At 69.3% G+C, this 115343-nt stretch carries 120 protein-coding genes, 1 tRNA gene and 2 pseudogenes (1 of these 123 running past the window's edge); 64 read left to right on the top strand and 59 right to left on the bottom strand.

Annotated elements, in window-relative coordinates:
• The 3 genes from ABT300_RS03155 to ABT300_RS03145 form a co-directional block, all read left to right on the top strand.
• Positions 1-477 carry the final stretch of a relaxase/mobilization nuclease domain-containing protein gene (locus tag ABT300_RS03155; RefSeq protein WP_351671307.1) on the top strand. It extends 1266 nt beyond the left edge of the window, so 477 of the gene's 1743 nt are visible here — the last part of the coding sequence; its start codon lies off the left edge, out of view; its stop codon occupies positions 475-477.
• A gap of 424 nt (positions 478-901) precedes the next feature.
• Entirely contained in the window at positions 902-1345 is a 444-nt protein-coding gene (locus ABT300_RS03150; RefSeq protein ID WP_351671304.1) for a hypothetical protein, read from the top strand.
• Positions 1346-1424: 79 nt separating this feature from the next.
• Complete coding sequence (locus ABT300_RS03145; protein WP_351671301.1) at positions 1425-2117, top strand: hypothetical protein; 693 nt, start codon at positions 1425-1427, stop codon at positions 2115-2117.
• 97 nt (positions 2118-2214) lie between these two features.
• On the opposite strand, the gene ABT300_RS03140 is transcribed toward ABT300_RS03145, so the two are convergent.
• From ABT300_RS03140 to ABT300_RS03125, 4 genes are all read right to left on the bottom strand, one after another.
• The gene (locus ABT300_RS03140) at positions 2215-2619 is read right to left on the bottom strand and encodes a hypothetical protein (protein WP_351671298.1); all 405 of its coding nucleotides are present in this window, start codon (positions 2617-2619) and stop codon (positions 2215-2217) included.
• 284 nt (positions 2620-2903) lie between these two features.
• Positions 2904-3722, bottom strand: coding sequence for an SPDY domain-containing protein (locus ABT300_RS03135; protein ID WP_351671295.1), 819 nt, complete (start codon positions 3720-3722; stop codon positions 2904-2906).
• 14 nt (positions 3723-3736) lie between these two features.
• Positions 3737-4027 (bottom strand): hypothetical protein, encoded by a 291-nt coding sequence (locus ABT300_RS03130; protein ID WP_351671292.1) that lies wholly within the window; start codon positions 4025-4027, stop codon positions 3737-3739.
• An 80-nt stretch (positions 4028-4107) separates the two neighbouring features.
• Entirely contained in the window at positions 4108-4482 is a 375-nt protein-coding gene (locus ABT300_RS03125; protein WP_351671289.1) for an SPDY domain-containing protein, read from the bottom strand.
• 224 nt (positions 4483-4706) lie between these two features.
• Between ABT300_RS03125 and ABT300_RS03120 the strand changes: the two genes are divergently transcribed.
• On the top strand, positions 4707-6020 hold the full coding sequence (locus tag ABT300_RS03120) for a hypothetical protein (protein ID WP_351671286.1): 1314 nt from the start codon (positions 4707-4709) through the stop codon (positions 6018-6020).
• A gap of 122 nt (positions 6021-6142) precedes the next feature.
• Positions 6143-7666: a gamma-glutamyltransferase gene (locus ABT300_RS03115; protein ID WP_351671283.1), complete on the top strand. Its 1524-nt coding sequence runs from the start codon at positions 6143-6145 to the stop codon at positions 7664-7666.
• A 42-nt stretch (positions 7667-7708) separates the two neighbouring features.
• Here ABT300_RS03115 and ABT300_RS03110 read toward each other — a convergent pair whose 3' ends face one another.
• From ABT300_RS03110 to ABT300_RS03000, 23 genes are all read right to left on the bottom strand, one after another.
• Complete coding sequence (locus tag ABT300_RS03110; protein WP_351671280.1) at positions 7709-8440, bottom strand: hypothetical protein; 732 nt, start codon at positions 8438-8440, stop codon at positions 7709-7711.
• Complete coding sequence (locus tag ABT300_RS03105) at positions 8437-8955, bottom strand: hypothetical protein (protein ID WP_351671277.1); 519 nt, start codon at positions 8953-8955, stop codon at positions 8437-8439. The genes ABT300_RS03110 and ABT300_RS03105 overlap by 4 nt, the downstream gene beginning before the upstream one ends.
• 307 nt (positions 8956-9262) lie before the next feature.
• Entirely contained in the window at positions 9263-9679 is a 417-nt protein-coding gene (locus ABT300_RS03100) for a GFA family protein (RefSeq protein WP_351671274.1), read from the bottom strand.
• Positions 9680-9963: 284 nt separating this feature from the next.
• Positions 9964-10947 (bottom strand): SpaA isopeptide-forming pilin-related protein, encoded by a 984-nt coding sequence (locus ABT300_RS03095; protein WP_351671271.1) that lies wholly within the window; start codon positions 10945-10947, stop codon positions 9964-9966.
• 36 nt (positions 10948-10983) lie between these two features.
• Positions 10984-11769 carry an SPDY domain-containing protein gene (locus ABT300_RS03090; RefSeq protein ID WP_351671268.1) on the bottom strand — a complete coding sequence of 262 codons (786 nt, stop codon included), beginning with the start codon at positions 11767-11769 and terminating at the stop codon, positions 10984-10986.
• 60 nt (positions 11770-11829) lie between these two features.
• Positions 11830-12318 (bottom strand): hypothetical protein, encoded by a 489-nt coding sequence (locus ABT300_RS03085; protein ID WP_351671265.1) that lies wholly within the window; start codon positions 12316-12318, stop codon positions 11830-11832.
• Between the two features lie 32 nt (positions 12319-12350).
• A complete protein-coding gene (locus ABT300_RS03080) occupies positions 12351-13211 on the bottom strand; it encodes an SPDY domain-containing protein (protein ID WP_351671262.1) in 861 nt (286 codons plus the stop codon).
• 46 nt (positions 13212-13257) lie between these two features.
• A complete protein-coding gene (locus ABT300_RS03075) occupies positions 13258-13914 on the bottom strand; it encodes an HAD family hydrolase (protein WP_351671259.1) in 657 nt (218 codons plus the stop codon).
• Entirely contained in the window at positions 13911-15074 is a 1164-nt protein-coding gene (locus tag ABT300_RS03070) for an MFS transporter (RefSeq protein WP_351671256.1), read from the bottom strand. The genes ABT300_RS03075 and ABT300_RS03070 overlap by 4 nt, the downstream gene beginning before the upstream one ends.
• Complete coding sequence (locus tag ABT300_RS03065) at positions 15071-16324, bottom strand: ATP-grasp domain-containing protein (protein ID WP_351671253.1); 1254 nt, start codon at positions 16322-16324, stop codon at positions 15071-15073. Before ABT300_RS03065 ends, ABT300_RS03070 begins: the two co-directional genes overlap by 4 nt.
• Positions 16325-16378: 54 nt before the next feature.
• Entirely contained in the window at positions 16379-16681 is a 303-nt protein-coding gene (locus ABT300_RS03060; RefSeq protein ID WP_351671250.1) for a hypothetical protein, read from the bottom strand.
• Positions 16682-16713: 32 nt separating this feature from the next.
• The gene (locus ABT300_RS03055) at positions 16714-17934 is read right to left on the bottom strand and encodes an MFS transporter (RefSeq protein WP_502977866.1); all 1221 of its coding nucleotides are present in this window, start codon (positions 17932-17934) and stop codon (positions 16714-16716) included.
• 11 nt (positions 17935-17945) lie between these two features.
• On the bottom strand, positions 17946-18464 hold the full coding sequence (locus ABT300_RS03050) for a regulator (protein ID WP_351671244.1): 519 nt from the start codon (positions 18462-18464) through the stop codon (positions 17946-17948).
• The gene (locus ABT300_RS03045; RefSeq protein ID WP_351671241.1) at positions 18461-19303 is read right to left on the bottom strand and encodes a winged helix-turn-helix transcriptional regulator; all 843 of its coding nucleotides are present in this window, start codon (positions 19301-19303) and stop codon (positions 18461-18463) included. The genes ABT300_RS03050 and ABT300_RS03045 overlap by 4 nt, the downstream gene beginning before the upstream one ends.
• Positions 19304-19345: 42 nt before the next feature.
• On the bottom strand, positions 19346-19759 hold the full coding sequence (locus tag ABT300_RS03040; RefSeq protein ID WP_351671238.1) for a hypothetical protein: 414 nt from the start codon (positions 19757-19759) through the stop codon (positions 19346-19348).
• Positions 19760-19769: 10 nt separating this feature from the next.
• A complete protein-coding gene (locus ABT300_RS03035) occupies positions 19770-20213 on the bottom strand; it encodes a hypothetical protein (RefSeq protein ID WP_351671235.1) in 444 nt (147 codons plus the stop codon).
• Complete coding sequence (locus ABT300_RS03030; protein WP_351671233.1) at positions 20210-20692, bottom strand: hypothetical protein; 483 nt, start codon at positions 20690-20692, stop codon at positions 20210-20212. The genes ABT300_RS03035 and ABT300_RS03030 overlap by 4 nt, the downstream gene beginning before the upstream one ends.
• Positions 20693-20791: 99 nt before the next feature.
• On the bottom strand, positions 20792-21115 hold the full coding sequence (locus tag ABT300_RS03025; protein ID WP_336543277.1) for an SH3 domain-containing protein: 324 nt from the start codon (positions 21113-21115) through the stop codon (positions 20792-20794).
• A 181-nt stretch (positions 21116-21296) separates the two neighbouring features.
• Positions 21297-22046, bottom strand: coding sequence for a hypothetical protein (locus tag ABT300_RS03020; RefSeq protein ID WP_351671230.1), 750 nt, complete (start codon positions 22044-22046; stop codon positions 21297-21299).
• Between the two features lie 17 nt (positions 22047-22063).
• Positions 22064-22762 (bottom strand): hypothetical protein, encoded by a 699-nt coding sequence (locus ABT300_RS03015; protein WP_351671227.1) that lies wholly within the window; start codon positions 22760-22762, stop codon positions 22064-22066.
• Positions 22763-22780: 18 nt separating this feature from the next.
• Positions 22781-23263, bottom strand: a complete 483-nt coding sequence (locus ABT300_RS03010) for a hypothetical protein (protein WP_351671224.1) — start codon at positions 23261-23263, stop codon at positions 22781-22783.
• On the bottom strand, positions 23260-23811 hold the full coding sequence (locus ABT300_RS03005) for a DUF4913 domain-containing protein (protein ID WP_351671337.1): 552 nt from the start codon (positions 23809-23811) through the stop codon (positions 23260-23262). The genes ABT300_RS03010 and ABT300_RS03005 overlap by 4 nt, the downstream gene beginning before the upstream one ends.
• 241 nt (positions 23812-24052) lie before the next feature.
• Positions 24053-24808, bottom strand: coding sequence for a DNA-methyltransferase (locus tag ABT300_RS03000; protein ID WP_351671221.1), 756 nt, complete (start codon positions 24806-24808; stop codon positions 24053-24055).
• Between the two features lie 514 nt (positions 24809-25322).
• On the opposite strand from ABT300_RS03000, the gene ABT300_RS02995 reads away from it, so the two are divergent.
• From ABT300_RS02995 to ABT300_RS02785, 43 genes are all read left to right on the top strand, one after another.
• Positions 25323-26456 (top strand): C40 family peptidase, encoded by a 1134-nt coding sequence (locus ABT300_RS02995; protein ID WP_351671218.1) that lies wholly within the window; start codon positions 25323-25325, stop codon positions 26454-26456.
• Between the two features lie 72 nt (positions 26457-26528).
• Positions 26529-26897: a hypothetical protein gene (locus ABT300_RS02990; RefSeq protein ID WP_319127343.1), complete on the top strand. Its 369-nt coding sequence runs from the start codon at positions 26529-26531 to the stop codon at positions 26895-26897.
• Between the two features lie 247 nt (positions 26898-27144).
• The gene (locus tag ABT300_RS02985) at positions 27145-27453 is read left to right on the top strand and encodes a DUF6112 family protein (protein ID WP_061334899.1); all 309 of its coding nucleotides are present in this window, start codon (positions 27145-27147) and stop codon (positions 27451-27453) included.
• On the top strand, positions 27453-28139 hold the full coding sequence (locus ABT300_RS02980) for a hypothetical protein (protein WP_351671213.1): 687 nt from the start codon (positions 27453-27455) through the stop codon (positions 28137-28139). Before ABT300_RS02985 ends, ABT300_RS02980 begins: the two co-directional genes overlap by 1 nt.
• A gap of 35 nt (positions 28140-28174) precedes the next feature.
• Positions 28175-29551 (top strand): SCO6881 family protein, encoded by a 1377-nt coding sequence (locus ABT300_RS02975; protein ID WP_351671210.1) that lies wholly within the window; start codon positions 28175-28177, stop codon positions 29549-29551.
• 79 nt (positions 29552-29630) lie between these two features.
• Positions 29631-31103 carry an SCO6880 family protein gene (locus ABT300_RS02970; RefSeq protein ID WP_351671207.1) on the top strand — a complete coding sequence of 491 codons (1473 nt, stop codon included), beginning with the start codon at positions 29631-29633 and terminating at the stop codon, positions 31101-31103.
• 94 nt (positions 31104-31197) lie between these two features.
• A complete protein-coding gene (locus tag ABT300_RS02965; RefSeq protein ID WP_351671204.1) occupies positions 31198-31659 on the top strand; it encodes a DUF6238 family protein in 462 nt (153 codons plus the stop codon).
• Between the two features lie 28 nt (positions 31660-31687).
• Entirely contained in the window at positions 31688-33223 is a 1536-nt protein-coding gene (locus tag ABT300_RS02960; RefSeq protein ID WP_351671201.1) for a VirB4 family type IV secretion system protein, read from the top strand.
• Entirely contained in the window at positions 33220-33786 is a 567-nt protein-coding gene (locus ABT300_RS02955; RefSeq protein ID WP_351671198.1) for a hypothetical protein, read from the top strand. The genes ABT300_RS02960 and ABT300_RS02955 overlap by 4 nt, the downstream gene beginning before the upstream one ends.
• Positions 33787-33894: 108 nt before the next feature.
• A complete protein-coding gene (locus ABT300_RS02950) occupies positions 33895-34065 on the top strand; it encodes a hypothetical protein (RefSeq protein WP_351671195.1) in 171 nt (56 codons plus the stop codon).
• Complete coding sequence (locus tag ABT300_RS02945) at positions 34055-34972, top strand: hypothetical protein (protein ID WP_351671192.1); 918 nt, start codon at positions 34055-34057, stop codon at positions 34970-34972. Before ABT300_RS02950 ends, ABT300_RS02945 begins: the two co-directional genes overlap by 11 nt.
• 236 nt (positions 34973-35208) lie before the next feature.
• Entirely contained in the window at positions 35209-35964 is a 756-nt protein-coding gene (locus ABT300_RS02940; RefSeq protein WP_351671189.1) for a hypothetical protein, read from the top strand.
• Positions 35948-37702 (top strand): hypothetical protein, encoded by a 1755-nt coding sequence (locus ABT300_RS02935; RefSeq protein WP_351671186.1) that lies wholly within the window; start codon positions 35948-35950, stop codon positions 37700-37702. The genes ABT300_RS02940 and ABT300_RS02935 overlap by 17 nt, the downstream gene beginning before the upstream one ends.
• A gap of 48 nt (positions 37703-37750) precedes the next feature.
• Positions 37751-38260: a hypothetical protein gene (locus ABT300_RS02930; protein ID WP_351671183.1), complete on the top strand. Its 510-nt coding sequence runs from the start codon at positions 37751-37753 to the stop codon at positions 38258-38260.
• A complete protein-coding gene (locus ABT300_RS02925; RefSeq protein ID WP_502977867.1) occupies positions 38146-39363 on the top strand; it encodes a DUF8094 domain-containing protein in 1218 nt (405 codons plus the stop codon). Before ABT300_RS02930 ends, ABT300_RS02925 begins: the two co-directional genes overlap by 115 nt.
• Before the next feature lie 17 nt (positions 39364-39380).
• Positions 39381-39899 (top strand): hypothetical protein, encoded by a 519-nt coding sequence (locus ABT300_RS02920; protein WP_351671178.1) that lies wholly within the window; start codon positions 39381-39383, stop codon positions 39897-39899.
• Between the two features lie 170 nt (positions 39900-40069).
• Positions 40070-40822: a glycosyltransferase gene (locus ABT300_RS02915; protein ID WP_351671334.1), complete on the top strand. Its 753-nt coding sequence runs from the start codon at positions 40070-40072 to the stop codon at positions 40820-40822.
• A complete protein-coding gene (locus ABT300_RS02910; protein ID WP_351671175.1) occupies positions 40822-41355 on the top strand; it encodes a hypothetical protein in 534 nt (177 codons plus the stop codon). The genes ABT300_RS02915 and ABT300_RS02910 overlap by 1 nt, the downstream gene beginning before the upstream one ends.
• Before the next feature lie 292 nt (positions 41356-41647).
• The gene (locus ABT300_RS02905; protein ID WP_351671331.1) at positions 41648-42100 is read left to right on the top strand and encodes a hypothetical protein; all 453 of its coding nucleotides are present in this window, start codon (positions 41648-41650) and stop codon (positions 42098-42100) included.
• Entirely contained in the window at positions 42097-43287 is a 1191-nt protein-coding gene (locus tag ABT300_RS02900) for a hypothetical protein (RefSeq protein WP_351671172.1), read from the top strand. Before ABT300_RS02905 ends, ABT300_RS02900 begins: the two co-directional genes overlap by 4 nt.
• Positions 43288-43805: 518 nt before the next feature.
• The gene (locus tag ABT300_RS02895) at positions 43806-44027 is read left to right on the top strand and encodes a hypothetical protein (RefSeq protein WP_016572176.1); all 222 of its coding nucleotides are present in this window, start codon (positions 43806-43808) and stop codon (positions 44025-44027) included.
• A 194-nt stretch (positions 44028-44221) separates the two neighbouring features.
• Positions 44222-45364 carry an AAA family ATPase gene (locus ABT300_RS02890; protein WP_351671328.1) on the top strand — a complete coding sequence of 381 codons (1143 nt, stop codon included), beginning with the start codon at positions 44222-44224 and terminating at the stop codon, positions 45362-45364.
• Complete coding sequence (locus ABT300_RS02885) at positions 45361-47160, top strand: vWA domain-containing protein (RefSeq protein ID WP_351671169.1); 1800 nt, start codon at positions 45361-45363, stop codon at positions 47158-47160. Before ABT300_RS02890 ends, ABT300_RS02885 begins: the two co-directional genes overlap by 4 nt.
• Positions 47161-47379: 219 nt before the next feature.
• On the top strand, positions 47380-47829 hold the full coding sequence (locus ABT300_RS02880) for a hypothetical protein (RefSeq protein WP_351671166.1): 450 nt from the start codon (positions 47380-47382) through the stop codon (positions 47827-47829).
• 101 nt (positions 47830-47930) lie between these two features.
• The gene (locus ABT300_RS02875) at positions 47931-48356 is read left to right on the top strand and encodes a hypothetical protein (protein ID WP_351671163.1); all 426 of its coding nucleotides are present in this window, start codon (positions 47931-47933) and stop codon (positions 48354-48356) included.
• Positions 48353-49198 carry a relaxase/mobilization nuclease gene (locus ABT300_RS02870; protein ID WP_351671160.1) on the top strand — a complete coding sequence of 282 codons (846 nt, stop codon included), beginning with the start codon at positions 48353-48355 and terminating at the stop codon, positions 49196-49198. The genes ABT300_RS02875 and ABT300_RS02870 overlap by 4 nt, the downstream gene beginning before the upstream one ends.
• Positions 49199-49211: 13 nt before the next feature.
• Positions 49212-49907 (top strand): hypothetical protein, encoded by a 696-nt coding sequence (locus tag ABT300_RS02865; RefSeq protein ID WP_351671157.1) that lies wholly within the window; start codon positions 49212-49214, stop codon positions 49905-49907.
• A gap of 23 nt (positions 49908-49930) precedes the next feature.
• Complete coding sequence (locus ABT300_RS02860; protein WP_351671154.1) at positions 49931-50689, top strand: hypothetical protein; 759 nt, start codon at positions 49931-49933, stop codon at positions 50687-50689.
• Positions 50686-51216, top strand: a complete 531-nt coding sequence (locus tag ABT300_RS02855; RefSeq protein ID WP_351671151.1) for a hypothetical protein — start codon at positions 50686-50688, stop codon at positions 51214-51216. Before ABT300_RS02860 ends, ABT300_RS02855 begins: the two co-directional genes overlap by 4 nt.
• 441 nt (positions 51217-51657) lie before the next feature.
• Positions 51658-52041 (top strand): hypothetical protein, encoded by a 384-nt coding sequence (locus ABT300_RS02850; RefSeq protein ID WP_351671148.1) that lies wholly within the window; start codon positions 51658-51660, stop codon positions 52039-52041.
• Entirely contained in the window at positions 52038-52841 is an 804-nt protein-coding gene (locus tag ABT300_RS02845; RefSeq protein ID WP_351671145.1) for an SPDY domain-containing protein, read from the top strand. Before ABT300_RS02850 ends, ABT300_RS02845 begins: the two co-directional genes overlap by 4 nt.
• A gap of 26 nt (positions 52842-52867) precedes the next feature.
• A complete protein-coding gene (locus ABT300_RS02840; RefSeq protein ID WP_351671143.1) occupies positions 52868-53224 on the top strand; it encodes a hypothetical protein in 357 nt (118 codons plus the stop codon).
• On the top strand, positions 53215-54036 hold the full coding sequence (locus ABT300_RS02835) for an SPDY domain-containing protein (protein WP_351671325.1): 822 nt from the start codon (positions 53215-53217) through the stop codon (positions 54034-54036). Before ABT300_RS02840 ends, ABT300_RS02835 begins: the two co-directional genes overlap by 10 nt.
• A gap of 169 nt (positions 54037-54205) precedes the next feature.
• Positions 54206-54622 (top strand): hypothetical protein, encoded by a 417-nt coding sequence (locus ABT300_RS02830; RefSeq protein WP_351671141.1) that lies wholly within the window; start codon positions 54206-54208, stop codon positions 54620-54622.
• Between the two features lie 2 nt (positions 54623-54624).
• Positions 54625-55401 (top strand): SPDY domain-containing protein, encoded by a 777-nt coding sequence (locus ABT300_RS02825; protein WP_351671139.1) that lies wholly within the window; start codon positions 54625-54627, stop codon positions 55399-55401.
• Between the two features lie 31 nt (positions 55402-55432).
• Positions 55433-57229, top strand: a complete 1797-nt coding sequence (locus ABT300_RS02820; RefSeq protein WP_351671137.1) for a type IV secretory system conjugative DNA transfer family protein — start codon at positions 55433-55435, stop codon at positions 57227-57229.
• A 56-nt stretch (positions 57230-57285) separates the two neighbouring features.
• On the top strand, positions 57286-58173 hold the full coding sequence (locus ABT300_RS02815) for an SPDY domain-containing protein (RefSeq protein ID WP_351671135.1): 888 nt from the start codon (positions 57286-57288) through the stop codon (positions 58171-58173).
• Positions 58174-58407: 234 nt separating this feature from the next.
• Complete coding sequence (locus ABT300_RS02810; RefSeq protein ID WP_351671133.1) at positions 58408-59343, top strand: alpha/beta fold hydrolase; 936 nt, start codon at positions 58408-58410, stop codon at positions 59341-59343.
• Between the two features lie 23 nt (positions 59344-59366).
• Positions 59367-60239: an adenine nucleotide alpha hydrolase family protein gene (locus tag ABT300_RS02805; protein ID WP_351671131.1), complete on the top strand. Its 873-nt coding sequence runs from the start codon at positions 59367-59369 to the stop codon at positions 60237-60239.
• Positions 60236-61510, top strand: coding sequence for a DNA cytosine methyltransferase (locus ABT300_RS02800; RefSeq protein WP_351671129.1), 1275 nt, complete (start codon positions 60236-60238; stop codon positions 61508-61510). Before ABT300_RS02805 ends, ABT300_RS02800 begins: the two co-directional genes overlap by 4 nt.
• Positions 61510-62637: a DnaB-like helicase N-terminal domain-containing protein gene (locus tag ABT300_RS02795; RefSeq protein WP_351671127.1), complete on the top strand. Its 1128-nt coding sequence runs from the start codon at positions 61510-61512 to the stop codon at positions 62635-62637. Before ABT300_RS02800 ends, ABT300_RS02795 begins: the two co-directional genes overlap by 1 nt.
• A 68-nt stretch (positions 62638-62705) precedes the next feature.
• Positions 62706-64076: an SPDY domain-containing protein gene (locus ABT300_RS02790; protein ID WP_351671125.1), complete on the top strand. Its 1371-nt coding sequence runs from the start codon at positions 62706-62708 to the stop codon at positions 64074-64076.
• A 226-nt stretch (positions 64077-64302) separates the two neighbouring features.
• Complete coding sequence (locus tag ABT300_RS02785) at positions 64303-66540, top strand: helix-turn-helix domain-containing protein (protein ID WP_351671123.1); 2238 nt, start codon at positions 64303-64305, stop codon at positions 66538-66540.
• Between the two features lie 135 nt (positions 66541-66675).
• On the opposite strand, the gene ABT300_RS02780 is transcribed toward ABT300_RS02785, so the two are convergent.
• From ABT300_RS02780 to ABT300_RS02735, 10 genes are all read right to left on the bottom strand, one after another.
• Entirely contained in the window at positions 66676-67308 is a 633-nt protein-coding gene (locus tag ABT300_RS02780) for a hypothetical protein (protein WP_351671121.1), read from the bottom strand.
• A gap of 333 nt (positions 67309-67641) precedes the next feature.
• Positions 67642-68166 carry a hypothetical protein gene (locus ABT300_RS02775; RefSeq protein ID WP_351671119.1) on the bottom strand — a complete coding sequence of 175 codons (525 nt, stop codon included), beginning with the start codon at positions 68164-68166 and terminating at the stop codon, positions 67642-67644.
• Between the two features lie 1084 nt (positions 68167-69250).
• Positions 69251-69997, bottom strand: coding sequence for a DUF5655 domain-containing protein (locus ABT300_RS02770; RefSeq protein WP_351671117.1), 747 nt, complete (start codon positions 69995-69997; stop codon positions 69251-69253).
• A gap of 293 nt (positions 69998-70290) precedes the next feature.
• Complete coding sequence (locus ABT300_RS02765) at positions 70291-71424, bottom strand: methyltransferase (RefSeq protein ID WP_351671115.1); 1134 nt, start codon at positions 71422-71424, stop codon at positions 70291-70293.
• 341 nt (positions 71425-71765) lie between these two features.
• Positions 71766-73400, bottom strand: coding sequence for a site-specific integrase (locus tag ABT300_RS02760; RefSeq protein ID WP_351671113.1), 1635 nt, complete (start codon positions 73398-73400; stop codon positions 71766-71768).
• Entirely contained in the window at positions 73397-73735 is a 339-nt protein-coding gene (locus ABT300_RS02755; RefSeq protein WP_351671111.1) for a helix-turn-helix domain-containing protein, read from the bottom strand. Before ABT300_RS02755 ends, ABT300_RS02760 begins: the two co-directional genes overlap by 4 nt.
• Entirely contained in the window at positions 73732-74799 is a 1068-nt protein-coding gene (locus tag ABT300_RS02750) for a tyrosine-type recombinase/integrase (RefSeq protein ID WP_351671109.1), read from the bottom strand. Before ABT300_RS02750 ends, ABT300_RS02755 begins: the two co-directional genes overlap by 4 nt.
• A gap of 115 nt (positions 74800-74914) precedes the next feature.
• On the bottom strand, positions 74915-75136 hold the full coding sequence (locus ABT300_RS02745) for a hypothetical protein (protein WP_502977865.1): 222 nt from the start codon (positions 75134-75136) through the stop codon (positions 74915-74917).
• Between the two features lie 659 nt (positions 75137-75795).
• Complete coding sequence (locus tag ABT300_RS02740; protein ID WP_351671107.1) at positions 75796-77169, bottom strand: SMI1/KNR4 family protein; 1374 nt, start codon at positions 77167-77169, stop codon at positions 75796-75798.
• A 42-nt stretch (positions 77170-77211) separates the two neighbouring features.
• Complete coding sequence (locus tag ABT300_RS02735; RefSeq protein ID WP_351671105.1) at positions 77212-77421, bottom strand: SMI1/KNR4 family protein; 210 nt, start codon at positions 77419-77421, stop codon at positions 77212-77214.
• Between the two features lie 838 nt (positions 77422-78259).
• Here ABT300_RS02735 and ABT300_RS02730 point away from each other — a divergent pair.
• The 3 genes from ABT300_RS02730 to ABT300_RS02720 all read left to right on the top strand — a co-directional run bounded on the left by ABT300_RS02730 (position 78260) and on the right by ABT300_RS02720 (position 82493).
• The gene (locus tag ABT300_RS02730) at positions 78260-80185 is read left to right on the top strand and encodes a hypothetical protein (protein WP_351671103.1); all 1926 of its coding nucleotides are present in this window, start codon (positions 78260-78262) and stop codon (positions 80183-80185) included.
• A gap of 494 nt (positions 80186-80679) precedes the next feature.
• Positions 80680-81507 carry a hypothetical protein gene (locus ABT300_RS02725; protein WP_351671101.1) on the top strand — a complete coding sequence of 276 codons (828 nt, stop codon included), beginning with the start codon at positions 80680-80682 and terminating at the stop codon, positions 81505-81507.
• Positions 81504-82493 carry an alpha/beta hydrolase family protein gene (locus ABT300_RS02720; RefSeq protein WP_351671099.1) on the top strand — a complete coding sequence of 330 codons (990 nt, stop codon included), beginning with the start codon at positions 81504-81506 and terminating at the stop codon, positions 82491-82493. Before ABT300_RS02725 ends, ABT300_RS02720 begins: the two co-directional genes overlap by 4 nt.
• A 254-nt stretch (positions 82494-82747) precedes the next feature.
• On the opposite strand, the gene ABT300_RS02715 is transcribed toward ABT300_RS02720, so the two are convergent.
• Positions 82748-85684, bottom strand: a complete 2937-nt coding sequence (locus tag ABT300_RS02715; RefSeq protein WP_351671097.1) for a DUF4365 domain-containing protein — start codon at positions 85682-85684, stop codon at positions 82748-82750.
• A 230-nt stretch (positions 85685-85914) separates the two neighbouring features.
• Between ABT300_RS02715 and ABT300_RS02710 the strand changes: the two genes are divergently transcribed.
• The 3 genes from ABT300_RS02710 (at position 85915) to ABT300_RS02700 (ending at position 88418) form a co-directional block, all read left to right on the top strand.
• Positions 85915-87600 carry a hypothetical protein gene (locus tag ABT300_RS02710; RefSeq protein ID WP_351671095.1) on the top strand — a complete coding sequence of 562 codons (1686 nt, stop codon included), beginning with the start codon at positions 85915-85917 and terminating at the stop codon, positions 87598-87600.
• Between the two features lie 147 nt (positions 87601-87747).
• A complete protein-coding gene (locus ABT300_RS02705) occupies positions 87748-88008 on the top strand; it encodes a CopG family transcriptional regulator (RefSeq protein WP_351671093.1) in 261 nt (86 codons plus the stop codon).
• A complete protein-coding gene (locus ABT300_RS02700) occupies positions 88005-88418 on the top strand; it encodes a PIN domain-containing protein (protein ID WP_351671091.1) in 414 nt (137 codons plus the stop codon). Before ABT300_RS02705 ends, ABT300_RS02700 begins: the two co-directional genes overlap by 4 nt.
• Before the next feature lie 332 nt (positions 88419-88750).
• Here ABT300_RS02700 and ABT300_RS02695 read toward each other — a convergent pair whose 3' ends face one another.
• The 4 genes from ABT300_RS02695 to ABT300_RS02680 form a co-directional block, all read right to left on the bottom strand.
• Positions 88751-90670 (bottom strand): hypothetical protein, encoded by a 1920-nt coding sequence (locus ABT300_RS02695; RefSeq protein WP_351671089.1) that lies wholly within the window; start codon positions 90668-90670, stop codon positions 88751-88753.
• Positions 90667-91245, bottom strand: a complete 579-nt coding sequence (locus tag ABT300_RS02690) for a hypothetical protein (RefSeq protein WP_351671087.1) — start codon at positions 91243-91245, stop codon at positions 90667-90669. The genes ABT300_RS02695 and ABT300_RS02690 overlap by 4 nt, the downstream gene beginning before the upstream one ends.
• The gene (locus tag ABT300_RS02685; protein ID WP_351671085.1) at positions 91235-92401 is read right to left on the bottom strand and encodes a dsDNA nuclease domain-containing protein; all 1167 of its coding nucleotides are present in this window, start codon (positions 92399-92401) and stop codon (positions 91235-91237) included. Before ABT300_RS02685 ends, ABT300_RS02690 begins: the two co-directional genes overlap by 11 nt.
• Positions 92402-92647: 246 nt before the next feature.
• Entirely contained in the window at positions 92648-94039 is a 1392-nt protein-coding gene (locus ABT300_RS02680; protein WP_351671083.1) for a tyrosine-type recombinase/integrase, read from the bottom strand.
• Positions 94040-94200: 161 nt separating this feature from the next.
• Here ABT300_RS02680 and ABT300_RS02675 point away from each other — a divergent pair.
• From ABT300_RS02675 to ABT300_RS02645, 7 genes and pseudogenes are all read left to right on the top strand, one after another.
• A pseudogene (locus ABT300_RS02675) lies at positions 94201-94319 on the top strand (DNA-binding protein); the annotation flags it as partial.
• A gap of 590 nt (positions 94320-94909) precedes the next feature.
• Positions 94910-95278: a hypothetical protein gene (locus tag ABT300_RS02670; protein ID WP_351671081.1), complete on the top strand. Its 369-nt coding sequence runs from the start codon at positions 94910-94912 to the stop codon at positions 95276-95278.
• 63 nt (positions 95279-95341) lie between these two features.
• Positions 95342-95548 carry a hypothetical protein gene (locus ABT300_RS02665; RefSeq protein WP_351671079.1) on the top strand — a complete coding sequence of 69 codons (207 nt, stop codon included), beginning with the start codon at positions 95342-95344 and terminating at the stop codon, positions 95546-95548.
• Between the two features lie 153 nt (positions 95549-95701).
• Entirely contained in the window at positions 95702-96478 is a 777-nt protein-coding gene (locus ABT300_RS02660; RefSeq protein WP_351671077.1) for a hypothetical protein, read from the top strand.
• A 287-nt stretch (positions 96479-96765) separates the two neighbouring features.
• Positions 96766-97596 (top strand): hypothetical protein, encoded by an 831-nt coding sequence (locus ABT300_RS02655; protein ID WP_351671075.1) that lies wholly within the window; start codon positions 96766-96768, stop codon positions 97594-97596.
• 1132 nt (positions 97597-98728) lie between these two features.
• Positions 98729-98788: transfer RNA gene (locus ABT300_RS02650), tRNA-Arg, on the top strand.
• A 234-nt stretch (positions 98789-99022) separates the two neighbouring features.
• Positions 99023-99772 (top strand): hypothetical protein, encoded by a 750-nt coding sequence (locus ABT300_RS02645; RefSeq protein WP_351671073.1) that lies wholly within the window; start codon positions 99023-99025, stop codon positions 99770-99772.
• Between the two features lie 46 nt (positions 99773-99818).
• On the opposite strand, the gene ABT300_RS02640 is transcribed toward ABT300_RS02645, so the two are convergent.
• The 13 genes from ABT300_RS02640 to ABT300_RS02580 form a co-directional block, all read right to left on the bottom strand.
• Positions 99819-100706 carry a nuclease-related domain-containing protein gene (locus ABT300_RS02640; protein ID WP_502977863.1) on the bottom strand — a complete coding sequence of 296 codons (888 nt, stop codon included), beginning with the start codon at positions 100704-100706 and terminating at the stop codon, positions 99819-99821.
• Positions 100707-100779: 73 nt separating this feature from the next.
• Positions 100780-102153, bottom strand: coding sequence for a tyrosine-type recombinase/integrase (locus tag ABT300_RS02635; protein ID WP_351671068.1), 1374 nt, complete (start codon positions 102151-102153; stop codon positions 100780-100782).
• The gene (locus ABT300_RS02630; RefSeq protein ID WP_351671065.1) at positions 102150-102344 is read right to left on the bottom strand and encodes a helix-turn-helix transcriptional regulator; all 195 of its coding nucleotides are present in this window, start codon (positions 102342-102344) and stop codon (positions 102150-102152) included. Before ABT300_RS02630 ends, ABT300_RS02635 begins: the two co-directional genes overlap by 4 nt.
• A complete protein-coding gene (locus tag ABT300_RS02625) occupies positions 102320-103642 on the bottom strand; it encodes a replication initiator (RefSeq protein ID WP_351671062.1) in 1323 nt (440 codons plus the stop codon). The genes ABT300_RS02630 and ABT300_RS02625 overlap by 25 nt, the downstream gene beginning before the upstream one ends.
• A 130-nt stretch (positions 103643-103772) precedes the next feature.
• A complete protein-coding gene (locus tag ABT300_RS02620) occupies positions 103773-104021 on the bottom strand; it encodes a SpdD protein (RefSeq protein ID WP_351671059.1) in 249 nt (82 codons plus the stop codon).
• A gap of 13 nt (positions 104022-104034) precedes the next feature.
• On the bottom strand, positions 104035-104229 hold the full coding sequence (locus ABT300_RS02615) for a hypothetical protein (protein WP_037680541.1): 195 nt from the start codon (positions 104227-104229) through the stop codon (positions 104035-104037).
• A 9-nt stretch (positions 104230-104238) separates the two neighbouring features.
• Complete coding sequence (locus tag ABT300_RS02610; RefSeq protein ID WP_069769931.1) at positions 104239-104430, bottom strand: mobile element transfer protein; 192 nt, start codon at positions 104428-104430, stop codon at positions 104239-104241.
• A complete protein-coding gene (locus ABT300_RS02605; RefSeq protein ID WP_351671054.1) occupies positions 104430-104636 on the bottom strand; it encodes a hypothetical protein in 207 nt (68 codons plus the stop codon). The genes ABT300_RS02610 and ABT300_RS02605 overlap by 1 nt, the downstream gene beginning before the upstream one ends.
• 19 nt (positions 104637-104655) lie before the next feature.
• Positions 104656-105285 carry a DUF2637 domain-containing protein gene (locus ABT300_RS02600; RefSeq protein ID WP_351671051.1) on the bottom strand — a complete coding sequence of 210 codons (630 nt, stop codon included), beginning with the start codon at positions 105283-105285 and terminating at the stop codon, positions 104656-104658.
• Between the two features lie 3 nt (positions 105286-105288).
• Positions 105289-106674 carry an FtsK/SpoIIIE domain-containing protein gene (locus tag ABT300_RS02595; protein WP_351671048.1) on the bottom strand — a complete coding sequence of 462 codons (1386 nt, stop codon included), beginning with the start codon at positions 106672-106674 and terminating at the stop codon, positions 105289-105291.
• Between the two features lie 5 nt (positions 106675-106679).
• Entirely contained in the window at positions 106680-107036 is a 357-nt protein-coding gene (locus ABT300_RS02590; protein WP_057603435.1) for an SCO3933 family regulatory protein, read from the bottom strand.
• A gap of 380 nt (positions 107037-107416) precedes the next feature.
• Complete coding sequence (locus ABT300_RS02585; protein WP_351671044.1) at positions 107417-108337, bottom strand: IS3 family transposase; 921 nt, start codon at positions 108335-108337, stop codon at positions 107417-107419.
• The gene (locus ABT300_RS02580; protein WP_351671041.1) at positions 108334-108642 is read right to left on the bottom strand and encodes a transposase; all 309 of its coding nucleotides are present in this window, start codon (positions 108640-108642) and stop codon (positions 108334-108336) included. Before ABT300_RS02580 ends, ABT300_RS02585 begins: the two co-directional genes overlap by 4 nt.
• Before the next feature lie 100 nt (positions 108643-108742).
• On the opposite strand from ABT300_RS02580, the gene ABT300_RS02575 reads away from it, so the two are divergent.
• The gene (locus ABT300_RS02575) at positions 108743-108937 is read left to right on the top strand and encodes a hypothetical protein (protein ID WP_351671038.1); all 195 of its coding nucleotides are present in this window, start codon (positions 108743-108745) and stop codon (positions 108935-108937) included.
• 42 nt (positions 108938-108979) lie between these two features.
• Here the strand turns inward: ABT300_RS02575 and ABT300_RS02570 are convergent, their stop codons facing one another.
• The 3 genes from ABT300_RS02570 to ABT300_RS02560 all read right to left on the bottom strand — a co-directional run bounded on the left by ABT300_RS02570 (position 108980) and on the right by ABT300_RS02560 (position 111253).
• Positions 108980-109708 carry a GntR family transcriptional regulator gene (locus ABT300_RS02570; protein WP_351671035.1) on the bottom strand — a complete coding sequence of 243 codons (729 nt, stop codon included), beginning with the start codon at positions 109706-109708 and terminating at the stop codon, positions 108980-108982.
• Positions 109709-109797: 89 nt separating this feature from the next.
• Entirely contained in the window at positions 109798-110235 is a 438-nt protein-coding gene (locus ABT300_RS02565) for an ATP-binding protein (protein WP_310433494.1), read from the bottom strand.
• A 277-nt stretch (positions 110236-110512) separates the two neighbouring features.
• The gene (locus ABT300_RS02560) at positions 110513-111253 is read right to left on the bottom strand and encodes a GntR family transcriptional regulator (RefSeq protein WP_351671031.1); all 741 of its coding nucleotides are present in this window, start codon (positions 111251-111253) and stop codon (positions 110513-110515) included.
• Positions 111254-111334: 81 nt separating this feature from the next.
• Between ABT300_RS02560 and ABT300_RS02555 the strand changes: the two genes are divergently transcribed.
• Positions 111335-112420 (top strand): DUF1152 domain-containing protein, encoded by a 1086-nt coding sequence (locus tag ABT300_RS02555; RefSeq protein ID WP_351671322.1) that lies wholly within the window; start codon positions 111335-111337, stop codon positions 112418-112420.
• Entirely contained in the window at positions 112417-113196 is a 780-nt protein-coding gene (locus ABT300_RS02550) for a hypothetical protein (RefSeq protein WP_351671028.1), read from the top strand. Before ABT300_RS02555 ends, ABT300_RS02550 begins: the two co-directional genes overlap by 4 nt.
• Positions 113197-113288: 92 nt before the next feature.
• Here ABT300_RS02550 and ABT300_RS02545 read toward each other — a convergent pair.
• Positions 113289-115083 (bottom strand): annotated as a pseudogene (locus ABT300_RS02545) (IS481 family transposase).
• Positions 115084-115343 lie beyond the last annotated feature (260 nt).

Below are 115343 nucleotides of genomic sequence, written 5' to 3'. Positions count from 1 at the left end.
GCCCAGCAGGCCGAAGCCGCTGCCCAGGCGGCCGGGCACCTGCGCACCGCCTACCAGGCCGCTGCCGCCCAGCCGCTCGGCGTGCTCTACCAGCGAGGCCGACGTCTGAGCCGGCCGGTGCTCCAGCGGCAGACCGTGCTGCTGCGCGAGACGCTGCCGGGGCTCGCCGAGCAGATCCTCGCCGAGCCCGGCTGGTACGCCCTGGCCGCGACCATCGCGGAAGCCGAAGCCGCAGGCCACGATCCGGCCGCTCTTCTGTCCGCCGCGGTCGGGCGTCGTGAACTCGGCACCGCGGAGTCGGTGAGCGACGTGCTGGTGTGGCGGATGCGGCGGACGGCCGATCTGCCCGCCGACGCCTCGCCCCTGTCCGAGAGCGGCACCGCTGGGGTCCAGCCCGCAACGCGCAGGACGGCCCCCCAGACTTCCGCGCCCGGCCGCCGCCGTAGCGGGGAGGAGACATCGGGCAAGACCCGGTGAGCCCTGCCAGCCGGGGTGCAGCCTCAGCGCACGACCAGGAACGCGCGCACCGCCACCGCCCCGCTCGCGACCCACAGCATGGCCGTACGCCACAGCGGACCCCGGCAGCGTTCAGGCCCGCGTTGTGGGCACGGGCGCTACGCACACTCAGGAGGAACGCAAGGGCGCAGGTGCGGCGACTCGAGCCAGTAGGCGACGCGAAGTTGGGCGGTCGAAGCCGACGTGACGTGTTCGGGCACGCCGAGGGGACATCACTCATCCGCTCGGAGACACGCGCCGTGCCCACTCGTCATCCGCGCCCCCAGGAGGCGGAAAACGCCTGATGACCTGCCCGAAGGCGACTGTGGACTTTGTGAATTGAAACCGCCAGGGGCGTAAGGCACGATCATGAAGCGAGCAGGACGAGGCACAGGAGGACGCCAGGGTGTTTCACCGAATACGCCGCCGGGCCAAGGAGCCCAGCGAGGAACAGCGCCGATTCTTCGAGCTGTCGGCGCGGCTGCAGAACCAGGTCCCGCCCGGGATCGGGGTGCCGCCGGCCGAGCCGGAACACATCGAGCCGACCTCGGTGGTGGACGACTTCCTTCCGCCGGAGCTGCGGGTACCCAGCCACGACCAGGTCGACGGCACCATGATGCCGTGGAAGCAGCCGCTCGTCCTCGACGGCGAGATGGTCGCCTGCTCCGAGTGCGGCGCGTACCGGGACTGGCTCATCCTCTCCACCCGCGACCAGATCTGGCTGCGTTGCCGGGTCGGCCACCAGCAGCAGGAAACCCGCCTCGACACCGCCTGGTTCAACCGGAACCGCGGACCGGCGGACGCGACGCACGCCACGTTCGAGGACTGCCTGCGCCACCTCGGGCACTGACCCCCACTCCTACGACCCCACCGGGCCCGCGGGCCCGCACTGACCACCCGTCGCCTAGCACAAAGGGGTCAGTTCCGTCATGCGCGTTCGCGTCGCCACCACCGTCCTCGGCATCACCGCCGCCCTCCTCACCGTGTCCGCCTGCTCCACCGACACCACCAGCACCAAGCACAACCACTCCGCCTCCGCCCCTACCGGGTCGCCGGCCGACACAACCCAGGCTGCTCCGCTCACGTCGGCCGCGCTGGAGACGCGCCTGCTCGACCAGAGCGACCTCGGCAGCGGCTACCTGCGCAAGCCGGAGCGCCTCACCCAGCACGACGACGTCACCGTCAACGGCTGCCCGGCCCTGAGCGAACTGGGCGGCGACGCGGCCACCGGCGCCACGCTCACCTTCCCCCGCAAAGCGAAGACGGCCTTCACCTACGGCGGCAGCTCCTCCGAGATCTCCGAGGAGTTGTACAGCGACGGCGCGAACAAGCTGTCCGACGGCATCGGCCGGATCTTCGACGCCATGACCGGCTGCCCGACCTACCAGGTCGTCGCGGGCGGCACCCCGATCGACATCGCCTCGCAGAAGCTGCCGACACCCCACGGCCTCGGTGACGAGCAGTGGAGCCAGCTCCTGACGTTCTCCGCCGGAGGACGGAGCACCGTGGTCAAGCAGACCGCGATCCGCGACGGCAGCCTACTGCTGATCGTCTCCGGCTCCCCGGCCCTCGTCGACCGCCACCTCGACAAGGCCCTCACCAAGGCCACGGCAGCCAGCTGACCGGCCCCGACACACTGCTGCCCCCGACCAGGACGGCCGGGGGCAGCAGTGCTGTGCTGAGCTTGTCCCGCTTTGACGGACACCATCAGTGCGGTGGTCAGGCTGCGGTTCCGTACATCCAGCGGCGAACCACGGTGTAACCGTCAGGAAGCTCGTTCCCCGTCAACTCCCTATACCTCGCCTTGGCCTCTTCGCTGGCGTGCTGACCGGGAGGGAGCCTTCTGAGGAAGGGGTCGCGGTCAGGGGCAGGGGAGGACTGGCGAGGCTGCTCCGTAACTTCATCGTCGGAGGCCGGTTCGTAACCCGCGATGTCCTTGACCTCATGCCTTGCGGAGCCCTGCCTTACGAGGTAAGCGACCACGGCCAGACCTACGACCAGAGTCACGCCGCCGATGACGCGGATCTTCGGCTTGTGCCTCGCGTACCAGCTCTTCGACTTCTCGTCGGAGGGCGCGGGCTCGCCATCTGCGGGAGTGCGTTCACCGGGCGTGGAGTCGTCCATGTGCACACATTTATCGGACCCAGCCACTACCTGTCAGGCAATCAACCGACATCACGCGATCAGCTTCAGTACACCGAGCAGACCCCACTTCACCCCACTTCCCCGCCTTGGGGCCGGAGGCGATCACCGGTGCGGGCAGGCCCGACACCTGGTACTCGTCGCCCCGGTCGCCGCCCTACGGCTCGATGGCCCGCCCGAGCCCCGGAGGCAAATACCAGAAGCCCGGCCCCTGATTCTGTTCGGGGACCGGGCTTCTTCCGTCTGGCTAGGTGCGCCGTCGATCGCTAGGCCGGCGCCCGCAGCAGTCTCTCCCGGGTGGCCTCGGGCAGCACTCGGCGCAGGACCGGTGCGGTCGAGCTGAGGGAGGCGGCGAAAGCTGCCACGAGGTCGTGCGGGGCGCTGGCCCCAAAGGAGGCCGCCCACAGGCAGGGGGAGCCGAGCGCGGGCTCGGCCCATGCCTGCCATCCGGTCGGTCCTGGCTCGTCGGCCTCGGTCGTCAGGGCGCGCGGGTCGGCGTCCTGGATGAGGGGCGGCACCTCGCCGAGGCTGATGTGCGAGGTGAACGTCGGGTCCGTCGCTGCCGCGTCGGGCTGGTCGATGTCGCGGAGCCAGCCGTGTGCGGCGACGGCGTCGAGGACCAGTTCGGGGCCGGCGAACGGCACGGCGGGCTGGTCTCGGGCGTCGAGCGCGACGAGGAAGTCGGCCACAGCCTCGCCGGGGACGTCGGTGGTGAAGTAGCACGACCACGACGCGAGCGGGCTGCTGGTGTCCGCACGGGCGGAGATCTGCCAGGCGATCGGCAGGTCTCCCAGGTGGAACGGCTCGTCCGCCAGGCTCCACTGCGCCCATCGGAGGGTGTCGGAGCTGATGTGCAGGACGGTGCTGCGCAGGACCTGGCGGTCCTCCAGTGCCTCGTCCGGCTCATGACGTCCGCGGACGATCGTCAGGCTCGTCCAGCCCAGACCGGAGAGCGTGTCGGCAACGCCGTCGTAGAGGCGCCCGTCGTCACCGGCCAGGTGCCGGGGACCGACCCAGAACGCGGGCTGGCCGACGGGCGGAATGGACGGGTCCGGCGGGAAGTCGGGATACAGGGGCGCCTCCAAGGGGCGGTGCGGGTCTAGTTGCCGCCGGCACTGCGGCGGGGGCGGCGCGGGGGTGCCTGGACGGGGCCCTGCCAGGTCAGGGCGATGGCGACCTCGGGCGGCAGATGGCCGAGCTGTGCGTCCTCGTCCCGCCCCTCGGCCAGGTAGACGACGGTCCGGCCGGACTCGTCCACGGACTGCACGACCTGCGCCAGACGGTGCGCCATCGGAAAGAAGGGGTTCATGGCCTGGCGGACCGGAGCATCCCGATCGCAGGCGGACAGCAGATCGATGAGATCGCCGACGGTCATCTCCGGGGTCGTCACGAACAGCCTCCTGGGGTGGGGAAAATGGTGAGCGATGAAAAAGGCGGGGCCCGACAGCCGGCCACTGGCCCGAGCGAGAACTACTCGTGGGCGCCAGGCTGTCGTACACGACGTGAGGTCTCCAGCACGCGCGCCACGGCGGCGGCGACGATGTCGGCCGGCGTCTCGATGTCGAAGGACAGGTGGTAGCCACGCACCTTGGCCGTGCCGGACACAGCGATCCTCCATCCCTCGCCGTCCGTGCCGGGACGGCCGAGCGGGAACCAACCGAGGTAGAAGCGGCCGTCCTTCGAGCTGACGTGCACGTCCGCGCGGTCGTCCACAATCAGGTGGAAGTCCTCTGCGGAGAACTGGTCCATCACGAGCGTGGGCTGGCCGGGGCCGAGCTGCCACTCGCGCAGCCGCAGGGCTTCGACGGTGGTGGAGAAACCGGAGTCCACGGGCGCTACGGTCACGGGCAATCACCTCTCTGACCTGGGGTTTGTTGCAAGGTCGTCTACGTTGACATGCTCCCGCCCGCGTTGGCCAGTCATTCCGCGATCTTTCCTGTCTGCCCCCGGCGAACTGCCGTTGCGAGTCATTTCGCGTCGAACTCACGAAGCCCCCTCAAGGAAAGGGGGTGGCCGACCAGGGGCCTGTAGGTGCATGCTGGCCCGTTTCCCATCGTGAGGAGAAGTGCATGGAGATCCGGTCGCTTGAGGAGTTGCGCGCTGCGGATGATCTGTCGCTGGCGTTCAATCCCTACGGGCTCGGCGGCCGTATGAAGCCCGAGGACGCTGCGGAGTTCCAGCAGCGTCAGATCGCCGACTGCGACCTGACGGCGGGTGTCGCGGCCGGAACACGCGACTCCTTCGAGCGGCTGCGCACCGTCTTCGCCTACGGCGTGCTGTGCTACGACGTGTACACCATCGTCGGCGACCAGGCGCTCCTCATCTACGAGCAGGCGTTGCGAGACCGCTTCTTGGAGTGGTGCGCCGGCACCATCACCTTCCGCGTCCCCCAGGCCCCGGACGTCTCCTACACCGTCACGTCGTACGACGACGTCAAGAAGCGCGCAGACAGGATGACGCGACAACGCGCGAAGCTGGTCGTCGCCACCCAGGCCATCGAGTTCAACGGGATGCTGCACGGGCTCCGCCTGTGGGCGCGTACGGCGGGTCTGCTCCGTGGTCGGCGCAGCCGCGCGGTCGAAGAGGCGCTGGCCAGGCTGCGTAACTACGTTGCCCATCCCTCCGGCCACCATGTCGACACCCCCGTCGAGGCGGCCCGAACCGTGCGGGATCTGGCGGAACTGATCAACCAGCTGTGGGGGCAAGCCACTCCCGGTGGGCGCCTGTACCCGGCACCTCTGCGCCGGGAGGTCGCCGTGCTGAGCTGGAACGGTTCCGGGCGGGCTCGGATGGAGCCCGCCGACGCTCTCACCGTCCCCGGCGCCAGGGAAGATCAGGAGGACGACGAGTACCAGCACGTCGTGGTGCGCGCTATCCCCTTCGTACCGGGCAGTCGCTGGGACGATGCTCACTGGGCGGAGTTCGACACCCGCTACGAGACCACGCGGTTCCCGACGGATTATCTGTGGGGGCCGGGCACCCGCGAGGAGGCGCAGGCGTGGCTGGAGCAGGAGCGTCCCGAGGGGGACAGCGTCGACTTCACCGACCGGGTGTTTCTTGTCCAGGACCACGGTCGCCTGCTGCCGCCGATGCGCCCGGCGGTAGCGGCCGGGCTACCCGCCGACGAGCGCCTCGGAGTCTGGCATGCCGTGCGAGCCGACTTTCCCGACGACGCCTTCGCGCACGTCCGAGGCTCCAAAGATCGCAGCGCCGGTCATGCCCGCCACCCCGGTAACTGTCCTGCCTGTTCTGCTGAAGTCCTTGGCTCCGGCTCCTACGATCAAGCCCTTCGCGCTGCTGCAGCCGCTCTCGGACCAATCCAGGCGGTTCGGCTGCCCTCCGTCCGGCTCCCCTTGTCGACCTTCTGGCCCGACCGACCGTGAGCAGTACAACGCGAGTCGCCGTCGGCATGGCCGTGAATGCGCCATGCCGACGGGAGTCAAGCAGGGCGGCGGCCCGCCGCCCTGCGTCAGGAAGGATCCAGAGCCGTGCCAGAGTGATCCGCATGATCCCCGCACACGTCCCCGACGAGCCGCCGCTGACCTACGCCGACAGCTTCGATATACCGGTCCTGTTTCGCAACGGGCCCGCAGATAAGCCCCGGAGGCAGTGGCGGACGGCCAAGCACAAGGCGTGGAGCGGATCGGACGGATTCCCGGCGGCCGACGGCTGGTACGCGCCGACCACCACCTGGCGGGAGATCATCAAGGCCGCCACCGAAGTCGGCCGCGACGTCACCCCGCACCTGCAGAACCAGCCGCGCTACGCACACGGGGAACTCGTTGCCCGGGTCTCCCCGCTGTACGCCTACCTCGGCGCGCATCCCGTGAAGCCCCGGCATCCCGTACCGGGCGCCAAGGGCCGGCGCCTGACCTGGAACCCGGTATACGCGCACGGTACCGAGCTCAGCGCCAGGAATGCCGCCGGCTACCGGCTGGGCATGACGATGACCGAGTGGGCCTGCCGCTCGCTGCTGGGCCTCGGCCAGACCGAGCACCTCGAACTCGGCGGCCCCGTCCCGGCTCTGCACAAGACGTTCAAGGATCCGAAGAGGACGCTGCCCGACCTGTGGGGGCACCACGAGGCGGAGGAGCTGTACTGGCTGATCGAGGCCAAGGGCGGCGACGTGGGTGTCGGCACGCTCCGCAAGGGGTGGGCGCAGCTGGCGGCCGGCAGCAAGGTCCTCGGCGCGTACGCGCACCGCACCGTCCTGGTCGGGGCGTCCGTGCGGCCCGGTGACGACCTCTTCCTGACCATCGACCACGACCTGCACCCCGGCCTGCCGCCGCTCGCCCCCGGCGGGTCCGACGCCGCCGACGAGGCGGCGGGCCCCGGCAACCTGGAAGACCACCTCGGCGGCAGCGACGACGCGCTCATCGGCGCGGCCCGCGCCCAGATGCTCGTCTACCTGGCGCTGCGCTCGGCTCCCGCCTCGCAGTTGCGCACCGTGCCCGTTCCCGCCGACCGCGCTTCCCGTCACCGGCGCTCCGGGCTGACCACGCCTCTGGAAGGCGATGGCCTCACTTTCGCCATGCGGGCCGACGCCCGCAGAGCAGCGACCGGCGCGGAGGAGTACACCCTGCGCGCTGGAATCCGTTCCATGGGCCTCGACGACTTCCTGAGCTGCCGCATCCCCGGAACTGAGGTCCACCTCGGCATGTCCCGGAAGTTGTTCGCCGCCTGCGAGCGCCTCCACGAGGAGGACCTTGCCATCGCCCGGCGCACCCCAGGACTGCGCGCCGAGGACCAGCCGGCCGCCGACCTGGAACTCAGCGACGAAGCCCAGGAAGAACGGCGGCTCACCCAGCGGCGTATCTTCCGCGAACAGCAGGAGGAAGCCCGCCCACGGCTGCGTTATCTACTCCGCGACGCCTACGAGCAGGGTGCGGCGAGCAACTGGAGTGACCTTCTGCGCCGTCCCCGGGAACCGGAACTCGACCTTGTGGGAAACGTGGGTCTCCTCGAATCGGCGACGCCGGAGACATACCTGGCCGTCAGCCGCTCCGACCTGCCCCCCGCCCGCGCCTAGCCCGGCCCCTGGCGTGCCCGCCTCTCTTGGTGGCGAGGCCGGTCATGATGTGCCCATCCGCCAGGAGGCACCGAGTTCCGCGAGGCGCCCTCGAAGGGCGCCGCGCTGTTCCTCGAGGTCCTGCGAGGCGGGCGAGAGGAGATAGACGTTGTCGCGGAAGAGGCGGAACCCGAGGCTCTGCCATCCCTGGGCGATCTTGGTGTTCACGCGGTCCCACTCGGCCTGGTCTGTCAGGCGCTGGCTGCTGAGATCGGTGATGCCGGGTGAGCAGACGATGGCCCGGCAGCCGGCCATGAGCCGGTGGATCACCTCGCAGCCGAGTACGGCAGCCAGTCCGTGCCCGCGCCACGGGGGATCCAGCGTCACCCGGTCCATGACGAGCAGCCCCGAGCCGACATATTCCAGCAGCTCGCTGACCTCGCTGGTGAAGAAGCCCGTCTCGGGATCGAGGAGCACCTGGGCGGTTTCGTACAGCTCCTCGGATTCCTCTTCCATCGCCCGGAACGCATTCCGGCCACGGTCGAGGTGCACCCGGTAGAACGTCATCGACCCCACGGTGGCGTCCTCGACCGTGCACGCGGGGCACTGACCGGTGACGCAGCTACTCGTGGCCGCCGGCCCCTGGCCTCCGTCGTGCACCCGCCGGCGGTGGAGGACAGACACGCTCCATCGCTCCATCGTGTCGGCCTGCGGGGTGTCCCAGAGTTCGTCGTCGTAGGAGATGCGCAGGTACAGGTCGGAGGGATCACCTGGAAGCTGAGGCCGCTTGCTCACTCGGCAAGGTCCTGCACAATGGCTTCAAGGACCGCATCCGAACCCTCGACAGGCGTGGGCATCACGACACCGACCACTGCTCGGTACGCGGCACCGCCCGACAGCAGCGACGGCTCGGGCTTCTTGGTCACGATCCGCAGGATCCCGTGTCCGGGAGCCCCCTCGATCCGGTAGCCGGGTTGGAGGCGAGAGAGCCACCCGTGGTCCACGGCCACCGCTGCGCCCCGTAGCGCGCCGATACGCAGGCCGCGGGTCACCCAGGCCGACCAGGCGACCTCGCTCCAGTCCGCGCCGTCGGCCGGGTCCGGAATGACGTCCGAGAGGTCGGGGTGCTGCTCAGACACCCAGCGCGAGGGCTGCGCCTTGCGGAGGACCCACTGCCCGTCCCGGCCGACCTCGCCAGGGTCGATCCCCGGGGTGAGGCGCATGTCGAGAGCGACGTGGCCGTCGGTGATCCGGTCGCCGTGGACCCAGACCTTGTCCTTATTGACGACCCAGTCGCAGAGCCGCTCCATTGACGCTGTCACTCGTTGTGCTCCCAGGAGAGATCGTTGCTCTTCCACAGTAGGGCGGGGAGCGCGGAAAGCCTCTCTCAGACGACCTTTCCGCCTGCGGCCGACGCCAGAGCCACGCTCCGGGCGAACGGCCCCGCGTGACCATCGCACGCGTAGAAGCGGCGGCCGTCATCGGGGCCGGCGCAGGGCTCGAACCACAGCACGGCGGTATGCCTGCATGAGTGGTGGTCACAGTCGTGGGGGTCGGTTATGAGATCCGCCAATCCCATCAGCGCGTGAGGCATGTGTGGAGGCTAGCCGCCGACCGTCACGTGCGGCATTGCGGGTCGGGCGCGAGCGTGATGGTCATCCAGGGCGCCGCCTCCTCGCGGTAGCTGTGTCCGACCGGGGCCAGTTCGGCGCTGCGGGTGAGGCTGAAGATCGTCACCATGATCATGTCCGAGCCGTCGGCGACGGAGGTGAGCTGGGTGCGGCAACGGCGGCAGGATCCTCGGTGAAGAGTCGGCCAAGTGGAGAAGTAGGCCGGCTCTCCTGCCGGGCCCGTCCACTTCAGGGCGTCCCTGTGGAAACCGACCCATGCCATCGCCGGAGAACCGGACAGGCGCGTGCAATGCTCGCACGAGCACAAGTGGGGATCGTCCGGGATGCCGGACGCCTCGTACGCGTGATCGCCGCACTGGCAACGCCCAGCCCACAGGTCTGGGACGACGATTCGCTCGGTCACAGGGACGGCTCCTTTGGTCCGGGGAAGCTGATACCGGCGGCAGTGTGCCGCACCCAGGCGGCATCGCGCTGGCGTTCGACACCAGTCAGCCCCAACGGGATGGCGAGTCCACTCTTGAAGGCGAATCCGTACGAGTCTTCATGGCTCGGCGTCGCTCTACGCAAGGGCCACGCGTGTGCGGCGGGTGGCGCCCCGCCTCCGTTCGCATCGGACACGCGCCCATGACAAAGCCCCCGGAATCAGTGGGCGAATTCCAGGGGCTTTGCGAAGTACCGCGGGTGGGGTCAGCTCGTGGAGGAGCCGTCGTCGGTGGTGTTGTCCGTGCGTCGGCGACGGGCCGCGAAGAGAGCGCCTCCGCCAGCGACGATCAGGACTCCGGCGCCGCCGATCAGCCACGGGGTGGCGTCGGCTCCGGTGTGCGCGAGCGAGCCGGAGGGAGCGGGCGACGCGGTCTCGTTGGAGGTCGGAGTACCCGAGGCAGACGGTGCCGGGGTGTCCTCGTCCTTGCCGGGCTGGTCCGGGGAGGACTTGTCGCTCGGCTTCTCGGTGGGCTTGTCTGTCGGCTTCTCCGAGGGCGGCGGGGTGGTGGCGGTCTTGGCGTTGGTGACGGTCACGGTCACGGGATCGCCCGGCTTGGCCTTGAACGCCTTCGAGGGCTTGTAGATGTTGTAGCCGGCAGGTGCCTTCACCTGCTTGACCCAGAAGTCCGTGCCGGTACGGGAGTTGATGGGCAGCTTGCCGCTGGCCGTTCCGTCGGCGCCGGTGGTCAGCGTCAGGATGGTCGTGTCGCCGCTGCCGATGTTGACCCTGGATCCGGCCAGCAGCTTTCCGGTCTTGTCGTCCTTGCCTTTCAGCAGGACCGAGGCGGCCTTGAACGGGTCGACGATCGTGAGCCGGGTGGCGGTGCCCGGGGTGACGATGACGTCCTGGTCATCGGCGGTGTCGTGAAGGCTGCTGCCGCTGGAGATTTCTTTGAGGCGGTAGACGCCCGGCGCGAGGTCGGAGAAGGTCAGCTTCCCCTGTGCGTCGGTCTTGCCGCGTCCGGCTTCTTGGCCGGCGGAGTCGAGCAGGAGGAACGTGGCGCCGGGGAGCGCGTCCCCGGCCGGGTCCTTGGTGGTGATCTCGACGCTGCCCGCGTCCGGGGCCGGTGTCTCGGCGGAGGCCGAGGGGGTCGGTTCGGAGGGCTGGGCGCTCGCGGCCGGCGCCCAGGTGAGGGTGCCGGTCACCGCGACGGCGACGGCGGCGGATCGGACGAAGCGTGCGTGCACGAGGGGAGGACTCCTTGGATCAGAGGGTGGGGAAGGTCAGCGGGTTCGGCCAGCAACTGGGGCGGGAGGTGGCGGGGCGACAGGTGTGTTGCCGTGAGGCTGCTTGGGTGTCGTGGTGGCGATGTAGAGGGCGCTGCGGGTGTGGACGGGGACGTCCTGGACGGTGCGGTGCAGTGGCTCGGTGGAGATCAGCGAGGTGGTGAAGGCCGTGACGAGCGTGGTGGGCGTGCCGAACGAGAAGCGGGCCGTCCAGTGCGGCTCGCTGGGGTATCCGCCCCAGGCCCGCCAGGCCGGCCCGTTGGAGTCGCTGATGGCGTAGCGGTGGCGTACGACGCCGAGTCCTTCCGGGGTGAGGAACGTCTGTGTGCCGTCGGTCTTGACGTCGTGGCTCCACCCGCGGGTGAGCAGCGGCACGTACGCCTCGTGCGGTGCCGTCTCGTCCCGGAACAGCCGGTCGTGGTCGCTGTGCCGGTCTTCGAGGTAGAGGTCGAGCAGTTCGGTGTGGACGTCGTGCAGCAGCTCGACGGGGGTAGTGGCATCGAAGGTGATCCGCCAGGCCGGCGGGGTGAACGGGGCCCGGTGCGCGCTGACGGTCCACGTGCCCTTGCCGCGCTGGTCGGGCTGGGGGTCGTAGGTGGTCTGCAGTCGCAGGCACGGGCTGAAAGCAGCGGCCGTGCCGTCGTCGGTCCGGGCGAACGGCCAGCCCTCGTCGTAGGGGAGGGCCCATGCGGTCCGCGGGTCGACGGCGCCGGGCCCGGCGAGGTGGCGGGGAAGGACCTGCACGGTCTGGGCCGGGTCGAGGTTTTCGAAGGGGTGGGTCATCACGGGCAGGGCTCCTGCTGGAAGGGTGCGGAACGCCGGGGCTCGCGGCGGGGGCGCGGCTCAGCGGGCGCGGGCGCCACTGCGGGTGACCGGCATGGCGGGAGACGTGTGCGCGGTCCGGCCTGCGGCGCGGCTCGGCTCGGACGCGGTCCAGGCGCCGGGGAACCAGACGGCGGTGTACTGCTCGATGGCGTCGCGCAGCCCGGTGGTGACGGCTCCCTCCCACGGGGGTCGGCCGGGGCGGTGGTACGTGTCGAAGGTGCCGTGCTGCTTGGTGTTCGGCCGGGTGTTGGTCGCTTCGTCGCGGCGGTGGAACGTGCCGTGGTCGAGGAAGCTGAGGGCGACGGCGTCAATCTCGCCGCGTTCCGGGTGGACGACCGCCAGACGCAGACCGCCGTAGGTGTCCGCGTGGATGGTGCGGGTGAAATCGATGCGCAGCCGCAGCGGTACGCCGGGGACGGGAGCGGCGAAGTACGTGTTGCCCGCGACCGTGCTGTCGTGGAAGGGGAGGCACAACTCGGCGAAGAACTCAGGGGCCTGCAGGGACAAGAGGGGAGTCTCCGGTAGGGGGCGGGCTGGTCCTACCGGCGTGGACCGGGCAGGGCCGGTCGGCTGGTGGTGCTCCAGCGCGGGACGCTGGCCGCGGGGAGCGCGGCCGGGCGGCGGGACGCGACGGCCCGCTGCACGTCGAGCGGGGTGGGGGCCGGCGGTCCGGGCGGAAGGATCGGGGTGAGCTGGGCCATGCCCTTGATGTAGCTGAAGGTCTCCTCGCGCCACCGGGGCAGCGGCGCCGGATCGGCGACGCACGCGGTGACGGCGGTGAGCAGGGCGACGGGCGTGTCGGTGCTGGCCGTGGCGTACCAGACGGGCCGGTCGATGGACTTGCCCGCCCACAGCTGCCACCGGGCGTCGCGTGTGGTCAGTTCGGTTTCCGGATCGAGGTCGCCGGTGGTGAACTCCAGGCCGGCGTGTCCGTCCGGGGCCTGGACCGCGAAGACGCCCCAGCGCGGACGGTCGATCTCCCAGCCCTGTTTCAGGAGCGGGACGACGGCGAGGAAGGGGTCGTGCTCGTCGGTCCCGGAGACCGGCCGGGCGAGGTAGGTGTCCGGACCCTGCTCGTACGCCGTGGCGAGGACGGTGGTGAACGCCTGGACGAACTCGGTGGGGACGCGGTCGTTGAAACAGACGCCCCACGCTGGCGGGCCGAATGAGTCCTTGTAGGCGTTGATACGCCACAGCCCGTCGTCCTCACCCTCGGGCAGGTAGCCCAGGCGAACGCGCCGGTCGGGAGCGCTCAGGTACACGTTGGAGTCCTCGTCGTACCGAAGGTCCCAGCCGAGGTCGAGCAGCGGGGCGAGAGCGGGGTCGCCAGTCCCGGTGGTGGAGGCGAGATGGCGTGGGGAGACGTAGACGTCGCCGTCGATCTCTTTGGTGTCGGGCACGAAAGTCCAGGGGGTCGGGGCGGTGGTGGGTGGCCCGGCATGAGTGTCAGGCACAGAGGTTGCTGACCGGGGCGGACAGCAACTGCTCTTCCAGATCTGTGGGTTGCCCGGTGTAGTGCAGGGTGCGCAGGCCCAGTTCGGCGGCGGCCTGGCAGTTGTCTTCGCGGTCGTCGACGAACAGCACGCGTGCTGGGTCGGCGATGCCGGTGGCGGCCAGGGCGTGTTCGTACGCGGCCGGGTCGGGTTTGCACCGGCCGATGCGGGCGGAGTACAGGGCGTCGTCCATCAGCTCGCGCCGCCATTCGGTGGCGTCCAGGACGTTGCTGAGGTGGGCCGGGGCGTTGGAGAGCAGCACCGTAGGCAGCCGCCTTGCGGCCCGGGCGCGGTACAGGATGTCGAGGACGCGCGGGTCGGTGCGGGTCCACATGGCGGTGTCGGCATCGCGCAGGGTGCGCAGCCACCGCGGGCCGGGGTGGTGTCCGAGCACCTTGGCCCAGTAGGCCAGATCGCTCAGTTCCCCTGCGTCGTACGCGTTGCGGGGAGCCCAGAAGGCGTCCTGGAAAGAGGGGAGATGCCGGTCGGGCCACTCGGCGAGGTCGGCGAGACGGGTCCACATAGCGGTGCCGGGTTGCAGGCCCGGAACCCCGTTGTAGTCGAGGATCAGGGCGTCCACGCCGTTCGGGGAGACAGATGTGCGGGTCAAGGGGTGAGTTTCTCCAGGGCTTTGGGGGCGAGGGCGGCGACTGCGCCAGCGAGGAGGGCGGGCAGCAGCAGTGCAATCGGCAGAGCAGTGACGGTGGCGAGGGCACCGATCAGGGCGGGGCCCGCGAGCAGGCCGACGTAGCCGGTGACCGCGACGGTGGCGACCGCGCGGGGGCCGCCGACGCCGGCGGCGGTGATCAGGCTGGGGATCGTGACGGACAGCCCCAGGCCGAAGGCCGTCCAGCCGAGCAGGGCGAAGGCGATGGTGGAGCCGGCCAGTCCGGTGGCGAGGCCGAGCGCGGCCAGCGCGGCACCAGTGCGGACGACGGTGGGAGCGCCGAAGCGGGCGGTGAGCCGGTCTCCGGCGAGACGGCCTGCGGCCATGGCGGCGCTGTAGAGGCCGTACGCCGCGGCGCTGGTCGCGGCCGTCGCGCCGAGGTCATGCAGGTGGACAGCCGCCCAGTCGGCGGCAGCTCCTTCGCCCAGCAGCGTGGCAGCAGCAAGCGCACCGAGCAGCCACAATCGGCGCCGGGACAACCCCCTCTGCCCGTCCGAGCCCAGTGCACCACCGTGGTGGACGGGCTCCAGTGCAGGGCTGGCGACGGTGCGGGTGAGCCGCGTGGTCGCGCCTGCCGCCGCAGCGGCGCAGGCTGCCACCGCGGCGAACAGAACGGTGTGTGAGGTGTGAGCGGTGGCCGCGGCCAGCGCGGCACCGAGGAGGGCGCCGAGGCTGTAACCCGCGTGCAGCCGGCCCATGATGGGGCTGCCGTGAGCGTCCTGGCAGCGGACCGCCGCGGAATTGGCCGCGACGTCAAGGACGCCGTGCGCGACGCCGAAGACGAACGCCGCCGCCAGGAGGCTCTCCAGACTGCGACAGAACCCGAGGAGGGCAAGACAGGCGGCGAGGGCAACGGCACCGCCGGTCAGCAGCACGGGCAGACGGGCCGGGCTGGCGAGGCGTCCGCCCGCCTGGAGTCCGCCGACCATGCCGAAGGCGGCGGCCAGCAGGACCAGGGCAAGCCCAGCGGTACTCACCTCGGCGGCGTTCTGAACTGCGGGCATGCGCGCGCCCCAGACGGCCATCACCACACCCAGGCCGGCGAAGTACCCGGTCAGCAGGCGACGGCTGCGCACCAGCTCGGGCGCCGCGGTCTGCCTCACGCGGCATGCTCCCCGGTAGTCAGGGCCGCCGGCGGGACCGGGGCAACCTGGACGTCGAGGTTGCGGTACACCTCCTGGGCGCGAGCTTCGGCAACGGCGGCGGTCAGCCCGGTGGTGATCAGAAAGCCGATACGGGCGGTGTACAGATCGCCGCCGTCCTGTGGCAGTACGAGCTGGTCGCCGGTCTGTCGCTGGAAGCGCACGCGCTCCACTCCCCCGGTGGGCTTCGTGACCCGGCGGGCGGTGAGGGTGCCGGAGTAGGCGGGGTAGATGAAACGGATCGCTGCCCCCTGGTGGCGGGTGGGTGTCCGGTCGGGGGCACGTCCGCAGGCGATGTCGGCGGCGGCCCGCGCGAGGTCGACGCCGGTGGCTAGGCGGACGAGGTGGCCGATCATGTCGCCGCCCAGGCGTGCGTTGACCTCGATCAGCCGGGGCCGGCCGCCGACCAGGCGTATCTCGACGTGCTGCACGCCGTCGGTGATTCCCAGGGCCTTGATGGCAGCAGCGGCGGTCGGTGCGACCTTCGCGAGGAGCGGATCGGCGGCGTCGACGGTGTGCCCGGTCTCGTCGAAGTAGGGTGCGGGGCCCAAGTTCTTGCGGGTCACGGCGACGGCGGTGGTGGTGCCGCGGTGGGTGACGCATTCGACGGAGACTTCGGGACCGTCGAGGTACTCCTCGACCAGGACGCCGCTGTCCTCGCGGCTCCGGCTTGCTCCGACAGAGGCGAACTCGAAGGCTGCGGGCAGCTCTTCGGGCCGGTCGATGCGGATCACGCCGATGCTGCCGGCCGCTGCGGCGGGCTTGATGACGGCGGGGAAGCCGAGGGTCCTCGTCGCCAGTTCAGCCTCCCGCAGGGTCCGTGCCTTCATCGAGGCGGCCGACGGCACTCCGTGGCGGGCAAACAGCGTGCGGGCGGTGGCCTTGTTGCGGCAGGCCCGCATCACCTCGACGGAGTTCGCGGCCAGACCGAGCGCGCGGGCAAGGCGGGCGGTGGGGACGAGGTTCCATTCGTCCCAGGTGACGACGCCGGCAAGGTCGTGTCGTTCCGCCAGAGCCCGGCCGGCGGAGAGGAGCGCGGTGGTGTCGTTCAGATCGGCTACGGCGTGGTCGACGATGTGCGGCTTCTCCCACGAGGGCTCGGCGCCGGTCAGCAGGACGATGTCGTACGCGGCGGCCACCTGCTCAAGGCAGTAGCCGCGATCCGCCTCATCGCCCGGAGAGACGACGAGTACGAGGGGGCGAGCGGACAAGAAGGGGTTCTCCGAGTCGGTAGGCGGCAGGACGAGGGAAGAGCTAGGGGTGTCTCAGGCGGCGCGGCGGCGGCGCAGCTCGAACACGCCGGCCCAGTGAGGGTGGTCGTCGATCAGTCGGCGGGCGTAGAGGGCGGTGAAGTTGTTGTTCAGCCCGGCGACGCCGTACGGGAGTTGGCGGCGCAGGTCTTCGAAGAGGTCCTTCAAGCTGACCCGTGTGGCGCCGGCGGCCATGCGGCGGGCGGCCATGCGTTCCAGAGCGCGGTAGACGTGCGGGTTGTGCGCGTCGAAGGCGTTGAACTGTTCGGTGATGGTGCGACCGCTCACGCGGTGCGTCCCGAGGACGGCGGTGGGCATGAGGTTCTCCACAGGCTGGGGGCGCAGCAGGGTCAGGTGCGCAGGGCGGGATCGGTGCGCAGGCGGGCGAAGGCGCAGAACAGGCCGAGGGCCTGCAGGGCGGCGCAGACGGTGATGACATGGCCCAGAGCGTCGGGCGGGGTGAGCGCGGTGAGCACGCCGGCGACGGGGAAGGGCAGCAGGAGGATGAGGATGGTCGCCGACAGGGTGCTGCCGAACTTCTCCGCTGGGATCAGGCGGGAGCGCAGGGTGCGCAGGACGACCGTCATGCCGCCGTCTGCCGCCATGAGGACCGCGACCAGGGCCAGGTAGGACAGGTAGTCGGGGGCCTGGGCGGCGGCGAGACAGGCGAGCGAGGCGAGGGCGGCGCAGGCTGCGCCGACCGGCCACAGGCCCAGGCGGTCGATCGCGAACCGGCAGATGGTGACGGCCAAGAGGGTGGCCGCCGCGGCGGCGGACCAGACGAGGCCGACGGCAGTGGTGGACTGCCCGAAGTGCTGGACGACGATCACGGGACCGGCCGCTTGGAAAAGTCCGGTGGCCAGGTTGGACAGGGTCAGCCCGGTCACGAGCCAGCCGAGCGCGGGAAGCGAGCGGATGGTGCGCCACCCGGTAAGGAGTCCGGCGCCGGACTGCCCCTTCGGCGCGCGGGCCGGGGCGACGGGCGAGGGGGGTGTACGCAGGGCGAGCAGCGCGGCGAGAAGGGAGAGCACGGTGATCACCGCGAGCATTGGCGGCGGCCCGGCGAGCAGGAGTACCCCTGCGAGCGCCGGGCCGGCCAGGGTCGAGGTCTGGTCGATGCCGAGCAAGACGGCCTGGACGCGGTGGGCCTGCCTTCCTGCTCGGCGGCCGGCGGCAGCGCCCGCCGTCTCGGCCGCGATGTAACTGAACTCGGTGAGCACGCCGGTCGTCGCCGCGAGCACCATCACGGTCGCCGTCGCCGCGGTGCCGGACGGGTGGTAGTGGAGAAGGACCGCGCCGGCGGCGAGGGCCAGCGCGCGCCCTAGGGAGGCGAGGTGGAAGACGACGCCCGCCCCGTGCCGGTCGACGATCGATCCGGCCCACCCGAACGCCGCCAGCCGCGGGAGCCACTCCAGGGCGAACGCGGCCCCCGTCAGCGCGGCGGAGCGCGTGGTGGCCAGGACCAGCAGTGGGATGCCGTAGGTGGACATCGCGAACGCGAGAGCGTCCGCCGTGCGCGGCAGGTAGATGCTGCGCATCAGCCCGTCGGTGTGGCGTGCATGCCGGGGCATGACAGCAGCGCTCACGCGACCGGCTCGGGCTCGGACACCCGGGTGACCTGGGGGTTGCCGGCCAGCCACTGGATCAGGAAAGCGCGGGGACGGGCAAGGTCCGCCTCAGCCTCGTCGTTGGGCAGCCGCGCGGCGGACGGCCGCGGGAGGCCGTCGGCGCGCTCGGTCGCGAGCGAGGGCGCCAGGAGGTCGAGGACGTGGCGGATGCGGCTGGTGAACTCGCAGACCGGTGCCGGATATGCGTGGCGTCGGGCCCAGCGCGCAGCCGCGTCGTACAGGTCGGCCAACCCCGAGCCCGACTCGGTGAGTTCCAGGCCGGTGCCGGGTGCGGTCCGGACGAGGCCGTGGGCGCGGGCGGTCTCAGTAGCGCGGCGCAGTTGGTGCGAGGAGAGGTCGGTGAGGGTGCCGGCCAGCCGCCTGGGCGGTATCGCCCCGTTGTCGTCGATCTCGGTGATCAGGCGGATCAAGGGGCGCGAGGCCAGCAGCTCAACCGCGTTGCTCACTTCGGCAGGGGTGTAGGGGGTGGTCATCGGCGCGGGCCTCCCGCCGGGATGGCCGCCTGCGGGCGGGCGGGTGTGGCGTGGGAGAAGAGATCGCGGTTGTGCCACGCCGGGGAGGACTCACCCGTCCGGGCCTGTGGGAGGGTTGCGGGGGCTGGCCGGGACTGGCTGCTGACCCACGGCCTCGGCGCGGGCTTCGCCTGCGGGTGCCCCCAGACCGGGTGGTGGGCCGCCTGGTTGAGGGGCTGTCCGGCGGACCACGCGGACAGGGCGCCGAGAACGGGGCTCAGGCCGTCGCCTGCCGGGGACAGCCGGTAGGGCCGTCCGAGGCCCTCGGTGTCGACCAGGCCGTCGGCGACGAGCTGTCGCAGCGGCGGGTACACGTTGGTCCCGTCGCTGCTGGGCATCACGATCCGGGCCAGGGCCCGTCCGCTGACCTCGCCACGGGACTTGAGGACCCACAGGATGGCGGCGGCGTGGCGCCGGGTGAGCAGGGTGAGGCTGTCCTCGATCTGCTCGATCGTGGGGAGCGGGCGGTCAGCCTTCTCCAGGTGCTCCTCGGCCCAGGTGACGATCATCGGCAGGACCGGCAGCAGGGCGGCCCCACGGTCGGTGTGGCCGTAGGTCACATGCCGTGCGCTGTGTTCGGTGCGCTCGACGAGCCCGGCGTCGCACAGAGACTTGAGCTTCGGGTGGAGCTGGCCGTTCTGCAGCCAGGACACCTTGGCCGCCAGCTCCGTGTAGCGCAGCGGCGGGCCGGAGAGTGCCAGCAGGATCCTCACGTTCCAGCGCGGGGTGATCATGGCGAGGGCCTCGGTGACCCGGGCGATGTCGGCGTCGGTGTCGGGAGGCAGCGCGGTGATGGCCAAGGGGAGGAACTCCTGGGTGAGTAAAGGGAAATCGCCTGTGGATCAGCGGCTGGGTGCTGTGCTCTGGGCCGGAAGGGGCGGAGCCGGAACGGGCGGCGAGGGAGTCGGCGGGGACGGTGCCGGGGCCGGGATGCGGGCGAGGCTCTGCAGAACGGCGGCGACCGACTTGGCTTGGACGTCGCGGACTGCGACTGCCTCGGCGAGTCGGCGGGAGCCGTCGAGAAGGTGGGAGACCTCGTGCCGGCCGATCTGCCGCTCGGGGTGGATGAGCTGGGCGAGGTGTTCGCGGTGGATGTCGATGCTGCGCTCGGCGAGGGCGAGGTCGTCGTGCATGCAGAGCAGGGCGGAGAGCATGCCGGGCGGCTGGTCCTGGGCGTGGGCTTCGAGGTCGGCGAGCGGTGCGCCGTAGAGGTCCTCGATCCGTCCGGCTATCTCGGTGGACGTGGGGTGAGACAAGCGGGGGCTTTCACGGTCGGCGGGTCCGGGCCACCCCGGCACGCTGAGGTGCCGGGGCGGCGGACGGGGGCAGGGCTGCGGTGACCCTGAGTTGTGCCGTACGGACGGGACGGGCCCGCTGGTCGGGCGGAGGCATGGTGCGCAGCAGCTCGCCGAGGGCGACGCGGTAGCCGTCGCGGGCATCCAGCGCCGCCTCCAGCCACTGCGCGTCGAAGCGGAGCTTGTCCGCCGACAGCTCGCCCATGTCGCGGTCCGGATCCATGTCCGCGTGCACGCGGTCACGGACGCGGGCGACCTGCTCCTCGGTCAAAGCCAGGAAGGAGCGCAGTTCCAGGGCACGGGCGAGGACGGGCGAGGCATCGTGGCCGACAGCCGCCTCATGCAGCTCCGGGACCGGCTTCCCGAAAACCTTCTGCAGGTCGCCGTCCATGGTGCTGGCCTTGACCCGGCTCAACGGACGGGCCTTCCCGCCCGCCACGCCGACGCCGGCGCGGGCGTGCCCGCGGGTCGGTGGGGAGCACTGGTCTGCACCGCGGGCCCGGTTCGGGGGCGAAGGCGGGCGAGGCGTTCGGCGGCGAGGTCCTTCTTGCCCGGAGCGTCCGGGTCGAGGAGCCAGCGCACGACCATGGCCCGGCCGTCGCGTGCGGTGACGGCGGCGTTCACGCGGTGGGCGAGGCCCATCGTCGGGTCGTCGACCTCGCTGGGCTGGGTTTCCAGCGCGGCGAGGAGGTCGTCCTCCGCGCGGTCGAGCACCAACTGGGCCTCGACGAGAAGGCCGTGCCACCTGACGACCTCGGTGGCGTCAGGATGCGCGGTCGGCGCGGCGGCGACTGCGGCCTTCAACTGGTCCATGTCCATGGCGAAGCGCGCTTCGATCCGTTCGGTGAGCACGCCCACGACATCCTCGGCGTCATCGGATATGCCGTCGGACAAAAGAGAAACTCCTGTTCTGGAAAGACCGGTGCCTGGGGGAATACGAGGGGCGGCCGTACCCGGCGGCTCAGCCGCTTACGGGCACCTGCTGAATACCTGTCAGTCCAGGCACATACGGGTGTCGCGGTAGACGTACGTGCCGGAGACCCAGCCCTTGACGCCGGTCGACTTGTCCGTGATGTAGAGCCAGTTGCCGCTCTTCTTGTGGACGGTGAACTTGTGGCTCTTGTAGAGCACTCCGACCGCGGTGGACTTCGTGGTGGCCTTGGACCGGATGGTCACAGCCGACGCGTGGACCTTGTACGGCAGCGGCGGGAGGTCCGGGCAGGACGTCACCATGCTCGTGGCCGTCGCGGCAGCGGCGGCGGGGGCCGCGCTCGCAGGCGTAGTGGACAGCATCGGCAGAGCGATTACTCCGAGCATCGCCGCGGATATGGCAATTCGGGTGGAGCGCATGCGGAAGAAACCTCCGTGAAGGCATAGGGATTGCGTGGAATGGCGCCGCGGGAGTTGTCCCGGCGGCTGTATAAGAGTCCGGAGAATCGCCGGTTTGGCTAACCGGCGATCGTCGGCTATGTTGCGCCGCCCGCGTCGGACCTGGCGCTCAGCGCGAACGGCCGGGCGGGCGCGGAGCAGGGGCCTTTGCCACACCGGCCGGGCGGCTGGCTGCGGCCGTCGGGCGGACCGGCGGGAGGGGACCGGCCTCGCCGGTAAGCCGGTCCTCGCACCACTGCAGGGCCTCGCCCACCGTGTCGAAGCCACCTTCGCGCAGGGTGTGCGTCCACGCGTCGGTGTCGACCTCCTCGACTACGACGCGGAACGGGCTGGGAGCTCGCTCGTCCAGGGCGCGCAGTGCCACGACGGTGACCATGTCGTCCGGGTCGTCGCCGGTGTAGGAGTAGCCCATGGCGTAGTGGTCGCCGTCGCCCGCGAGGCGCCGCTCCAGCGCACGAGTCGCCTCGTCCGCCGGCGGTGGCCCCAGCTCGGGATCGAGGCCGATGGCGTTCTGCGGGCAGCCGCGGTGGATAAGCCAGGACTGCGCCATCGCGGGCAGCGGCATAGCGGCCTGCTCGAAGGTGAACGTCCGCTTCTCGCGGTCACGTTCCAGATGCACAGCGAGCAGCTGCGCCATACCAGGGTGTCCCCACGTGGCGGTGCGGTCGAACAGGACGTAGAAGCTGTGCGCGCCGTTGGGAGTGTGGTGTGCGGCGAGAGGAACGAGCATGTCCTCGTGGACGGCGACCTTGCGGTAGAAGTCGAGGTAGATCTCCTCATCGGCATCGAAGTCGTCCAGTTCGAAGTCGACTTGGGGGATGGGCTTCCGGGCCGGCGCCGGTTCGGTAGGAGTCAACAAGGGCCTTTCGGTGGAGTTCAGCGCCGCTGCACCGGGGTGGACGGCGACGTGCCGGCGCGAGCCGGCAACGTGGGCGCCCGTGTCGTGGGGGTCCGACGGGCGGCGAACAGCGCGGCGCGTCCGACGTCGGTGAGTGCGACCGGCTGGCCGGCGTGCACGGGATGGCCGGTATCCCTCACGACCAGGCCAGCGTCCTCCAGCCGCTGCAGCTTGGCGTGTGGGATTCGGGTACCAGAGGCGGCTGTGACGGACATCCGGCCGGTCAGCAGGTGTTCGTAGAGCTTGGCGCCGCCTGCAATAGCGAGCAGCGCGGCCTGGTCGTCCGTCGAGAGCGGCTTCGCATCGGCCGCCAAGGCCGCTGCGGCAGCCTCGATGGGCTCCAGGGCGGCGAGCACCTTCCCGGCGGCGGCGTCCCGCGCGCGGGTGGCATCCTCCAACTGGTCCACGGTGCGGTTGATGCGCGTGAACAGGGCGTCGTCGACGTCGAACGCGCCGCTGGAAAGACGGTGGAGGAGACGGAGGTAGAAGGTAACGCCGGTCTGAGTCCTGGCCAGCTCGCGGTGCCGGTCGACCAGGTGGGCGTGTGGCTCGTCGAGGATGCCGCGGTCGCGGTAGGCCCACAGGGTGTCGATGTCGTGGCCAGTGGCGGCTTCGAGGCGGTGGTCGAGCGGGGAGACCGCACGCCGGGCTGGCGTCGGCGCGGGTTCAGGGGGCATAGGCGAGGTTCCGTGCGTTCAGCGGGTGTGATGCGCGGGGTTGTGTGCGGGACGGAGCAGACCCGGCAGTGCGGTGGGCGGTGGACCGGGCCGGGGCACCGGAGTGCGGGTGGTCAGCTGCGGGGAGCGCGAACGTGCCGCGTGGGTGCGGGCACTCAGCGGCCGGCGGGTCATCCCCAGGCGGCGGCCGACCTCGTCGTAGACGTCGTTGCCCGCCCGCGGCCGGATGGCGACGACGTGGATGTCCTTCTGGTGCGCGGACTCCGCGGGCGCCGGGCGGACGCCGTAGACGACGCGCCAGTCCTTGCGCGAGTCCACGAACAGCTTCCGGAATCCCTCCAGGTCACCGTCGAGACGTAGCCCGAAACGCTGCGCGTTCACGACTTCCTGCAGGTAGGCGAGGGTGAGGTCGCGGATATCGCTGGGGGCTTGGAGGAGATCGGTCAGCGCGCGGGGGTCGAAGCTCAGTCCGAAGGCGGGCTGCCCCTGTCCCGCGGTCATGACGTCGGCTCGTCCGGCTCGGCGGGCCCGCCGGCTTCCGCCGTGGCCAGCGTCTCCGTGCGTACGGACGGCGGCGGGCCGGGCAGAAGACGATGCGCGGGCCGGTCGGGAGAGGTCATGCAGGCCGACAGCGGCCCGCCCGGTGCGCGGATCGCCGCAAGGGCGTGGGTGAGGAAGTCCCGGTGCCACACGAACAGGCCGCTCAATCCGGCTTCAGGGTCCTTGTGTTGCTGGTAGGCGAGCCACAGGGAGTGGAGCCAGGCCACGACGTCGTCGTGCTCCTGCCACTGCAGGCACCAGGGCGCTGCGGTGGTGACCTCCGCCCCGTAGACCGGGAGGAAGAAGTCGTCGATCCAGTCCGACAAGGCGTCGAGTTCATCTTCGCGTTCCTCCCCGTCGAGTTCCAGAATCGGGCGGGGCTCCGGCGCAGCGGCGGCAGGCGGCCCGCCGAGCCCCGGCATGCCGAACGCGGCGAACGGCGATCCGCTCGGCGCTGGGGCGGACGCGAGGTGGTCGAGTTGCTGCGCCTGTTGCGCCGACTGCTCCATGAGCCGTCGGACGCTCGCCTCGATTCCTTCCAGCTGCGGATCGGGAATGCGTACCGGCTCCAACTCCCCATCGTCAGGGGGTTTTATGAGTTCGGGCATGAAGAAGTTCGACCTCCTACGAGACGCGGAATGTGAGGAAGACGGAAGCGGCGATGCTCGGACCGGCCAGCGAGTTGCAAGTCCGCTTCGTCGGATTGCCGGCCAGGGCGCCAGTCGCCTTGGCGGGAAGCACGCTCGCGGCTCAGACGGTGAGAATCACGTCGTCTTGCGTGAGGGTCTCGCGGATCGTTTCGGTGAGCCGGTCATTCGCGATCGACGCGTAGTGCTCGGTCTTCTCCACGCCGATGAAGTCCCTGCCTTCCAGCAGAGCGGCCACCCCGGTGGAGCCGGAGCCGGCGCAGAAGTCGAGCACCGTGCCGCCCTCGGGGCTGATCTTGACCAGCTCGCGCATCACCTCGACGGGCTTCTGCGTGATGTGCTGCCGATTCGCCCCCGAGGGCTGCGAGGCCGAGTACAGGCCGGGCAGATAGACGGGGTTCCGGGAACCGTCGATCGCTCCCTTCGACGCCCAGACGATGAATTCACAGTTCTGGGTGAACCGGCCCTTCTGGGGCCGTGCCTGTGGCTTGTGCCAGGCCAGTACCCCGCGCCACAGCCACCCGGCCGCCTGGATCGCGTCCGTCGTGATCGGGAGCTGACGCCAGTCGGTGAACAGCAGCGCGGTGCCACCGCTGCGGGTGAGGCGGTGGGCTTCGGTCATGATCTGCGTCAGCCAGAACCCGTAGCTGCGCTGGTCCATGTTCTCACCGGTGAAGTCCGGCAAGGCGTGCTGGGCGTCGGCGGAGGTGTACTTCTGCTTCGCGGAGCGGGTGGTGCGCTCCTTCGCGGTCCTACCGCCCGAGTTGTACGGCGGATCGGTAATGACGGAGTCGACGCAGCCGTCCGGAAGGCCGGCGAGAACACTGAGAGCGTCGCCCTGGTGCAGGGAAAAAGGCAAAGAGGAACCCCTATTCGGGTGCGGAATCGCGGAGAGAACTAACCGCCTCGCACAGAAATCCTCGCGGGCCGGGAGTGGGCATACAGAAGCCCAGGGCCGCAGACCGAGGAGGGCGAGGGGGGAGTCCAAAAACTGTAGAGGCGAAACCGCCGACGACCAAGAAGTGCATTGCTGAGGTGCCGGATTCCGGTACCTCACGCCAACTTTTTGGTCAACCGCCGATCCGCGCCTACTGTTTTTGAACCGCCCGGCGCACACCGCCGCTGGCTACTCCCCACCCCACCTCACGGAGGTACCCCCTGCCCCGGCACACCTAGCTCACCGCCCGGCCACGCGGAGCGAGCGGCAACTCGCCCCCACCGGCCCGCCTTGATCGCCCGCCCCGGCCGCCGCGCCCTTCCCATCACGCCTCGCGCACGCGGCACGCCGGACACTGCACCCCGAAGGACACGCTCATGACGTCCCGCTACCCACCCACGCCCGAAAGCGCTGACCGGCGAGCGATCCGCTCCGGTTGAAGGCGCTCGCCGCCAGCATCGGCGTCGTCTTCCTCTCCCCGATCCTGATCGCCGGCACCGGCATGATGCTGGCCTCCTCCGCCGACGCCGTGCAGAGCAGCGGCTCCTTCAGCAACTGCCTGACCGACATCGACACCGACGAGGTCGCCGATCAGGTCACCAAGATCCTCGACGGCGCGTCCGGCAAGAACGTCCACATCGAGGGCCTGGACCTGCCGGCCGAACAAGTCCCCAACGCGGCGACGATCGTGGCCGCCGGCCTCTCGCTCGACGTCCCCAGGAAGGGACGGATCGTCGCGCTCGCCACCGCGATGCAGGAGAGCCGACTGCGCAACCTCAACTACGGGGACCGGGACTCGCTCGGCCTGTTCCAGCAGCGTCCCTCCCAGGGCTGGGGCAGTGCCCAGCAGATCCGCGATCCGGTCTACGCCTCCGAGCAGTTCTACAAGCACTTGCTCAAGGTGAACGGCTGGCAGCAGATGACCGTCGCCCAGGCCGCCCAAGCCGTGCAGAGATCCGCCTACCCCGACGCGTATGCGCAGTGGGAGAGCCTGGCCACCGCACTGCAGGATGCCATCGCCAAGACCTTCCCGGGCGGCGGCACCCACGCGGGCAGCAACGACGCAGACCAGGGCAAGCAGCCATCGACCGGCACGACCGGATGCGCTCCGGGCCAGGACGGTTCCGGCTTCGGCCGTATCCCCGAGGGAAGCATCCCGAAGGGCTACGCGATCCCCAAGGACGCCGATCCGAAGGCGCGCAAGGCCATCGAGTGGGCGATGCACCAGCTCGGCACGCTCTACCAGTGGGGCGGCTCCTGCACCGACGCGCACGGTCCTGACCCCATGGGCCGCTGCGACTGCTCCAGCCTGATGCAGCAGGCGTACGCGCATGCCGGCGTCACTCTCACCCGCACCACGTACACGCAGGTCAACGAGGGCAAAGCGGTCTCGCCAGCCCAACTCAAGCCCGGTGACCTGATCTTCAGCCGCGGCACCGCCGCCCGTCCTGAGCACGTCGGCATGTACATGGGCGAGGGCCTCGTGATCGAGGCGCCGCGCACCACCAAGCCGGTCCGCATCACTCCGATCAAGGACTGGACGATTCTCGCCGCCCGCCGCGTCCTCTGACACCGGCCGGGGCGCGACCGCCCCGGCCCACCATCTCTGACCGAGATTCCCCTAACAGTACGGAGCATCTTCTTGATAACCCGCCACCGCGCCCAGCGTGCCCTCGCGGCAGCCTCTCTGGGCCTGGCCGTCGCAGCCGGCGGCCTGGCCACCGCCACCACGGCACAGGCGTACGACACCGGCACCACCACCATCAGCTGCAGTGCGGTCAAGGTACGCAAGGCCCCGTCGAAGACGTCCACGGTCTTGGGCATCGGCTACCGCCACGACAAGGTCGTCTACGACCAGTGGGTCTACAAGCAGTCCGAGAAGACCTGGTACACGCGCGGCACCGTCACCCGGAAGTCGGACGGCAAGAAGATCGGCCGCGGTTACATGATCTACAACTGCGCGAACCCGTACAAGACCAACCCCGCTCCGAAGCCATCGGCCCCAAAGTAGGGGTCTCCCTCGGCCGGTTCGGCCCCTGAGCCGGCGCGCCTTCGCTGGGAGCACCGGCTCGGTCCGCAGCCTCGGCGCGGCACCTGCTGCGTCCTCGTGCGAGCGATGTCGTCTCTTCGCGGACGTCGACCGGGCCAGCCGGTTCCTGCACGGTGTCTGCCCTCCCTTTCTGCGAGGCGCTGCCTCGTTCCTCCCTTTCCTTCTGTGATTCCCGCGCGCCGGGTTTCGGCGTGCCCAAGGAGCCTCCTTGCCCCTACTCGAAACCGTGCAGTACCTGGCCTACGATCCCGGCATCACGCCGTCGGGCGGTGGCCTGCCCGGTCTGAGCGTGCTGAAGAACGTCGTCAACTCGATCAACCTGTTCGGCATCATCGCCGTCGTCGGCGCCCTCGCCGTGTCGCTCGGCGTGTGGGCCTGGGGCCACCACACGGGCGGTCACCAGGCCGAGGCCAACGGGAAGAAGGGCGCGGTCGTGGCCGCAGGCGCCGCCCTGGGCCTGGGCGCCGCTAACGGAATCGTCGCGTTCTTCTCGACCCTCGGGTCGCAGGTGCACTGATGAACAAACGATTCCTCTCCCTGTCTTCGTATGGCAGGGGCTGGTCGGCCAACCGGCGCATCGCGATCGTCGCCTCCGCCGTCGCAGTCCTGCTCGCCATCGCCGGGATCGTCGCCCTGCTGACCGGCGGCGGCAACGGCCACCCGGCCCCGGACACCGCCGCGCCCGCCCCGTCCGGCAGCCCGTCCTCCTCCGAGGCCGCCCCCAAGCCTTCCTCCGGATCCGGGTCGGTGTCCCAGCCTCCGCAGATCGCCGAACCGGTCGCCTACGCCAAGGCGGCGGCCCAGATGCTGTGGTCCTACGACACCCGCGACACCAGCCGCGACCAGCAACTCGCCGGCATGCGCGCCTGGATGACCACGGAGACCAAGTACGCCGACTGGGCCTCGGTCTCCGGCCAGGTTCCCGATCCGGTGCTGTGGTCGCGGATGGCCGACCAGGACCAGCACGCCACCGCCAGCGTCACCGAGGGCAACTACCCCTCCGCGTTCAAGCAGGCGCTGGCCGACGACCCGTCCGCGATCACCGAGGCGTACATCTACGTCGTCACCGTCAACGGCAAGCAGACGATCAGCTGGAAGAAGGGCGGCGGCGGGGCCGAGGAACGGGCCGTGACCCTCGCCGTCCAGTGCCGCCCGAATCACGACTGCACCCTGGCCGCCATCGCCCCGAGCGTCACCCAGTGACCCGCGCCTGAGACACGAAAGGAGAAGCAACTCCCGTGGGTTTCTGTGATTACCCCCTGGCCGACAAGCTGTGCGCGGTCGGTGAGGCGGTGGATTTCGCCTCGGATCCCGGCAAGGCCATCGGTGACTGGATGGCGAAGTCCGCCGGTGAACTGGCAGCCGCCGCAGCTGATTTGGCCGCCGAGGCAGTCAACACCACCACGAAGGTGGACCTCAACGCCACGTGGTTCGTCGACAACTACGAGATGCTGCTGCCACTGGGCCTGGTCCTGCTGGTCGCCACATTCTGCGCGCAACTGGTGCGGGCCGCCGTCCGGCGCGACGGACAAGCCCTCACACAAGCGTTCACCGGCACCATGAGCGGCGTCCTGTTCGCCTTCTGCGCCATCTCTGTGACCACAGTCGCCGTCGAAGTGGTCGACGCCGTCAGCGACGGCCTGTTCAAGACCGCCCACCTGAACATCGAGTCGGCCGTGCGACGCATCGTGAAGGTCAACCAGATCGCGGGCCTGTCCGGGCTGGGATGGCTCGTAGCGGTCGTCGCCGGCCTTGGTGCCGCCGTCGGTGCCTTCCTCTACTGGTGCGTGATGATGGTCCGCAAAGTCGGCATCCTCGTCATGGTCACGCTGGCTGTCTTCGCCTCCGCCGGCGGCGGATGGGAGGTCGCGCGGCGCTGGCGCAAGGGCTGGATCGAGGCCACCGCCACCCTCGTCGTCTCCAAGCTCCTGATGACCGTGATCTTCGTCCTCGGAATCGCAGCCATGGGCAAAACCGAGGCCAAGGACGGCATCGCCGCTCTGGCCGACGTGATGTCCGGCATCGTGATCATGATTCTGGTCCTGCTGTGTCCGTACGCCGTCTTCAAGTTCGTGCACTGGGCGGCCGACGGGACCGACGGCGAGTCCATCCACCGTGCAGGCGGCGCCGGAGCGCAGATCGCCAAGGCGCATGCCGAGAAGGCCGCCCGTAAGGCCGCCGCGGCTGCGGCCACTGCCGGAACCGGTGGCGCTGCCGCCGGAGCAGGCGCCGCACCGCAGGGGCCCGACGCCGCTGGCGGGGGCGGCTTCCCCGGCGACGTCGCCGCCAACCCGACCGGCGGCGGAGAGGGCAAGGAAGGTTCGCAGAGCGGCGGAACAAGCGCCTCGCCCGGTGGCGATGCCGTCAAGTCCGGTCTGGAGAAAGCCGTCCAGCCCGCGCCGACGAGCGTGTCCGACGACACCAGCGGCCAGGTGGGCGGCAGCCCGGGGCCGGGCGGGTCCGGATCGAACGCCGCCTCCGGCCAGGGCGGCGGATGGCAGTCCGCGGCGCCGACCACCACCCCGCCGCCGCAGGGCGCACCCCCGCCCTCCGGCTCACAGAACGCCACGTCCAGCGGGTCGGCCTCACCTCCTCCGCCGCCGACCGGCCTCTGATCCCCTGCCCGTCCACCGGGGGCGGGACGTGCGCTGCACCTCCCGCCCCGGGTTCCCCCGCGTCTCCAGGACCCGCCCCTTGACTGATCTCTCCGTCGCCCCGGTCACGGTGAAGTTCCCGCACCGGTCCCGCCGCGGCATCCTCCTCGGCCTCTCCCTGCCCCAACTCGTCCTCGTCTCCTGCACGCTGGCGCTACTGCTGATGACAGTGGTCTCCACCGGACTGCTCGGCGCCGTCGCCCTGGCCCCATTGTGGGCGGCATCCGGTGCCCTCGTCGCGATCCGCCGGCACGGCCGCTCCCTCATCGACTGGGCGCCGATCGTCGCCCGCTACGCACACCGCCGCCGCACCGGCCAGACCCTCTGGCTCGCCCGGCCCATCACCCGGCCCCGGCAGGACGGCATCCTCCACCTGCCCGGCGCCACCGCCTCCCTCAAGGTGGTCACCCCCGGCGACTCCGCCAACGGCGCCGCGGCCGTGCACGACCCGCACCAGCAGACCCTGACCGCCATCGCCCGCGTCAGCAGCCGCGCCTTCGCCCTCCTCGACCCGGCGACGCAGAACCGCAACGTGAGCAGCTGGGGCCGAGCGCTGGCGGGCATCGCCCGCACCGGGCACATCGCCACCGTCCAGGTGCTGGAGCGCACCGTTCCCGACAGCGGCGACACCCTCACCCGCCACTGGACCCACAACGGGCAGCCCCAGACCCCGGTGGCCGGGCAGATCTACTCCGAGCTGGTCGCCTCGGCCGGCCCCGCCGCCGCACCGCACGAGACCTACCTCGCCATCTCCCTCGACCTCAAGGCCGCCCGGCGCCTGATCTCGCAGGCCGGCGGAGGGCCGCCCGGGGCGTTCACCGTCATGGAGCAGACCACCGCATCCATCGCCCAGGCCGCCCGCAACGCCGGACTCCAGGTCACCGGGTGGCTGACCGCGCGGGAGATCGCCGCCGTCATCCGCACCGCCTACGACCCAAAGGCGCTCGCCCCCCTCCAGCAGTGGTCCGAGACCGGCCGCGCCGAGGCCGATCCCGCAGCCGCCGGGCCCGTCGTCCAGTTCGAGGAGTACGACCGCCTCGCCACCGACAGCGCACGGCACGCGACGTACTGGGTGGAGAACTGGCCGAGGACGGAGATGGGGGCCGGCTTCTTGCACGGGATCATGTTCACGGCCGGCGTGCGGCGCAGCCTCTCCCTTATATACGTGCCGCAGGGACTCGAGTCCGCGCTGCGAGACGTCCAGCGGAAGAAGGCGGCGATCATCGCCGACGCCAACGAGAGGGCCCGCCGGGGGCAGGTCGACAGCGAGGAAGACTCCGTCGAGTACGCCGACGTCAAGCAGCGTGAGCGCCAGCTCATCGCCGGACACGCCGACGTGGCCCTGACCGGACTGGTCACCGTCACCGCCGAGACCGACGCCCTCCTGGACGCCGCCTGCGCACAGATCGAGACCCACGCCGTCACCTCCGGCGTCGATCTGCGACGGCTCAACTACCAGCAGCCGGACGCCTTCGCCCTCAGCGCGCTCCCGCTCGCCCGGACCGCCCTGTGAGCCGGGCCCGTCCCCGCCGGACAGCGCCGTGGCGCCCGCCGCTCTTCGATCATCCGTCACCGCCCCTGCCTGCCGGCAGGAAGGACCACCACCTTTGACCCCTCCCACGCGTCCGGACGACGCGCATCCCTACCTCCGCGCCGCGAGCGCCGGAGTCCGCCACCACACCCGGGCCCTGGCACCGTCGGACGCGAACCCGCCCCGGCCGGCGGACCGGCTGCACCTTGACGTGCTGCACGCCCACCTCACCGCCCTGCACCAGCTCTTGGACCGGCTTGCCGAAAACACCCGGCCTGCGCACCCCGCCGCCGGCCGGCACCTCGCCACCGCGCACACCCGCCTCTGGCAGGCCACCAGCGAGGTCCACTCCGCCTTCCACCTGCTGCCCAACAACACGGCCGCAGAAGCCGAGACAAGCGCATGCCATCCAGAGCGGCTGCCCGAGGGACCGCCCGTTCTCACGATCTGCCAGCGCCACCTCGCCGCCGGGCACATCATCCGCCGCAAGACCACCCCCGCTGACCTCCGCCCGCACACCACAGCCTGCGTGCGATGAGCACCATCCGCAGAAACGAGGGCCACCGATGAGCCACCGGCCCGCCCGCCGCGCCCGCCGCGCCTCCGCCAGCCCGCTCTTCACCCCCCACGACACCGACCGTGCCAGCCGCAAGGCCGCCCGTCGCCGGCTCGCCGAGGCCACCGCCAAGGCTCGCGCGGAAGCCAGTGCCCACCAGACCGAGAGCACGTCCGCCGAGCGCGAGATGCCCACCGCGCTCTACCCGGCGAACGGACGTCCCGGAGCGGCATCCGCGCGTCACAACCGGCTGAAGCTGTCGGCCCACCGCATGACGACGGCCGTGGCCGCCGGCGCATACCCCTTCCTGGCCGAAGGCGGACTCGGCGCGGAGGGCATCTACATCGGGCGCGACGTCCACGCGGAAGCGTCCTTCGTCTTCGATCCGTTCGCGCTGTACGGCAAGGTCGAGGGATTCACCAACCCCAACCTCCTGCTCGCCGGGGTCATCGGCCAGGGCAAGAGCGCACTCGCCAAGAGCTTCGCGCTGCGTTCGGTGGCCTTCGGATACCGCGTCTACGTCCCGTGTGACCCGAAGGGCGAATGGACGCCGGTGGCACAAGCCCTCGGCGGCCGGTCCGTCGCTCTCGGCCCCGGACTGCCCGGACGGCTGAACCCCCTGGACGCGGCCCCGCGCCCGCAGAACGTATCCGAGGACGACTGGGTCGGCGAGATCCGCAAACGGCGCCTCCTCCTGCTCGGCTCCCTGGCCCGGACAGTCCTGGGCCGGGACCTGATGCCCATGGAACACACCGCCCTGGACGTCGCCCTGGACGCCGTCGTCACCCGCGCCTCCGCCACCGGCCGCACCCCGCTGCTCGGCGATGTCTCCACCACCCTCAACAACCCCAGCGCGCTCGACGAGGCCGCCGGGATGATGTCGGGCCAACTCGGCGACGCCGCCCGCGACCTGGCCCACGCCATGCGCCGCCTCGTCCACGGTGACCTGGCCGGCATGTTCGACGCCCCTTCCACCGTCGCCTTCGACCCGAACGCACCGATGCTCACCATCGACCTCTCCCGGCTCGGCGGCTCCGGCGACGACACCGCCCTCGTCCTCGCGATGACCTGCGCCTCCGCCTGGATGGAATCCGCCCTCTCCGACCCATCCGGCGGCCGACGCTGGATCGTGTACGACGAGGCGTGGCGATTGATGCGGCACGTCGGCCTGCTGCAGCGCATGCAGGCCCAGTGGAAACTCTCACGCGGCCTCGGCATCGCCAACCTCATGGTGATCCACCGGCTGTCCGACCTGCTCACCGCCGGCGACGCCGGATCACAGGGCCGGGCCCTGGCCGAAGGACTCCTCGCCGACTGCAGCACCCGCATCATCTACCGCCAGGAGACCGACCAACTCCATGCCGCGGCCTCGCTTCTCGGCCTGACCTCCGTCGAAATGGACGCCATCGCCCACCTCAACCGAGGACGCGGCCTGTGGAAAGTCGCCGGACGATCTTTCATCGTGCAGCACCTCCTGCACGCGTACGAGCTGGCACTCTTCGACACCGACGCTCGAATGCACACAAAAACCGCAAAAAACTCATGACACCCGATATCCAGCGTGAACTGATCCCGCGCGCCACCACCCTCCACCTCATCGACGCGCTCAACGCCGTAAGGGGCAAACTCTCCGGCGCGTTCGAGCAGTGGGAGCTGCTGGACGACACCGGTCACGTCCCGGCCTCGCCGTCCTACACAGCGCTTCTCCAGCACGTCACCGACGCACAGGCTCTCTCCCGTGATGTCGTCCAGCTGACCGCAGACTTCGCCCGGACCACCTCCAGTACGAACCGTGCCGGCAGCGCCGTCCTCGCCCATCTGGCGTCGGCGGTCACCCTGTCGAGCCAGGCCGTACCGCACTTCGCCGAGACCGCGCAGACCGCGCTCTCACTGCCCCGACCGCGCGGAGTGAACGACAGCTACGTCCGGGACAACCGCATGGTCGTCGAACACGCGACGGCGCGTGCCTGTCTGCGGCGCGCGGCACAGGCGCTCGGTGACGCAGTCCAGGAACTCACCGACCACCTCGACTTCCACCGCTTCTTCCTCACGCCCTCCCGCCGCCAGAGCCCGGTGCCGCCGCCCAGACCGGGCGGTCGCCACCGCTGACCCGGGCCGACCCCCACCCCTTCAAGGAGTCCTCTGAACCGCCCCGCCCACTTCAGCGACGCCGACTGGGCCGACTACCAGCAGTGCCAGGCCGAGCACGACGACCTCATGGCACAAGTCGCCGAACGCGAAACCCAGATGGAGCACGGCCTGATCGCCGCCTACGACGAGTACGAACTCGATTTCAGTCCGGTGCCGAAGCCGGAAGCCGACCCCGCTCGCCGGATACCTCCGCCCCACCGCACGCCGGCCTCCCGCAGGAGGAACCGTGGCCGCTGACCAGGAGAACACTCCAGACGCCCGCCGCGCGGCTGCGCTCGCACCGCTTCCCGACCATCGCAACGTGGACACCCCGTGGTGGCAGGAGCTGTGGCACCGCCACGCGCACATCACCACGCCGCTGCGAGAGCGCGGGCTGGAGTGCGACATCGAGTTCGGACTCAGCGCCTACATCGTGCGCGTATCCCTCCCCGACGGCAGTCACCTGATCATCGGTCCGCCGCAGGAGCCCCCCTCCGACCGCCCGCCCGGCAGCCCGGAGGGCTGGATCGCGACCCGCGAGCACCCCGACAACCCGTCGCTGTTCGAGGTCCTCTACGACTCGGCGCCCTCCGACGACCCCGGTGCACCCCAGCGGCCCGAAGCCCGGCACGGCGGCAGCGCCCAGCCCCTGATCGAGTCGATCGACCATCGCCTCGCCCAGCTCCGGCTGCTGCCCGCTCCCTCCTCGTCCACCGCCCGCGCCCTCATGTCCACAGCCACGCCGGCGCTCCCCGCGCCCAAGACCCCGGACGTCTCCGACAACGCGGACCGCACCTCCGTCTACGGCGACGCGCTCCTCGCTCTCACCGACCGGCTCAACGCAACCGAGTCGCATGCGGACGCCGCCGCCCTGCTGCACCAGATCCTGGACCCCACCAGCGGCCTGCTGGAGCGGCTCGGCGATTTCTTCGAAGCAGCCGGAGAGAAAGCCAAGGAATCCGAGCAGGACGACGGATTCGACCTCCACTACGACCTTGAGGACGCCGCAGCCGCCCTGCGCAGTCTCGGTGAGGACCTGCACACCGCCGTCGACCGCATGGGGGCCCTGGCCCCCACGCGCCAGAGCACCAGCGCTGCCCTCCCATCGGGCCCAAGCCCGGGGCTGCCGACGGTGAAGATCCCCGGGCTGGGTCGCACTCGGTGATCCAGGCACACCCGACGCTCACTGCGCCCTCGTCCGCCTCAAAGACCTGGAACGTGCTGCTTCCCTGGATGGTGAGGTCCACGAGCTGCGGGCCCCGCTTCGTGGGCTTCCGTCTGGCCGGGGGGTGGCCCGGATGACGGTCCGCGTCGCCTCCGGGGAGGTGCACGCTGCGCTACCTCGGCACTCCCTCGGGGCCTGAGATACGGGCCGCGATGAGCGCCGGACACATCGGCTGCATGACCACCCCCGCGCAAGGCAACCGTATCCCCGAGGGTGCCCTGTATGCCTGCGACAACTCCAAGTTCGGCAGCGACGGCAAGGGCCGCTACTGGCCCGGCGCCGAAGCGTGGTTCGCCTGGCTGGAGCGGACCGTTGAACGGTACGGGCCGGACCGCTGCCTGTGGGCGCTCGCCCCGGACCAGCCGTTCGACGCCGTCGGCACCCTCACCGAGTCCCTGCCGTGGCTGGTCCGCATCCGCGAACTGGGCATCCCCGCGGCCTACGCGGCCCAGGACGGCTGCGATGCACCCGGGCTGCTGCCGTGGGACGCCTTCGATGTCCTGTTCCTGGCCGGATCCACCGAGTGGAAACTCGGGCCCGTCGCCGAACGGCTGGCCCGCGAGGCGAAGGCCCGCGGCAAAGGCGTGCACATGGGCCGTGTCAACTCCCGGCTGCGTCTGGGGATAGCCGAGTGGTTCGGCTGCGACAGCGCCGACGGCACCTACCTCGCGTACGGGCCCGACAAGAACCTGCCCAAGCTCCTCAACTGGCTCGACGAGCTCGACGGCCGCCCCTCCCTCGTCGGCGGCACACAGCCCTTCGCCGTCGCCGACGCGCCGTCGACGGATCTGTCCCCGCGAGCAGACCTCCGACGACGGGTAATGCCAGGTCACGAGGCTGCCATGAGATCGAAGAGATACCCGCCCACAGCGACAGGCGATGTAGCCCCCGCCCTCCCGACACCACGAGGTCCCCGTGCCAGAACCCGCTGAACAGTCGACGCCGCACCGGTCGCAGCAGCAGAACCTCGAACTGCGCAGTACCTCCGAGCCCCTCGAACTGCTCGACCACACCGGCCAGGTCCCGGACGATGGCGGGTCACCGGCCGGAGCTTCATCGTCCGACATCAACTCCATGCGCACGAGCCTGGCGTTGTTCGACATTGGACCTGCAGACAAGCCCGTGCCCGCCATTAGCCTCGGCGATCACGACCAGATCGGTGTCATCGCCCTCACCAGCAACGACGCCCCTGCGGCAGCCCACACCCTCCTTACCGACCACGGCTTCTGGCGCCCACGAGGCGTCTTCGGCTCCATCCTGATCCACGACAGGTACGACCACGACGTTCCGGCCCGGCTCACGCGGTTCCTCGCCGATGCCGACCGGCAAGGCATCGACGTGGAATACCACCTGCCCCGCATCTTCGCGGACGCTGGTTCTCCCGCTGCGGGCAAGCGCGTCGAAGAACTGTGGCGCGACAACCAGCAACGGGAGTACCGCCGTTCACAGCGCCAGGCCGCCCGGATCGTCACCTCCGGCAGCGATCTGGAATCCCTAGCCCATGGCCTGTCTCGCTGGCTACCCGGTGAATGGGCGTTCCACGTAACCGACTTCGTCGATCCGGGCAGCCAGCTCGACTTCTTCGACGAGTTGTGGGACAACGCGTGCCTGGCCAGCGCCTGGATGCAATTCTGTGTTCCTCGCGCCGCGATTCTCACCGGCCCCAGCCGCTTTGAGCTCGTCGTGATCGACCGCCCGCTGCACCGCGGACAGGTCCTCGTCGGCGCGCTATCCCTGCACAGCATCACCCACGACTACTTCGGCGACGACTACGCCCCGCACGCGATCGCGGTCCCCTCCGAGGCCGTCCGCGCCGCTCACACGGTCTCCCGGCGGCTCCTGCCCCGCTACCACCAGGCCGCCCGGCGTCTTAGGAATCCATGCCCGCATCCCGCACCGACCTGTCCGCCTTCGCAACCGCCCTCGCCCAGCACATGCCTGGGCAGTGGTACCGCAAGTACGAAGGCTTCCCCCCCTCCCCAAACCCACCGGTTGATCGCCGACCGCGTGTGGGACTGCGGTCCCGCCCACTCGGCCGTCCAGGACTTCCCCGACGCCCCCATCCCACTCCTCGAAGGGCCCGATGACGCACAGCTGTGTGTCATCGAACGGCCCCGCTACCCCCGCCAGTACCTGGTCGCCCCGCTGGAGCCCGAGGGCTTCAAGCCACACCACTTCCGCATGGTGGACGAGCCGAACGGCATCGCTGTCCCCGACGATCCGGTCCGAGCCGCCGCCGCGGTCTCGCGCCGCGTGCTGCCCCGCTACCGGCGGGCCATGGAAGCGGTCCGTCACAACGCCCGCACTCAGCCCGAGCCCCCGCACCGGCTGCCCGCACCGGAGGTCGCCCAGACCTTCACGCTGATCTGGTACCCCGACGGGGTCGTGGGCGCACCGTATAGGTCGGTGCCCGAAGACGCCCGCACGGTGCTGTACGGCTGCCGTTTCCAGTACAGCCCGCACGAGTCGGCGTTCGTGCTGCCCGCCTCCTACAGCACCAGCGACCGCTCCCTGCTAATCCAGACCGCCGTGCGGCTCCTCACCGCCCAGGGCATCGGCGTCGACTTCCGCCACGCCGCCCCCGCCTGCGCGGGCCCACCGACTCGCCCGCCCACAGCGGCGCCCGGCATACAGCCGACGGCGGGCACGCCGTCCTCAGCAAGGCGGTAGACGCCCCCACCCATCCCGGAGTTGACGCTGTCCGATCCTGACCAGCGGATGCTGCTGCACGACGTCGCCGACCGGCTCAACACCGTGGCCGACCACCTCCCGCTCCCCGACCAGATCCAACCGGACCCGGCCTTGAGCGAGATCCTGGACGACGAAGTCCGCCACCTGGCCCGGCTGCTGACCTACCTCGCCGGCGAGACCGCCTTCCGCCACCGGGCCGCCGCCCGCTACCCGACCCGCGTCACGGCCACCCACCAGCGCTCCACGCTCGCGCTCGCCCGAGCCGCCGAGCCCACCGGTGCCGCGCTCGCCGCCCTCGGCGCCGCCGTCCACCACCTCGGCCTCCTCGCCGACCTCACCCACCAAGCGCCTGGTCCCGCCCGCTCCCGGGCGATCGCCTCCGCGCACCAGGGTCTCGTGGACCGGCTCGGTGAGAGCCGCAGCTGCCTCGCCCGCGCCGCGAAGCAACTGCGTGCCGCCGCCGATACACGGGCGGCACCGGCCGTGACCGCGACCTTGCCGCCGACGGCATCCGCCACCGCATCCCGTACCCGCTAACCCGCCATTTCCCGGAGCCCCTGATTTCCCTGCACGCCTCCGCCCGCCGCACCGCCCTCCTGCTCACCGCCGTATCCGTCGCGCTGACCGCGTCTGCCTGCGCCGCCTTCGGCAGCCCGGACGCCGACACCACAGCCACGGCCACGGCCACCGGCAGCGCCTCCCCCTCGCCGACCGCCGAGCCGGCGCTGAGGAAGAAGGAGGCTCTCGCCCAGATCTCCCGCTACTCCAAGATCAACAATGAGGCCAACACCGACACCGACCGAAGGCTCCTCGCCACGATCGAGGACGGCCCGCTGTACGCGATGTCCGTCTCCGACTACACCGAGACCGAGGGCCTGCCCAAGGCGGACCGCAAGCCGTACAAGCCGTGGTCGTACGACACCTCCACCGCCAAGCTGTACATCCCGCGCTTCGCCGCCGGCCAGGACCGCTGGTTCGCCGCCGCCCTCTCTGGCGAGAAGGGCAAGGCCCCGAGCCGCATTGCCGTCTTCGCCGAGCAGCCGAAGGACAAGCGGTGGGAGATGGTCTCCGTCGTCGACCTCGACGGCAAGAAGCTGCCGGACATCGCGCTCGACCGAAACGGCAACGCCACCGCGGTCGCCGCCACCGGCAACAAGCAGCTCGCGGCCGACGCCAACGTGCTGCGCACCGCGGTGATCGACAACTTTGCGACCGGCGGGACGAACAGCGGCACCAAGGTCTTCGACCCGACCAAGGCCAGCAAGCAGCAGATCAAGGTCCACGACGAAACGACCCGCAAGTTCGGGAAGCTGGGCACCACTGTCTTCGCCGGGGGCACCAACCGGTTCACGGACGCTTACGCGCTGAAGACCAACGACGGCGGCGCACTGCTGCTGTTCGCCCACACCCACACGCAGACCGACGCCGTCGCGCACTCCGGGCTGCAGATCAACCCCGGCAAGGACGACAATGCCTGGCTCCACCGCATCCCGCGCACGTCGGTGACGTACACGTTTGTCTGCGCCGACGCCGCCACCGTGCCCGCGAAGGCAGCCCCGTCCCGCCTGATCGGCTACACGTGCGCCCGCACCGACGCCTCCGGCCCGCCCGTCGGCTCCGCGCCGACGGACCGCGCATAGCCCGGCGGAGGTGAACTGTGTCCCTGCCGCACCCCGACTTCGAGCTGTACGACAACGTCGGCCGCACCAGCGAGCAGATCGCCGCCCATCGGGAGGCCCGGCCGACCGCCGACGACCTGCACCGTTGGGCCGCCCATGACGCACGGGAGTTCGCCACCTCGCTCCCCGCCGAGGACGCCGGCCAGAGCATCAGCGACTGGACTCGCCAGCTCTACCGGGCCCGAACGGCTGCCGAGTTGCACACCGTCGCGCAGGAGGTCCTCGGTGACGGGCACGGCGGACTCGGCGAGCTGCACCTATTCCTGGAGACCGCGGCCGAGTGGTGCGAGCACAACCAGGAACCGATCATCGCCAGCCGCTACCGCCAGCACGCCGAGCAGCTGTCCGCACTCGGTGACCAGCTCGCCTACCTGGGCGAGGACCTCCTGGCCAGCACCTACCGGCGCAAGAACCGGCCAGCGCCCGGGCAGCCCACGCCCGCCGTCGCGATGACGCCTGCCGCACCGACTGCGTCGATGCGCCGCCCTGCCCGCTGACCTCGCTCACGACAGGAAGACCCTCTGTCCACTCGCTCTGTCATCGCCCAGCACTCCGCCCCCGACGGGTCCGACGCAGCCCCGGCGAAGGCCCACGCCCTGCGCCCCGCCACGCGCCGCTTGTCCCCCTCGTCTTCCCGGAGCCTTCCCTGCCCTCGCACACCACGCCCCTGATCACCGTCGTCATCGCCAGCCGCCTGCGCGAAGACCGGCTCGACTACCTGACCGCCATGCACGCCAGCCTCGCCCGGCAGTCCGTGCCGTGGGAGGCCGTGATCGCGCTCGACGGTGCCTCCCCCGACCGTCTGCCGGCCCCGCTCGGGCGGGACTCCCGCGTCCGCACGCTTGTTCTGCCCCGCCCGGTCGGCGCCGCCTGCGCCCGGAACCTGGCCCTCACCCATGTCCGCACCCGGTACGTGAACTGGGCTGATGACGATGATGAGTTCACCGACGACGCCATGTCCGTACGGCTGAACATCCTGGAATCGACGGGGGTCGGCTGGTGTGCGGGATGGAGCGAGGACCGGCACCCCGACGGCTCGACCGCCCTGTGGCGATGCCCCGTGCCGCCCGGCCGGCACGAGGCCGGCGACGTGTGGACGTACTGGAAGTCACCGGCGGACACCATCCCCATCGGGCCGACCACGATCCTCGCCCGCACCGACCTGGTGCGCGCCGCTCCGATGGGCGGGCTCGTCCAGGGCGAGGACTACTGCGCCGCCCTCGGCGTCACCAGCCTCGCCCCCGGGATCCTGCTTCCCCTGCCTGTCTACCGGTACCGCAAACACCCTGGCCAGATGACCCGCCAGGACGCCTATGACGTCCTGGAGCCGGAGGCTCGGCGGCATGCGTGGAACTACGGACGCAGCCTGCGAGCCGCCCTCCGCGCCCGGGAGACAAGCGCTGCGGCGGGGGTGATCTGATGTCTTCCTCCGTCACTCCGGCCACATTCGACTATCTGGCCAGGCGTCTGGAGGAACTGGCCGCCTCATTCCCCACCAGCCCCGACGCCGTCGACCTGGTCACGCTTACCGACGACATCGGCGTGCTGGCCCACCATCTGCAGCACACCATCGAACACGCGCAGGAACGGTTCACCACACCGCAGACGGTCTACCCGCCCGAACGCGTCGCCCTGGTCCAGCTCGCCCGGGCCGCCGCCGGTATCACGCGAGTTCTGGACACACTCGCCGAAGCCCTGACCTACGCCACGACCGGCTTCCAGCGCGAGGCCGTGGAGGATCTCAACCGCTCGCCTCTGCGCAACGACCCCGAAGTCCTGCGGATCATGACGGCCGAGAAGTACGTCGCGGCCCGCGCACGCCTGCACCACACCGCCGCCGCCCTGCGCCCGACCTCCACCCCGGCACCGCCTGGGCCGTCCATACCGCGCACGACCGGCCCACGGACCCAGCCAGCTGCCGCCGCCCAGTCACGGCAGCCGAACCGCCACTGAACGACACCCGCAGACCCCGGGATGCCCCCGAACCCTCTTGCCGAGATCCGGCTCGCCTACAGCCGCGCCGCCGCCCTGGCCGCCATCGCCCACGGCGAGCAGTACCAGTGGGCCAACACCGCCTTGGACCAGGCCGGCCTTCACCAAACGGGACGACGGAAGCGACAGCATGCCCAGCCCCGACGTCCGCCCAGCCCTCCCCCGGCGGACCGCCCCCTTGAGACCAGCCCGGCGTACCACGACCCACCCGCCGTCCCCTCGCCGCTGACCAGCAGAAAGAAGGAATCCTTCTCTGTCCGACCACTTCCGCTTCCGTGCCCATCCCGAACACGGTTTCGTCGCCACCGCCGCACCGAGCTTCACCCCTCACCTGGCCGAGTGGTTCCTCGTCCGCGAGCAGTTCGAGCCCGTCCCCTTTTCGCCGGGCCTGTACCGGCTCACCAAGCCGGAACGCGATGGGCTGCGCCGTACCCGCCAAGCCGTCCACGACCTGCGCAGCCTCGGCTACAGCGTGCAGGCCGACATTCGCCCCGACCCGTCCCTCTCCGCCGGCCCACCACGCCCGGACCGGCCGAACGGGCTCCAGGAGCGCCGCAGCCGTCTCGCCCAAGCAGCAGCCAGCCGAACGACGCAGCGCGCCACACCGCCCACCACTTCCCCGCCCTCGGCCCGACCGATCCCACCGAAGCCCACCTACGCACCGACCGTCCACCTGACGGCCTCGGGCAGTGGACGGTCCCGATGACGCCCGCGAGCAATCCGACCCCAGACGGCTCCGTCCCAGTGGCACCGGAACTCACGGACAGTGCACGCAACTTCCGGCTGCGGATGGCGGTCATCGACCGCGAAAGCGAGGCCGCGCTCGACATGACATGCGACCGCTACGGTCGCACCGTCCACGCAGGCGCCGCGGCAGCCGCACGGGCCCACCGCAACAGGGCGGCGGTGGAGGCGTACACCACCCATCTCGCCCCGCACGCCGATGCTCTGCTCGATGCCGCCCGCCGTGCGCTCGACGAGCTGCCACCGGCCCGGCACCTGGCCGGGTGGCGGGCCGTGCTGGACGCCCTGGCCGCCTCCGCCGCCGAGATCCGCCGGGCCCTCGACCAGCCGGATACCCCCGGCTCCCCGGCCGAACTCTCGCGGCATTCGGCCCTGTGGCCACACCTCACCGCCTGGGCCGACCACAGCTCCATCGCCAGCAACCTTGCCGACCAGCGCAAACACCACCGCCACAAGGCCCCGCTGACCGACGAGGAACAGCAGATGTGGACGGAGATGGCCCAGGCCGCGCAACAGCGAGGCGAGCTGGAGCGGACCGAGTCGTGGTACGCCGCCGACGGGCAGCCGATCACCCTCGCCCACCTTGTCGAAGACGACGACTCAACGCTGGTCGCGCTGCGAGGCGACCCGGACGCGCCGGGCTGGCACGTGATCGGGCACTACGCCCACGAATACGAGGCAGGAAAGGTACTGCCCGTCCCGGTCCCGCCCGGTGTGCTGCACGCGGACGTCTCCCGGTTCAACCGCCCTGCGCCGGTCCCGGAGGTGTCGCTGCAGGAACTCATCCGCGACGTCGTCGAAGGCCGGACCGCAGGAGACGCCTCCGAAGCTCTCCTCGGCGCCGTCCAACGCGGCTACACCCCGGGCCCGATGGTCCGTCTCCAGGAACTCCTGGAGACCAGCGGCCAGTTCGCCAGCGCGCTGGAGACCGTGCAGGGCCGCCAGATCGCCGCCCGTCTCTCGGCGCTGGGCCGGCAAATCGAGTTCCTCACCCGCGAAGTCGAAGAGGCTGCCGAGGACCTCGGCGCGACCGTCGCCGTCCTGCCGCCGCACCGCACCCCCGTGCTGCGAATCCGCCCGCGCCCCGCCGTGGACACCACACCCCCCACTCCGCCGCCCCGCACCAGCACGCCTGCCCGCCACCGCTGACCAGGGAGGAAGCGCCCGTTGCCCCTGACCGCACCCCGCGGCTCCGGCGCCGGGCATCACCTACAGCGCGGTGCTGGGGAGCCCGTACGTCGCCGGCCTCTTCACCCCCCGCAAGCCGCACCAGCGAGGCGTACGCGTGGCTGATCGTCTCGATCGGCACCGGACAGTTCGTCGGCACCACCGGACGCCGGTACCTCCGCCCGCTCCGAGGCCGGCACAAGACGCCCTGATCAGGGCGCAAGTCCCCTACTTTTCAACCCTTTTAAGGAGATCCGCTTATGGCTGTTGTTGGTACATCCGGCTATCAGAACGTGCGGAAAGGCGAGTCAGGTAGCTGTGGGGCGGTGAGGGCCGCCCTGGAGCGTGTCGGCAGTCATTGCCCATCGTTCGTGGTCCAGCCACGCACCGTTGATGTGCTGGAAGCTCCGGGCCCGCCTCGCCTTCGCCCAACACCCCACCGCTTTTCCGCCACCACCGATAGGAGATCCGCTTTGCCCGAAGGACCAGCAGAGCCGTTCATGACGATCCGGCACACCATCACCGGCGAGATCACCACCACCGGCTACAACGCCGCCGCCCGGCGGATCCTGCTCCAGGCCGGCTTCGAAGAGACGCCAGGCTGCGCCTGCCGAGCGACGGAACCCGGTACGGAGCGGACGCACGGGCCTGCTCGGCAGCCAGCGAGCTGCTCGTCGCCGGCCATCCCCTGCACCTGGACCGAGCCCTCGGTCGGCCGGTGAGCGCCGACGGTACACCCCGGTCGGCCCGGTCGCCGATGTCGGCACAGTCCGTGATCCGCTCCGAGAGCGGCCAGCCTCCCCAGCGCATCGCCAACCCAACCCGCACCCGCACCTGTTGAAGGACCCTCGTTTTGACCACACCCGGACCGCCTACCAGTCCAGCGCGCACCAAGGGCGGCGAACTACGGGCCAAGGTGGCCCGCCTGCTGGCCGACCGGCCGGCGGACACGCTCACCATCGGGGACATGGCCAGGCAGCTGGGCCACTCCCACGGCGCCGTCCGCAACGCCGCCCTCACCCTGGTGCGACGCGGCGAGGCCGACCAAGGCGGAAGGGGACAACCGGAGTTCCGCGCGAACGCGAAAACCGCCGCAGCCGCGCAGACCGCTGTGATCAGCCCACCGGGCACCCACTCTCCCCGCACCCAGACAACCACGGCCCGCACAACCACTCCCGCAGCAGCCACGCCCAGGCAGACCGGCCCGATCCGCCGCGCGGGGGGCCAGCTCTACCACCCCCGGGAGCTGGCCGATCTGCCCGACGTCGAGGCGCTGAATCGCCTGCGCGACGCCGACGTGCCGGTGCTGCTCTACGGCCCTCCGGGCACCGGCAAAACGTCGCTGGTGGAGGCGGCGTTCGAGGACCTGCTCACCGTCGCCGGTGACGGCGACACCACAGTCGGCGACTTGATCGGCGAGTACACACAGGACGACGCGGGAGCCTACGTCTTCCAGTACGGTCCGCTGGTCACCGCGATGACCGAGGGCCGCGCCCTGCTGATCGACGATGCCACCTTGATCTCACCGAAGGTCCTGGCGGCGCTGTATCCCGCGATGGACGGGCGCAGGCAGATCCAGGTCAAGGCCCACAAGGGCGAGACCATCAAGGCCGAGCCGGGCTTCTACGTGGTGGCGGGCCACAATCCCGGCGTCCACGGCGCGGTTTTGACGGAGGCCCTCGCGAGCCGGTTCAGCGTGCAGATCCAGATCGGCACGGACTATGACCTCGCCCTGGCCTTGAGGATCGATGCCCGGGTGGTCCGGGTCGCCCGACACCTCGCCCTCCAAGTCGAACTCGGCGAGCTGGGCTGGGCCCCCCAACTGCGGGAACTGCTCAGCTACCAGAAGACCGAGGCCGTCCTCGGCACCAAAGCCGCGCTCGCGAACCTCGTCGGCATCGCTCCTGTGGAGGATCGCGACGCCGTCGCCGACGCCGTCATCAAGGCAGTCGGCGTCAAGAAGATCGCTCCCCTCACCCTCGGCAAGCAGCTCCCCGCCTCAGCCGCCCGGCAGCCCCCGGGCAGCACCGGCTCCGCACACCGGGGCCGCTCGCGATGAGCGCCCACCACCACGTCCAATCCCCCGCCACCACCCGGGACGACGACGCCGACCTCGCGCGATGGGACGACGACGGCGCCCCACCCGCGCAACCCCGTTCCTCCCCGCACTTGTGGCTGCGCGTGGGAGCCGAACTCGGCGACCGGCTAGTCGACCTCTCCGGCCGCCCACACCTCCTCGTCACCTGCCGCCCCGGCACGCGCACCGGCGCACCGGCCGCGTTCTTCCCCACGCTGGGAGAGGTCGAGTTCGACGCCGGCCTGTTCGCCCCGCTTAAGCCCCACGAGATCCATCCGCGGATCGTGGGCGACGAGGAGCGGTATCCCGCCGCCTGGGGAGTGTTCGTCCACGAGGCCGCGCACGCGGCCCACTCCGTCTGGACACAGCCTGCCGGAGCGGACCCCCGTGTCGTCGAGGCCGCGCTCCTGCTGGAGGAGAGCCGTGTCGAAGGCGCACACCTGATCACGCGGCCCACGGACCGCACGTACCTGCGCACCAGTGCCCGAACCCTGGTCATGCCCGACATCGCCCACCCCACCCTGAAGGGCATCGAGCACGCCGCCGCCGTGGCGGCCCTGGTCCTCGGCCGCCGTGACGTCGGCATCCTGGACGCCGGCGAGACCCGGGCCGTCGCCGATCTGTGCGAAAAGGTACTGGGCGCCAACCTGCTGGCCACCCTCACCCGCATCTGGACCGCAGCCCACCAGTGCGCCGACCACGACGCCACGACCATGCTCGCGCACGCTCAACAATGGTGCGACGCTCTGGACGCCGCGGCCCCCGCCCTGCCCGTGCCGGAGAACCTCACCGATCTGCTGTCCGGCGCCGTGGGGGCCGTCATGGACAGCACGGCCGCCACCGACGCCGCCGACCTCGCGGCACAGGCCGCAGCGGCCAACGCCATGGCCGCGCAGTCCAAGGCGCAGGCTCAGGACCGCGCCCAGCGGGCCGGCCAGCGACGCAAAGCCGCCGCCACCGCCAAGTCGGTCTTCAACGCCCGTGGCACCACCGTCACCCCCGACGGCACACCAGCGCCCTACGGCAACCCGGTCACCGGCACCCGCAGGCCCACCGCCGCCGAGCAGAATGCCGCCGCCCGCCTGAGCCGCGCCCTGCGTGCCGCCGCCTACCGCGAGCGGACCGAGGAGCGGACCACCAGCCCCACCCCGCCCGGCCGCCTCAACATGCGCGCGGCCCTCGCCCGCGACGCTCAGCGCGCGGCCGGGTCGGTCCCCACCGCACAACCGTTCACCCACACCCGCCGCCGGAACTCCCCCACCCCACCGCTGCGTGTGGGTATCGCCGTCGACGTCTCCGGCTCCATGCGTGCCGCCTGCGCGCCCGTCGCGTCCGCTGCCTGGATCGTGGCACGCGCAGCAGCCCTGACCGACCCCGACTCCCTTACCGCCACCATCGCCTATGACAGGCACCTGACCGCACTGACCCGACCCACCCACCGAGCACCAGAGCGCGTGACGACGTTCGATGCCCAAGGCGGCCACCACAACCTCGGCGACGCCATCGACGCACTCGACCACGGCCTCGAACTCAGCCGCCCCGGCGCCGGCCGCCTCCTCGTGATCGTCACCGACGCCCGGTACGGCAGCGACGAAACCGCTCAAGCCGTCACCCGTGTCAAGCAGCTCACGACCGCCGGCTGCGCCGTACTCCAACTCACCCTCACCCCAAAGTCCCACCACCTGCCGGGAACCACCTTGCTGCACCTACCCCAGCCCTCCAGCGCTCCCGCCGCCATCGCCACGGCGGCCACAGACGCCATCCGCAGGACACGCTGAGACGACGCAGAAGGCGGAAGCGTCCCCGAGACCACCACCAAGCACTCCAGACCACCTCCGCAGGCCAGCCCATGTCGCGCGCCGCTGTACCCCCACCATCTGTCTGCTCGACCGCACATACCCGGCCTTAACCCCTGAACTGCCCGCCACGGCAAGGAGATCACCCCGAATATGGCTGTCCGTACGACCTGGAAAATTGTCCACAGCTGTGGACACGAAGTGGCACACAACCTGTCCGACCGACCTGCCGACCGGCGCGCCGGATTCGCCCGCTGGCTCGAAGGCCGCGACTGCACCGACTGCTGGAAGGCCGCCCGCGACGCCGACACCGAATCCAAGGAAGAATGGCTCGCGGCCAAGCGCGCCGCCGAGCAGGAGGCTGCCGTCGCGTGGGCGAAGCAGTTCGACATGCCGCAGATGGAAGGCCCGGCCAAGGCCCTGGAGTGGGGCGAGCGCTCCCGCCACCAGCTGATGACGGCCGCACACACCGCGCTGGTCGTGGAAGGGACCTGGGACGAGGCGGACTGGGCGGAGTTGGAGGAGAAGGCCCGCTCCACCACCGCCGCCGGATGGTGGATCGACCAGCGCGACGCCGAGGGCACTGACCTGCTCGAACTCCTCAACGCTGCAAGCGAGAACGACCGCGGTACGGAGAACCCGTTCCGTTGACGGCAGGGGAACATAGCCGGGAAACGCCGGTTAGCCAAACCGGCGTTCCTCCGGACCATTGTTCCTCCCACCGCCGCCACCGATTGCGTTGGAAGGAACTCATGTCCCAGCCCCCGCCCACTTCGGCGTTCGCGCCGACGCCCGACCCGCTCACCCCCGCCCGGGACATCACGCACCAGCACTTCCAAGCCGGCGACACCGTCGTCGTCCTGAAAGGGGTGGCCGGCGGGGAACTGTGGGGCGACGCGATGCGCGTCGTTGCCCCGTCCTGGCACACCCCGACCGACGAGGACGGCTGGCGGCTGCGTGATGCGACCGGCGGAGCCCAGACCTACGTCACCGGCCACCCCCGCTACCTCGTGCACCTCTCGCGCCGCTGCCCGGACTGCCTGATCTACCTGCGGGCCATGGAAGACGCGCTCCTGCCGCGGTATGCGGGCCGTGACGAGCTGATCGACTGCGGCTGGTACACCACCACCGCCCTCAACCAACTCGTGCACATCGCCGACATCCGGGGCGGCCGATGATCCCCCGCCTCAACGAGCGGACCCACACGCCGCACGACCCGCTCGCCGAAGCGCTGGGGCGGCTCATCTCGCCGAATGAGGGCCTGACGGAGTACACGGTCGTCGCTCACTGGCCGGGCCTGGATTACTTCGCCCCGGACGACGAGCAGAGGACCTGGACTTCCGTCGAGTGGGCCGAGCACCTCGAAGATCCTTACCTGGAGCATCCGTTCGCGGTCAGCCCGGACGGCGACCGAAGGCCGATCCTCCACATCGACGTCCGGCTTCATCCGGACGACCGGGAGCTGACCGGACCCGAGTGGGCTGAAATCGCCCACCGGCTAGCGCGGGCCGCCGGCATCGAGATTCCCGGCAAGGAGGACGGCTGCCGGTGGATTGCCGTTCAGGCCCAGTCCGGACGCATCGATGTGATCGCCAACCTGATCCACCTCGACGGGGCAGGGCACGCTCCGCCCGCCGACATCCTGCGGCGCCTTGCGGACGAGGCACGCCGCATCGAGCAAGACCTCCACCTGATCCCCATCCGCTCCGGCCCCGCGGCGCGGCCCGCAATCCGCACGGCGCCCACAGCATCGGCCCAGCTCGCGAGCGTCCTCACGCAGCTTGCCGACGAGCAGGTCGGTCCGCTGGCCACGGTCCGCGGACTCGTCGAGCACACCGCGCACCGGATCGCCCGCCAGCCCGGCGCGGTCGGCACCGAAACGGCGCACCGCCTGGAGCTGATCGCCCGCCGCCTCCATGCCATCCAGCAGGACCTGGACAGCGCCGCAGCCCACCTGGTCCAGCCTCGGGTCGCGGCCGTACCGCCCGCCGCCCGGCGCACCGCCCACCGATCGCCGTAGGAGAAACGTCTCTTTGCCCCTTGCCGACCGATTCCTGGACATCCGCCACGACCCGCACTCCGACGAACTCCTCGCCCGCGGCGGGGACTCCGAGGCACACAGCATCCTCCAGCGCGCGGGTTTCATCGCCGTCGTCCGTCTCCACGAGACCTACCATCGCGCTCCCACCGGCCTCGCCGAAGATGACGACTCCTGTCTTGCCACCGACGCCGTCGCCCGCCTCCGGGCCGCCGGATACCACGTTGACTGCGCCCCGGACTTCGACACTGACGCCCGGCCGTCCAGTTACCTGCCGCTGGGCTTCTCCGTCGCCCACCTCGCCGAGCGCCTTCGCGACGCCACCACCACGGACGAGGCTGCCGACGCGCTGACCGAGCTGACCGCCGCCCACGACGGCATCCTCGCCGCGCTGGAGGAAGTGCTCACCGCCACCGCCGACTTCCACGACGGTCTCGGCCAGGCTGCCGACCCCTACACCGCCCGGCGACTGCGCTACCTCGCCGACGAGCACCTCCACATCATCCGCACCGACCTCGCCCACACCCGCAACGCCCTCGCCGACCGGCACGCCCAGCACCCCAGCCGCAGCACCTGCACCGCGAAGGTCCCCACCACCGAACGCGAACGCTCCGCCGTGTGCGCCTGCCCGCCCCCGCCGCGCACGCTCCCGGCCCCGCCGCCACCGGTAGCCGCCGGACTGCGCCGCTGACCCCCACCTCGCCCAAGGACACCATGCACAACCACGACACCTCCGAGCGCCTCGCCTCGTACGCCGACGTCCTCATCGGCGAACTCCCCGACACCTGGACCAACACTCACCTCCCGCCGGAAGCCAAGGACGACCTCGCCGAACTGGCCGACCGCATCTGGGACCTGGACCTGGTCGCCGCGTCCCTCGCCGAGCGCCCGCTTCATCAGGCAGCCGTCCTGAGCCGCCCCGACGGCGCCCAGCTCGTCCTCCTGGACCGGCACGACGCACGCGACGGCTTCCTCATCGCCGCCGTCGCCCCTCTCGCCCTGCCCGACGAGGCGTACCGCGCCGTCCCCGAGCCCAACGGCATCGCCCTGGCCGACGATCCGTTTCTGGGCGCCGAGCAGGTCGCCGGCGACCTGCTCGCCCGCTACGACAGCGCGCTCGCCCAGGTCCGGCACAACGCCCTGGGCGGCATCCAGCCCTCCCAGGCCGACCGGGTCGTCCTGACCTGGCAGCAGGACGGCAGCGTCGCCACCGCACCCGTCGACGACCGTGCCGGCGCGATCCTCGTCGCCCACGGCTTCGTCCAGGACCCCCAGAGCGGCATCTACCGCCTCGGCGGTGACGACACCAGGGCGCAGGCGCGCGCACTGCGCGAGATCGGCCCGCAGCTGGACGCGCTCGACATCGGCACCGCCCTCCAGCACCCCGCAGGCCGGACCGCGCCCACCTCCGCCCCAGCCCCCATGCCGGCCTCTCCGGCCAGCAGTCGTGCGTCGGCCACCAGGGCTCGATGAAGCGAACGGAGCCCGAGTTCTGGGTGCTGGAGTACATCACCATCACCAAGGATCCCCGCAGCAGCCTCGTCGTCGCCATCGGCGGCACCGAGAAGGCGGCGGACATCTCTCAGCGAACCGGCGGCTTCCTCTCCGCTGCCGGGCCGCGCGGTGATTACCACCGGCTTCCCCACGGCCTGCCCGTCGAGCAGCAGCGGCTGAAGGCGACCACCGCCTCGCACGCCCTGCTCGCCGCCGGTCACAGCGTCCACCTCGACCCGGCCCTGAACATGCTGGCCACACCGGACGGCGAACGTGACGCGGCCCTGCGCTACCTCGCCCATCTCGCCGAACGGGCCTCTGCGGCCAAGACCAGCAGTGAGGCTGCCGAGGTGCTGACCGAGATCGCCACCCCAGTCAACGGGCTGCTGCCCCTCACCAGGGAAGTGGTCGTCCGGGCCTGGAGCGCCACCAGTGACCTCCAGGGGACTTCCCCGGCGAGGAACCCGAACCCCTCGCACGGCTCGGGGACACCGCCAGCTCCCTGAGCCAGGCCGCGCACGTGAGGTCAACTGCACGCCCGACGTCTTCGACGAAGCCGCCTACCGGCAAGCCGTGCACGAGGCCCGCACCCGTGCAGCCCGTCCCTCCACGCAGCATCCGCCGCCGGCCAGCTCCCCCTCGCACCCCGCACCGGCCCGGCGCACCCCGTAAGACCGCCCGGGCGGCCCCGGCACTCTCCGGGGCCGCCCACCGCACCACTCAATCCCGGAGAAACCCGTAGCAGCCCGCACACCCCCGCCGATCAGCAACCGGCTCAAACCCCGACTCGCGACCGCGCTGTTCCGCCGCTATCTGCGCGCCTGCATCCCGACCGGCCCGAACCGCGCTTCCCCGCTGGCCGGCACCCGCCCGGAGGCCGTCCTCGCCGAGATCCAGCGCGCCGGCCACCGCCACCACCACTGACCGACCCCCTGACCCGGAGGAGCATGTCCCACCCCGCCCCCTACCCGGTGCGACTGGCCGACGAGATCACCCGCCAGCTCGGCCAGCTCGCCGATCACCTCTCTCAGCTTCCCCCTCCCCAGGCCGCGCAGGTCATCGCCCGAGTTCTCGATCCGGACGCCGGAGTCCTCGGCGGCGTCGCCCACCTCGTCGCCACCGGCAGCGTGTTCGCCAAGGACCAGGCCGAACGAGGCGCCCTCCCCGCGGAGGTATGGCTCGCTCTGGGCCGCGCCTCGAACGAACTGCACGACATCACCCTCGACCTGGACGAACACAAGGACACCCTGCAGCACGTCGGCACCCAGCCCGCCACCACCGCGGCGAAGCCCCCGGCACCCGCACCGCTCGTCATCCGGCGGCACCGGTGAAGAAGAAGCAATGGCAGGGCTGGGGGCCAAGCGAACAGGCCGAGCAGCACTACCTTGTCCAGCCCCGGACCCTCGCCGGCGGCGGCGACGTCCGCCACGTCGCGGCGTTCCTGCGCGCCTCGGGATGGCGGGACAAGTCCAAGACGAACGGCCCCCTGCTCATGGAGAGCCCCGACCGCACCGTCCGTGTCGCCTACGACCCCTACGTCCTTCCCGGCGGGTGGACCATCCACGGCAGAGCGGACGGCCCCAAGGGCGAGTGGTCGGCGCACCTGGGCCGGCAGACCCCGGTGGAGATCGTCGCCGGTCTGACCGACGCCCTCACCCGCCCCCGCTCCGCCCACGCTCCCAACGTCTGGGCACCGTTGCAGGAGCAGAACTGGCACACGCGTTTCGAGGGCGAGCACTACACCGCGACCAGCCCCGACGGCACCACGTGGATGCAATACCACCACAGCCCCGACGGTATGGCGATGTGGTGGACCGGAGCGAAGGACAAGCAGGGAAACGGGTGGACGGCCAACTTCACGCCCAACACCCCGATGCACCTGGTGCAAGCCTTCTCGACCGAACTCGCCAGCCCCGATCCCGTGATGCGCCCGCGCGGACGCGTACCGCACAGCGCGCAGATCCGTACCTGGTCAGTCTCCGTCAAGCCCTCCCAGCTCGGTGCGTGGCAGCAGGCCCGGATCACGGCCGCCCGCGCCGCCACCTGGGCCCGCAACAGCGCCCGAAGCACCCGGCCACGCACCACCGCCCGTCCCTACACCCCGGCCGACGGCGCCCGGACCCGCCGCTGACCCGATGCCCCGTCCCAAGGAGCCCGATGCCCGCACTCACCCCGGACACCATCCACACACTGACCGAAACGCTGTCGGACCTCACCGACTACCTGCGCGAGAACCCCGACCCCGTGGAGGCCCTCGCCCTCGTCGAGCCTCTCCTCGACGAGTACACGGGCCTGCCCGTCCAACTCGCCGACACGCTGCGCGCCCTCGCCCGTGCCCTTCAGAACCACACGGACGTCCCGCGCACCGCGCAGGTCGACCTTCTGATCACCGAGTTGCGCACGGCCGCGTGGGAGCAGACCGACCAGCACACCCTCCACTACGTCCTGGACGACCTCCGCGACCTGTACGGCAGCGCCGGCACGAGCGAGCCGGGGTGCTGCTGGTGCCGCTGAGCGAACGGCAGCTCGCCGCGTACGCAGACAAGCACGCCGGGCGCATCCCGTTCGACACCAGCCCCCGCCACCTCGCCGGCCCCGGAGACGCCCGCCACGTCACCCACGGTCTGGCCGCCGCCGGATGGAGCGCCGTCTCTGACCCCCTGAGTGCCGAGATCGTCCTGCGCAGCCCCGACCTGCGCCACCGCCTCCAGTTCGACCCGCAGTCCGCCACCTCCGCGTGGTGGCGGCTGCGGGCGGAGCCCAACGACACCGGGCCCGGCTGGTACGCCGAGTTCGGCGAACTCGTGCCCGCCGAGGTCCTCGCCTGCTTCACGGACACCCTCGTCGTCCCGCCGCCACAGCAGCCGGACCCGTGGCAGGCGGTGACTGCGGCGGGGTGGCACCGCGACTCAGACGGCACGGCGTACTCGCCGGACTCCATGTGCCACATCGAGCTGCGCCCGCTGAGCGAATTCCGCGACCGGCCGTCCTGGCACGTCGAGACCCGTGAGCCCGGCCACGGAGAGTTCCACGGCCCTCGCATCTGGCACGCCTACTTCGACGAACGCACCCCCGCCCACCTGGTCGGATCGTTCCTCACGGCGCTGGCCGACCGTAGCCCCCTCCAGCGCGGCATGTATGACCGCACCGGCCATTACAGCGCTGTGCAGGAGCCCAGCCCACTGCGCCCACAGCAGGTGGTCGACGCCCACGCCGCGCGCCTCAAGTCCCTCGGCGCGCAGGCACGCTCCGCCCGCCGTCAGCAGACGAAACCCGCGACGACCCGGGCGAACGCCAGCACCGCGCAGTCGGCCGCTCGCCGCTGAACCGACAGGACTCCTCCCCATCTCCTTCGACCACCACGCACACCGCGACTTCCTGCGCCACCTCGACGACTATCTGAGCGACAGCAAGAAGATCCTCGACGCCTGGGACGCCTACTCCGACGAGCACACCGACCTCGACGGCTGGCCTTACGACGACCACGCCTACGGCATGCGCGCGAGCCAGCGCGACGCCGACACCCTCACGGCGTTCGAGCCGCTCCGCTACGGCGCCCGTCACCTGCTGGCCACCGCCGAGACACAGCTGGCCCTGCTGCCGGAGAACACGGTGCAGAGCCGCTGGGTCTACCAGTTGGGCGTCCTGCGCGACGCCCTCGACCGGCTCGACGAACTGCACGAGCAGTGGCTGGAGACCCGAGACGCCCTTCCCGCCAGCGCCAAGCCCGGCACCGCCGACTTCGACGACGCCCTCGCCGAGCATCACGCCGAATCGTGGAGCTACCTCGATGACTGGGCCACTCACGGCAAGGCGCTCCGGGAGATCAACTCCGCTGCTCGCAAGGCCCGTTCGCCTCTGGCCCCCATACCGGTCCCCGCCCCCGTCCGGCGGATTGCGGCACGGAAGTGAGCATGCCCCCGGCTCCCGAGACCGTCGAGGTCGACTTCATCGCACGTCGTCACCTCGCGGGCGGCGGTGATCCCGCATGGATCACCGTCCCCCTCCACCGTGCCTGCGGCTGGAGTCACGGCAACGACCCCCTGATGCCGCGCGTCCTGCTCGCCAGCCCCGACCAGAAGGCCCTCCTGCGCCTGGAGCCCGACCTTGACGGACAGTGGTGGACCGTGAGCCACGCTGCGGAGCCGGACCGGCCCGCCTGGTACGCGAGCTTCGGCGCCCGCACGCCCGTCGAACTCATCGCCGCCGTCACCGACACCCTCACCGACTCCGCCTCAGCAGTGAGCGCGCCGTCCGACCCGTACGAACCGCTCCGGCAGATCGGTTGGTCACCGTACGGCGACGACGGCCTCGTATCGCCCGACAAGGCGGCGTACGTCGAGCGCCTGGGAACGCCGGATGATCCGGGGGCCTGGTTCGTCACCGTCACGCTCGGCCTGCATCAGAAGGTGTGGCAGGCCCGCTTCGGCGAGCACACTCCCGCGCGCCTGGTCACCGCGTTCACCGCCGCGCTCGCCGATCCGGCCCCCGTAGCACGCACCGACAGCGTGCGCAGTCTGCCGACCCATGACCCGAATGTCGTCACCCGCCGGACCACAGACGTGCTCGCCGTACTCGTCGCCGGGGCGCTGGAAGAACGCGTCCACACCCTCGCTGCCCGGCAGACCGCCCCGCCGACCAAACCGATGCCCTCGGCGCCTGCGCCGGTCAAGAACGGCCGCAGTCGCTGATCCCCCGTCCCCGCCCGGAAGCACGTAGCCCTTGCCCTCTTCCTCCTCCTCGAACAGTTCCACCGACGGGTACGACCTCGTTCTGCGCCTCCTCCTCGGCGTACTCGCGATCGTCGTCCCCCTCGCCCACCTCGCCTGGCTATCGGGCAACATCACCGCCTACCTCACCGGAGCCGACTGGGCGCCGTACCAGCCGACCGCCGCCCTGCTCCACCCCGAGCAGGTCTGGCCCGGTGCGGGAGAAACGTCCCTGCTGATCGGCGCCCGCATCGTGCCCGTCCTTCTGCTCCTCGCCCTCGGCGCGGCGGTCGGCGTCGTATGGGCCCGGCACAAGAGCCGCAGCGGCGGCCGGAAAAAGAAGATCACAGACATGGCCAAGGCCCGGGACATCGAGCCTCTGATGGCCAGGGCGATCACCGACAAGGCCCGCTCCCTGCGGCCGAGTCTGAAGGACGCCAAGAACATCGACGCGAACGACACCGGCATCCTCCTGGGCAACCTGCAGGGCACCAGGCACGAGGTGCGCATGGGGTTCGAGGACGTCGCCGTCGCGATCATGGCACCCCGGTCCGGCAAGACGACCTCGCTCGCGATCCCCTCCATCCTGCACGCCCCCGGCCCGGTGCTGCTCACCAGCAACAAGGCCGCCGGCGATGCCTTCACCACGGCCTACGAAGCGCGGGCGAAGGCGGGACAGGTGTGGACCATGGACCCGCAGCAGATCGCCCACGCTGCCCGCGAGATGTGGTGGAACCCCCTGGCCGGCGCGACCACCCTGGACGGGGCGAACCGGCTGGCGGGGCACTTCCTCGCCGCGAGCGTGGATGCGTCCCAGCAGGGCGACTTCTGGTCCAAGGCCGGCAGCAACATCCTGTCCCAGCTGCTCCTGGCCGCGGCTCTCGACGAGCGGCCGATCACCGACATCCTGCAGTGGCTCGCCTTCCCTGCCGACCGGACCCCGCTCGACATCCTCCGTGATCACGGTTTCGCCGCCGTCGCTGCGCAGTTGAAGGGCACCGTCGAGGGGCCGCCCGAGACCCGCGACGGCATCTACGAGACCGCCCGCCAGTACGCCGCCGCACTGCTCAACTCCGAGATCGCGGCCTGGGTGACGCCGCAGAAGGACGTCCCCGAATTCCAGCCGGCGCAGTTCGTCACCTCCACCGACACGCTCTTCCTGCTCAGCAAAGACGGAGGCGGCGGCGCCTCCGCGCTGATCGCGGCGTGCGCGGACTCGGTGATGCGCGCCGCGACCGCCCAGGCCGAACGCGCCGGCGGACGCCTCGACCCGCCCATGCTGGCGATCCTCGACGAGGCCGCCAACGTGTGCAAGATCAGCGACTTGCCGGATCTGTACTCCCACCTCGGGTCGCGCGGGATCATCCCGATCACGATCCTGCAGTCCTACCGCCAGGGCCAGAAGGTCTGGGGCGACGCCGGCATGGACGCCATGTGGTCCGCCTCGACCGTGAAGGTCATCGGCTCCGGTATCGACGACCCCGACTTCGCCGACAAGCTCAGCCGCCTGATCGGCGACCACGATGTCGAGACCACCTCGACCTCCCACTCGGAGTCCGGCAAGTCGACCTCCGTGTCTATGCGGCAGGAGCGAATCCTGCCCCCCGACGCGATCCGGGCCCTGCCCAAGGGCACCGCGCTGTGCTTCGCCACCGGCATGCGCGCCGCGATGCTCGACCTGCGTCCCTGGTACCTGGAGCCCGGCGCCGACGAACTGTCCGCCGCCTCCGCCCGCGCGTCGAAGGCCATCACCGCCCGCGCCATAGCCAAGCACGCACCCCACCAGGGCGACTACGGCACGGCAGCCTGACCGGACTGCGACACACCCCCGGATCGCGCTCACCGTCCCCAACTCTCCGGAGCAATATGGCTCTCACCGACCACCACGACATCTTCATCGGCTCGACCGGCGACGGATGGACCTTCGTCGTCCTCAACCGCCCTCTCCCCAACGCCGCCCGCATCCTGACCGGCGCGGGATTCACCGCCCGCGAGCACCAGGGCCGCACCCTCTACCTCCTGCCGCCCGAGACCGCCGAGGACGCGCACGAGCGCGCCGGTGTCGCGGCCTACGGGCTCATGGCCCACACCCTGGACCTCGTCGACCTGGCCTGGACCACGCGCCAGCACAGCACAAGCCCGGATGCCCAGCCCGACGTGACCATCCGCTTCACCGACCACGCGGTCACCGCGACCGCGGCCACGGGCCAGGCCAGCGCCGTCCTCGTCCAGTACGGCTTCGTACCAGCGGTGGCCCAGCGGCAGTACGCGCTGCCATCCCGACTCGGTGAGCGCGATGCCCTCAGCGCTGCTGTCCGCGCCGAGGCCCACCTCTACGCCGACGGCGTCAGCGTGCGCATCGACCTCGGCATCGCGACCTGGCAGGACATCCCACCGGCGCCATCCCGCCCCGGTGCCGCCCCCGAGGCGCGGCGGGCGCTGTGGGAGGCCGACTTCCACAGCGCCACCCCCGCCCACCTGGTCGCGGCCTTCGCCACGGCCCTCGCCGATCCGGCGCCGGTCTCCCGTGAACGCGCCTGCGTGCCGCGCGAGTGCCACGCCCACCTGCGCCCGCTGAAGCCGGACGCCCCTGCGGCACCCCAGGCCACGGCGGCGCCCACGCCGCGGGACCTCGCCCGTGCCCGGGCGGCTCGCGGTCCTGCACTGGCGACCGTCAGCGTTCCTCGCTGGTCGACCACGACACGGCCGCCCGCCGTTGCTGCCCCCGCCGTCACGCCGGGCCCGCGCCGCTGAACATGTCCGCCGCCGGGATCCAGCCCGACACAGCCACCGAAGGCCGCAGCTGTACGGGCTGACTGGCCGGCCCTCTCGTGGCCGCCTCCCCGCCGCCCAACCCAGTACGGCGGCAAGCGCAGTCCGGTGCCGGACGGGCGGTTCCACCGCCCCGGCGCGAACGACGAACGGCAGCCCCCTACTGATCCCCGTTTGGGAGTCCTACCTGTGCGCAACCCACCTTCTGCCACTGAGGTGTTGTCGGTCTCCGCCGCAGACGGCACTCGTCTGTCCGCCTACCGCGACACTCCGGTGCGCCCGCGTCCCGGCGGCGCGACGGTCGTGCTGGTGCACGGTGCGTCCGTCACCGCGGACCTGTGGCGTGTCCACGCCCGGCACCTGACCAGCATGGGCCTGACCGTCGTGCGCTACGACCAGCGCGCGCACGGTCACACCCCGCGCGGCCAGGCACCGCTGACGATCCGGCAGCTCGCCGACGACCTGCACCAGATCCTGACCCACCTCGTCCCCGACGGGCCGCTCGTGCTCGCCGGCCATTCCCTGGGCGCCCTCATCCTGCAGGAACTCGCCGCCCTGCACCCCCAACACCGGGCCCGCGTACGGGGCATGGTGCTGCTGTCGGCCACCGCACGCGGGGCGAGCGTGCTGCCCGGCCGCAGCCCGCGTGCCCTGCTTCTGGCCACCGGACGCAGCCTGTTCGCCCTGACCTGCACCCACGCTCCCCAGGCCGTGGACCGGCTGCGGCACCGGCTGCCCACCACACACCCCTACAGCCTTGCGCCCCACCCTGAGCGGCCGGCCGACGGGCCACCGCCGTGCCGCCACGGTATCCGCCACACCCACACCCGCGATCTCGCCGACCTGTGGCAGTGCCTGCGTGGCTACCAGCCGCGCGACGCCACCGTGCTCAACCAGTTCGGCGACCGGCTGCTGCTGATGGCCGGCGCGGACGACCGGCACATCCCCGCCGCCCACACCAAGCAGCTGGCCGCCCAACTCCCTGCCGCCCGCCTGGAGATCCTCCCCCGCACCACGCACGCGCTGCCCATCCGCCACCCCGCGCTCATCAGCGACCGCATCGCCCGCCTCGCCGCCGAACCGGGCCCCCACCCTCCTCACCCCCAGGACCGATCATTTCCGAACTCCCTGCCTTCCGAGCAATTTCACTAGGTGCCGGTATCCAGTCCAGCGCCATGCTCGCCCTCTCCGCACAAGGCATACTCCCGAAGGTCGACTACGCAATTTTCGCCGACACGGGCTGGGAACCAAGAGCCGTTTATTCCCACCTCGACCGACTGGAGCGAGAAATAGCTAGACCCGCAGGCATACCAATCCTCCGCGTATCGTCCGGAAACATACGCAAGGATGCCCTGGACCCCGACCACAGATTTGCGTCAATGCCACTCTACGTCCTGAACAAGGACGGAAAGCCGGGCATGACCAGGCGGCAATGCACCGGGGAATATAAAATAAAGCCGATCAAGAAAAAGGTTCGCGAAATACTCGGCTACCCCTATCCGATACGCATCCCAAAGGGCGTCTTCGTCGAGCAGTGGGTCGGCATCTCCACCGACGAATTCCACCGGGCCAAGGACGCCGACGTCAAATATATGCGCAACCGGCACCCGCTCATCGACATGGGCTGGTCACGGTCCGACTGCATCCGCTACCTGACGTCGCTCGGTCTGGCCGACACCCCGAAATCGAGCTGCCTCGGATGCCCGTTCCACGGAAACGCCCAATGGCGCAACATCCGCGACAACTCCCCGGCGGAATGGGAGGACGTAGTGGAGTTCGACGCGGCCATCCGCAAGGGAAACGCCCGCGCCAACGCCACCGGCAACCGTCTGCTCGGCGAGGCGTTTCTCCACCGCTCCCGCGTCCCTCTCAGCGAAGCCCCGATCGATCACGTCACCGCCGCCGAATGGGCGGCGATGCAGCAAGAACTCACCGAGAGCGGACCGGACCTTCAGGAGCTGGAGCAGGGCGTCATCGACGGCTGTTCCCCGTGGGCCTGCCGCAGTGAAGTCGAGCCAGTACAGGACGACTTCGGACTGACCTCTTGACCATCCTGGACCTGTTTGCAGGACCGGGGGGATGGAGCCACTCACTTAACGTCCTCGGCGTACAGGACGTGGGCCTGGAATGGGACGAATGGGCCTGCAAAACCCGCGCGGCAGCAGGACAGTTGACCATTCGCACCGACGTGGCGCTGTATCCCGTGTGGCCCTTCCTCGGAAAAACCGCCGGGCTCATCGCGAGCCCTCCCTGCCAGGCATGGTCCATGGCCGGCAAGCGCCTCGGCCTGGTGGACCAACCCCTGGTCCACCAGGCGGTCGCCGACCTCGCCACCGGCCGCGACACCCGCACGCAACTCCTGGCCGCCTGCCGCGACGAGCGCTCCCTGCTCGCGGCCGAGCCGATGCGCTACCTGCACGCCCTCAACACGGTCGGCGAACCGGAATGGGTGGCCATGGAGGAGGTCCCCGACGTGCTGCCGCTGTGGCGCCAGTACGCGGCCGTCCTGCGCGGCTGGGGGTTCTCGGTCTGGTACGGGATCCTCAACGCCGCCGATTTCGGCGTTCCGCAGACGCGAAGGCGGGCGATTCTGCTCGCCTCCCGGGTCCGTACGGCACAGCCTCCAACGCCGACGCACTCACAAGTCGCCGAGCCCGAATCACTGTTCGGTCCGGGCCGCGCCCGCTGGGTGAGCATGGCCGAGGCGCTCGGGTGGGGCGCGACCGACCGGCCCGTCCCCACCGTTTGCGCCGGGGGCGGGCCCGGCGGCGGGCCCGAGCCTTTCCCTTCGGGCTCCCGAAAGACGCTGTCCGATGCCCGGGAGCGCGGCACCTGGATGCCCCGGCCGAACGGAGTGGTTCTGCAGTCCCGCCGCGAAGGCGCAGGGTGGGCGGCGCGACACGGCACCCGTGAGAACCGTGCCGCCAACGCTCCGGCGCCGACGTTCACCGCCGAGGCCCACCGTTGGTCTTGGTCGCTGCGCAGCAACAACCAGGCCAACGCCACCATCCGGTCCATCGAGGAGCCGGCGGGAACGCTGTTCTTCGGACACCGCGCGAACGAGTGCACGTGGGTCGCGGAACCAGCCGCTGCGCCGACACCGAACACGGAGACCCCCACCGTGCCGGAGCCGATCCGGATCACCGCCCGCGAGGCGGGCCTCCTGCAGACCTTCCCCGCCGACTACCCCTGGGCCGGCAACAAAGGCCAGGTCTTCGGCCAAATCGGCAACGCGGTCCCACCGTTGCTCGCTGGCCATCTCCTCGCCCCGCACCTCGGCGTCACCCTCGACCCCGACGACTTCACCTTGGCTGCCTGATGCCCCACAGCCCCGAACCGAACAAAGACGACCTCGACGACCTGCCCGACACACATCCGCCGCAGCCCGTGCGCTACGCCGAGCAGGCCCTCCTCGGTGCCCTCCTCCTCGACCCGCATCGGCTCGGCAGCGTGACCGGGATTACCGCCGACTCGTTCTCCAACGCCATGCACGCCGCCCTGTTCGCCGCGATCAGCGCCCTGCCCCGGCCCGATCCGGCCGAGCACGCGAAGAACACCAAGTGGCTCAACCAGGTGCTCGCCGCCGGCCGCGAGCAGGCGCGCGGACTGTCCGTCTCATACCTGCACACCCTCATCCAGATCTGCCCCTGGCCCCGCCACGCGCCGGCCTACGCGCGCATGGTCGAGGCCGAACACGCCCGCCGCCGTCTGGAGGCCGCCGCGGAACGCCTCGTCCAGACCGTCCACGATGTCTCCTTCCCGCACCCCGTCCAGACGGTGCTCGCCGAGGCCGACGCGCTCGCCGCGGTCGTGGACGACATCGCGAGCCGCTTCCCTCCGCGCGCCGGCGTCCTGCCCCGCACCACGGCACCGCCGCTGGCTATCGCGCCCGACTACACCGAGGCGGTCGAGGAGGAGCAGCTGCTGCTCGCGACCGCCACCGCGCACCCCGCAGATATCGAGTCCGTCCGGTGGCTGCTCCCCGAGGACTTCAACCGGCCGCTGCACGCCGGACTGTGGCAGTGCCTGACCGCCCTCGCTCGCCGCCGCGAGCCCGTCGACCCCGTCACCGTTCTGTGGGAAGCCCAGCAGCGCGGTCTGCTGGACGACGGAAGTGAACCGGGCGAGGTGCTCCGCCTGCTGGCCGAACCGGCCGGGTCCGTGGAGCACTGGGGCGAGCGGGCCCTGCAGCGTTCCCTCCTGGCCACCGCCGAGCACACCGGCCGGCGTATCGAGGCGTACGCCGGCGACCCGGCGAACACCCCGTTCCAGCTCGTCGTCGGCGCCCGCCGCTCCCTCGCCGACATCGGCGCCGTCCGCACCCGCTGGCAGCACGCCACCGGAACGGTCCCCACCTCACGACCGCGCCCCGCACCCACCATCCGTGCCGGTCCGCCGACCACCACAGCCGCGCGCCCCGCCCGCGCCGCGCGAGCAACCCGATAGCACCCCGCATACGCCAGTGGCCGGACCCACCCAAGGCCCGGCCACCGGCAGAAGAGACGACACCCAACGTGACTCCCACCATCGACGCCCACGTCCGCCTCGACACCCACCCCACCCATCCCAGCGCCGTGACCGCCGTCCTGACCGGCGCCCAGGCACACATCGCCCACCTGGGCCTGGAGGCAGCCGACTGGACCGTCGTCGCCGACAACGTCCTGGCCCTGGTCCGCATCGACCACGAGGAACCCCACTGGGCCCAGGACGCAGCCCAGCGCCTGTCTGCCGAAGGCATCACCGTCGAGATCACCCCTCGGCTCCGGGAGGCCATGGCCGAGGAATGGACCTGGGCGAACTACCCGATGCCCTGGTGCACCCGCAGCGAAATCCGCGAGGTCTCCAATCAGGCGCAGAAGATCCACGACGACATCCGCCACGGCCACCTCCTCATCCACGCCCACGCCCACGACGGCCACACCACCGTCGCGGTCGGCACCTACCTCCACCGCAACGGCAAGTCCGTCTACCTCCACGGCGAGGACCACCTGCGCCAAATCGCCGACACCTTCGACTCACCCGCTGGGGCCATGGTCGCCTTCGAGAAGATCCACGGCGCCGAGATGCGCCCCGGCCCGGCGCCCCTGACCGACACCGAACGCGCCGCCGCCGAAGCCCGCACCCCACTCGCCTGCACCACAGCCAAGCCCGAACCGGCCCGCCCGGAGCCGGAGACCGTCCCTGCCTACCTGGCCGATGCCGGCGACCACGACGCCATCCTCGACACCTTCCTCGATGCACACGGCGACTGGGAGAAGTGGCGCACATGGACCGACGACACCACCCACGCCATCCACGAATCACAAACCCTGCGGATCGAACGCGTCCACGAGGCCGACCCTCGCGAGACGGCCTGGACCGTCGCCGCCTATGAGTCCCCCGTCTCCGACCGGATGTGGCACCTCACCCTGACCGGCGCCACCCCGGCCGCCGTCCTTAAGGCCCTTCTGAACGGGCTTGCCGAGGAAGACGCCTGGGAAACCGCCATCGGCAGCCCGGCCACCGAGAAGACCGTCACCGCAGCCACCCGCCCCCTCGCCGACGCCGGCTGGAAGCACACCGCGGACGGACGCTGGATGCGCTGGGAAACTCGCAAAAGCGATGTAGGCGTCCAGTTCGACGCCTTCGCCGCCCAGAACCCCCACAGCATCCTCGCCACCTGGACCCTGTGGGCTGGCCCAAGCATCGAGCACCCCACCTGGACCATCACGGCCTCCTCCTACACACCCGCCGCGCTCCTGGCCGGCCTCGCCGAGAACCTCGCCCACGGCACCGGTATGCGGACGCACACCCCCGTGAAGGTCAAGTCCACCGTGCACGTCACCACCACCCCCACGGCGCTACCTCCGACAGCCACCACAGCTCAGCCCAGCCGATCCCGCTGACGGGGCTTGACCGATCGCGTGTCTCCGCAGCTCAGAAGGCCGTACTGCGGGTCTCTACGAACGGCCGCTTTCGTATGACGGACACGCGTGAAGCTCCAACGCTGGTGATCACCCCGGGGGTGCTCCGTCCCGTACGGGTGGACTCCCGTCGTACCGGCGCGACCCATGACGCTGCCCTGCAAGACTGTCCGTGCTAGCTCAGGGTGGACGGCAGGACGGGCATGAGATGGCCGGCACGACAAATGACCCCTTCGGCGCCTACACCGAGGAGGCCGAGTTCTTCCACGAGCTTCCCCAAGGCGACCTCGACGAGTACCTGCGGCCGTTCGAGGCAGGACTGCTGATGGCGGCCGGCCGCATGCTGGCCGTCTGCGCCTACCGCGACGCCTCACACGACGCAGACCGTCCCTTCGACCGCAGCGAGAAAGACGCCACGGCCACGGTGCTGAACCTGCTGCCCGAGACGTGCGACGACCAGGACCACACCTTCCGCAGGGATGTGGCGCGCGCCTTCTGGGACCTGGCTGACGACCTCGCAGCCGGGCGCGCCCCGCTACCGCGCTGCCAGGCCGAGACCTGGGCCCTCAAGGTCATGCTGGACGCAGCGCCCCGGATGTGCGCCGCCGACGACGAGGAACTGACCGCGGTCGGCGTGCCCGTCCCCTCGGGCACAAACGAATCCTCCTACCGGGCCCCGTACTTCGAAGAGGAAGCCTGGGCGTTCGTCATCGAGAACGCGAAGTACACCATCCCCGAGGCCCAGCCGCCGGCCTCCACCAAGAAGACGGCGCACGGTGCCGAGGAGGCTAGCGCGGTTTCGGAGCCCGAAGGCGGCTGGGACGCCCCCGCCTACTGGTTCTCCCCCTACGGCATCACCCGCCCCCGAGACGCCGAGCGAGGCCACCCGGACTGGGCCGACACGCCCGATCAGGGCCCCTCGCCATCAGGGCTGCCCAGCATCGAACGGGCCGCGCATCTCCTCGGGCTGGGCGACGACTTCGACCCGTGGCGAGCGGCAGATAGCGATGTGCTGCGCCCCCGGCTGCGGACGATGGCGGATACCTTGACTCCGCTGGCGGCCCGGCTGCTAACAGTGGCCGCCGAGATGGTGGCCGAGCGTGGCTGGCATGACCTGCTCGCCCACGGCGACCAGGTCTTCGCGCGCCCCGACGACGAGGACGATGCCTGGGGACTGGAGGAGTCCTTCCTTCTCCAGCTGCCGCCGCTGTGCGATGGCCAGTCCGCCGCCTGGCGCCTAGCCATGGTGCGAGCAGTACAGAACCTGGCAGATGACCTGCGCTCGGGACACGCCCCGCTGCCCACCTGCACCGCCGAGGAACTCGCGTTCCACCTGATCCTGTCCGAGGCCCAGATGGTCCTGGACTACCTCGACGACAACGATGGATACGCCCAGGCCGTGGGCCTGCCGACCGGCGACCGGTTCACCGTCCGCCACCGCACCTTCGACCACTGGCGAGAAGCCTTCCTGCAGGACGAAGACGTCTTGCTCCACTACGACCAGGCCCTCGCCGGCATCGCCGCCGACCCCGACCACCCTGTAAGCCAACAAGCCGGCACCGGAGACCTACGCCCCCGGGCCTGGTTCGCACCCTTCGGCAACATCCGCCCCCGCGCCCCTCGCCCCCTCACCGACCAGGACCGCGCACGCCTCGCCGACGCGGATCCCGACGTCTTTTTCGCCAGCACCCCGTCCCTGGCCGAAGCTCCCATCCCGTCCGCCGAGGCGGACACGGCCACCGTGCTGCCCGACGGGCTCCGCGATGAATTCGAGCACTTCACCGGCCTGGCCCAGCGCCGCTTCTTCGACGAGCCGTGCGCCATCGCTATGGCCGCAAGCCTGGACCGTCTCCTAACGCGGCTCTTCGACACCGACACCGTGGTGCCCTTCGACATCTGGCCGCTCAACCCCCGCGCCAGCGCCGTCAAGAAGGGTCTGCTGCTCGTCGACCCCGACTTCTGCCTTCAGGGATACACGCGCACATGGCGTCTGAGCGCCGACCGTACGGACCGCGCGGCACGCGAGTGGGCCGTCGCCCTCATGGAGGACTGCGCCAAGTACATCCTGGCCAACCACGGGCACACCGCCATGGACCGCCTTCGAGGCGGCCCGCCAGCCCCGCCCCTGGACCCCCAGCTCTACGACGTGCTCTCCGCTCGCCTGCGCGAACTCGCACGGGACCTCACCACAGCCGGCCTACTGCGCCACCGCACCCGCCACCTCGGCATGAGCAGCGCCCAGCTCGCCGAGGAAGCCATCCTCCCCGAGCCCCTGGTCACCGCCTGGCTCGCCGGTGCTCCCGTCACCCCCTCCCAGCTCCTGCGCTGCGCCCCGGCCCTGCAGTTGTCCGAAGACGTCCTACTCGAAGTGCTGGACGGCAAGCGAGACACGGCGTACTGGCCACTGCCTGTTCCGCCACAAGACCAGCAAGGCTGCCCCGAGTGATCACGTTCGGCGTGGACGCCCCCGCACAGCCTTTCGAGGACCATTGAATCGCGCAGCTAATCACTCACCGCTCGGCCTCGTAAAGAACTCGGACGCCGGAGGGTTCAGCACTTCAGTCGACTTCGCCGTAGCCGCTTAGAAGCACCGGACGGGGCCCGGCTCCCGGGGGATGGCGGCAGCGCGCTCCTCATCCGCCATCCGCTGCTGATCCCGCTTCAGGGCGTCCGATCGGGCTTCGGGGGTGACAGCCCCACCAACCGTGATCGCCGCCGTATCGGGGACATGGGTGAGGGAGTACCGGATGGGAGAGCGGCTGGAACGCGATGGCAGGTACAAGCGGGCGACACCGGGCGGCAGCTCGGCACGCAGCGCTCCGTGCCAGCGGATCCACAGCGCGGGACGCCCGCGGAGGGCCTCGTCGCGGAGCTTGTCCACGGCGGTGCTGTCGTCCGCACGGTCGATCTCCACAGCGACCGGAGGGCCGTCCTTGCGAACCAGGCGGAGATCCAGGTAGGCAGACCAGGGCGGCGACCAGTAGATACGGCAACCCCCACTCATCCGGCGAGGCGGGTCGATATAGCGCATCGGCGCCTCCCATCTGCACCTCCAGCCTGACGCCGTCGCCCACTCCGCCACTGCGCGGGTGATGCACAGGGTTGCCTCCTTACCGGTCAGGCCGGCGAAGGAGAAGCGGGTCTCGGACAGGTGTGTGCGTAAGGCCGCGGCGAGGAACTCGGGCTCGCCAGCCGCCGTCGGTTCGAGAGCCATCCGCCGATTCTCCGCCCAGGCACTGACAACAGCCGGGCATTGCTGCCGAACAGCGGGAACATGCACGGACTGAGCCCGACACGGCGTCCCCTGAAGTGCCCACCGTCGTCATCACGCGGGACGCGGCCAGCGGGTAGGCGACGCGATCGCTGTTGAGGGAGGACGGCGGCAAGCTTGCGGCCGATGGTGAGCCAGTCGACGCCGACGAGCGCTAGGTCGATCGCGTCAGCGCGGCGCTTCGCTATGGCGGCATGCTGCGCCTTGGTGGGACGGGCCACAGGCCGGGACCTCCGGTGTAGGCCCCCGCGCCCCGTTCATGATCCCACTACCGGGCTATGAAGACCGTTCCTCTGCCCAGCCGTAGACGCCTTCTGCCATCGGAGCCGTCCTCCACGCCACCATGGGCCCGCTTTTACCGTCAACGACGATCTCGTCGAATACAGCGGGAAGTACGCCAGCGGGCAAGGGCTCCACCACTTCTCGGTAGAGAGGATCTGTGACGGCCAGAACCATCGCGTCGGTCCGCTCGTGCATAGCCTGCCGGAAGGAGTACGAGTCCAGCAGCCGTGTCGCATCGTTCAGTTCTTGGCTCTGCCAGCCCTGCGCGGTCACCGAGCCGGCCTCGAAGGGGGCCATGGCAACTACGATTCGCAGCCTGACGAGCACGGAAGTTGGCATCATGCGGTTCATCTCGCGCAACTGGATGGGGCCCTGAAGCAGCAGCGATCGCAGGACTGGCACCAAGGGGAAGTTGCCATCGATCAGTTCGAGCAGCGAATCCCCGCGATCCGTTCGATGCCGGTGCGCCTTGTCGACACCAGCAGATGCCAACACGGCATCGGTGAAGTCGTAGACCACTTGCCGAATTTGCATCTGTACGGAGTCGCTGTGAGAAGCGAATCTCTCAACGTCGAGCAGTAGCGCCCACCCTTTCACCTGTCCTCCCTCCACCGGACTGCTGGAGGCAAGCGCGGACTGCTCCGCCTCGGCAGCGCAGAGCCACAAGGCGTGTATAGCCTCCAGTTGCTGCTCAACCGTAAGACTCGGCGCGCGCGACGCCAGGATCTCAAGGAGAGCGTCCACTACATGCCATTGCGGAAGCCGAGGGCTGCAGAAGGCATCGTGTATCGAACTCCGCGATACCCCCGCATCGCGCAACTCCTGGGCCATTGTCGTGAGGCTCGGACGACCCGCTTGGAGGTGCAGTCGGTGTAGAGCGTCGTTGAGCTCCCGGTGCTCCCGACCACTCAGCGTGGGTTTGCGCAGAACTCCCGGTCGCCCCACAGCCGCTCCTCGTCCAACGCCGTCCAGAACCGTCCAACAGCATGGCATCCCGGCCGAAGTTGGATGGGCTCATCCGGACATGTTCAGGGGTGACGTCTACCCGTCCATCGCCCCGAACCAGGCGGTGATGCTCGACGTACCGCCCGGACGGCCCGGTGGTACGCAGGAGGACGAACGACATGTGGACAAGGAAAACAGCCCAGCGGCTCGGAAAGGCAGCCCTGTTCTCGCTGATTCGTGGCGCCGCCACTGCGGTGGGTAGCGCCCTGGTGGCCGGCTGCGCGTGGTGGCTTCAGCGTCAGTAGCCGAACTCTGCCTAAGTGAGCCGGAGTTGTCCTGTGTCTGCCCCGGCCCCAAGGCTCCTGGGGCCGGTGACCATCTGAGCCAGAGGGCGAGTCCGGTTTCTGCGAGACAGCTGTCGAGCTCACTGCGACACCACGAGTTCAAGCTCAGCAGCCATGTCGCTCACGCTCGGGCATCAATTGCGGCGACCGAGGGGCGCAACATAGCCGAGGACCGCCGGTTAGCCAAACCGGCGATCCTCCGCATCATTGATGGTCCACCGCCACTACCTGCCCGTACGTCGGAAGGCGCCGCCACCACAACATCCACAGCCGCTTAGTCCCGCACGCATCCGCCTCACAGCTGCACGAGGCGGCTACCCCGCCGCGTAGCTGGCGCGGAAGAGGTCCACAGCCCGCTCCACGTCCCGCTCGGAGCGCAGCTGCACCTCCAGGTCGCCCGTGCCATGGTGACCGAGCCCCGTCACATCCCGGGTGAAGCCAGGCACGAGGTCGATCTCCCCCGGATCGGCCTTGAGGAAGACGAGGAGCTTGGTCTTCTGTGGCGGGCAGACGCAGGCGAAGTTCCGCAGCCTCTGATAAGCGCGGTACTGCTTGCGCTGCACCCGGCTGACGCCGTCACCGAGGCTGAGCAATACCTCGTCGACCGCCTCCGCCAGCTCCGCCAGCGCCCCGCTGTGCCCGCGGACAGGCGGCAGCACGGCCGCCCGCCGGCGAACCCGCTCGGCGGCCGACGTCCGTCCGCTGACAGATGCCACGGTCTCAAGACCAAGGAGGTCCTTGCCGAAGAAGCGGTAGCGAACCAAGTCGATGCTCCGTCGGTGCTCGCGTACGGCGTGCACGTCGTAGCGGGTGAAGTCGCCGGCGACGCAGATCAGCCTGGGCGCACTCCACAGCACCTGGGCCGCGGTCGTGGCCCCGAGCCGATCGCGGACCAGGTACTGGAACTCGGCCCGGTGGTCCATCAACCAGCCGAGGTAGAACAGCCCCTGGTTAATGACGCCGGAGTCCACACCCCGCTTGTACTCCACGACCACCGGCGCCCCGTTCTCGTCGAGGCCCAGCGAGTCGATCCGGCCGCCATGGAATCCCCGCGAGTTCACGATTTCTGAAGGTATCGAAATCTGAACTGTAGGTGCTGTTGGGGATTCGGAGGCTCTCTGACTGAGGGTTCGTGCCGCCGGCCCCTGCAGCTGGCGACGCGAACCCCACCGTTGATCAGCGGCGGCCGCAGCCTTCCGGCAGCCGGTCCACCCGCAAGATGATGAGACTCTTTGGAAACGCCAGTCCCGCTCGATGTACTCACTTCATTGCAGGTTCAACAAGAGGACGGCCGTCTACTGGATGCTGGCGCCGTTCGGCCTTGTTCACCCCCGGTGGCAGTCGACGCTGAGCGTCAATCGCTGACGAGACGCCAAAGCGATGTGACTTCCGCGGCCCGGGCGGCGTGGAGAGGATCGGCGGTGTCCCTCGCTTGTGGATGCCGTGGCCTGGTGTCAATTCTGTCCACCACGTGCAGGCTGGCGGCCTCGATGTCGGCCAGCAGCTCGCTGCGTGTCCTGAGCCCGAGGTGCTCGGCCAAGTCCGACAGGATGAGCCATCCCTCACCTCCCGGTTCGAGATGTGCGGTGAGCCCGTCCAGGAAACTCCGGAGCATGCTGCTGCCCGAGTCGTAGACGCCTTGCTCCACCGCGGAGGTAGGCCGGGCCGGAATCCAGGGCGGGTTGCAGACGACGAGGTGCGCCCGCGTGTCGGGAAAGAGACCGGGGCCCATGACGTCGATGTGCCCGGTGAGATGCAGTCGGCGGACATTCTCGCGTGCGCAGGCCAGGGCACGCGGGCTGATGTCGGTGGCCACCACGTGGTCGAGCCCCCGGCGGGCCAGGACGACTGCGAGCACTCCGGTGCCCGTCCCGAGGTCGAGCGCGGTGCGGCGACCCGCGCGACGGACCGCCGATGCGGGGAGCGGTGTCTGCGCAACAAGGTCGACGTATTCGCCCCTGACCGGGGAGAACACGCCATAGTGTGGGTGAATGCGAGCGCCGAGGGCCGGTACCTCCACGCCCTTCTTGCGCCACTGATGCGCTCCGACCACTCCCAGTAATTCGGTGAGCGAGACGGCCATCGGCTCGGATGGCGGACCGTACGCCTCGGCGCACGCCTGGCGCACGTCGGGAGCTCTGCGCAGGTCCAAGCAGTGATCCTCGTCCAGCAGAACGAGCAACCTGCCCAGCACGCGGGCACGGTGGCCGCGGGCCCGGCGGTGCAGGTGGAAGGACTCGGCCGGGCTGTCGCCCTGTTGGGGAGGTTTCCGGTCGATGCGGCGGCCCATCGCGTGTAGTAGTTGACGTGCGTTCTGGAAGTCGCCCCGCCACAGCAAGGCAGTTCCTTCGCAGGCCAGACGGTGAGCAGTGTCGGCTTTCATACGGTCGTCCGCGCCGATGACCCGGCGGGGAGGCGGTGTCGCGCTCTCGGAATGCCAACGGGCGGAACGGGGGGTGTTCGTCTCGGTCCAGCGGATGGTGGACACCACGTACTCCTCGTGATCGAACGTGCAGGGGCACGAAGAGCACTTCGACGAGGAGCAGGGCAAACGGCCTGTGCTGCAGCACAGGCTCGCGTGTCAGGGGGGGTAGGGCTACCGCTCCCGCGTCGAAGCGCGAGAGGAGAAGTCGCCGAGAACCATGCCGAGCGTCACGACCAGCCCTTTCAAAGAGATGAGGTGGAAAGGCTCGCACAGCCCTTTCGCCGCAGGCAAACCAGCCTTCGGGCACTGCCCGGCTCTACCCGGATGATGCGTTGAGGCCACCTTGGTTTCCGCCAGCGGCGGACAGTCCCCAGACCAGGGGATAACGATCTACTGGTGGAGTATTACCCGGTCGTCGTTTCGGTGCCTGCCGGGCTGGCCGCGCGGGTGTAGCGCAAGCTGGCCTGGGCGCTGAGGTTGAACATGGTGGCGATGCGGAGGGGATCGGGTCCGGCGGCGATCGCTTCTTCGAGGACCCGGTCCTGGCGGAGGCTGTCGGCCGTGGCGGGCAGCCCCTTGAACAGGCGCTTGAGCCAGAAGTCGCTGACCGGGCTCTTCCTCTTGGCTGTCTGCTGGGTGAGGAGGAGATGAGGGTTTGCCGAGTCGGGCCAGCGGGCGTCACGGTAGCGCCGGTACGTGCGGATGGCTTCGGCGGTGAAGTCGTCGAGGGGCCGGCTGACCTCGCCCCGCCGCAGGCGCCTGGTGCTCAGCTCGATGTCGGAGTCTTGGAGCATTCTGATCTCGTGCGGGAAGAGGGCGTGGATGCCGGTGAGGGCGACGACGGCCAGGAGGGCCGGGCTCTCAGCCGCGGCTCTGGCCACTTGTTTGAGTTGGTCTGCCGCGACCGGCGTGGGCGGGCTGACGAGGGTGTTGCCGGGCCTGATGCGTCGGGCCGGGTCGGCGAAGATCAGCCGCTGTGACTTGAGCGTCTTGAACATGTCCCGGAGCGCGACGATTTCGCGCTGGACGTTGTTCCGTTTGGACAGCCAGTCAGCGATGTCCTCGGGGGTGACCTGCCTCAATGTCGAGTATCGGGGGGCACAGTACTCGGCAGCGAACGGGACGATCAGCCGCAGGTGGATGTCGACTGTGTGAGGTGACCTGGGGCGGCGGCGGGGGGCTCCGTTGCGGAGGACGTCGAAGTAGGCGGTCACCTCAACGCGTATCTGCTCGGGAAGCACTGCGAGGTGAGATCGGACCAGTTGTTCGAGGGGGTCGGGTGCGTCGTCGAGCAGGATGTCGAGATCGTCGAGTATGTCGATGAGATGGACTGCGGGAACATCGATGTCCCGGGAGAGTGCGTGCACCGTGGTGGCTTTGATCCTTTCGGAGGGCTGGTGCAGGGCCGAGAGGATCATCAAGCCGCACTTCACGCGCTTGATGGTGCAGTGGTTCCAGCCCCGTACCGCCGCGACGTCCCTGGCCCGATCGACGAGGAAGTCCGCATATCCGGGATCTGCCGGGGTGAATCCTGTCCAGGAGCGCCCCTTCGAGCCGTTCGGGTTCCGATAGCGCCGGAAGTCCCGGACCGGCTCGAAGAGCGTGAGCTGGATGCTCCCGGGCGGCTTCAGCAGCAGGGGGTGCCTGTGCAGCGTCTCGCTCGGCAACTCAGGCACCTGCGCTGTTCTTGCGGTGAGGTGGTGGCGCCGATTCCATTTGATCAGGTCAGCGAGAAACGTCTGGTGCCCGGTTGCGGCTGCGACCGTGAGGTCCAACCGGGCCCCGTGGCCGGCTGACGGGACCTTGATACGGCCGGCGACGAATGCGGCCTGGTGACGGCAGGCCCGGCAGACTCCGTCACGCAGGGGGACGGTCGCGCCGCACGTGCCGCACGAGTCGGCAGGGTACTTGTACCACCATGCCCTGCACGCATAGCAGAGGATCTTCGAGCCGCCCGGGTTGGGGTGCAGGCCCCAGGCCATGCAGACCTCGCAACTCTCAGGCATCCCAAGCCCCTTGGCCTTCGCTTCCTTCGTCACAACGGCGGCATCAAGTTGCGGGAGGCCGGGCCGCCGCCGCTGCGACGACGGTTCTCACCAACAGCGGGACGGACGGCCGCGCTGCTCTCATCCTGCTCCGGTCGTTTCGCGCGGGCCTTCTCGGGCTCACGGACAAGCAGATCGCTGGGCTCGCATTGCAGCACCTCGCAGATCACGTCGAGATCGTCCAGGCGGATGGTCACCGGCTGTCCGGCCCACAGGTTGGACATCTTTCCCGCACTGATCACCAAGCCGGCGTCGGCCAGCATGCGCTGGAGTTCGGAGGACTTCCAGATGTCCCGCTTGGCCGCGGTCATCCGCAGGTTCCACTTCATGACGCTCCTCCGAATCGAGCCCGTCCACGCTCACCGGCACGGACCCACGCGTCCTCTACATGGGTCTGGTTGACGTGTACGTAGATCATGGTGGTGTTGATCCACTTGTGGCCAAGCAGTTCTTGGATCGCCACCACGTCCATGCCCTGACGGTAGAGCTCCGAGGCAGCGAAGTGCCGAAGCGTGTGCGGCGTCAGCTTTCCTGCCTGGGAAGGAAGGTGCTGGGCGACCATCTTCTTCAGATGCAGGCGGAGCGTGTCGGTATCCACCCGCAGGCTCGAGCCGTCTGCGGCCCGCCGCTCCGAGGGGAACAACGGCGCCTGCGGCTCATCCACCCGATCGTCGTACTGCCAGCGGGGGCCGTCGACCCACCACTCCAGCAGCGAACGGCTTCCGTTGATCAGCGGGACGAGCCGTTCCTTCTTCTTGCCGCGCCTCCCCTTGCCCCGCAGAAGGATCTTTCCGAACTGGCCGAGCTCCCAGTGGATGTCGTCGACGTTGGCCAGGCTCAGCTCCGAGACCCGGGGACCTATCAGACTCGCCAGCCTCATCGCGGTGTAACTCCGGACGATCGACAACGGTTTACGCGCCTGCGGCACCTCGTCACGCCAAGCCGAGAACAGATGGTCGACCTCTCCGAGCGGCGGCGGAACCCGCAACCGGGACAGGGTCGATCCACGGGGCCGGTTGATCTCATCCAACGGCGACTCGACGACATAGCCGGTTGCCCTGTGGATGGCGGGCTTGTGCCGTAGTTCAAGGAACTCGAAGTACACGCTGAGAGAATGCGCCTTGTGGACCTTTGTGGCATGAGCCATGCCCTGTTGATGTCGGCCGAAGAACCGGTCCAGATCGCGAGGTTCCATCTCCCACAGCGGGCGCGTGAACCATGAGCGCACTTCGACGATCACGCCGACATCGCCGGCGACCGTCCCGTCGCTGATGCCGGCCGAAGCCCGGGCGAGCACGAACTCGGACAACAGGTCCTGCTCGAAGGCCGCGAGCTCCTCCGGCGTCGTCAAGCGCAGTTCCGGACGCAGGTCTCGCACGATCGCCAGGGACACGAAACCTCCAGCTCGACCATTTAGCCAATTGATCGGACTGGACGATACCATCTCAGGAATCGTGAGATTCCATCGTGATGGACAACCTCCCGCGGGGGACGGACAGACCTCCAGGTCAGGCGCACGCTGCAGCGAGACCACGCTTCGGCGTGCTTGAGGAACCCTCGGGAGGAGAGTCAACGGGGCCGGTGCTGTACTCGCTCGCCAGGAACCGGACCCCGAGGAGCTTCTCCATGTTGCCCTCGACGATGCTCTGCACATCGGCCTCGGCGTCAGCGAGACGCGGCGCGACCTCCGTCACGCCGCCTTTCGTGTTGTATAGCTTCAGGTCCGGCACCGCCCCTCCCGTACAGCCAGTGTGGCCGACACTCAACAGCAGGGGCTGTCGAATTTATTTCCGGGCACTCCGCAGCCTGGTCCAGAGGATCCCCGGGACAATACAATCGAGGCAAGCGGGTCAGAATAGGACATTTCTAGATCGCGGGACATGCACGGGACGGCGGGGCTAACATTCCGTCAGATAGCCCGCTGACCTGCGAAAACTTCTGGGAACTGTCCTCCGGAGCCGTGTGCGCAGGTTCGAATCCTGCCGGGGGCACTCCGGATCAAGACCCTGACCTGCAGGAATGCAGATCAGGATTTCTTGCGTTCATGCCAAAACGCACACGGTCTTTTGACCGTTGCTCTCTTCGCGTCGCGCAACGCTCCCTGCGCCGAATCTTGCCCCTACGGTTGACATATTTCTGCAGGTCAAAGCGCGTTCACCCGGCGCCTATTGACCCCGCTTACCGCCAAATCGGCGATCGCAAGCGGACTGGGGACTGGAACGTCACCGCCTCACGCAAACCCCTTCTGACCTGCCTAAATGTGGCCGATGCCACACGGATGCGCACACGGTCTGGTGGGTCGTCACACCTTCGGCTCGGCCCTGGCGCTCCTGGTCCTACTCGGGAAACTGTCCACCCGGCCCATCAACATGGAGCCAGGAGCCTGTGCTTATGGCCGCTGCCGCAACACGCGCAGGGTCACGTAGGTTTCGCCGGGGCCCGGGGGTCGGCTCCAGGACAGGGTGCGGAGGGTGTGCAGACGTCCGCGTATGAGGGCGAACCGCGGCAGTCGGATGCCGATCTCGGCCGCGAGTGCCTGCAAGGCGCGGTGCTCGCCCAACCGCTCATCGTGCGGTTCGTCCGGCGAGAAGAGATGGTCTGGGTCCAGCGCGCCCGGCACTGGACCATGTCTGCTGACCGCGTCCTCCTGGACGGTGAATCCGTACCGCTCCTCGCCGTTCTCTGTGACGGACAGATGGAAGACACCGGGGCGGTGCCCGTCGAAGGGCTCGCTCCACACCGTCACCGCGCGGGTGCCCCGGGAAGCGGCGATGCCCGGGGAGACGAACCGCCGCTCGTCGAAGCTGGCGCCCGGCCTTGGCTCGAAGGCGAAGCTCCAACCGGGACCCGCCCGGCCGACGGCGGTCAGCGCTTCGTCCGCCCAGGTCGACACGTCTTGGTCGGTCATCCGCGGGTCCCTCAAGGTCATCGGTTCGTCCAGGACTGTGGCTTCGTCGGCGCCGATACGGCTGGGCAGCTCGACCGGCTCCACCCCTTCCACGAGAAGGAAGCGCTCCGACACCAGAAAGTTGCCGGAGTCCCCTTCCGCCAGCCACGCCAGGCCCGGCGGGTCGAGGTCTGCCGCCGGAGCCGGGGCATCGCTCTGCTGTCCGGCGCGGGACGTGGCCAGCAGCTCCCGGCCTCGCTCCGGGGTGATCAGGGGGCCGAGGAGCGGGTCGGCACACAGGCCGACCGGGGCGAGGTGATCGGGGCCGAGCGGCCGCCACTCGGGCAGCGCGGCGCGCAGCGTGTGCCAGGCCGCGTCCATGTCGCCCCAGCGCACCTGCTCCCGCGCCTCCTCCACAGCACGGCCAAAGGGGCCTGCGGCGGTGTAGCGGAACGTGCCTTCCGTCATCTGCCGCACGATCTCGTCCGCTGCCTCGCGCACTGCCTCGGAGGCGCCCCGCAGATGATGGGTCAACGACCCACCATCCCGGTGGTGTCGCACGTCCTCGGCAGCCAGCACGGGCAGCGCCTCCGGCGCATACAGCGCGTCGGCCGTGAGCCCGTGGAAATACACCATGTAGGTCTCCCCGAGCAGCAGACGGATCTGGTCGCGCAGCCCTGTCGCCCGGGGCCTGCCGTACGCGATCGCCTCCGCCATGGCCGCCGAGGCCCGCTCATACCGCCCACCCAGCGCGTCCAGCCGGGCAGCCTCGACGGACGCGTCCAAGGCCCGCGTCGTCGCGTTGACGAACGCCATCCCCGCACGCTCCGAGCGGTCCACCCACAGGCTGTGGAACTCCTTATACATCGCCTCCATGAACAAGCGGAACGACGCGTACCGTTCAGGAGGGCTCGCGCGCTACGACGCCCAGCAGTGCACCGCCCACTCACCAGTCTCGTTCACGTCCCCCGGATCCAGCAGGACATAGCCGTCACTCACCGCCACGAACGCCCGGTACGAGGGCGGCAGCCGGTGCCCGAGCCGCTCCTCCGAGGAGCGGATCCGCTCCTCGGAGGCGGGCGGGAGCCCGAGCCAACGCGTACGCAGGGGGCTCCTCGTCCCGCGCATGCCGCCCGCCTGCCGACGCGTTCGGATCCTGCGCGTCCGCCCACTCCTGACTCCACCGCACCAGGAAGGACCGCCAGTCATCGATCGTGTCCGTCATGGCGACAATGCTGACACTCACCACTGACAACGCCACCATCCAGCCCGGCTGTTCGGACCGTCCCAGCAGAAGCCGGGCCGTCAGAGCGGGGCGATCGCCCTGACGGACTCAAGGGGGCGCGCCGACACGGCCCGCAGCCCGCCGTACCGGCTACGCACCCGGCATCCTGATCGACGGCATCGAACTGCGCGACCGGGTCTGGATCGATTACGTCCTCGAACCTGCCGCGCCCGGCTCCGACGACCGCCCGCCCGGCCCACGGTGACGATGTGGGCCCGCGTCTCACGCTCCAAGCCGGACCGGGGCTCGTCCACACCGGCGTCGAGGTCTCAACCAGCGGTGCGACGGTCCTGACCGTGACCGCGGTGAACCTCCTGCTGCGCCGGGCAGAGACCAGGGGCGAGGACCTTGGTCGGCGGTAGTCGGGGTGGGGTGCGTCTCGCAGGTGAAGCCAGAAGTGGCTGGCTCGGGCAATGTGGCCGGGCACGCCGGCATGGAGTCGTCCTTGGTGGCGCCCGGTGATCTGAAAGAGCTGTGCGGGCGGCCGATTGCCGCGGGATTGCGCCAACTCCTATCGGCATTTGTGGCGTTGGCGCTATTCTGGGCAGGGGACGCTGCACAGTGGGGGGCATGATGGCAGGGGCGACGCGTGCTCTCTTAGTCGGTGCTGGTTCTTACTCCCAGTCCGCTCTGCGTCTGCCGCCTGGGGCCGAACGCAACGTGAGCGCTTTACGCGAGGCTTTGACCGACCCGCTGGTCGGGGGGCTTCCGCCGGATCTGTGCGAGACGGTCCAACCTGCGGCAGCGGACAGCGTGCTGCGCCATACATTGGAGGCGTCGGTCGGCGATGGTGGTCTGATCGTCTACTGGACGGGGCATGCCACTCTCTCCGCTGAGGGCTCGCTCTACTTGGCCCTGCGCGGTTCACGCCCGGGCGACCTGGCCACCTGGATGCCGGCTCGCCGGGTGGCCGAGGCCATGACCGCCGGCCACAGCGCCGCGGCAGACCGGCTGTTGATCCTCGACACGTGCTTCTCCTCCTCCACGGGGATCGTCTCCGGGCACTACGACGGACTCATCAAACGTGCGGTTGAGCAGGTGTCGCGTGGCGGGGTGGCCGTCTTGTCGTCGATGGGCACCACTCCGACCGGGTTTGCGGCCAACAGCCAAGGTCTTTCGGTCTTCACCCGCCAGCTGATCGAGCAGTTGCAGACCGGAGTCGGCGCCCCGTCCGACGAGCTGCGTCTGGAGACGCTGGCCCGGCGCGTGGGGACGGAGCTCAACCGCAATGGGTACCGGCGCCCCTGCCTTCGAAACGCAGCCGCGTTCCTCAGGCCACTGGCCTCAACACCGAGCGCAGCCCTTCGTGAAGAATCCGGCCTCCTGCCCGTGCGGAAAACGCCCTCGCAGCTGACGGCCGACGTGATGCGCTATGCCGTGGCCGTAGCGGGCGCCCTTGGCACCGGCGGGACCGACTCCGCGGCCCCGACCTCCCATGACGCGAGCAGGGTCTACCAGGCACTGCTGAAAAGCCGTTGCGGGTTCACCAAGCGCAGTTCCGCCCTGCTCGATTCCCCACCAACCAGGCAGGCGTTGCGCACCAGCCTGGAGAACATGGCCCAACAGGGGCGCAACATGCTCCTGGTGTACCTATCGAGCTCGGGAACCGTCGACGCGGATGCCAACGGTCTCGACCTGCGCCTGAGACTGGCTGGACAGGAGACCATCTCTGTCAGCGACTTGGTCAAGGACCTGCAGCGCGCACGCGCAGAGCGGGTCACGCTGCTGATCGACGCCTGCCGGCCGCACGCGGTGAACCCTCCGGAGCCGGACGCGTCCACGGACGATCCGTCTCGTCCGCCATGGGGCAAGCGGCCCGGATTCACCCAACTGGCGATCACCTGGACCACCTCGGCAGCATCGAGTTGCCTGCCGACGCTCGACCCGCTGGCGCTCTCCGCCCAGGAGCAAGGGCCTTTGCCCTCCGCCTGGTTGACGCACTCGGCTCCGTGGCGTCTCCAGCAGCCTGCCGACCAGGATCGCTGGAAGTTCTACTTCCCGGGCATCGACATCAGCTGTGTCGATGACCACGGCCCGCTGTCACCGTGGCTCGCGCTGCCGGCGACGAGGCTGGCGTCAGCGGACGTGGGCGTGGCCCGCTGGCTGTTGTCCGACCTGTACACGTCGCTCGCCCCGGCGGTCGCTGGCACCCCCAACGAACAGCCGCTGCGCCCCTCGGCACCGGACGAGGCGATGAGCGAGGAGGCGCCGCCGCCGAAACCTCGCCGGCACCGCGGCCACCGGGCCCGACTGCATCTGACTGAGGATGACGGCGCCGCGGCGGCTAAGGCAGGCGTCCGCGTCACCTTCCGCTATCAGCCCCTCGAGGGCGAGGACGACAGGGCCACGGCACCGCAGGCGACCGATGACGCGCCCCTGGACATCACGCTGCGGATTCGTGCCACGTCGGCGACCGTGCAGCCGTCCCTGATCCATACCCATCTCACCGACGAACGCGGATCACCTCCGAGCGCCTTCCGCGTGACCCCGGAGTCGCGAGACCCGGTCACTGTGCTCATCGACGTCCTGCGGCGCGCCGACGGGGCCTTGATCCAACAGTTGAAAACCGTGATCCCAGTGGCCAAGGCGGAGGGTTCCAAGCTTTAGCGATGTCGCAAGAATGTGAACTGGACAGCTCCGTCACCGCTGATCCGTACGATGAGCTGCACGATCTTCCCCGCCTGCGGCCCGATGAGTGCGTGCCCCGCAGCGTGCTCTTGACGTTCGATGTCCGCGACGGCGGGAGAGGGTATGAGGTCAATGCGTGGGGTGATGCCCTGCCCTTTGACGGCAACGCGCCCTTCCGCGGAGTGATCCAGCGCAGCCGGGAGGAGATCGCATCCGAGGTCGGCCAGCTGCTGCGGACCTGGCTTGAGACGGTGGTCAACCGCCGAAGACCAGGTACGCGGGACTACGTCTTCAACGGGTCGCCAGCAACGGATCTCGGAGGGGATGAGGCCCAAGCAGCGCTGTCCGGCATCGGACTCGGGCTGGCCCGGGCGGGACATGCACTGTTCGAATTCCTCTTCTCCGGGGGAGACGCGGGGCTGTCCCGCCTGCGTGGGGCCCTGTGTGCGGCGCTCCGCGCGGGACCGCAAATCGTGACGATCACGTCCAACGACCTCTTCGTGCCGTGGGGGATGCTCTACCTTCCGCCCGACCCAGCCACCCGGCTGCCGCAGAGGTCCGCGGCCTGGGACTGGAGCGGCTTCCTGGGATACACCCACCTCATCGAGCACACCCTCGGATACGTGGAGAAGTACAACCCGCTCATCGAGCACGGCACGGAACGGCCGCAGGCGGGACTTCAGTTCGATCTGCGCATGCAGGACGGCGCCGCACCCGGCGCGGGTCCGATCGGCGCCGTGCGCGCCATCGTCGAGACCCATGCCGATGTCACCGAACGCTCGTGCAAGCAGGACCTCGCCGAGGCGCTGAGCGATCCACTCGTCCGCGACCACCTCCTGGTCTTCGGAGCCCACGGCTGCGGTGAGCGCCAGGCCCCGCGAGGCACGTCGCAGGCCCAGTTCACCCTCACTGACGGTGAGGCCATCTGCAGCTCCGACCTCGAATACTGGCGCACCACCCGTCAGGAACGGCTCCCGGACCCGCTGTGTTTCATGATGGTCTGCGAGGGGGGCCGCACCCGAACCTTCGTGCACGAGGGGCTCGGCCGACCTCTGTTCGACCTCGGCATCGGGTGCCTGATAGGCCCTGAGATAGAGATACCGAAGACCTTCGGCAGCCTGTACACCTGCCGCTTCTTCGAGGAGTTCTTCAAAGGCGAGCGCGCCGCACCCGTAGCACGAAGCCTCACACAGGAGTTCCTCAGCCAGCACGCCACTCCCCTGGGCCTGGTCTTCACCCTGCTCCGGGGGATCGACAACCGTCTAGTGGACGCGTCCGCCGTAGCCAAGGAGCCGGCATGACCGTCGTGGACCTGCTCGACCTCAACGACACCGGTCACCTCCTCGACCCCCATCACGGCGGCCCGGTCCCAGCCGAACAGGTGCCGGCCGTCATCGAGAAACACCTGCGGCTCCACGACGACACCACGGACATCTTCCTCTACGTCCACGGCTGGCGCACAAGCACCGACAACGCGGAGCAGGCCGCTTCGCGGCTCTTCCGCCTCATGGAGGACGTGGCGGAGCAGCAGCCGTACGCCTACCCACGCATCGGCCCGTTCCGGCCCCAGTACGTGTGCGTACGCTGGCCGTCGGGCAGCGCGGCAACGAAGGCCGGCTACCGCACCATCCGCGACCGGACGGCCGCCATGGCCCACAGTGGACAGGTCTCTCATGTGCTGGCCGCGGTCCTGGGCTACTTCAACGAGCGTCGGACCCTGCCCGAAGCCGGCCCGGACGTGCTGCGGGGCTCCTACGGGCAATATCTGCACGCGGTTGGGCACTCGTTCGGCGGGCGCTTCCTCTGCCACGCCATCGAACAGGCCAGCAATCGGCTGGCGGACGGCCCGGACACGTTCGCCTGGCCCTGGAAGTCCGAGACTTACCCCTGGACCCTCGACAGCCTCACGGTGTTCCAGATGGCTGCCCCCGCCGACGCGTTCACCACCGCGCCCTACACCCGTCTCCTTGACGACAGCGTGCTCAACGCCCCCTTCACCATGACGTTCTCCCCTCACGACCGTGCCCTGGGTCTGTGGCATCGGCAGACGGAAGACGGAAGCAACGGCATCGGTTTCCTGGGGGCGACCGGACCGCGGGAGCACTTGCACACCATGCCGCTGCATCCCACGACCGAGAACTACGTCTTCCCCACCACCCGGCTCCTCAACGTGGATGCCAGCGCGTACTATCGCAGTTCGCCCTTGCGGATCGAAGGCGCGCACTCCGACTACTTCCGCCCCGAGTCAGCGCACCTGCTTCTCTCGCTGGCCAATCAGGCACGCTGACCTCGGAGGTTCGGTCTGGCTCCATGAAAGCAGAGCCTTCACACATCGGACGCTGTGCGCTATCTCGTGGGTGCATTCCCGCTTCCGTCCTTCGTTGCCGCAGGGGCGACCGGGCAGGCAGGACTGGCGAGTCCGTACCGAAGGACCTCACGGCGCTGTGCGCTGGACGCGTCACCATCCTCAAGATCTGACGGGCCGCAGACTTCGTGTCGTGGCACTCCGCCATGACACGAATCCGCCTTCCGATTCCCCTACTACATGTAGTGGGCGTAGCGGGTGGCGACAGCCTGGTCGGGCGGGCAGAAACGCAGAACGGATTTGACCTGGTTGGCCGTGCGCAGGGTGACGGGGAGCCGTCCGTCCAGGCGGGTCTGGTTCCAGTTCATCTTGGTCAGGGCGAGGACTTCGGCGGCCAGTTCGCGAGGGTTGCGGGTGGGGCTGACGGGCCTGATGCCGATGGGGCGCGGAATGTACATGCCAGGGTAGGTTCGGTAGAACTCGATGCTGCCGGTGGCGTACAGCGCGAGTTCGCGTTCGCCGAGGGTGACGAGGGTGCCGCGCAGGGGCGGTGCATCGCCGGGACGGAAGGCTGCGGCTCCTTCGCTGCTGGTGATCCAGCTCATCTCCAGCGTGTCGATGAACCGTTCGTCCGCAGCGTCCTGGAAGCCGCCGGCCTCGTCGTCGGTGAAGGCCGAGGTCTTGTGCAGCACGATGCGCGCGGGTGCGGTGTGGTGTTCGCGCCGGTAGGCGTCCAGGGCGTGGACTAGGAGTGCGTGTGCGTCGGCGCGGGCAAGGTGGGGCTGGCGGTCGGTGCGGCTGATCCGCGCCGGTCCTCCGCGCACGATCACTCCATCCCCGCGTTCGTTGAAGACCTGCGCGACGGAGGTGCTCAGAGAACTTCCGTCGTCGCTGCGGTAGAAGGCAACACCGACGTAGCAGGTCGTGAGGTCAGCGGGATTGCGCAGGAGGCGCCATGGGACACCGCCGGCTTTGTAGTAGAGGGCGACGTGCAGGTTCCAGGCCCGGCTGGCCTCGTCCTGGCGGCTGTGGCCCTCGGAAGGCCGGGTGGCTTCGTCCCAAGTGCTGCGGCGGATGATCTGGATGGGCTGGCGCAGGTGCAGCAGCCGGGCTTTGAGCAGGTCGTGGAAGTTGGCGAACTGGGCCGGGGCCAGCTCATCGGGCGTGTCCGGGGCTGGAAGGTCGCTGGCCGCCTTCAGGCCGCGGGCTGATCGGCCGACGGTGTCGATGAGTTGCTCGGGTCTGGCGACCAGGAGGACGTCGACGCGGTTCTCGTCAGCCAGTGCCCTGATCTCTTCCGCGTAAATGCTCACGGCCTTGGTCAGAGCTGCTGGCTGGCTGGCGGCCTCGATGGCGCGCAGGTCGCGGCTGCTGATCGCCCGCGTGTTGCGGTCGCTGAAGACCAGGGTGGTGTGCAGGCCGCGGTCGGTGTCGCAGCCGGGGAATTCCGGGAAGAGATGCGGGTACTTCTCGTCCTTGGCCGCGATGGGTTCTCGGCAGCGCTCCAGCCACCGGCGCAGTCCGTCGAGTTGGTCCGCAGGACCGACCAGGCCGACGCGGATCGCCCGGGGTGCATCGGCCGCGCCGAGATCGGCGGGGCCATAGTTCGTGATCCCGAACCGTGGATCGATGTGCCGAGCCGCTCCGCCGAATTCGAGTTCTGGTTCGTCGAGGGTCACCGAGTCCATCAGCGGCCTCGCGCTGCCCGCCCGCCCCTGGCGGGGCATCCGCAGCCCAGCAGATCTGGACTTGCTCCCGGGGTTTCTCCGGCGAGAAGCGCCGGTGTCGCTCTCGCCGTCCTGGAGCAGGCTGAGGAGATCCTCGGTCTCCGCATCAGCGACAGCCGGTACGGTGTCCAGGCTTTCCTGCCCCCCGGAGGACGCGTCCTGGTCGTCCTCGGGTGCGGCCCCAGACGGAGCCGGCCCCCACCACCGGTCGTCGATACCACGATCGACCGTCATGGTGGCGAGCTCGCCGAACTGTACGGGCCGTGCTTCCGTGAACAAGTCGGCGTCCTGGCACAGGTAGTTGGCCCACATGCGGGTCCAGCCTCGGACCGCCGGGTGCCGGTCGAGGCGTTTGATCCCCGCCAGGAGCCGGTCGGCGAACGGGTACTCGGTGTATCCGTCGGTGGTGAAGCAGTAGTCCGGTTCCAGCTGGCAGTACCAGACTCCGTCCAGGCGCCGGAATCTGGTGCGCAGTGCGGCGTGGTGGTAGTAGCCGACGCACTGCGGGTCGGACTTGGAAGTGTGCGGACCGAACACGGTCCGGCCACGTGATCCGGGGCCCCTGCCCGCTTTGCGGGGCCCCAGGTGCGAGGTCGCACGAAAGTGCATGTGCTTGCGGTCCTTGTGCCAACGCAGTTCCGGATAGGAGCCCTGGACGGTGCGGGAGAGCAGGTCAGCGAAGCGGTGCTGGGTGTCGAGGTCGTCGCTGTCCGCCCACTCTCTGGTCTCGTGCCGCTCGGGATCTCCGTTGCAGAGCACCCGCAGAGGCGAGTCCCGCAGGTCGTGGAACGACAGGATCAGGTTGTCCCGCAGGATCCAGCCGGACTCGCGCCGGCCGTGCGCCTCCAGCGCGGCACCGGCCGCGCGGTAGTCGATGAAGGCCGTTGGGGCCAGATGCACGGTCGGTGGTATCTCGATGACGGGCAGCAGGTTCGTGGTCAGCACTTCGGTGATCGGTGCGGGCCGCAGGTACAGGCCCGTCGTCCGAGGCATCGCCAGGCGCAGCAGTGCCTGGGCGGCGTCACGGTCGAAGCGCTGGGTGTGCTTGTCGATGTCCACGCGGCGGCTCGCACGGCTGACAGTGTCCGGGAACGCCGCCTTGACCTCCACCCACCACGCCTCATGGCTCTCGGGGTGGGAAAAGACCAGGATGACCGGTGAGTTGCCGGACAGCCAGTGATCAAGATCGCGCTGGTCGCAGAGGTAGTGGAAGCCGTCGTCCGTCTCGCCGGAGAAGGGCCGGTCCTGCGCTTTGCTCTGGACCAGCAGGGTCAGGTTCAGCACGGCCCGGCTGTCGGGGTCGACCAGATCGATGTGTCCGTCGATGCCGTGGTCGACGCGCCGGGGATGGAAGAGGTGGCCCATCTCCAGGCAGCGTCGTTCGATTAGGGCGATGCCTTTCTCGCCGATGATCGTCTGGCGCGTCACGGTCTTGCGATCAGCCATCGCCCCACCTTCCTTGCTGGACACGGCCCGTCGGCAAGTAGCCGGCCGAGGTGCTCATTCAGGGTATGCGGCGCCACTGACAGTCAGGCCGACGCGCCGTCCCGCCCCTGTAGTCAGCCGTGCCCTCCTACACCGCAGTTGCGACCCCACGTCTGGGGAGCCGTGCGCGACGGACAGCCCTGGACTGTCCGTCGTGAAGAGTTCCGGCCTGAGCCCGAGAGGAAGTCCGGATGGCGAGGGCAGCCAGACGTGCCGCTGGTGCGGGAGCGCGCGGGCCGTTCCGACGGGCGTGGTTCGCACCGTGGGCACGTTCAGGGCCGGCTCAGGAGAAATCTGTCGAATATCCACTTCAGGACGAGAATCATGGCGGGATGACTCGGTACCTGTATGACCGGCTGGTGGCGGAGGACGAGTATCGCCAGCGCATCCGGCGGCACCGTCCCAGTTCACTGCTGCCTCTGATCGCTGCAGCGGCGGCCCGCTACAGCACGCCCGAGCGGCCACGGTCCTGGCTGGAAAGCCCCGGTCTCAAGTACACGCCCTGGGCGCTGGCCGACGCGGCCCGCGTCTGCCTGGCCTACGGCACCGAGCACCAGCGATCCGAAGCCACCGAGCGTGATCTGCTGGAGATCCTGGCGGCGTACTCCAGCCTGAAGGAACCGACCCTGCACGGCACGGACGAACCCGCTGTCCGCCTGCGGGACTTCATGATGCGCCTGGGCGGTGAGCAGTCGGCCTGGCAAGTCCCGGAGTTCGTCAGTCTCGCCCGTACCGCGGCGCTGTACCTGCACACCCCGTTCCCCGCGCATCGGCAGCCCCGCTGCATGGTCCCGGGCTGGGACACCGAGTTGTTCGGCTGCCCGTTGCCCGACTACGTCGGAACCGCGCAACTACTGTGGGGATGTGCGCTGTTCAACGCCGGGCGTTTCGACTCCGCGATCTTCGACAGCCCGGACGCGGAGAAGTTCAACCGGGTGGTCAGCCGGGAGACGGTGCTGCGCGTCATCGAACGGCACTTCGTCACCGACGTGACTTCCATCAAAGCAACCGAGAAACAAACCGCAGAAAACCTGGTGAAGGTGGTCGGCGGCAAAGCGGCCCAGCTGCGTCGCTTCACGTACAACCCGCTGCTCGGCCGCCCCGCGGTCACCGGCTTCGGGCCCGGCCTGCTGTGCCCCTCACCCCAGTTGGTCTGGCGCAAGGCGACCCCGGCTGGCATCTACCACACGGGCCGTGAGCACTTCGGAACCGGCTTCCTGCGGGAGACCGGCTATCTCTTCGAGGAGTACGTCGGCCGCCAGCTCCGCCTGATACCGGACGCCGACGTCATCGGAGAGATCACGTACCGGGTCAAGCGCAACGAACTGCTCAGCGTCGACTGGATCGTCATCTTCGACGACCTGGTGCTGCTCGTGGAGGTCAAGTCCATGATGCCGACCGAGAACGCCCGGCTCGGCCTGGAAAACGGAGTAGCAGAGTCCGACAAGAAACTGGCACGGGCCTACTGTCAGGTCAATGCCACCTCGGCACAGATCGACCAGGGCAATCCGGCATTCGCCGGTATTCCGGCCGACCGTCCGCGTCAGGCACTGATCGTCACTCTTGAGCCGTTCCCCATCGCCAACGCCAACCTGCCCCACGTGGACCTGCCCGCCGCCGATATCCCGACCGCAGTCGTCGGGGCCCAGGAGATCGAACGCCTGGTGACCTTGACCGACACCACACCCAGCTCACTGCTCCTGGAGCGCGCAGCCGACCCCCAACGCTCCATGTGGGCGCTCAACGAGTGTCTCAACGGACACGCGAGTGATCGCAACCCGGTCCTCGACCAGGGATGGGCGACCTATCCGTGGGCGACAGCCCGGCTGACTCCCACCTCGGATGTGCAGCAGTCCCTGGAGCACGGGTTCACGTAGTAGGGCACGCGCCCGCTGTGGCCCCGGTTCACCGGTGGCTCGCGCAGATAAGCGTCACCGGGAGACTGGCTCCCGACCGGCCCTGTCAGCCGGCTCGAGTCTCCAGTAAGGCACCCACCAGGGAGGATCGACGGTAGGATGAGTAGCATGAGTGAGCCTACCGGCAAGTACTCGATCACCATGCCGCGGGACATCGCCGAGGCCGCCAAGGCCCGCAGCGGCCCCTCCGGCCTGTCTGCTTACGTGGCTGCCGCCGTGGCCCGCCAGATCGAGCGCGACAACCTCAACGAAATCATCCAGGTCGCCGAGGCCGAGCACGGGGCCGTGACGGACGAGGAGATCCAGGCGCTGCGCGACCAACTCCACCAGGCCCGCCAGCAACAGACAGGCGGGGCGAGCGCCGCGTGACCCGATCCCCCGCCGCGCCCGGCGGCACGCTGGTCCTGGACAGCGAGGGGCTGGCCAAGGCCATCCTGCGCGACCGCACGGTCACCGGCTGGCTCGCCCTGGCCCGCGCCGACGACCTGCGCGTCATCACCTCCGCAGCCACCCTCGTCGAGGTGGTCCACCCTCGGATCAACCGCCCGGCCCTGGAGTGGACCCTGTCCCGCCTGGTCATCGAACCGGTCACCGAGCCCATCGCCCGCCACGCCGCCGCACTCCTTGCCGACGCCGGCCTGCACGGCCACAAGTACGCCATCGACGCCATGCTCGGGGCCACCGCCCTCACCGCCCCCGGCCCCGTGACAATTCTGACCTCCGATCTGGAGGACCTCACGGCGCTGTGCGGTGGGCGCGCCACCGTCATCAAAATCTGATCCTGCCGTGGACGTCTGTGCGAGCCATGGCCGTTCGCCCGAAACCCGGGCTGAGCTAGGTGCTCAGCTGCTGGTCGTCTTCTGGTGCCAGCCACGGGTCAGCCGCGGGTTCTGGAGGGACGGCGACCCGTAGACCCAGCAGCGGGAGACGGCCCAAGTTCAGGAGGACCGGCCCTGGCCGACGTAGCCCTGGATGCTGTTCGCCCTCATCACACAAGCCAGCCCCTACCCGAGCTTGACGATCACCGGCCCGCCCTTCGGCATCGCCTGCCACAACGGGGCGCGGCCAAGGTCCCCTCCCGCTGGTAGGACTCCGTCGCGCCAAGGTCTGCCTACGGCGCTTCGTACTCCCTGGGCATGTGGATTTCTCCGATGGTGGCCGGGTCGCGTGGTACTGGAACGGCCTGTGTGCTGATGACCTGGGTGCCCGTGGCCTGGGCTGCGTTTGCCAGATCTCGCAGGACGTCGTCGACCACGGTGGTGCCGATGCCCTGCTGGTAGGGGTTGTCCAGGAGCAGCAGGCCGGGGAAGGCGGCTTCTTCGTCGAGGTCGGATGCCAGGAAGAGGGTGGCGTAGCTGTAGGCCAGGAAGAAGAGCACCTTCGTCTCTGCCCCCAGGGCTTGGTCCCAGGGTCGGGTGCCGACGTAGAAAGTGAGATCGCTGTCGTTGATGGTGATGGCGCCCTTGACCCAGCCGCGTTCGCGGTAGCGGTGGAGAAGCTCGTTCATGCGCTCGGCGAACAAGGCGCATCGTTCGACGGAGGCGAGCGTGGCTGTGGCAACTGCGGCAGGCTCTTGGCGAAGTGCGTCGACGGCTTGTTGTGCAGCGGTGACGGCCTGGCTCGCTACCGCGCGGCGTTGAAGGATCTCCTCAATGGCAGGAAAGGCTGTCATCTTCTGTTCGAGCTGGGCGATCTGGGCGGCGAGGTTTTCGAGGCTGGCCATGAAGGGAGCCAGCTGCGCGGCGCGTTGTTCGTTGATGCGGTGCGCGAGCCGTGCCTGTTCGTCTTGAAGGTCCACTCGGCGAGTGCGGGCCGTCTGCAGATCGGCGGCGGTGCGGGCCGTGACGTCATCCAGGTCGGCAAGTTCCGACTTGAGCGACCGGATCTCCACTTGTGCCCGTCGGCGGCGCTGGTCGTCGTCGACCGGTTGGAAGCACAGGTAGCAGGCGTCTTCGCCGTGCTCTCGGTGCGGGTCCACACGTTGTTCGCACGCTGGGCAGAGTCGTACGGGGAGGGCGTCGAAGATCTCCACGGAGGCGATGAGGCGTTCCATGCGGGTCACCTCCGAGGTGACCGTCTGGGCGGAGTAGGCGTGTTCACTGCCCAGTTGTTCGAGCGCAACGACTTCGTCGACCGCCAGTTGCAGCCGCCTGGATATGTCTTCGTAGACGCTCGTCAGTGACGCGTCGTATCCGGCCGCCGTCTCGGTGGTGGACGTTCCCTGCAGGAGGCTGTTGATCTCCTGCGTCAGTTCGTGACGCCGCTGGCGAACCGCGTCGAGTTGGGCAGTGACCTCTTCCCGTGCGGTCGCTACCTGGTCGAGGGTGCGGGCGACGGGAATGCGGAGCCGTTCAGAGATGGCGGTGACGGCCTGCAGTGTGCTGTCCTGCACGTCCCGCTCCACTGCCTGGGCTTCGGCAAGGCGCCGCTTGGCCTGGGCGACGGCGAAATCCTTGGTGTCGTAGCGGGAGGCGGCGAAGCCGAGAAGCATGCTGACGACGCCGCGCCGGATGAATTCATGCTCCTTGTTGGCGAAGCCCGTCCAGGACTCCTCGTTGCGGTAGAAGTGGCGCAGCAGGTTCCGGAAGGACAAGGGCGTCAGTTCACTGGCTGTGGCCGGGTGGAGACCCTTGGGGATGCGCAGGTTGGGCCAGCCCAGTTCGCGCAGGATCCAGTCGGAGAAGTCGGCATCGGTCAGCTCGTCTCCGTCGACGTACACCTTGTTCATGCGCCCGTGCTGCAGGAGGCGGGTGAGGATGCGGGGGTGTCCGTTGAGCCGGATCGCTGTGGAGACCTCGACGTATTTGTCGGAGACGGCGGCACCGAGAGCGTCGATCATCCCACCGCGGTCGCCGAGGCAGTAGTCGATGGCCTTCAGCGTGGTGGTCTTGGAGCTGTTGCGGGGCCCGCTGAGGATGTTCAGCATGCCGGTTCCGAAGGCATACTCGTCGATCTCTGCAGTGTTGTGGACGAGCCTGACGGAGTCGATCCTGATCCCGCGGTCGGGGTGGGCGGTCACGGGCTTCGTCATGGCCGGATCTCCTGGCGGAAGGGCGCGTTGCCGACCTCGTCTGGGAACAGGTCGTAGATCAGGTTCTTCAGGTCGGTGCCCGACATGGCGGCCAGATTCCCCCGCATGGCCTGACAGCGCCGGACCAGCGGCTGGAACTCGCGGGCCTCGGCAAGTCGTTGCGCTGTCCTCTTGCCGACGGCTTTGAGCTTCACGCGTTCGACCCGGTGGCTCGTAACGGTGACAAGATCGCGGGAGATGAGGAAGGCGAGGAACTGCCGGTAGCGCTGGTCCCAGGGCCCATAGCGGTAGCGGATCATCGGTGCCTCGACTTCGGACGGATCGCGGGCGAGAAACGCGGTTTCGGCATCGACGGCTTCCGGCATCGCGGCGTGGACCCGCTCCAGGAACCCCGGATAGCGCACGAAGAAATCAAGTTTGGCGAACTTCGTCCGCCCCTCGATGTAGGGACCGGGCTCCTCACCGCAGAGGTAGATGAGCAGCAAGAGCCGTGCCGCGTGGAAGTCAGGAGAGTCGTCCGGATCCCAGGCGCGATACAGCGGGGGCACCACGCTGCTGCCGATCTTATGAGGCATCGGCGTACCTGTTCTGGCAGCGTGCCGTGATGTCGGAAAGCACTGCGTGGGCCTCGGCGAGGGTGAACTGCCGGCTGGTCACCTCGGGCATCTCGCTCACCGCCACGAGCGTCTCGAAGTACGCCGCCGAGCCGGCGTCGAGACGCCCTGCGCGTCGCTTCGCCATCGTGAGCGTGCAGATGGCATTGATCTGATCGGCCAGATCGTCGTATGCGCGGCGCCGGGTGCCGACACTGGCACGGTAGGTACGACGGTAGGCGAGCATGGCATCGTGCTGGGCTTCCGCCTCGGGCTCCGGTATTTCGGCAGCCCGTAGCTTGTGCTTGAGCTTCATCAACAGTTCGGTGGAACCGTCTCGCCGCCGCCCGGTAGCTCTGCGCACGCTGTCATCAAGGGCCGCGCCGAAATCGTCCGCGGTAAAGACTCTCGGTCGCAGCTCAAGGGCGCTGCGGGCGATGTATCGGGAGATCAGCCAGATCATGACCTCCTCGACTTCCTCGTACAGCGGTTTCTCTCCCAGGCACGCTTCCACCAGTGGCGCGAGTCGCGCCATGGCCTCAGCCTCGACCTGGTCGATGGTGCGCGCCTCCACCAGAACGTCCAGACGGTCGACACACCATCCGATGTCCCTGCCGTCCGGCAGTTGCACCCCTCTGAGCCTCTTGACGATGTCCGCGCGGGCGTCCGCACTCACCGGACCGCGAGGACGGTCACGTTCCGCGACGAACTCATACAGGTCCCGCTGAGGCGTCTCGTTGACGATGAACGTGAACCGTGTGCCGTCCGGCAGCGGCTTACCGAGGAACAGCTTGCCCAGATAACTGCTGTCTGCGGCCTTCTTCTCTTCCGGCCTGCAAATGTTGGCGATACTGTGCCGCGTCCCGGCTTCCTCGATCGTCTTGACCTGCCGGTATACAGGGGCGCCGTCCTGATGGCACAGGATGTCCTCCAGGTCCTCCCAGGAGACAGCCGTCCACTGCCCTTCGAGCATATCCAGGCAGTCCAGCAACGTGACGGCATCCTGATAGGCGAACCCGCGCCTACTCCGACGGCCGCCGTCAGCAGGCGCGAGAGCCACGGCCGCCTCGCGCGCACTGACGCGCGGCGCTGATCCTTCGATGCACGGCAAAATGGCCTGTTCGCACAGTTCCCCCATAAGCCACTTCGGAGCATGCAGTAGATCACCGCGTCACCCAGAAGAGCAACGGTCGTGCAGAACATCGACCTCGCTCCGTGTCCGTGCCGCTACCATTGCAGCAGGGCAGGAGAAGCGAAGGCGGCGGCTCCGTCGTCGGCCATGGACGCGTGCAAGGGAGCCGTCGGGGACGCGCACTCCCCTGAGTTCACGCCGCAGCGGTTGGACAGCGACCCCCTGCAACCACGCCGTGTCCGCGATTCCAGGCTAATCGTGCGCCTGATCGGGCTCAGGCGGCCCGTCGTAAGAGCTCAACAACCCTTCGATGCGCTGGTTGTTGATGGACTGGCGGTCGTACAGGCACTTCGCGTACCGGCTCAGCAGGACCTCAACGCTGTTCCCCGCCCGTTGGGCGACCTCGGCCGGGTCCGCGCCCGCGCACAGCCACGTGGACAACGCCGAGTGCCGCAGGTCATAGGGACGCTTCGCGAGCGGGGTGCTGGTAAGCGCGGGTGACAGGGCGAGATCGCGGCTCTCGTGCCAGACCCGGTGGTAGGTGGTGTAACTGATGACCCGGCCCTGTTCGGTGAAGAACAGCCGACCGTCGTCGGCCGTGCCGAACGTGGCGACGTGCTCGCGCCACAGGGCCACCAGATGCGGCGGCAGCGGCACCACCCGCGTCTCTCCCGGAGGACGGTTCTTCAGCCCGCGCTCGTCGTGGTACTCGCCGCTGTCTGTCCACCGCTTGCCCGCCTGCGGCCGAGTGCGGTGCAGAATCAACCGCCCCCAACCGGTCCGAGGCAGACGGCAGTCCGGCAGCGCCACCGCGACCGCCTCCTCGGGGCGCAGACCCGCGTAGTACATGCCAGCGAAGAACCCGACCAGCCGACGGCCACGAGCCCTCCGGTAGCCGCCCACGTAGGAGACTGCGTCCAGCAGATCCCGTACCTGGTGCGGGTTGGCCACCACCCGCGGGTCCACCGTGACCGCCGGCTTGGGCACCCGCCAGCGAACCCTGTTCAGCGGGTGACTGCCCAACTCGCCGCGTTCAACGGCGTAGTGGAGCGCGTGCACCAGCACCTTGCGCTTGCGGCGCATCGTCTCCACCGCCGCCTCACCACCGTCCAGCTTGCGGCGCAGCGACTCCAGCACATCACGTGCCAGGACCGGATCGTGCAGGTCCACCAGGGGACGGGACGCCTTCGCCACCCACTGCAGCACCAGCCGGTCCTCCGTCGGCATCTCCCCCTGCCCCGGCCCGGGCACGACGAACGCCCAGTGCCGCAGGGCACGGCGCAGCAACTGCCCATTCGGCCGACCCGGAAGGTCCCACAGCATCGCCACCGTGACAGCGGTCAGCGCCTCGCTGACCTCGTCCCGGGTCTTCGCCGCCCGACCTGGCCAATGGGCCCGCGCGTACTCGGCCGCGAAGGCATACCAGCTCAGCTGCGACGGCCCCCGGGACTCGTGAGGGGAGCTGCTGCCCTGGGCCAGGCCCACACGGATGGCCCGCACCAGCTCCGCACCGAATTCACCCGCCAGACCCGCGACCACGCTGTCCCGGTCCTGCCTCCCATCACCATGCGGCTGCGCCGGGGATCGGCCCGCCAGCTGATCGGGGTCCGGTGCAGCACCGTCGTGATGCTCGTTCAGGTCCATGCCCGCCTCCTCGTGATCGACGGGGCATGGCTGCCCGGGTTTTCCAATCGAACATCCCCCAACACGGGTGTACTCGGGTCGAGCAGGGTTGACAGGCGGCGATTGCCGTATGGCCGGTGCTGAAGGCTTATCGTCTGCGCGTTTCGCCGACAGGGACGCCGCACCGCCCGGCCTTGGAGTGGACTTTGTCCGCCTCGGTGTCGAACTGGCTACCGAACCCATCGCCCGCCATGCCGCCAGCTTCCTTGCGGACGCCGGCTTGCATGGCGACAGGCACGCCTCCTGGTGCGGTGCTCCTGGAACGTACGGCTACACCAGCGCCGGAACCCGAATGCAGTGCCGACACGGCACGGGCAACGCCTACCGGTGGCGTCACGCCGGCTGAAGAAGTCGGAGAGCCAAAGCGATCCCCGCCGAGATCGATGCACGACCGAGCCTGCGCGTTGCAGCTTGCGCTCGAACCCGCGGGCTACTGTCGGTGACAAACTGGGGCCTAGTGTGACTGGTCGAGATAGATGTCACCGATTCGGCGGCCGACCTGGGCTTCAGTGGTGCAGTGGTCGCGATTCTTGTCACCAGATGGTCGGGCCTGTTGTCACCTGCTCCGACTTTTCCATCCCGGTTGTCACCCAGCGTGCTGCGATTCCACTGCACGAAGAGGTTCCACCGGGCGGTCAGAAACCCCATCTGTAGAGGCCACCGCCCGCCGGTAGGTCGTTCAACTCGCTGCTGCTGAAACGCAGGTGCCTAACGACGTCGGCGAACACCTGGACGCGTAGCAGCCCTGGGCAGCTCGCGCGAGCCCGGGGCCGGCGTCGGCCGGGGCGGAATCCCGTAGCGATGTCCGAGGCTGGTCCCTACAGTCACCGCATGGCTACCGAGGACGAACACCCGCCCCAGCCCGACATCGCCGCAATGCTCACTGACCAGACGAGCGCCTGCAGCGCAGCACGCGCCGCCATCGCCGATGGCGGCGAAGTCATCGTCTGGGACGGACTGGTCCCCGCTTCACGGCACGTCGGCGTCTTCCGGATACGCCTGAGGAGCGTCGAAAGGCACGGAGGCACGGCGCTCGGCCTCGACGAATCCATTCAGATCCTCAGGCAGCACGGCGACGAGCCGGTGCGCACCGGGTGCATCACAAGCCGGTCCGTCGCCTTCACGCTGTTCCTCAATGCGGACGCGACACAGCTACTGGCCTGCGGGGGCGTCAAACGCGAAGCACCGAAGGAGCCGTGACGGCGGCGGTGCCACCGGTTTAATCCTCACGCCGAGCGGCCCACGCTCATTACCCTGCCGCTCATGCCCAGCGCCACAAGCCCCGCCGACACCATGTTCCAGCGCCTCTTGTGCTGCGTCTGCGGCCAGAGCACCGCCGACGCCGACGACTACGTACTCCTCGGGATCAGCGCCCCCGGCATCCCTACCGAGCAGTGGCTTGGCGCGCACGCCGAACACCTCAACAACGTCCTCGCCCGCGGCTTCTCGGTCGAGGTGCACAAGATGTAGCCCCCGGGGGTGCGGCGGCCCCGAGCAGCTCACGCGAGGCCCGTGTGACTGATCAAGCGACCAGGTGACATCTATCTCGACCAGTCACACCTGGAACCTGTGCGGCCGAGGTTCGCCCGCCGTTGTCAGTGGAGACTGGCATGATGCCCCGCCATGGGATCGAGAGACGACAGTGATGAGGCGTACGTGGTCGGCCTGTGCGACCAAATCCTCGGCGAGACGGCCCTGACCCAGCACAAGTTCGACTGGCTTCTAGGAGACCCCGGCACGAGCGGGCGACGTGCCAAGCTGCCTGTCGACGCGTACTGGCCCGGTCACCGGCTTGTTGCCGAATACCGGGAGCTGCAGCATGACCAGCCGATGCCCCACTTTGACAAGCCTGACAAGCTCACCGTCAGCGGCGTCCACCGGGGCGAGCAGCGGGCACTGTACGACGCCCGCCGCGACACCGAGATCCCCGCTCACGGGCTGCGGCTGATCGTGATCCGCCCGGCCGACCTCGACGCGGACGGCCGCGGACGGCTACGCCGCAACCAGGACGCGGATCTGGCGGCACTGCGGAAGATCCTGGCGCACGACAGCGACGAGGACCGGGTCACCGACGCCTTCCGTACGTGGTTGCTGGCCGAGGGCTGGACGGCGGTCGATCCCGCCGACCCCTGGGCCGACGTCGAAGCGGTGCGCGGCGACGAGCGGTTGATCTGTGAGGCCAAGGGCCGCACCAGTGAGAAGGGCACCGACGCCGACATCGCCTACGGGCAGCTGCTGCGCCGTATGACGAGCCAGGACTCCCGGATACGGTACGCGCTGGTCATGCCGTCCTCGTCCGTGAAGGCCGTCGAGCGCGTTCCGGCACACGTCCGCGAGCTGCTGCGTATCGACGTGTACGAGGTGACGGACGACGACGTGGTGCGTCAGCTGCCGACGTAGGCGATTTCCATCCTGCCCCGTCGCATATCCGCGCCAGGCGACCTGCCAGAACATCGTCGTCGCCAGCGGGCCTTCTTTGGCCTCGGACGACCTGGGGCTCCGGCCCGGCCGCTGTGAACATCACGACCCTTCGGGAGGCTGTTCAGCGGCTGGTACGGCAGCTGTCGGCCGGCTGATGTGGCTCCGCGCTCTGCCCCGCAGGAACCGGAGTGGAAGAATGCGGCCCCGATGTGAAGCGTGTGTTGGTTCACGGTGCGATACAGCATCGTTTGGAATGGGGGGTAGCCATGGGGTTGGCCATGTGCCCGTTGTGCAGCGAAGACGAGGACATCGAGCTGGTCCGCAACCTGGAGGGCGGGCGTCGGCTCGTCAAGCACCGGTGCGGTTACACATGGGAGCACGGCACACCTACTGACCCGAAGAAGCAGCCGTCCCACTCCTTCAACGACCTCAAGGCCCGTTTCCCAACTGCCGAGGATGTCGAGCCCGAAATGCTGGAACGCGCCGACCGGCTCAAGGCTCAGTACCTCACCACCAGACCGGGCTTCGACCCCGAAGTAGCGGCCTACTGGGAGAAATACCAAAAGATATTCTCGCGCGAAGGTCTGCGCACGTGCGACCCCAGGGCTCTGAAGGACTTCGCCAACTCCGACATCGGAGCCCACCCCGGCAACCAGTCCATGTTCAACGCCGCGTGGAACACCATGGGCGACGCCGTAGCGGCAGAGGCGACCCGCCAAACCATCGAATACCTCCTGTACGGGTCTGACGACGAACCGCGCGAGGACCGGCTGCAACAGCTCCTGAACGGCACCAAGCCGTTCGCGATGACCGGCTTCAAGGAAGCCCTCCTCACGAGGGTTCTCTGCGTGGTGGAGCCCGAGCGGTTCCTGTCCATCCTGAAATACACGACGGAGGCGGGCGGTAAGCGCGAGATCGCCCGGATGGTCTACGGATTGGAACTGCCGGCGCCGGAGTCGGTGAACTGGACCCTTGGCCGGCTCATCTTCTGGAGCAATGACCTTCTGCACGCCCTCGTCGGCGAAGGATTCGCTAACCAGCAGCACTCCGCCGCGTTCCTGTGGTGGGCAAAGGGCCAACCCGCGGAGTCTCGGTAGGTGAGCGCCGCTGACGGATCACCGAGGAGCATCGTGGCAGTTCGGCCATCTGCTTTTTCCCTGAGCGATTAGGAACACGACGGGCGGGTGGGGGCTTCTGACAACCTCAGTTTCCAGTGCGCTTCGCCCCGTCAGGTGAGAGACGGGTTCAGCGATGCGAACTTGGATCAGCAGTGCGAAGTGGCATGAGTGAGCCCAGCCCTTGGCACAAGAGTTGTGGAGATCGTTCTTGTTCGCGTCTCCGCTTCGAGCGGCGCAACATAACCCGGGATCGCCGGTTAGCCAAACCGGCGATCATGCGGATCATTGATAGTCCACCGCCACCACCCTGCCGGCACGTCGAAAGGCCGCATTCCGCACCAGCCCACAACTTCAAACGACAGCCGCCGGCATGCACGTCCCAGGTGCGGCCGAGTCTTCCGGCGACCCCTTCGGGCGCCGCCGACTCACCTGTGGTCCACACGCGTAGGGCTACGACGCAAAAGGGCCCACAGCCCCCGCTGCACAGTCCACCCTCGGAATGCACTGACCGGCCCGAGCCAGCCTTCGCCCGCCGCCCTGCACAACTTCTCCGCCCTGGACCTGCCGCCCGACGAACTGGTCGCCCTCCTGGACGAACAGCCGTCGGCGATCCGCCGCAGCGTCCGACTCGCATGTTCGCTGTCGGGGCCATGAGAGTCCCGCCTTCCGGCCAACGCCACTCACCATGCGAGGCAGGTCCGCGGCGTCGGCCCAGCACAGCGTCGACTATGGGCTGCCCGTCGAGCCCTCACTGGAAGCCGGAAACTCAACATGGACACCCGCTCCCACACATCCGGATGAAAAGCCGTGGGGCACGGTCGCCGACCATCGTTCGCCCCCGACACCGCGCGGGAGCTCCCTCATCGAGCCGGGCGCACAACCGGCTCACTTCGCTCGTCCCACGCACTCCGGACCGCTGCCCTGTTCGATTGAAGGGCGCACCATATACCCCTACGCTTGCCCGAGGAAGTCGTGATCTACGTCATGGTGCATGGATCGACCGCCACAGGGAATGATCGAGGCAAGACGAGCAAATAGGGCATTTCATTTCTGCGGGACATGCGCGGGACGGCGAGCCTGACAAACCGTCAGGTAAGCCTCTGACCTGGGAAAGCGTGCGGGAAGCTGACGGCCTCCGGAGCCGTGTGCGCAGGTTCGAATCCTGCCGGGGGCACCTTGATTTAGGTGCCCAAAGACCCCGTCACCAGCGGAAACGCTGGAGCCGGGGTCTTCGCGTATGTGCAGGCGGATGCAGCCCGGAGCGGGCATATGTCGGCGTCTGTGGACGAGGCGTGGACGGGATCTTGGATCATCGCCGCAGGTCGCCGAACGCTTTCCGACGACAGGGCGACTGGCACGCCCCCGGTCGTGAAGTCTGCGGCACCCGACTGCTTAGATCGCCGACATGACGGACTGGTCGCAGCTCAAGCACGCCTACGGCACGGCAGAAGACGTCCCCGGTCTGCTCGACAGGGTGAGCCAAGCCCCGAACGACTCAGACTGGACCGAGCTCTGGTCGCGCTCGTGCCATCAGGGCACCGTCTACTCGGCAAGCCATGCCGCCTTGCCGGCCCTACGAGACATGGCGCGCCAGTGGTCGCCTGCGAACAGGCAGCAACCACTCTTGCTGGCCGGCGCCATCGCGGCCAGCACCGACCAGCCATATGGCGAGCAGGATCCCCACGTGGCCTACGCCTCAGAGATGTCCGACCTGCTGCAACTGACGGAGGAAGCTCTTCGAGATCCGAGCCTCAGCGATGACCCCAGAACCTATGTCTACTTGCTCGCCGCACTCCTCGGCTTCGAAGATGTCGCGGTTTGGGGCGAACAACTCGACGGCCTGAATGATGACGAGTACGAAGTTCCCTGCCCCGCGTGTAGCGCCGAGAACTTCATAGCCTTCGGTGAGTACGGCTTCTTCTCGACCACGGACAGCATGTACATGAATGAGACCGCGGCAAAGAAGATCCCTCTTCAGCCTGCAGACTCCTCAGCGCTGGAGGGGCTTGCCCAAAAACTGCACAGTCGGGCGCTAGCCGACAACCAGGCCGATGTCGCGGACAAGTTGACCTATCTTTTCGGTAAGGCGCAATGCGCCGAGTGCGACGCTGTCTTCAGCGTCGCGGATGCCGTTGCAACCCGCTGGGACGGGTAAACCGCTTCCGGCAGGGATGACTGACCCCTCGCTGAGACGGATTGCCTCAGGCCTGGCTCCAAGCCTGTCGATGGCGAGCGACGCCGTACACCTGCTCGACCTGTTCGGCTGTCAGCACCCCCGAGAGCGGAGCCAGTGCCGCCACCTGACGGTCCTGATACACGCGCACGCTGAGCTGGGTGGCGACCACTTTCAGATCGGTGACGCCGACGAAGACGAGCACCGGCTCCACCGGTACGGGGAAGCCGCAGTAATGCTCAAGCACTCGGGCCACTCGCTTGGCCTCTGCCCGGCTCTTGCGTGCGTAGGGCGCCGGCTTTCCGTGGTCGACCTTCACGGAATCGTCGCCGACCCATACGGCCCTTCTGTGGTGGTGCTTTGTGTTGATGCTGAACACCCCGCCCGGCCCAATCAGCAAGTGATCGACATCCACCTTGTCAGCCAGGGGAAGGGAATGCAGGACCCGCCAGCCATGGCGTGCCAAACGGTTCAGCTCGGCGCCCACCCTCTTCTCCCCCGCTATTCCCTTGCGCCAGGAGTCCCACTCTGTGCGACGACGCAAGAGCTGTGAGAAGAGCCGCTCAATCAGACCCACCCCGGATTTGTCGAGCAGGTCCCGGAGGGACTCACCAGGGCGGTTGGTGGACAGGTCGTCGGCCGACGTCAAAGGCGGCAGCATGGGGCGCGATTCAGCCTCAGGTGCCCCCTGCGACTTAACCGACTCGGAGTCGTTCCGTAAGTGGCGTGTCAGCACGGCAATCACGTCGTCGCGATACTCGGCGACCAGGACCGTAATGTTCCCTGTCCTGACGTCCGCCCAGGCGACCGCGGTGCCATCCGGCAGGTTCGCGTACAGACGATCCTGTCCGTACCGCTTCCAGCGCGTCACCGTCAGCTCCACGAGCCCCCCTCGTCCGCTCTCGGCTCGAAGCATCGCAGCAGGTAGCGCTCAAAACGAGAGAGGCCCCGGACAAGATGCCCGGGGCCTTGGTGGGGTGCAGGGTGTCTCACTCGTACTCGCGCAGAAGGTCCTCGATACGCCGGTTGGCGACGTCCTGCCGTCCGTCGAGGCACTTCGCGTAGCGAGTCAGCAGCACCTCGACGCTGTTGCCGGCGCGCTCGGCGACCTCGGTCGGGTCGACGCCGGCGTTGAGCCACGTGGACAGTGCGGAGTGACGGAGGTCGTACGGCCGACTCGCGAGCGGCGAGGAGGCGGCGGCCGGCGGGAGCGCGAGGAGCCGGGCCTCCTGCCACACGCGGTAGTAGGTCGAGGACGGGACGACCGAGCCCTTCTCGCTGAAGAAGAGGCGCCCGTCGTCCGCCGTGCCAAAGGTGGCCAGGTGCTCACGGAACACGGCGACGAGGTGAGGCGGAATAGGTACCCGCCGGACGTCCTCGGTCGGCCGGTTCTTCAGCCCGCGGTCGTCGTGGGTCTCCCCCGAGTCGGTCCACTGCTTGCCGACCGATGGGCGGGTTCGGTGGAGCAGCGCCGAGCCCCAGCCCTGTGCCGGGAGGATCAAGTCCGTCTCGGCGAGGCCGACCGCTTCAGCTGGCCGGAGGCCACCGAAGTACATCGCGGCGAACAGACCCACGAGACGACGGCCGCGGGCACGCCGGTATCCGCCCACATAGGAGACGGCCGCCAGGAGGTTGCGAGCCTGCTCCGGGTTGGCGACGACGCGCGGGTCAACCTGGTTGGACACCTTCGGTTTCTGCCAGCGCACAGCCGTAATGGGGTTCTCCCGCAGCTCCCCCAGGTCGACCGCGTAGTTCGCGGCATTGACGAGCGTCCGACGCTTGCGCCGCACGGTCTCTGCCGCTGCCGCTGTGCCGTCGAGCTTGAGCTTCAGCGAGTCGAGAACGGCGCGGGCCGTGGCCGGCTCAGCAAGATCGGCGAGCGGTCGGGAGGCCTTGGACACCCAGTGCAAAACGTTCCGTACGTCGTCCGGGACTTCCCGATCGTCAGGCCCCGGCAACACGAAGGCCCAGTTGCGCAGTGCTTTGCGGATCACCTCATCGGACGGCCGTCCGGCACGCTCGTCGAGGAGCTCCAACGTCACGCTGGTGAGGGACTCGTTGATGCCGTCCCTCGTATTGGGGGCGGCATGGGGCCACTTCATGGCCAGGTACCTGAGGGCGAAGGCGTACCAGGACACGGCCGACTTCTTCTCTTCCATTGAGGCTGGGAGGCCCGACTCGGTGTCGAACTCTTCACCGTCGCGCATTGCTCGCATGAGCTTCGTGCGGAAGTGGTCGGCGAGCGCCTTGGTGCGGAACGACTCCGAGAGCACATTGCCGGCAACGGACCAGCGGACACCGTACGAGGGCGTTTTGGTGTCCCGTTTACGAACCGCCCAGACCTTCACGTCAAGGGACTTCACGCCGCCGCCTCCAGCCGTCGCAGCCACGTGGTGAAGTCACTCCGCCACACCCGGAGCTCTCCGTTGGGCAGCTTGAAGGCGGCTGGCCCATATCCCAGCTCCCGCCAGCGGTAGAACGTCCGGCGAGAGACACCACCCAGCTCATCCAGGACCTGGCGAACAGTCATCAGCTCGTCGCGACGGGCGTCCATGTCGGTTCTCCTTCCGTTCCGGGGGCGGGTTCGAGGGATGCGGACAGCCAGGCTTCGGCCCGGGAGAGGCCGGTTCGGGCGAAGACCCAGTGCGAGAGGACGAGGGTCGTTTCCGTGGGTTCTGCCTCAACCACCGCGGCGACCTGTGCGCGTCGCCAGTCGGCGCGGGCGGTGCGCAGCGCGCCGAGGGTGGTGGAGTAGCGGCGGGACTTGGTGGAGAAGTGGCCGCGGAAGCCGAGCATGTGAGCCCAGGCCCGTAGGCGGAGCTCGGCGAGCTCGGGGCGTGCCCCGAGGGTCCAGGCGACGCGGATCATGCGTCGGGCATGGTCGGAGATGCGGGCTTGGGCAAGTTCGGCGAGGAACTTCAGCGGGCGGTCGAGGGTGCCGATCGCCGTCTCGGCACCCTTGGTCGCGTACTTGGCGATGTACGAGGCCACGGCCCGCTCGGTGAGCTCCTGGCCGTCGTCGAAGTCGGCGGATCGGATCGTGCGGACGTCGAGTTGGCGGCCGAAGGCGAAGGTGTGTGCGCGTCCGTCGATGGTCGGGCCGTCGACGCGGGCGGCGGTGGCTGCGGCCTGGATTGCGTCCGTCAGGAGCTCTGCCGTCGCCCAGGCGGGCGGTGGGGTGTCTCCGCCTTCCGGGCCGTCGATGCGGATGACCGCGTGGAAGTGGACGGCTCCGCGCTTCTGGTACTCGGCGACTTTGGCGAAGGAGACGCGTGCGTGGTCGCGGAAGGTGCGTTGGGTGAGGTTGGCGCGCTTGGCGATCTCCCGGCGGAGGTAGATGGAGAAGCGCCGCCAGAGGTGCCCGGCGTGGGCGTTCCAGAGGACGGCTGCTTCGTAGTCGTAGCGGTCCGGGTCGAGGGGCGTGCCTAACGTGCTGTCGTTCTCGTCGTGGCGGGCACCGCAGCGGCAGGGGCGTCCGTCGGTGCGGCGGTTGTGGACGGGGCCGAAGCCGGGGGCGGTGAAGGTGGCGAAGACGCGCGGGTGTGTGGCGACCTGGTCCGAGGTGCCTTTGCCGCCGCGTAGTCCGGCGGTGATCAGGTGGTAGGTGTCGCGGCGGTAGGTCTCGGCACAGGCGGGGCAGCGGGTTGCGCGGCGGTTGTTGCAGCGGACGAGGAGTTGGCCGGCCGGGAGGGCGGTCGAGTCGAGGTGGTGCAGGGTGCGGCCGATTTCGCCGGTTGTCGTGTCGACGGCGTATTCGGTGCGGTGGCCGTCGAGGCGGACGGGGTGGGTGCAGCCGCCCAGGCCGGAGAGTTGGCGGGCCAGCTCAGGCATGGTGCCGAGAGAGGCCAGCATGGAGAGTTCCGCCAGCGGGGGCGGAGTCTGCCGGGTGATGATGGGTGTTCCTTTCGGCTGTTTCTGCGGTTGGGAGGGACGGCCCCGGGGCGGCGGGATGCTTGGCGGCGTTTGCCGCCCCGGCGGCCGGTCAGCGCCTGTTGGCGTTGTTGAGGAGCGAGCGCAGGACCACGGCGGCGATGGCCACGGACATGGCCGTGACGGCGACGGCCGCCAGGAGCGCGGTGAGGACGACTCCGCCGATGAGGACGGCGGCGACCGGGCCCGCGTAGGGGCTGAGCGAGTGGCCGGCGGCGGTCGGAGCCGGGTTGTGCTGGTGCTGCTGCGGGATGAGGGTCGGCGGCGGAGTGGGGACGTCGGGCAGCTTGGGGCGGAACATGGCGGAGCTCCTTTCAGCGGTTGTCGCCGTTGACGACGCCGACCCCGGAGCGGGTGCCGGACTCGATGGCGGGGGCGAGGAAGGTGTGGGAGAGCCAGAAGCCGAACAGGGCGATCACGACGGCGACCCACATGCGGACGCCCAGGAACTTGATCGCGGCCCAGGCGATGACGCCCAGGACGAAGACGAGCGGGAGGGAGACGGTCACGGGATCTCCTCAGCGGACGCGGCAGCGGTGGGTGCGGGCAGCGAGCTCGGCGGCGGCGCGGGTGTCGAAGTCGTTGGAGAAGCCGCAGCGCGGGGCGGTGCAGACGGCGGTGTGCTTCTCGCGGCCGCGGCCGTCGTAGGCGGTGCCTACCTGGACGGGTCCGATGCGGACGACTCGGCGGAAGCGGCGGTTGGCGGGCATCAGGGCAGCTCCTTCGGTTCGTCGTGGTTCTGGTTCTCGCCGGTGAAGTCGGCGACGTGGGCGAGCAGCCAGCGCCGGATCTCCGCGCCCTCGTACTCGTCGGCGGTGAGGATCACGGGTTCGGCGATGAGCATTGCTTCGGTGAGGCGGTTCTGACGGGTCAGCTCGGCGGCGCGGTTGAGCGTGCGGAGCGTGGACGGGTGCAAGGTGGAAAGTCCTCCGAGATCAGGTGAGTTGTGCGGCGATGGCTTCGGCGAGCGTGAGCGGAACGCCGAGGCGGGTGCGAAGGGTTGGGGTGTCGATGTCCGTTCCGGTCCGGGTCCGGTGGTCGTCGGCGACCTTGCGGGCGAGGGCGACGAGGGCGGGTGGGACGGGGGCGGCCGTGGGCTGCACGGCCGGACGTGGAGCAGCGGCGGGCAGCTCAGGGGCAGTCGTCGTGACGGGCGTGGCGGGTGTCTCGTCCTGGTCCGACACCGGCGCCTCGTCGCGATCGGGGGTGCCGTGCGCGAGGAGTGTTCCGCCGAGGAAGGCGACCGCGGGCCATCCGGCGACGAGGATGCGCAGCCAGGCCGGGACGTCGCCGAGGTCGAGCAGGCCGGCGGTGGCGACGTTCGCGCCCAGAGACGCGACCAGGGCGACGACGAACCAGCACCAGCCGGCGGCTTTCGCCGTACCGGAGCGCAGCCGCCGCCAGGCCGCAACGAGGAGGAGGTCAACGCTGATCGGATAGGCCCACGCCTTCCAACCGTCCTGCCCGGCCGCCGCAGCGACGTCGTGCAAGTGAGCGAAGGAGAGCGCCGCGGCGATGGCCGCTTGGATCAGGATGGGGTCGATGCGGATGCCGGGGGTGCGCATCGATCAGTCCACCTGTGTGTCGGAGGCGAGGCGCGCGGTAGGTACCGGTTCGGGGCGGTCGAGGGCGACAGGCGGGACGTACGGCCGGAAGGGCGTGAGCGCCGGAACGTCCGGGGCGAGGTGGGCCGTCTCGCGGCAGGTGGCCGCGGCAGCGGCGAGGGACAGGTACGGGGTGCGGATGCGGGACCAGCCACCGGAGGTGTCACCGGCCACAGCCAGGCCCGGCAGCTCGGCGGCGATGGCGCAAGAGGCGTCGACCGCTTCGGGGGCGATGTCCCCCAGAGCCATCTTGGCCGACGCTTCGTCGTTGACTCGGTGGCAGACGCGGCCGGTGAGCTGGGCCCGGAGCATGGTGGCGCCCTTGCCCAGCTCGGCGCCGAAGCGCTGCCCGCAGACCTCCAGGTAGATGCCGGCCGCCCGGCCCAGCTGGGCGAGGCGGATGAGGTGGGTGACCATCTCGTCCCGTCGTTCCTCGTCCTTGCGGGATGCGACGAGGAAGAGTTCAGCCACCTCGTCGACGAACAGCACGATGGGGGTGGGCCGTTCGCTCTCGGGCAGCCCCCAGATGTCCGAGGTGATCTCCTCGTCGCGGGTACCGGGAGCGATGCCCTGGCGGGCCTTGATGAGGTCGTATCGGTCCTCCATTTCCTTGACCAGGACGGGCAACAGCTCGGCCGCCTCGTCCGGGTCGGTCGCCAGCGCGGCGAAGCGGGAAGCGAACGGGGCCAGCTCGACGCCCCGCTTGCAGTCGACGCCGACCAGGGCGACAGGCTGCCGCGCGAGCCCGGCAATGAGGTTCCGCAGGTACATGGACTTGCCCGACAGCGTCGCGCCGAGGACGAGTCCATGCGGCACAGCGCGGTAGTCCCGTAAGAACGCGGTCGCGTCCTCCCGCAAGGCCACCGGCACTTTGAGGAATCCGCCCTCGGTCCGCCGCGGCATGCGCACATTGCGCAGGACGTCGAAGCCGATGAGACGCAGTTCGACGACACCGGGCTTGACGTCCTTCACGTACACGCCGTGCACGCCCCAGGCGTGGCGGAGCCGTTCCGCCGAGGCGGCGACGTCGGCCGGTTCCTGGCCGGGAGCGAGGCGGAGCCGGACGCGCAGGCCGGTCGTAGTGGGCCGGATTACGCCCCGCCGAGGCGGGACCGGCCGGATCTCACGTCGGCTGGTCGCCTTGATGGCCAACACCCGCAACCGGGAGGGCTCGACGGTCAGACCGCAGGCGTCCATGGTCGAGGAGTACGAGGCCAGCAGCCGGGCCACCGAAACCGGCAGCCCGACCGTGGACCAGTACGCAGCCGGGTTGGCGTGCCGGACGTAGGCCGCGCCGCCTATCGCAGCGAGGGGTGCGCCCAGCTCGGCCAACATGATCAGGTCCGTCACGACGATCAGCCCGCCTGAGCGACCGGGACCGGGAAGGCACCCGGCGCGATCGCGGTGGCGCGGTAGGCGATGCCATGCCGCTGCTGGCCGTTGAACACGCTCTCCCACGGCCGGGCGATGAGCCCCGGCAGGGACACGGGAGCGCCGACGGTCAGACCCTCCGTCACACCGCTTTCGGGAACGGTGACCTGGATGAGCGACGAGTCCCCCTCGTCGATGAAGACGACGCCGACGGTCATCAGCGCCTCACCGCTCACGGCGTCCTTGGCAATCTCACCGGTCTGCCGGTCACGCACCTTCGGCGCCGGCGCTTCGGTGAGCAGGATCGTCGCGGTCGAGGCGTCAACGCGGATCACACGCACAGAAAGTTCTCCTTCTGAGATGAATCAACTCGTCACCTGACAGGTTGACTTAGCAAGTTCGAAGCCAGGGGTGCCAAGTTGACTTGTCAAGTGGCTTGGTGGTCGTCAACGAGCGGACGCGGTAACGCAGGCGCACCATGAAGCCAGCCACACGGAGGAGGGCGGACATGGGCAGAGAACACGGTGCTCAGGAGCCGCAGTCGTGGGATCCACGCGAGCCGCAGACACCCGCAACGCAGCCGGATGACTGGTCAGCACAGCCGCAAGCACCGGCAAGCAGTCCACACGAGAGCAGGGCACCCCGACCAAAGAAGCGACATCGAGTCTTCCTCTGGATCTTCCTAGCCATTGAGGTTCCCCCGCTGCGCGGGAGTGGCTGACTAGCAGGTCAGGGCGGGTTGACGTGGTTTCAGGTTCACTGGTTCGGCCGCTGCCTGGTCGGCGTAGTGCTTCTCTTCGAACTCGATGGGACTGAGGTAGCCGAGGCGCTTCTGGATGCGGCGGGGGTTATAGAAGCCGTCGATGTACTCGAAGAGCGCGAGGTTCGCCTCGGCTCTGGTGTCGAAGGTCCGTCCGCGGATGCACTCAGTCTTGATCAGCATCCACAGGTTCTCCGCCAGGGCATTGTCGAAGGAGTCGCCGACCGAGCCCATGGATGCTTGAACACCTGCTCTGACCAGGCGAGTTGTGAGCTTGATGGACGTGTATTGCGTGCCGTGATCGGCATGGTGGACGAGTTCGCCGGGGGTGACCTCGCGGCTGGCCAGTGCGTACTCGAGGGAGGTGAGGACCAGGTCGGCGTCCGCGCGGGCGGAGGTCTCCCAGGCCACGACTCGGCGGGAGAAGGCGTCGCGGATCGCCGACAGCCACAGTGGCCCCTCCAGGGTGGGGATCATGGTCAGGTCAGTGACCCACAACCGGTTCGGCGCGAGTGCGGTGAAGTCGCGTTGCACCAGGTCAGGGGCGAGGTCGGCGTCTGGGTCGCGGCGGGTGAAGCTCTTGCTCCTGCGGGGGCTGATCCCGGCCAGGCCGGCCTGGCGCATGAGCCGCTCGACCCGCTTGCGGCCGACGTGGACACCCTCGCGCTGCAGGACGGCATGGATCCTGGGCGATCCGTAGATCCCGCCGGAGTCCTGGTGGATCCGCCGGATCTGCCCGGTCAGCTCGGTGTCCTGGCGGATCCGTTCGCAGGGGTCCTTCTCAGCCTGGCGCCAGCGGTAGTAGGTGGAGGAGGGGATGTGCAGTTCCCGCAGTACCGGCTCGACCCCCAGGTGCGGGTGCTCGTCTAGGAGTGCGGTCACCTGGGCCGGGTCGGGTCGAGCTGCGCGGCGAAAAAAGCCGAGGCCGTCCGCAGGACCTCGTTCGCCCGGCGCAGGTCGCGCACCTCGCGCCGCAGCTGGGCGAGCTCGTTCTTCTCTTCGGTGGTGAGCAGGCCATCCCGCTCGCCGGCGTCGGCCTCGGCCTGCCGGATCCAGTTCCGCAGGGCTTCGTGATGCACGCCGAGTTCCTCGGCCATCCGGCGGATCACCGGCTTCGGCTCGGCGGTCCGGTACATCCGCACCGCACGCTCACGCAACTCCAGCGGGTACTTCCTCGGGGCAGGCATCGTCTGGGCTCCTCTCATGAGACCCATCTGACCTGCTGTCACCTTTCCCCGCATCTCGGGGGAACCTCACATCCAGATCCTGTTTCTGATCGGCGTGATCATGGGAGCCGCGAGCGGCAGCGGCACCCCCGAAGACTGCCGAGGGCTCACCGGCGACAACCTGAAGTTGTGCGAGGACGCCGACGACGTCGGAACCACTATCGGCGTGGGACTCATCATTGGACTGTGGGCGGCAGTCGACGTCATCCTCGGATTTACCTACGTGGTGTACCGGCTCGCCACACGACGGGCGTGAGCATCAGCCGTCCCATCCAAGCCGCGGTGGGCGTCCCCAGGTTCAGCCGAGTCGGTACGTGTCTTCGAGTTCCTGCCGGTCAGCAGGGAGCAGCACGTCAGAGACTTGCAGCGCCTGACCTGAGGCGTCGCACGCGACGACCAGGACGCTGAGGACGGGCACACCCTCCGGGAGCTCCAGGAGATCGGCCTCAGAACGCTCGGCCAGTCTGGCCGACACCCGTTCCGTCACGTGATCGAAGCGAACCTTCTTCCGCGTCTCAAGGTGCGCACGGGTGCCGCCGGTCAGGAGATCGGCACTCTGCAAGGCGGTGCCCTCGACCAGGCCGGCGGGGAAGTAGGACGAAACCAGTTCGACGGGTTCACCGTCCTCCACGACCAGGAAACGGCGCATGAGGACCTTAGCTCGCTTAGGCAGACCAAGCACCGAAGCAACGCGCGCGGGAACCGGGACCTGCTCAACAGCGATCAGGCGTCCTGAACTCTGCGATTCGTCGCGCTCCAGCACTTCCCGCCCACGGCGGTCTCTCTGCTCGACACCGGCCGGCCGACCGCGCACGATCGTTCCGTACCCCTGCCGGGACTCCAGCCAGCCATCCCGCTTCAGCAACTCAAGGGCACGCACGACGGTCGGCCGGGACATGCCGAAGGCCTGCACCAACTGATTCTCACTGGGCACCTTCGAGCCCGGAGGGTACGTGCCGTCCTCGATGCGGCCCTGGATCGTCTGGGCGAGGCGTACGTACTTGGGTGCCTCCACTTCATACGCCATGAACGCCGCCCGTCAGGATTGGCCAAGTCAACTGGTCAACCAGACTAGCGAGAAATCCTATGGCGCAGTACAGGGTGCCCGCTCCCGCCTCAGGAAGGCCAGGCATCGGCCATCACGAAGGAGACGACCGTTCCGCCGAATCGACTGGGCCCACAGTGCCAGGAGTCGGCGATCGAATCGACGAGGAGCAGCCCGCGGCCGTGCGCGTCGGCCGCGTCCGGTCGCCGCAGCCTCACCCTCGCCGGGAAGCCGGCGTTGTGCACCTCGACCTTGAGCGACGCGCCTTCCCGGAACCACTCCACTCGCACTCGCCAGACCTCGTCCGACTGGCCGTAGCGGATGGCGTTGGTGACCAGTTCCGAGATCATCAGCACGCAGTCGTCGACCGAGCAGGCCGGGTTGTACGGGGCGATGAACTTACGAAACCAGCGCCGGGACAGGGCCGCGGACTCCGCGACGGGGTACAAGGTCATCGCCCCGAGTCGCGGTGAGTCCTCAGAGGGATAGCGGTCGATCATGTAGGCCATCCGTGCTCACTCCTTGCCGCTACCGTCGCAGTCGAGGCAGCGCCGTTTCGATGCGGCACGGGCGCGGTCGGTGACGACGGAGAGCGCCAGGGCGGAGCGCGAGCTGACCCGCTTCCAACCCCGACCACGGCATGCCCGGCAAGCTAAGTGCCCGCCCTGCACCGACCCCTGACTCGTCACGACCGCGCCCCCTTCTCCAAGTGGCCTTAGCCACTGAATGGATAGTGGCATTAGCCACTTGGGGGATGCAAGCCGTTCGCTGAAATGGCGCGATTCATCAGGTGAGGGGGTAGCCCTGCTCGAACGCCCAGCGCTGCGGCGGGTAAGTGGCTTCGGCGAACTCCAACGGCCGGTCCTGCAGATCGAAGACGACGTGGTGCACGACCAGGACCGGTGAGCCGGACTTGAGTTGCAGGTCCGCCGACTCCTCGTCGGTCGCCTGCCGAGCACACATACGGTCCTCGGTGTAACTCCCCTGCCGTCCGGTCGTGTTCTCGACGTACATCAGCGTGCCCTCTTGGATCCGCTCCGGGTCCAGGAGCCTGGGCGCCCGCTGCCCGACGTCAGGCGCGAACCACGATGTGGAGAGCGTGATGGGCCCGTCCTGGTTGTTGGTCACACGCCGGCGGTGCACTGCCCGACGATCCTTCACCAGACCCAGCGCCTCTGCGACGTAGTCAGGAGCATCCAGCCAACCAGCCGACGTGATGACCGCGTACTCACCAGGCGTGTAGATCTTCCCGGTCTGCCGCGCCCGCCCGTACAACTCCCGTGCGCGTCGGTTCACTTCGAGACTGCGCACATACGTGCCCGACCCCTGCCGCTTCTCGACGAGCCCCTGGTGGCTCAGCGCTTCCAGGGACCGCGCCGCCGTCGGCCTGGACACCTTCCAGTTGGCCGCAAGCTGCCGTTCCGAGGGGACCTCGTCCCCTGGCCTCAGGTCGCCCCGAAGGATCTGATCGCGGATGTAGTGAGCGATCTGGAGATACTTCGGCTGCGCCTCTTCGATCTGAGGCATGTCCCCTCCTCATCCAAGTGGCTATGGCCTCTAGCCACTATAGGGTCGGTGGCCAGACCCCGAGCCCGTAATGTTGAGCACATGACGCGGTTGATCGTCGCAGCAGGAGGAGGGGGCGACGCAGTCGCCGCCGCAATGCTTGACGCCGCCTTGTACGGCGACGATGGCCAGGCGGTGATCCTCACGTACGCGTGGGACCGCCTGTTGGTCGACCCGGTGCCGGGCCCACGCGCCCCTTCCGACTTCACCGGCATACGGCAGCTCACCAAAACCGTGTGGTCAGTGCCGGCTGCGGCCCGCCCAATCGCCCCCGCAGGATCCACCCTCCCCCGGCTCGCCGCTGAGCTCCCCCACACCTTCGCCCTGATCGACCCGCACCATGGCGCCGAAGGCGTAGCGCGCCAACTCGACGAGCTGATAGCCCTCTTGGCGCCGACCTCAGTCGATCTCCTGGACGTGGGGGGAGACATCCTCGCGCGAGGCGACGAACCGACCCTCAAGAGCCCTCTTGGGGACGCTCTGACCCTGGCCGCCTGCTGTCAGGTGAACGCTCACGTGCGGCTCCTGGTGGCCGGCCCCGGCCTGGACGGCGAACTCCCGGCCGACGACGTACGCAGCGCGCTCGGCCACTTGCTCCACACGTTCAGTCCGAAGGACACGGAGTCGGTGAGCGACGTTCTAGAGTGGCATCCGTCCGAGGCCACGGGAATGCTCGCTGCGGCAGCGCGAGGGGCAAGGGGCGTGTGCGAGGTACGCGACGCCGGGCTGCTCGTTCCACTCACAGATGACAGCCCCGGGTTGCACGAAGTCGACATGGACGACGCTCTGCACCGCAACGAGCTGGCCCGCGCGGTCCTGTCGACCACCAGCTTGGACGAGGCCGAGGCCCACAGCCGAGAGGTCTGCGGCTATTCGGAGATCGACTACGAACGCAACAAGGCCGCCTGGCTCAAGGACCAGCCAGCCGTGAAGCTCGATCCGGACGCCGTGCTCTCCGAGCTCGATGCGTTCGAGGACGAGGCCCGACGCCGCGGAGTCACCCACACGACCTTCCGCCACCTCACAGAGGTCCTGAACCTCAACGGCACCCAGCGAGACGACCTGCGCCAGCTCCTCATCAGCAGGCGAGCGGAGCGGTACATAGCGCCCCTGTGGCGGATCGCGTGAGCCTCGAGGACAAGGCACCGCCCAAGGCTGATCTGCCCGATGCGCACGAGATGCTCAGCCAAACGAACTGGGCCACGCTGAACCATGCATACGGACGGGCCACTGACGCGCCCATCACACTGGTCGCGCTCCTGGACGCGGATCCGAGCGTGAGGACCAAGGCACTCAACAAGCTGCACGACGTCCTGCACCACCAGAACACGATCTACGAGGCGACAGTACCTGCAGCCCAGTACGTGGCTTCGATCCTGCCCGATTCGAGGACGCTGCTTCCGGTCGACAAGGCCCGCCACGCCTTCCCCGGATGTCTCCGCGCCGAGCTGTTGCTCTGGATTGCATCAGTCGCGGTCGAGGTGACCGACGCTATGGATGCCGTGCGCCAACTTCATGGGTTCCCGCTGGAGGACTACCCGCCGGCAGTGGCAATACGTGAGATGCGGCCAATCTTGTTCCGCGCCGCGTGCACATACGTCGACGACCCCGACCGCCATGTATGCGAAGCGGCAATCACAGCCTGCATCCCGCTCCTCGACGACGCCCGGTTGCTCGAGCACCGCCCAGCGCTGGTACCCCTGATCCGGCAGGTGCTCGGAACCAGCGATCTATGGCAGCACCGCGAGAGAGCCATCGATGCCCTCGACTCTTGGGGCGAGGACTTCGCAGGGATACAGGGCCAGCGGAACCCCTTCCTGTTCTGCGATACGGACTTGTCGCCAGACAACCCCCCATGGCGTTCAGAACCCGCCGAAGGATGGAGCGACCCGCCACCGTTCTGAGACGCGGAGCTCGTGATCAACAGGTGCCGCCATCTTGTCGGGTCCCAGCTGATGCACGACGTTCTGGTCCCACCTGAGGCTTGACGGTAGGCCTAGGAAACATGAGAAGCCCCGTGGGGCTTGTTCGCTTTCACGTTACGGACGGGGACGTCGGTCGTGCGGCGGATCACGCGGATCTGGCCGTCCAGCTCGACGGCGATCGTCGTGCCCGACACGTGCACGGTCACGGTCCGGCCGGCATAGGGACGGCCGAGCGGGACGGTCTGTCGACAGACCATGATCGTGCCGACCGCGCTGATCCGCCGCTGCACGCTGACCGGCTCCACGCGGGCCCGTGGCGGCGGGCCGGCCGGACGCAGACCCCGCAGCCGGCTGACTTCCTCGCGGGTCAGCGGGTTGGGCCGCACCCGCAGCAGCTCCCGCGAGGCCGGATCGAAGAACGACAGCGTCTCGTCGTCGATCCGGATGCCCACCGCGCGACCGCCCAGGATCTCCGCCGCCAGCACCTGGCGCCCGGCCAGGCCCACCAGGCCACTGTCGTTCACCGCCCGGTCCACCTCGAACGCGGCCCCGTCCCCGGCAGGCAGCGGCGGCGGCCCGGCCACACGCCCTCCCCGGGCGGCCAGCTGCGCGAGGTCCGCCACCGACAGGTGCGAGCGCACGCTCTTGATACGCGTCCCGGCGATCAGCAGATGGATCACCGAAGTGTCCGCCCAGAACGTCACCGTCAGGCCTGAGCGGGCCGGACCGAGCCAGAACTGCTTGCCCGCGACCTGCAGATTCCCACTCGCAGGCACCACCCGCTCGAACTCCACCGACCCGCCATCGTCCACCTGCACCACCTCAGGAAGAGGGACACGAGCAGGCGCCGCCCCGACCGGATCCGGCACCGCAGCGGGAGCCGCCCGCTGCTGCGGGACCAGGGCGAGCACCCCGGGGATCTTCAGGCCCAGCACGTCCCGCTCCTGCTCGGGAACCGGGGTGAACCGGTCGCCCGGAGACTGCATGTCCAGGGCCTGATGCGGGCGATCGGAGTTGTACTCCTGCACCCAACGATCCAGCGCCGCCTGAGCCTCCCCGATGCTCTCGAACACGCCGCAGTCGTCGAGGAGTTCACGCCGCAGGGTCTGATGGAACCGCTCGACCTTGCCCGTCGTGGTCGGCGACGCCGGCTGCGTGAGCCGGTGCGCGATCCCGTTCTCCCGGCAGATCCGGTCGAACAGCACCTCACCACCACGGCCGAACCGGGCGGTGAACTGCTTTCCGTTGTCGGTGAGCACCTCTTCCGGCACCCCGAACGTCTGCAGGGCCCGGGCGAACGCCGCGCACACCGCCCGCCCCGTCGCCCGCTCGACCACCGACGCGATCACGCAGTACCGGGAATGGTCGTCCACCCCGGTCACGATCTTCGCCTCGGTCAGCTCGCCGGTGACCGGGTCGACCAGCATGACCCCGCCGACGATGTCCATCTGCCACAGCTGCATCGCACGCTCGCGCTGCCAGCGCTTGTAATCCGACCGCTTCCGCCGCCGAACCCCCGGCTCGACCAGCCCATGACGGACCAGGATCCGATACACGGTCATCCGACGGCACCGGCGCCACCGCCCCGGACCGCTCCAGCGCATGAGCGATCCGCCGCGGACCCCACCTGGGATGCTTACGCCGCAGCTCACACACAGCCGCCTCCACCTCGGCAGACGCCTGATGCGGACACGAGGCCGGCCTACGTGACCGGTCCGCCAGCCCGGCCAGACCCGAAGCCTCATACCTCGACTTCCACCCGCTCACCGTCTGCCGCGAGACCCCCAGCTGAGCGGCCACCTCCGTCACGGTCGCACCCGCCAGCACGGCCAGGACAGCCCGGTATCTCTGCTCGACAACCGACAACTCCACCAGCGCCAATCCCGGCCTCCCGCCACACGCCGCAACGACGTGCACAGAAAAGCCGATCACGGCCACCGTCAACCCTCAGCTGGGACCGAAGTGTCAAGCATCTCCCGGGACCGGACACAGGTGCCGCCATCTGTTGAGTAACAACCTTCTCTACTGGTTCCAGGACAGCCCGGTATCTCTGCTCGACAACCGACAACTCCACCAGCGCCAATCCCGGCCTCCCGCCACACGCCGCAACGACGTGCACAGAAAAG

The sequence above is a fragment of the Streptomyces sp. NPDC001027 genome (assembly GCF_040299045.1).
GTDB lineage: Bacteria > Actinomycetota > Actinomycetes > Streptomycetales > Streptomycetaceae > Streptomyces.
This window is presented reverse-complemented; position numbering and strand designations above follow the sequence as displayed.

Bases quoted from the DNA above. Each gene is read 5' to 3' on its own strand.
- ABT300_RS02755 (WP_351671111.1), bottom strand. From the start codon at position 73,735: ATGAAGTGGAACCTGCGGATGACCGCGGCCAAGCGGGACATCTGGAAG.
- ABT300_RS03055 (WP_502977866.1), bottom strand. From the start codon at position 17,934: ATGCCCCGGCATGCACGCCACACCGACGGGCTGATGCGCAGCATCTAC.
- ABT300_RS03090 (WP_351671268.1), bottom strand. From the start codon at position 11,769: ATGACCCACCCCTTCGAAAACCTCGACCCGGCCCAGACCGTGCAGGTC.
- ABT300_RS02885 (WP_351671169.1), top strand. From the start codon at position 45,361: ATGAGCGCCCACCACCACGTCCAATCCCCCGCCACCACCCGGGACGAC.
- ABT300_RS02780 (WP_351671121.1), bottom strand. From the start codon at position 67,308: ATGGCTCTCGAACCGACGGCGGCTGGCGAGCCCGAGTTCCTCGCCGCG.
- ABT300_RS02665 (WP_351671079.1), top strand. From the start codon at position 95,342: ATGCCCAGCGCCACAAGCCCCGCCGACACCATGTTCCAGCGCCTCTTG.
- ABT300_RS02960 (WP_351671201.1), top strand. From the start codon at position 31,688: ATGAGCCACCGGCCCGCCCGCCGCGCCCGCCGCGCCTCCGCCAGCCCG.
- ABT300_RS02570 (WP_351671035.1), bottom strand. From the start codon at position 109,708: ATGGCGTATGAAGTGGAGGCACCCAAGTACGTACGCCTCGCCCAGACG.
- ABT300_RS02875 (WP_351671163.1), top strand. From the start codon at position 47,931: ATGTCCCAGCCCCCGCCCACTTCGGCGTTCGCGCCGACGCCCGACCCG.
- ABT300_RS03105 (WP_351671277.1), bottom strand. From the start codon at position 8,955: ATGGAGCGGCTCTGCGACTGGGTCGTCAATAAGGACAAGGTCTGGGTC.
- ABT300_RS02830 (WP_351671141.1), top strand. From the start codon at position 54,206: ATGCGCGCGAGCCAGCGCGACGCCGACACCCTCACGGCGTTCGAGCCG.
- ABT300_RS02740 (WP_351671107.1), bottom strand. From the start codon at position 77,169: ATGGAGGCGATGTATAAGGAGTTCCACAGCCTGTGGGTGGACCGCTCG.
- ABT300_RS02575 (WP_351671038.1), top strand. From the start codon at position 108,743: ATGGGAGCCGCGAGCGGCAGCGGCACCCCCGAAGACTGCCGAGGGCTC.
- ABT300_RS02670 (WP_351671081.1), top strand. From the start codon at position 94,910: ATGGCTACCGAGGACGAACACCCGCCCCAGCCCGACATCGCCGCAATG.
- ABT300_RS02910 (WP_351671175.1), top strand. From the start codon at position 40,822: ATGTCTTCCTCCGTCACTCCGGCCACATTCGACTATCTGGCCAGGCGT.
- ABT300_RS02660 (WP_351671077.1), top strand. From the start codon at position 95,702: ATGGGATCGAGAGACGACAGTGATGAGGCGTACGTGGTCGGCCTGTGC.
- ABT300_RS02795 (WP_351671127.1), top strand. From the start codon at position 61,510: ATGCCCCACAGCCCCGAACCGAACAAAGACGACCTCGACGACCTGCCC.
- ABT300_RS02680 (WP_351671083.1), bottom strand. From the start codon at position 94,039: ATGGACCTGAACGAGCATCACGACGGTGCTGCACCGGACCCCGATCAG.
- ABT300_RS02870 (WP_351671160.1), top strand. From the start codon at position 48,353: ATGATCCCCCGCCTCAACGAGCGGACCCACACGCCGCACGACCCGCTC.
- ABT300_RS03050 (WP_351671244.1), bottom strand. From the start codon at position 18,464: ATGACCACCCCCTACACCCCTGCCGAAGTGAGCAACGCGGTTGAGCTG.
- ABT300_RS02850 (WP_351671148.1), top strand. From the start codon at position 51,658: ATGTCCCACCCCGCCCCCTACCCGGTGCGACTGGCCGACGAGATCACC.
- ABT300_RS02860 (WP_351671154.1), top strand. From the start codon at position 49,931: ATGCACAACCACGACACCTCCGAGCGCCTCGCCTCGTACGCCGACGTC.
- ABT300_RS02610 (WP_069769931.1), bottom strand. From the start codon at position 104,430: ATGCCCGCCAACCGCCGCTTCCGCCGAGTCGTCCGCATCGGACCCGTC.
- ABT300_RS02930 (WP_351671183.1), top strand. From the start codon at position 37,751: ATGCTGCTGCACGACGTCGCCGACCGGCTCAACACCGTGGCCGACCAC.
- ABT300_RS03115 (WP_351671283.1), top strand. From the start codon at position 6,143: ATGATCCCCGCACACGTCCCCGACGAGCCGCCGCTGACCTACGCCGAC.
- ABT300_RS02840 (WP_351671143.1), top strand. From the start codon at position 52,868: ATGCCCGCACTCACCCCGGACACCATCCACACACTGACCGAAACGCTG.
- ABT300_RS02655 (WP_351671075.1), top strand. From the start codon at position 96,766: ATGGGGTTGGCCATGTGCCCGTTGTGCAGCGAAGACGAGGACATCGAG.
- ABT300_RS02695 (WP_351671089.1), bottom strand. From the start codon at position 90,670: ATGACGAAGCCCGTGACCGCCCACCCCGACCGCGGGATCAGGATCGAC.
- ABT300_RS02940 (WP_351671189.1), top strand. From the start codon at position 35,209: ATGACCACCCCCGCGCAAGGCAACCGTATCCCCGAGGGTGCCCTGTAT.
- ABT300_RS02640 (WP_502977863.1), bottom strand. From the start codon at position 100,706: ATGCTTCGAGCCGAGAGCGGACGAGGGGGGCTCGTGGAGCTGACGGTG.
- ABT300_RS03010 (WP_351671224.1), bottom strand. From the start codon at position 23,263: ATGACCGCGGGACAGGGGCAGCCCGCCTTCGGACTGAGCTTCGACCCC.
- ABT300_RS03120 (WP_351671286.1), top strand. From the start codon at position 4,707: ATGGAGATCCGGTCGCTTGAGGAGTTGCGCGCTGCGGATGATCTGTCG.
- ABT300_RS02690 (WP_351671087.1), bottom strand. From the start codon at position 91,245: ATGCCTCATAAGATCGGCAGCAGCGTGGTGCCCCCGCTGTATCGCGCC.
- ABT300_RS03025 (WP_336543277.1), bottom strand. From the start codon at position 21,115: ATGCTCGGAGTAATCGCTCTGCCGATGCTGTCCACTACGCCTGCGAGC.
- ABT300_RS03060 (WP_351671250.1), bottom strand. From the start codon at position 16,681: ATGCCCACCGCCGTCCTCGGGACGCACCGCGTGAGCGGTCGCACCATC.
- ABT300_RS02565 (WP_310433494.1), bottom strand. From the start codon at position 110,235: ATGGCCTACATGATCGACCGCTATCCCTCTGAGGACTCACCGCGACTC.
- ABT300_RS02735 (WP_351671105.1), bottom strand. From the start codon at position 77,421: ATGCGCGGGACGAGGAGCCCCCTGCGTACGCGTTGGCTCGGGCTCCCG.
- ABT300_RS02580 (WP_351671041.1), bottom strand. From the start codon at position 108,642: ATGCCTGCCCCGAGGAAGTACCCGCTGGAGTTGCGTGAGCGTGCGGTG.
- ABT300_RS02955 (WP_351671198.1), top strand. From the start codon at position 33,220: ATGACACCCGATATCCAGCGTGAACTGATCCCGCGCGCCACCACCCTC.
- ABT300_RS02685 (WP_351671085.1), bottom strand. From the start codon at position 92,401: ATGGGGGAACTGTGCGAACAGGCCATTTTGCCGTGCATCGAAGGATCA.
- ABT300_RS02855 (WP_351671151.1), top strand. From the start codon at position 50,686: ATGAAGCGAACGGAGCCCGAGTTCTGGGTGCTGGAGTACATCACCATC.
- ABT300_RS02980 (WP_351671213.1), top strand. From the start codon at position 27,453: ATGAACAAACGATTCCTCTCCCTGTCTTCGTATGGCAGGGGCTGGTCG.
- ABT300_RS02630 (WP_351671065.1), bottom strand. From the start codon at position 102,344: ATGGACGCCCGTCGCGACGAGCTGATGACTGTTCGCCAGGTCCTGGAT.
- ABT300_RS02715 (WP_351671097.1), bottom strand. From the start codon at position 85,684: ATGGCTGATCGCAAGACCGTGACGCGCCAGACGATCATCGGCGAGAAA.
- ABT300_RS03005 (WP_351671337.1), bottom strand. From the start codon at position 23,811: ATGGAGCAGTCGGCGCAACAGGCGCAGCAACTCGACCACCTCGCGTCC.
- ABT300_RS02620 (WP_351671059.1), bottom strand. From the start codon at position 104,021: ATGTTCCGCCCCAAGCTGCCCGACGTCCCCACTCCGCCGCCGACCCTC.
- ABT300_RS02785 (WP_351671123.1), top strand. From the start codon at position 64,303: ATGGCCGGCACGACAAATGACCCCTTCGGCGCCTACACCGAGGAGGCC.
- ABT300_RS02950 (WP_351671195.1), top strand. From the start codon at position 33,895: ATGGCACAAGTCGCCGAACGCGAAACCCAGATGGAGCACGGCCTGATC.
- ABT300_RS02705 (WP_351671093.1), top strand. From the start codon at position 87,748: ATGAGTGAGCCTACCGGCAAGTACTCGATCACCATGCCGCGGGACATC.
- ABT300_RS02825 (WP_351671139.1), top strand. From the start codon at position 54,625: ATGCCCCCGGCTCCCGAGACCGTCGAGGTCGACTTCATCGCACGTCGT.
- ABT300_RS03145 (WP_351671301.1), top strand. From the start codon at position 1,425: ATGCGCGTTCGCGTCGCCACCACCGTCCTCGGCATCACCGCCGCCCTC.
- ABT300_RS02555 (WP_351671322.1), top strand. From the start codon at position 111,335: ATGACGCGGTTGATCGTCGCAGCAGGAGGAGGGGGCGACGCAGTCGCC.
- ABT300_RS02720 (WP_351671099.1), top strand. From the start codon at position 81,504: ATGACCGTCGTGGACCTGCTCGACCTCAACGACACCGGTCACCTCCTC.
- ABT300_RS02900 (WP_351671172.1), top strand. From the start codon at position 42,097: ATGACGCCCGCGAGCAATCCGACCCCAGACGGCTCCGTCCCAGTGGCA.
- ABT300_RS02805 (WP_351671131.1), top strand. From the start codon at position 59,367: ATGCTCGCCCTCTCCGCACAAGGCATACTCCCGAAGGTCGACTACGCA.
- ABT300_RS02600 (WP_351671051.1), bottom strand. From the start codon at position 105,285: ATGCGCACCCCCGGCATCCGCATCGACCCCATCCTGATCCAAGCGGCC.
- ABT300_RS02625 (WP_351671062.1), bottom strand. From the start codon at position 103,642: ATGCTGGCCTCTCTCGGCACCATGCCTGAGCTGGCCCGCCAACTCTCC.
- ABT300_RS02560 (WP_351671031.1), bottom strand. From the start codon at position 111,253: ATGCCTCAGATCGAAGAGGCGCAGCCGAAGTATCTCCAGATCGCTCAC.
- ABT300_RS03015 (WP_351671227.1), bottom strand. From the start codon at position 22,762: ATGCCCCCTGAACCCGCGCCGACGCCAGCCCGGCGTGCGGTCTCCCCG.
- ABT300_RS02710 (WP_351671095.1), top strand. From the start codon at position 85,915: ATGGCGAGGGCAGCCAGACGTGCCGCTGGTGCGGGAGCGCGCGGGCCG.
- ABT300_RS02645 (WP_351671073.1), top strand. From the start codon at position 99,023: ATGACGGACTGGTCGCAGCTCAAGCACGCCTACGGCACGGCAGAAGAC.
- ABT300_RS02895 (WP_016572176.1), top strand. From the start codon at position 43,806: ATGACGATCCGGCACACCATCACCGGCGAGATCACCACCACCGGCTAC.
- ABT300_RS03140 (WP_351671298.1), bottom strand. From the start codon at position 2,619: ATGGACGACTCCACGCCCGGTGAACGCACTCCCGCAGATGGCGAGCCC.
- ABT300_RS02815 (WP_351671135.1), top strand. From the start codon at position 57,286: ATGGCTCTCACCGACCACCACGACATCTTCATCGGCTCGACCGGCGAC.